General features: G+C 67.6%; 90 protein-coding genes (1 of these 90 only partly in view). 40 read left to right on the plus strand and 50 right to left on the minus strand.

From position 1 onward, the window contains the following. From amt to glnA, 3 genes are all read right to left on the minus strand, one after another. Positions 1–140, minus strand: the beginning of a protein-coding gene (amt, locus tag IFT63_RS14320; protein ID WP_192084811.1) for an ammonium transporter. Its footprint begins 1,288 nt before the window's first position; the window shows 140 of its 1,428 coding nt (coding positions 1–140); the start codon lies at positions 138–140; its stop codon lies beyond the left edge, outside the window. 20 nt (positions 141–160) lie between these two features. Continuing rightward, positions 161–499 (minus strand): P-II family nitrogen regulator, encoded by a 339-nt coding sequence (locus IFT63_RS14325; RefSeq protein ID WP_042614733.1) that lies wholly within the window; start codon positions 497–499, stop codon positions 161–163. A 313-nt stretch (positions 500–812) separates the two neighbouring features. Beyond that, positions 813–2,222, minus strand: a complete 1,410-nt coding sequence (gene glnA, locus IFT63_RS14330) for a type I glutamate--ammonia ligase (protein WP_042614703.1) — start codon at positions 2,220–2,222, stop codon at positions 813–815. A gap of 224 nt (positions 2,223–2,446) precedes the next feature. Here glnA and IFT63_RS14335 point away from each other — a divergent pair, with 224 nt between their 5' ends. Together IFT63_RS14335 and IFT63_RS14340 are read left to right on the plus strand one after the other, a co-directional pair. Beyond that, a complete protein-coding gene (locus IFT63_RS14335; RefSeq protein WP_192084813.1) occupies positions 2,447–3,241 on the plus strand; it encodes an undecaprenyl-diphosphate phosphatase in 795 nt (264 codons plus the stop codon). 73 nt (positions 3,242–3,314) lie between these two features. Next, the gene (locus IFT63_RS14340; protein WP_042614701.1) at positions 3,315–4,133 is read left to right on the plus strand and encodes an META and DUF4377 domain-containing protein; all 819 of its coding nucleotides are present in this window, start codon (positions 3,315–3,317) and stop codon (positions 4,131–4,133) included. Positions 4,134–4,614: 481 nt separating this feature from the next. Here IFT63_RS14340 and IFT63_RS14345 read toward each other — a convergent pair whose 3' ends face one another. From IFT63_RS14345 to IFT63_RS14385, 9 genes are all read right to left on the minus strand, one after another. After that, the gene (locus IFT63_RS14345; RefSeq protein WP_042612215.1) at positions 4,615–5,223 is read right to left on the minus strand and encodes a YbhB/YbcL family Raf kinase inhibitor-like protein; all 609 of its coding nucleotides are present in this window, start codon (positions 5,221–5,223) and stop codon (positions 4,615–4,617) included. 5 nt (positions 5,224–5,228) lie between these two features. Next, positions 5,229–7,298: a tetratricopeptide repeat protein gene (locus IFT63_RS14350; protein WP_042612214.1), complete on the minus strand. Its 2,070-nt coding sequence runs from the start codon at positions 7,296–7,298 to the stop codon at positions 5,229–5,231. A 68-nt stretch (positions 7,299–7,366) separates the two neighbouring features. Further along, positions 7,367–8,389, minus strand: a complete 1,023-nt coding sequence (locus IFT63_RS14355) for an alpha/beta fold hydrolase (protein ID WP_080335016.1) — start codon at positions 8,387–8,389, stop codon at positions 7,367–7,369. 28 nt (positions 8,390–8,417) lie between these two features. Continuing rightward, on the minus strand, positions 8,418–9,209 hold the full coding sequence (locus IFT63_RS14360) for a lysophospholipid acyltransferase family protein (RefSeq protein WP_042612213.1): 792 nt from the start codon (positions 9,207–9,209) through the stop codon (positions 8,418–8,420). A gap of 130 nt (positions 9,210–9,339) precedes the next feature. Continuing rightward, entirely contained in the window at positions 9,340–9,774 is a 435-nt protein-coding gene (locus IFT63_RS14365) for a hotdog fold thioesterase (protein WP_042612212.1), read from the minus strand. Positions 9,775–9,787: 13 nt separating this feature from the next. Continuing rightward, complete coding sequence (locus IFT63_RS14370) at positions 9,788–11,842, minus strand: phospholipase D-like domain-containing protein (RefSeq protein ID WP_192084815.1); 2,055 nt, start codon at positions 11,840–11,842, stop codon at positions 9,788–9,790. Beyond that, a complete protein-coding gene (locus IFT63_RS14375; protein ID WP_042612210.1) occupies positions 11,839–12,462 on the minus strand; it encodes a YceI family protein in 624 nt (207 codons plus the stop codon). Before IFT63_RS14375 ends, IFT63_RS14370 begins: the two co-directional genes overlap by 4 nt. 4 nt (positions 12,463–12,466) lie before the next feature. Beyond that, positions 12,467–12,943: a histidine phosphatase family protein gene (locus tag IFT63_RS14380; protein ID WP_042612209.1), complete on the minus strand. Its 477-nt coding sequence runs from the start codon at positions 12,941–12,943 to the stop codon at positions 12,467–12,469. 34 nt (positions 12,944–12,977) lie between these two features. Continuing rightward, a complete protein-coding gene (locus IFT63_RS14385; protein ID WP_192084817.1) occupies positions 12,978–13,610 on the minus strand; it encodes a ParA family protein in 633 nt (210 codons plus the stop codon). Positions 13,611–13,736: 126 nt separating this feature from the next. Here IFT63_RS14385 and IFT63_RS14390 point away from each other — a divergent pair, with 126 nt between their 5' ends. Continuing rightward, positions 13,737–15,221 (plus strand): AAA family ATPase, encoded by a 1,485-nt coding sequence (locus IFT63_RS14390; protein ID WP_042612207.1) that lies wholly within the window; start codon positions 13,737–13,739, stop codon positions 15,219–15,221. Positions 15,222–15,269: 48 nt separating this feature from the next. Here IFT63_RS14390 and IFT63_RS14395 read toward each other — a convergent pair whose 3' ends face one another. After that, positions 15,270–15,905 carry a tetratricopeptide repeat protein gene (locus IFT63_RS14395; protein WP_192084819.1) on the minus strand — a complete coding sequence of 212 codons (636 nt, stop codon included), beginning with the start codon at positions 15,903–15,905 and terminating at the stop codon, positions 15,270–15,272. Between the two features lie 163 nt (positions 15,906–16,068). Here IFT63_RS14395 and IFT63_RS14400 point away from each other — a divergent pair, with 163 nt between their 5' ends. The 3 genes from IFT63_RS14400 to IFT63_RS14410 all read left to right on the plus strand — a co-directional run bounded on the left by IFT63_RS14400 (position 16,069) and on the right by IFT63_RS14410 (position 21,668). After that, positions 16,069–19,758: an indolepyruvate ferredoxin oxidoreductase family protein gene (locus IFT63_RS14400; RefSeq protein WP_192084821.1), complete on the plus strand. Its 3,690-nt coding sequence runs from the start codon at positions 16,069–16,071 to the stop codon at positions 19,756–19,758. A gap of 107 nt (positions 19,759–19,865) precedes the next feature. After that, complete coding sequence (locus IFT63_RS14405; protein WP_192084823.1) at positions 19,866–20,360, plus strand: helix-turn-helix transcriptional regulator; 495 nt, start codon at positions 19,866–19,868, stop codon at positions 20,358–20,360. Positions 20,361–20,378: 18 nt separating this feature from the next. Continuing rightward, the gene (locus tag IFT63_RS14410; RefSeq protein WP_192084825.1) at positions 20,379–21,668 is read left to right on the plus strand and encodes a HipA domain-containing protein; all 1,290 of its coding nucleotides are present in this window, start codon (positions 20,379–20,381) and stop codon (positions 21,666–21,668) included. On the opposite strand, the gene IFT63_RS14415 is transcribed toward IFT63_RS14410, so the two are convergent. Further along, positions 21,669–22,286: a DUF938 domain-containing protein gene (locus tag IFT63_RS14415; protein ID WP_042612203.1), complete on the minus strand. Its 618-nt coding sequence runs from the start codon at positions 22,284–22,286 to the stop codon at positions 21,669–21,671. Positions 22,287–22,410: 124 nt separating this feature from the next. Between IFT63_RS14415 and IFT63_RS14420 the strand changes: the two genes are divergently transcribed. From IFT63_RS14420 to IFT63_RS14475, 12 genes are all read left to right on the plus strand, one after another. Continuing rightward, positions 22,411–24,042, plus strand: a complete 1,632-nt coding sequence (locus IFT63_RS14420; RefSeq protein WP_042612219.1) for a TldD/PmbA family protein — start codon at positions 22,411–22,413, stop codon at positions 24,040–24,042. Between the two features lie 33 nt (positions 24,043–24,075). Beyond that, a complete protein-coding gene (locus IFT63_RS14425) occupies positions 24,076–25,710 on the plus strand; it encodes a TldD/PmbA family protein (RefSeq protein ID WP_192084827.1) in 1,635 nt (544 codons plus the stop codon). 21 nt (positions 25,711–25,731) lie between these two features. Continuing rightward, positions 25,732–27,066 carry a TldD/PmbA family protein gene (locus IFT63_RS14430; protein WP_191769083.1) on the plus strand — a complete coding sequence of 445 codons (1,335 nt, stop codon included), beginning with the start codon at positions 25,732–25,734 and terminating at the stop codon, positions 27,064–27,066. Positions 27,067–27,142: 76 nt separating this feature from the next. After that, positions 27,143–27,817 carry a DUF4159 domain-containing protein gene (locus IFT63_RS14435; protein WP_192084956.1) on the plus strand — a complete coding sequence of 225 codons (675 nt, stop codon included), beginning with the start codon at positions 27,143–27,145 and terminating at the stop codon, positions 27,815–27,817. 48 nt (positions 27,818–27,865) lie between these two features. Beyond that, a complete protein-coding gene (locus IFT63_RS14440; RefSeq protein WP_192084829.1) occupies positions 27,866–28,849 on the plus strand; it encodes a MoxR family ATPase in 984 nt (327 codons plus the stop codon). A 16-nt stretch (positions 28,850–28,865) separates the two neighbouring features. Continuing rightward, positions 28,866–29,762 carry a DUF58 domain-containing protein gene (locus tag IFT63_RS14445; protein WP_192084831.1) on the plus strand — a complete coding sequence of 299 codons (897 nt, stop codon included), beginning with the start codon at positions 28,866–28,868 and terminating at the stop codon, positions 29,760–29,762. 2 nt (positions 29,763–29,764) lie between these two features. After that, positions 29,765–30,907, plus strand: coding sequence for a BatA domain-containing protein (locus tag IFT63_RS14450; protein WP_192084957.1), 1,143 nt, complete (start codon positions 29,765–29,767; stop codon positions 30,905–30,907). After that, complete coding sequence (locus IFT63_RS14455; protein WP_192084833.1) at positions 30,904–33,075, plus strand: hypothetical protein; 2,172 nt, start codon at positions 30,904–30,906, stop codon at positions 33,073–33,075. The genes IFT63_RS14450 and IFT63_RS14455 overlap by 4 nt, the downstream gene beginning before the upstream one ends. Continuing rightward, the gene (locus IFT63_RS14460) at positions 33,072–34,904 is read left to right on the plus strand and encodes a hypothetical protein (protein WP_192084835.1); all 1,833 of its coding nucleotides are present in this window, start codon (positions 33,072–33,074) and stop codon (positions 34,902–34,904) included. Before IFT63_RS14455 ends, IFT63_RS14460 begins: the two co-directional genes overlap by 4 nt. Positions 34,905–35,219: 315 nt before the next feature. Then, on the plus strand, positions 35,220–37,712 hold the full coding sequence (locus IFT63_RS14465) for a DEAD/DEAH box helicase (protein ID WP_192084958.1): 2,493 nt from the start codon (positions 35,220–35,222) through the stop codon (positions 37,710–37,712). Next, a complete protein-coding gene (locus tag IFT63_RS14470; protein ID WP_192084837.1) occupies positions 37,709–38,746 on the plus strand; it encodes a ribonuclease H-like domain-containing protein in 1,038 nt (345 codons plus the stop codon). The genes IFT63_RS14465 and IFT63_RS14470 overlap by 4 nt, the downstream gene beginning before the upstream one ends. An 81-nt stretch (positions 38,747–38,827) precedes the next feature. After that, positions 38,828–39,151 carry an I78 family peptidase inhibitor gene (locus IFT63_RS14475; RefSeq protein ID WP_101101658.1) on the plus strand — a complete coding sequence of 108 codons (324 nt, stop codon included), beginning with the start codon at positions 38,828–38,830 and terminating at the stop codon, positions 39,149–39,151. A gap of 44 nt (positions 39,152–39,195) precedes the next feature. Here IFT63_RS14475 and IFT63_RS14480 read toward each other — a convergent pair whose 3' ends face one another. Continuing rightward, positions 39,196–41,058 (minus strand): M56 family metallopeptidase, encoded by a 1,863-nt coding sequence (locus tag IFT63_RS14480; RefSeq protein ID WP_192084839.1) that lies wholly within the window; start codon positions 41,056–41,058, stop codon positions 39,196–39,198. Positions 41,059–41,061: 3 nt separating this feature from the next. Then, the gene (locus IFT63_RS14485; protein WP_042614135.1) at positions 41,062–41,448 is read right to left on the minus strand and encodes a BlaI/MecI/CopY family transcriptional regulator; all 387 of its coding nucleotides are present in this window, start codon (positions 41,446–41,448) and stop codon (positions 41,062–41,064) included. Between the two features lie 222 nt (positions 41,449–41,670). On the opposite strand from IFT63_RS14485, the gene IFT63_RS14490 reads away from it, so the two are divergent. Continuing rightward, positions 41,671–42,744, plus strand: coding sequence for a serine hydrolase (locus IFT63_RS14490; protein ID WP_192084959.1), 1,074 nt, complete (start codon positions 41,671–41,673; stop codon positions 42,742–42,744). Positions 42,745–42,828: 84 nt separating this feature from the next. On the opposite strand, the gene IFT63_RS14495 is transcribed toward IFT63_RS14490, so the two are convergent. Beyond that, positions 42,829–43,962: an SDR family oxidoreductase gene (locus IFT63_RS14495; RefSeq protein WP_192084840.1), complete on the minus strand. Its 1,134-nt coding sequence runs from the start codon at positions 43,960–43,962 to the stop codon at positions 42,829–42,831. Between the two features lie 181 nt (positions 43,963–44,143). Here IFT63_RS14495 and IFT63_RS14500 point away from each other — a divergent pair, with 181 nt between their 5' ends. Beyond that, entirely contained in the window at positions 44,144–44,488 is a 345-nt protein-coding gene (locus IFT63_RS14500) for a hypothetical protein (protein WP_192084842.1), read from the plus strand. Here IFT63_RS14500 and IFT63_RS14505 read toward each other — a convergent pair. Next, a complete protein-coding gene (locus IFT63_RS14505) occupies positions 44,472–45,554 on the minus strand; it encodes a DNA topoisomerase IB (RefSeq protein ID WP_192084844.1) in 1,083 nt (360 codons plus the stop codon). The genes IFT63_RS14500 and IFT63_RS14505 overlap by 17 nt on opposite strands. Positions 45,555–45,671: 117 nt before the next feature. Here IFT63_RS14505 and IFT63_RS14510 point away from each other — a divergent pair, with 117 nt between their 5' ends. The 3 genes from IFT63_RS14510 to IFT63_RS14520 all read left to right on the plus strand — a co-directional run bounded on the left by IFT63_RS14510 (position 45,672) and on the right by IFT63_RS14520 (position 52,384). Further along, the gene (locus tag IFT63_RS14510) at positions 45,672–46,067 is read left to right on the plus strand and encodes an I78 family peptidase inhibitor (RefSeq protein ID WP_042612075.1); all 396 of its coding nucleotides are present in this window, start codon (positions 45,672–45,674) and stop codon (positions 46,065–46,067) included. 346 nt (positions 46,068–46,413) lie between these two features. Then, on the plus strand, positions 46,414–50,868 hold the full coding sequence (gltB, locus tag IFT63_RS14515) for a glutamate synthase large subunit (protein WP_192084845.1): 4,455 nt from the start codon (positions 46,414–46,416) through the stop codon (positions 50,866–50,868). A gap of 70 nt (positions 50,869–50,938) precedes the next feature. Continuing rightward, on the plus strand, positions 50,939–52,384 hold the full coding sequence (locus IFT63_RS14520) for an FAD-dependent oxidoreductase (RefSeq protein ID WP_192084847.1): 1,446 nt from the start codon (positions 50,939–50,941) through the stop codon (positions 52,382–52,384). 19 nt (positions 52,385–52,403) lie between these two features. Here the strand turns inward: IFT63_RS14520 and IFT63_RS17720 are convergent, their stop codons facing one another. Next, positions 52,404–54,497 carry an ATP-binding protein gene (locus IFT63_RS17720; RefSeq protein ID WP_192084849.1) on the minus strand — a complete coding sequence of 698 codons (2,094 nt, stop codon included), beginning with the start codon at positions 54,495–54,497 and terminating at the stop codon, positions 52,404–52,406. 141 nt (positions 54,498–54,638) lie between these two features. On the opposite strand from IFT63_RS17720, the gene IFT63_RS14530 reads away from it, so the two are divergent. Beyond that, positions 54,639–55,517, plus strand: coding sequence for a methylglyoxal synthase (locus tag IFT63_RS14530; RefSeq protein WP_192084854.1), 879 nt, complete (start codon positions 54,639–54,641; stop codon positions 55,515–55,517). A gap of 340 nt (positions 55,518–55,857) precedes the next feature. Here IFT63_RS14530 and IFT63_RS14535 read toward each other — a convergent pair whose 3' ends face one another. From IFT63_RS14535 to ttcA, 3 genes are read right to left on the minus strand one after another with little or no spacing between them, the layout of a single operon-like run. Continuing rightward, positions 55,858–56,637: a SprT family zinc-dependent metalloprotease gene (locus IFT63_RS14535; RefSeq protein ID WP_192084855.1), complete on the minus strand. Its 780-nt coding sequence runs from the start codon at positions 56,635–56,637 to the stop codon at positions 55,858–55,860. A 58-nt stretch (positions 56,638–56,695) separates the two neighbouring features. Continuing rightward, entirely contained in the window at positions 56,696–57,601 is a 906-nt protein-coding gene (locus IFT63_RS14540; RefSeq protein ID WP_192084856.1) for a recombination-associated protein RdgC, read from the minus strand. A 12-nt stretch (positions 57,602–57,613) separates the two neighbouring features. Further along, positions 57,614–58,501: a tRNA 2-thiocytidine(32) synthetase TtcA gene (gene ttcA / locus IFT63_RS14545; protein WP_192084857.1), complete on the minus strand. Its 888-nt coding sequence runs from the start codon at positions 58,499–58,501 to the stop codon at positions 57,614–57,616. A gap of 90 nt (positions 58,502–58,591) precedes the next feature. Here ttcA and IFT63_RS14550 point away from each other — a divergent pair, with 90 nt between their 5' ends. Beyond that, complete coding sequence (locus tag IFT63_RS14550; protein WP_042612082.1) at positions 58,592–58,795, plus strand: YdcH family protein; 204 nt, start codon at positions 58,592–58,594, stop codon at positions 58,793–58,795. A gap of 72 nt (positions 58,796–58,867) precedes the next feature. Here the strand turns inward: IFT63_RS14550 and plsB are convergent, their stop codons facing one another. Together plsB and IFT63_RS14560 are read right to left on the minus strand one after the other, a co-directional pair. After that, complete coding sequence (plsB, locus tag IFT63_RS14555; RefSeq protein WP_042612083.1) at positions 58,868–61,501, minus strand: glycerol-3-phosphate 1-O-acyltransferase PlsB; 2,634 nt, start codon at positions 61,499–61,501, stop codon at positions 58,868–58,870. Beyond that, on the minus strand, positions 61,501–62,469 hold the full coding sequence (locus IFT63_RS14560) for a hypothetical protein (RefSeq protein WP_192084859.1): 969 nt from the start codon (positions 62,467–62,469) through the stop codon (positions 61,501–61,503). The genes plsB and IFT63_RS14560 overlap by 1 nt, the downstream gene beginning before the upstream one ends. Positions 62,470–62,740: 271 nt before the next feature. Between IFT63_RS14560 and IFT63_RS14565 the strand changes: the two genes are divergently transcribed. Both IFT63_RS14565 and IFT63_RS14570 read left to right on the plus strand, forming a co-directional pair. After that, the gene (locus IFT63_RS14565) at positions 62,741–63,556 is read left to right on the plus strand and encodes a serine protease (RefSeq protein WP_192084861.1); all 816 of its coding nucleotides are present in this window, start codon (positions 62,741–62,743) and stop codon (positions 63,554–63,556) included. Between the two features lie 94 nt (positions 63,557–63,650). Beyond that, positions 63,651–64,466 (plus strand): serine protease, encoded by an 816-nt coding sequence (locus tag IFT63_RS14570; RefSeq protein ID WP_192084863.1) that lies wholly within the window; start codon positions 63,651–63,653, stop codon positions 64,464–64,466. A gap of 41 nt (positions 64,467–64,507) precedes the next feature. Here the strand turns inward: IFT63_RS14570 and pyrF are convergent, their stop codons facing one another. Both pyrF and IFT63_RS14580 read right to left on the minus strand, forming a co-directional pair. Next, positions 64,508–65,230: an orotidine-5'-phosphate decarboxylase gene (pyrF, locus tag IFT63_RS14575; protein ID WP_192084865.1), complete on the minus strand. Its 723-nt coding sequence runs from the start codon at positions 65,228–65,230 to the stop codon at positions 64,508–64,510. After that, positions 65,227–66,147 carry a 5'-nucleotidase, lipoprotein e(P4) family gene (locus IFT63_RS14580; protein ID WP_192084869.1) on the minus strand — a complete coding sequence of 307 codons (921 nt, stop codon included), beginning with the start codon at positions 66,145–66,147 and terminating at the stop codon, positions 65,227–65,229. The genes pyrF and IFT63_RS14580 overlap by 4 nt, the downstream gene beginning before the upstream one ends. A gap of 99 nt (positions 66,148–66,246) precedes the next feature. Here IFT63_RS14580 and IFT63_RS14585 point away from each other — a divergent pair, with 99 nt between their 5' ends. Next, positions 66,247–66,906: a YceH family protein gene (locus tag IFT63_RS14585; protein WP_042612089.1), complete on the plus strand. Its 660-nt coding sequence runs from the start codon at positions 66,247–66,249 to the stop codon at positions 66,904–66,906. A 46-nt stretch (positions 66,907–66,952) separates the two neighbouring features. Here IFT63_RS14585 and IFT63_RS14590 read toward each other — a convergent pair whose 3' ends face one another. Next, the gene (locus IFT63_RS14590) at positions 66,953–67,480 is read right to left on the minus strand and encodes a GNAT family N-acetyltransferase (RefSeq protein WP_320505987.1); all 528 of its coding nucleotides are present in this window, start codon (positions 67,478–67,480) and stop codon (positions 66,953–66,955) included. 47 nt (positions 67,481–67,527) lie between these two features. Beyond that, on the minus strand, positions 67,528–69,504 hold the full coding sequence (locus IFT63_RS14595; protein WP_192084870.1) for a UvrD-helicase domain-containing protein: 1,977 nt from the start codon (positions 69,502–69,504) through the stop codon (positions 67,528–67,530). A gap of 102 nt (positions 69,505–69,606) precedes the next feature. Here IFT63_RS14595 and IFT63_RS14600 point away from each other — a divergent pair, with 102 nt between their 5' ends. Further along, positions 69,607–70,329 carry a sel1 repeat family protein gene (locus tag IFT63_RS14600; RefSeq protein WP_192084871.1) on the plus strand — a complete coding sequence of 241 codons (723 nt, stop codon included), beginning with the start codon at positions 69,607–69,609 and terminating at the stop codon, positions 70,327–70,329. Between the two features lie 28 nt (positions 70,330–70,357). Beyond that, positions 70,358–70,972 (plus strand): thymidine kinase, encoded by a 615-nt coding sequence (locus IFT63_RS14605; protein WP_192084873.1) that lies wholly within the window; start codon positions 70,358–70,360, stop codon positions 70,970–70,972. A 122-nt stretch (positions 70,973–71,094) separates the two neighbouring features. Here the strand turns inward: IFT63_RS14605 and IFT63_RS14610 are convergent, their stop codons facing one another. From IFT63_RS14610 to IFT63_RS14630, 5 genes are all read right to left on the minus strand, one after another. Continuing rightward, the gene (locus tag IFT63_RS14610) at positions 71,095–72,696 is read right to left on the minus strand and encodes a glucan biosynthesis protein D (RefSeq protein ID WP_042612094.1); all 1,602 of its coding nucleotides are present in this window, start codon (positions 72,694–72,696) and stop codon (positions 71,095–71,097) included. Between the two features lie 50 nt (positions 72,697–72,746). Next, positions 72,747–75,206 (minus strand): serine/threonine-protein kinase, encoded by a 2,460-nt coding sequence (locus tag IFT63_RS14615; protein ID WP_042612095.1) that lies wholly within the window; start codon positions 75,204–75,206, stop codon positions 72,747–72,749. A gap of 15 nt (positions 75,207–75,221) precedes the next feature. Beyond that, complete coding sequence (locus IFT63_RS14620) at positions 75,222–75,785, minus strand: ECF-type sigma factor (RefSeq protein WP_042612096.1); 564 nt, start codon at positions 75,783–75,785, stop codon at positions 75,222–75,224. 69 nt (positions 75,786–75,854) lie between these two features. Then, entirely contained in the window at positions 75,855–76,667 is an 813-nt protein-coding gene (gene mutM / locus IFT63_RS14625) for a bifunctional DNA-formamidopyrimidine glycosylase/DNA-(apurinic or apyrimidinic site) lyase (protein WP_042612097.1), read from the minus strand. A 111-nt stretch (positions 76,668–76,778) separates the two neighbouring features. After that, complete coding sequence (locus tag IFT63_RS14630; RefSeq protein WP_042612183.1) at positions 76,779–77,075, minus strand: EF-hand domain-containing protein; 297 nt, start codon at positions 77,073–77,075, stop codon at positions 76,779–76,781. A gap of 190 nt (positions 77,076–77,265) precedes the next feature. Here IFT63_RS14630 and IFT63_RS14635 point away from each other — a divergent pair, with 190 nt between their 5' ends. Beyond that, on the plus strand, positions 77,266–78,114 hold the full coding sequence (locus IFT63_RS14635; RefSeq protein WP_342450501.1) for an ATP-binding cassette domain-containing protein: 849 nt from the start codon (positions 77,266–77,268) through the stop codon (positions 78,112–78,114). Positions 78,115–78,146: 32 nt separating this feature from the next. Here IFT63_RS14635 and IFT63_RS14640 read toward each other — a convergent pair whose 3' ends face one another. Both IFT63_RS14640 and IFT63_RS14645 read right to left on the minus strand, forming a co-directional pair. Next, positions 78,147–79,352 (minus strand): DUF4785 domain-containing protein, encoded by a 1,206-nt coding sequence (locus tag IFT63_RS14640; RefSeq protein WP_192084876.1) that lies wholly within the window; start codon positions 79,350–79,352, stop codon positions 78,147–78,149. 11 nt (positions 79,353–79,363) lie between these two features. Beyond that, entirely contained in the window at positions 79,364–80,236 is an 873-nt protein-coding gene (locus IFT63_RS14645) for a hypothetical protein (protein WP_042612099.1), read from the minus strand. Between the two features lie 230 nt (positions 80,237–80,466). On the opposite strand from IFT63_RS14645, the gene IFT63_RS14650 reads away from it, so the two are divergent. Both IFT63_RS14650 and IFT63_RS14655 read left to right on the plus strand, forming a co-directional pair. Beyond that, the gene (locus tag IFT63_RS14650; protein ID WP_192084878.1) at positions 80,467–81,306 is read left to right on the plus strand and encodes a phosphatase PAP2 family protein; all 840 of its coding nucleotides are present in this window, start codon (positions 80,467–80,469) and stop codon (positions 81,304–81,306) included. A 270-nt stretch (positions 81,307–81,576) separates the two neighbouring features. Then, the gene (locus IFT63_RS14655; protein WP_192084880.1) at positions 81,577–82,407 is read left to right on the plus strand and encodes a phosphatase PAP2 family protein; all 831 of its coding nucleotides are present in this window, start codon (positions 81,577–81,579) and stop codon (positions 82,405–82,407) included. A gap of 85 nt (positions 82,408–82,492) precedes the next feature. On the opposite strand, the gene IFT63_RS14660 is transcribed toward IFT63_RS14655, so the two are convergent. Beyond that, positions 82,493–84,760, minus strand: a complete 2,268-nt coding sequence (locus tag IFT63_RS14660; RefSeq protein ID WP_042612102.1) for a TonB-dependent receptor — start codon at positions 84,758–84,760, stop codon at positions 82,493–82,495. A 157-nt stretch (positions 84,761–84,917) separates the two neighbouring features. Between IFT63_RS14660 and IFT63_RS14665 the strand changes: the two genes are divergently transcribed. After that, positions 84,918–85,943: a TIGR00266 family protein gene (locus IFT63_RS14665; RefSeq protein WP_042612103.1), complete on the plus strand. Its 1,026-nt coding sequence runs from the start codon at positions 84,918–84,920 to the stop codon at positions 85,941–85,943. A gap of 236 nt (positions 85,944–86,179) precedes the next feature. Next, on the plus strand, positions 86,180–87,166 hold the full coding sequence (locus tag IFT63_RS14670) for a patatin-like phospholipase family protein (RefSeq protein WP_042612104.1): 987 nt from the start codon (positions 86,180–86,182) through the stop codon (positions 87,164–87,166). Between the two features lie 148 nt (positions 87,167–87,314). On the opposite strand, the gene IFT63_RS14675 is transcribed toward IFT63_RS14670, so the two are convergent. Beyond that, the gene (locus IFT63_RS14675) at positions 87,315–89,336 is read right to left on the minus strand and encodes a hypothetical protein (RefSeq protein ID WP_192084882.1); all 2,022 of its coding nucleotides are present in this window, start codon (positions 89,334–89,336) and stop codon (positions 87,315–87,317) included. 95 nt (positions 89,337–89,431) lie between these two features. After that, the gene (locus tag IFT63_RS14680) at positions 89,432–89,917 is read right to left on the minus strand and encodes an Lrp/AsnC family transcriptional regulator (protein WP_042612106.1); all 486 of its coding nucleotides are present in this window, start codon (positions 89,915–89,917) and stop codon (positions 89,432–89,434) included. Between the two features lie 124 nt (positions 89,918–90,041). Between IFT63_RS14680 and phhA the strand changes: the two genes are divergently transcribed. Continuing rightward, positions 90,042–90,935 (plus strand): phenylalanine 4-monooxygenase, encoded by an 894-nt coding sequence (phhA, locus tag IFT63_RS14685; protein WP_192084884.1) that lies wholly within the window; start codon positions 90,042–90,044, stop codon positions 90,933–90,935. A 135-nt stretch (positions 90,936–91,070) separates the two neighbouring features. Here phhA and IFT63_RS14690 read toward each other — a convergent pair whose 3' ends face one another. The 9 genes from IFT63_RS14690 to IFT63_RS14730 form a co-directional block, all read right to left on the minus strand. After that, positions 91,071–92,174 (minus strand): GDSL-type esterase/lipase family protein, encoded by a 1,104-nt coding sequence (locus IFT63_RS14690; RefSeq protein ID WP_192084886.1) that lies wholly within the window; start codon positions 92,172–92,174, stop codon positions 91,071–91,073. Between the two features lie 166 nt (positions 92,175–92,340). Then, positions 92,341–93,096 (minus strand): 2-dehydro-3-deoxy-D-gluconate 5-dehydrogenase KduD, encoded by a 756-nt coding sequence (kduD, locus tag IFT63_RS14695; protein ID WP_042612108.1) that lies wholly within the window; start codon positions 93,094–93,096, stop codon positions 92,341–92,343. A gap of 83 nt (positions 93,097–93,179) precedes the next feature. Then, the gene (kduI, locus tag IFT63_RS14700) at positions 93,180–94,028 is read right to left on the minus strand and encodes a 5-dehydro-4-deoxy-D-glucuronate isomerase (RefSeq protein ID WP_042612109.1); all 849 of its coding nucleotides are present in this window, start codon (positions 94,026–94,028) and stop codon (positions 93,180–93,182) included. A 135-nt stretch (positions 94,029–94,163) separates the two neighbouring features. Then, positions 94,164–95,225 carry a LacI family DNA-binding transcriptional regulator gene (locus IFT63_RS14705; RefSeq protein ID WP_042612110.1) on the minus strand — a complete coding sequence of 354 codons (1,062 nt, stop codon included), beginning with the start codon at positions 95,223–95,225 and terminating at the stop codon, positions 94,164–94,166. A gap of 39 nt (positions 95,226–95,264) precedes the next feature. Further along, positions 95,265–96,854, minus strand: a complete 1,590-nt coding sequence (locus IFT63_RS14710; RefSeq protein ID WP_192084887.1) for a family 43 glycosylhydrolase — start codon at positions 96,852–96,854, stop codon at positions 95,265–95,267. Positions 96,855–96,996: 142 nt separating this feature from the next. Next, a complete protein-coding gene (locus tag IFT63_RS14715) occupies positions 96,997–98,280 on the minus strand; it encodes a TRAP transporter large permease (protein WP_192084888.1) in 1,284 nt (427 codons plus the stop codon). Positions 98,281–98,282: 2 nt separating this feature from the next. Beyond that, entirely contained in the window at positions 98,283–98,828 is a 546-nt protein-coding gene (locus IFT63_RS14720) for a TRAP transporter small permease (RefSeq protein ID WP_042612113.1), read from the minus strand. An 11-nt stretch (positions 98,829–98,839) separates the two neighbouring features. Next, positions 98,840–99,841: a TRAP transporter substrate-binding protein gene (locus IFT63_RS14725; RefSeq protein ID WP_192084890.1), complete on the minus strand. Its 1,002-nt coding sequence runs from the start codon at positions 99,839–99,841 to the stop codon at positions 98,840–98,842. Between the two features lie 37 nt (positions 99,842–99,878). Then, the gene (locus tag IFT63_RS14730; RefSeq protein ID WP_192084961.1) at positions 99,879–100,697 is read right to left on the minus strand and encodes a 2-keto-4-pentenoate hydratase; all 819 of its coding nucleotides are present in this window, start codon (positions 100,695–100,697) and stop codon (positions 99,879–99,881) included. A 178-nt stretch (positions 100,698–100,875) separates the two neighbouring features. Here IFT63_RS14730 and IFT63_RS14735 point away from each other — a divergent pair, with 178 nt between their 5' ends. The 4 genes from IFT63_RS14735 to IFT63_RS14750 all read left to right on the plus strand — a co-directional run bounded on the left by IFT63_RS14735 (position 100,876) and on the right by IFT63_RS14750 (position 105,141). Continuing rightward, positions 100,876–101,880 (plus strand): alpha/beta hydrolase, encoded by a 1,005-nt coding sequence (locus IFT63_RS14735; RefSeq protein ID WP_192084892.1) that lies wholly within the window; start codon positions 100,876–100,878, stop codon positions 101,878–101,880. Beyond that, on the plus strand, positions 101,877–103,502 hold the full coding sequence (locus tag IFT63_RS14740) for a carboxylesterase family protein (RefSeq protein ID WP_192084894.1): 1,626 nt from the start codon (positions 101,877–101,879) through the stop codon (positions 103,500–103,502). Before IFT63_RS14735 ends, IFT63_RS14740 begins: the two co-directional genes overlap by 4 nt. A 22-nt stretch (positions 103,503–103,524) precedes the next feature. After that, positions 103,525–104,427 carry a rhamnogalacturonan acetylesterase gene (locus IFT63_RS14745; protein WP_249404484.1) on the plus strand — a complete coding sequence of 301 codons (903 nt, stop codon included), beginning with the start codon at positions 103,525–103,527 and terminating at the stop codon, positions 104,425–104,427. Between the two features lie 129 nt (positions 104,428–104,556). Then, on the plus strand, positions 104,557–105,141 hold the full coding sequence (locus IFT63_RS14750) for a cysteine dioxygenase family protein (protein WP_042612116.1): 585 nt from the start codon (positions 104,557–104,559) through the stop codon (positions 105,139–105,141). Positions 105,142–105,178: 37 nt separating this feature from the next. Here the strand turns inward: IFT63_RS14750 and IFT63_RS14755 are convergent, their stop codons facing one another. The 3 genes from IFT63_RS14755 to IFT63_RS14765 all read right to left on the minus strand — a co-directional run bounded on the left by IFT63_RS14755 (position 105,179) and on the right by IFT63_RS14765 (position 115,212). Beyond that, positions 105,179–108,994, minus strand: coding sequence for a LamG-like jellyroll fold domain-containing protein (locus tag IFT63_RS14755; RefSeq protein WP_192084896.1), 3,816 nt, complete (start codon positions 108,992–108,994; stop codon positions 105,179–105,181). Positions 108,995–109,050: 56 nt separating this feature from the next. Next, complete coding sequence (locus IFT63_RS14760; RefSeq protein WP_042612118.1) at positions 109,051–112,236, minus strand: TonB-dependent receptor; 3,186 nt, start codon at positions 112,234–112,236, stop codon at positions 109,051–109,053. A gap of 234 nt (positions 112,237–112,470) precedes the next feature. Next, complete coding sequence (locus tag IFT63_RS14765; protein ID WP_192084898.1) at positions 112,471–115,212, minus strand: TonB-dependent receptor; 2,742 nt, start codon at positions 115,210–115,212, stop codon at positions 112,471–112,473. Between the last annotated feature and the right edge of the window lie 131 nt (positions 115,213–115,343).

Genomic DNA, 115,343 nt, shown 5'->3' on the forward strand with positions numbered 1-115,343 from the left:
TCTTCGGTTGGCACCGGGGTGACCTGCGCCTGGGCATGCGCAGCGCCGGGGAACGCACCCACGGCCAATGCGCTGAGCAGCATCAGCAGGCACACCAGATGGAACCGGGCTTGCCACCCGGCGAACAGTCGAATCTTCATGCGAGGGATCTCCGAGTGGGTTACAGCGCGTCCGCGCCGATTTCGCCGGTGCGGATGCGGATGACCTGTTCGACAGGCGTGACGAAGATCTTGCCGTCGCCGATCTTGCCGGTGCCCGCTGCGTTCTGGATCGCTTCGATCACCGCATCGGTCCGCTCGTCGGTCACTACGGTTTCAATCTTGATCTTGGGCAGGAAATCGACGACGTACTCGGCGCCGCGGTACAGCTCGGTGTGGCCCTTCTGGCGACCGAAACCTTTCACTTCGGTCACGGTGATGCCGGACACGCCCGCATCGGAGAGGGCCTCGCGGACCTCGTCGAGCTTGAACGGCCGGATGATGGCGGAGATCAGTTTCATGCGCATATCCCGATGGTGGATGGGTCCACGGCCGATGCAGGCCGTGGCGTCTGCAACCACCGGCCACCCCGCGGGGTGGCCGTGGCTGTTGCGCCGAACGTGGTCTGGGCCCTGGCGGCTGTGTCTCTCTCCAAACACAGCCAGTGACGCGGGAGGGAGGTAGGCCCATGACGCGCGTCCGGTCTTGCTTGCCCCTGAACGGATGGAGCACTTGCTACCGCGTTGCAGGCTTCATCCATCCCGGCTCCCCAGCCGGAAAAGATGCGGCGATGACGAAGGTGGGAGGGGTATCCTCCGCCATCGCCGCGCGTGCTCAGCTGGCGTAGTACAACTGGTATTCCAGCGGGTGGGTGGCCGCACGGAACTTGGTGACTTCCTGCATCTTCAGCGCGATGTAACCGTCGATGAAATCATCGTCCATCACGCCGCCGGCCTTGAGGAACTCACGGTCCTTGTCGAGGGCTTCCAACGCCTGGTCCAGCGAGGAGCAGACCTGCGGGATCAGCTTCTCTTCTTCCGGCGGCAGGTCGTACAGGTCCTTGTCGCTCGGTGCGCCCGGGTCGATCTGGTTCCTGATGCCGTCCAGGCCGGCCATCATCAGCACGGTGAAGGTCAGGTAGCCGGACTGGATCGGATCGGGGAAGCGCATTTCAATGCGGCGCGCCTTCGGGTTGGTCACGAACGGGATGCGGCACGAGGCCGAACGGTTGCGGGCCGAGTAGGCCAGCATCACCGGTGCTTCGAAGCCCGGGACCAGGCGCTTGTAGCTGTTGGTGCCGGCGTTGGCGAAGGCGTTGATCGCCTTGGCGTGCTTGAAGATGCCGCCGATGTACCACAGTGCCAGCTGGCTCAGGCCACCGTAGCCGTCACCGGAGAACAGGTTGGTGCCGCCCTTGGACAGCGACTGGTGCACGTGCATGCCGCTGCCGTTGTCACCGACGATCGGCTTGGGCATGAAGGTCGCGGTCTTGCCGTTGCGGTGGGCCACGTTCTTGATCACGTACTTCATGCGCAGCAGTTCGTCGGCCTTCTGCACCAGGGTGCTGAACTTGGTGCCGATCTCGCACTGGCCGGCGGTGGCCACTTCGTGGTGCTGCACTTCCACTTCGATGCCGACCTGTTCCAGCGTCTTGCACATTTCCGCGCGCAGGTCGTGCAGCGAATCGGTCGGCGGCACGGGGAAGTAACCGCCCTTCACGCCCGGACGGTAGCCGCTGTTGGCGCCGTCATACTTGGCACCGGTGTTCCAGGCGGCTTCTTCGGAATCGACCTTGAAGAAGGTGTTGCCCATGTCGTTGGCGAAGCGGACCGAATCGAAGATGAAGAACTCCGGCTCCGGGCCGAAGAAGGCCTGCTCGGCGATGCCGCTGGACTTCAGGAAGGCTTCTGCGCGCTTGGCGATGCCGCGCGGGCAACGGCCGTACGGCTGCATGGTGGCCGGGTCGAGGATGTCGCAGCTGATGACGATGGTCGGGTCGGCGTAGAACGGGTCCACGTAGGCGCTGGACGGATCCGGCAGCAGCACCATGTCCGATTCGTTGATGCCTTTCCAGCCGGCGATGGAGCTGCCGTCGAACATCTTGCCTTCTTCGAACAGCGACGCTTCGATGATGCTGACCGGGAAGGTGACGTGCTGCTCGATGCCACGCATGTCCACGAAACGCAGATCGACGAACTCGATCTGGTTGTCCTTGACCAGCTTCTCAACGTTTTCAACGGACATCGGGTGGAACCTCGGTTGGAATTGAATGCCTGGAATTACCAGAGCAATCTCCGTGCCAACTTTCGGACCGTCACAAGCCGTTGATTTGCATGAGCGTGCGCCTGAATGGTGCACAACAAAACGCACCATGGTGGTGCGTTACCAGCGCCGCGCACTGCCTTGGTGCGTGGGTAGATGGTCTATCCTCGTCGGCACCTTTGCTGCCATCCGATGATTTCTCCTCCATGTCAGACCTGCTCTCCGCCCTGCTGCTGGGCATCCTAGAAGGCGTCACCGAGTTCCTGCCCATCTCCAGCACCGGGCACCTGCTGATTGCCCAGCATTGGCTCGGCGCGCGCTCGGACTTCTTCAACATCGTCATCCAGGCCGGTGCGATCCTCGCCATCACCCTGGTCTTCCGCCAGCGTCTGTGGACGCTCGCCACCGGCCTGCACCAGCGTGAGAACCGCGACTACGTGATGAAGCTGGGCACGGCCTTCCTGGTGACCGCGGTGGTCGGCCTGCCGGTGCGCCTGGCCGGCTGGGAACTGCCCGAAACAGTGAGTCCGGTAGCGTGGGCGCTGATCATCGGTGGCATCTGGATGCTGCTGGTGGAGGCCTATACGGCACGCCTGCCCGATCGAGACCAGGTGACCTGGACGGTGGCCATCGGCGTGGGCATCGCGCAGGTGGTGGCCGGTGTGTTCCCGGGTACGTCGCGCTCGGCATCGGCGATCTTCCTGGCCATGCTGCTGGGCCTGAGCCGCCGTGCGGCGGCCACCGAGTTCGTGTTCCTGGTGGGCATCCCGACCATGTTCGCCGCCAGCGCGTATGCCTTCCTGGAACTGGCCAAGGAAGGCAAGCTGGCCAGCGAGAACTGGACCGACGTGAGCGTGGCGTTCCTTGCCGCGGTCGTCACCGGCTTCGTCGTAGTGAAGTGGCTGCTGGGCTACATCAAGTCGCACAGATTCACCGCCTTCGCGGTGTACCGCATCCTGCTCGGCGCGGGACTGCTGCTGTGGTTGCCTGCCGGCAACTGAATGCTGCTGGATGCGCGTGACCCCACCCGGCGCGCGCATCCGTTCTGAACCAGGCAATCCAAGGAGAATCCAAATGAAGCGCACCCTGATCCTGTCCCTGCCGCTGGCATTGCTGGCGGCCTGCAGCCAGAACCCGGCCCCGGCGGGCAATGCCGACGACCTCGCTCCGGCACCGGCCGCGGCCGCCGCACAGAAGACCGTCGCGCATCTGGACGTGCAGCGCCTGCAGGGCCAGCACTGGCGCCTGAAGGACGCCACCGGGGCAGACGGCAAGCGCATCGACGCGCTGTTCGCACGCGCCGACAAGCCAGTGACGCTGGACTTCAGCGATGGCCGCGTATCGGTGTCCAACACCTGCAACGGCATGAACGGCGGTTACAGCTTGGCTGATGGCAACCTGGTGCTGTCGCAGCTGGCATCCACACAGATGGCCTGCAATCCGGACCTGATGGCGTTGGACGAGGCCGTGGGCAGCCGCCTGCAGGGCCCCCTGAAGACCGAACTGGGCGACAACGGCGAGCTGACCCTGCGCACCGCCCAAGGTGAGGTGCTGGTGTTCGCGCCGGAGCCCACGGCCGAGACCCGCTTCGGTGGCCCGGGTGAGCGCGTGTTCCTGGAGGTGGCCGCGCAGACCAAGCCGTGCCCGCATCCGCTGATCAAGGACAAGCAGTGCCTGCAGGTGCGCGAAGTGCAGTTCGACGACCAAGGACTGAAGCAGGGCCAGCCGGGCGCGTTCGAGAACTTCTACGACAGCATCGAGGGCTACACCCACGAGGCCGGCACCCGCAACGTACTGCGGGTGAACCGCTTCAAAGTGGCCAATCCGCCGGCGGATGCGTCCTCGCAGGCGTACGTGCTGGACATGGTGGTGGAGTCGGCTGTCGAGAAGTGACGGCGAGCGGGTGAGACCCCCTCGCGGCGTGCTGCTGGAAAAGCAGGTTACGTGATTGGGGTCGGGCGGGGGGGCTGGTCGGGGGACGGCAAGAGCCGCTCCTGCGGGCCTCGTTTCGCGCCATCCATGGCGCTCAACGCCCCCGCCCAGCCCCACCGCCCGGCACCACCGCCCGGCCCCTGGACAGGTTCCGGATGCCGCCAGCCGCGTAATAAGAAAAATGGAAAAGCGGTAGCGCCGACCCATGGTCGGCGAGCGCAGCGGGCTGTTGGCGGGAACATTCCGCCGACCATGGGTCGGCGCTACCAAGGCGCACGTCCCAGGCCACCATGGACCTGTCGAAGGTGGGGCGGGGTGGCTGTGCAGGACCGTCTTTTCGCATGGATGCGAAAAGCGAGCCTCCATGGATGGATTCACGGCGTGTCCTGCACAGCCACCCCGCCCCGCCAACACGCAGCCCTGCAGCTGTTGCCGTTGCTTCTTACAGCGAAGGATTCAACGTGTAAGTGCCATGCAGTGAAGCTTCGGCCAGCACGTGGCCCTGCATCGCACGATGCACGTCGCCGGCGGTGAACGGCGTCGGCAGCTCCAGCGTCGCCACGTCCAGCGCGAACACGCGGAAGAAGTAGCGGTGCATGCGCTCGTCGTTGAACGGGGGATACGGGCCGTCATAGCCCAGGTAGTCACCGGCCATGTCCGGATTGCCGGCGAACCATCCGGTGAAATCGTTCAGTCCCTGGCGGCTGCCCGCCGGGCCGGCCGGCGCGGTCTTGCCCTTGGCCACGAAACCATCGCTGCAGCTGCCGGCAGCAAGCTCGCGCACGTCCGCGGCAATGTCGGCCATCACCCAGTGCACGAAGTCACAGCGCGGCTGGTCGCGCGGAATGGTCATGTCCTGGCGGCCGACGGTGTCGGCGATCGTCGGCACATCCGGATCCACGCAGATCAGCGCGAAGGAACGGGTGCCCTCCGGCACCCCGCTCCACGCCAGCTGAGGATTGCGATCCGGGGCGAACCCATCGGCATCGCCGGCGGCGAACTCGCGTGGGATCGGTGCGCCGTTGGTCAGGCTGGTGCTGGTCAGTTGCATGTGGCTCATTCCTCCGGGTAACCCAGGCGAACCGCGACCGGGGTCAGCAGATCGATGGCAGCGCCCATGACCTCGCGGTAGTTGCGCCAATGGCCGCTCGGCAGGCGCGGCGGACCGATGTTCGGTGCCGGTGGCAGCTGCACGCCCATCACCTCACTGAGCAGCAGCGCCATCGCCTGTGGATCGTTGCCCGCCGCGTCCACGCGCACCAGCACGTTTGGATACAGGTCCTGCTCGCTCAGGACGGCAACCTGGGTCAGCGCACGGGTCAGCCATTCGGCGGCTTCCTGTAGGCTGGTGATCGCCAGCTGCGCGCCGGAGCCATAGGCGATCCAGTCCAGCAGCATGTCGCGCGGATCGCGCAGCACCACCAGCAGGCGCCCCTGCGGCAACGCGGGTCGCAGCGCCCACAGCAGGGCGTTGTCCCAGAATGGCAACCAGTCGATCACCGTGTCGTTGGCCAAGCCGCGCGAAGGCAGGCACGCACGCCAACCGTCCACCAGCGCCTGCGGCGTCAGCTTGCCCGAGGCCAGATCCTGCAGCGTGTTGTAGTTCTGGAAGGCATCGTCCGGCGGCGTGGCGCTGAAGCGGTCAACGCGCACCAGCGGACTGGCCGCGCTGAGCGCGCTCATCACTTTTTCCACGTTCGAACCGGGTGCGCCCCACAAGAACATCGGGCGCGACGCCAGCTCCGGATCGACCTCGCCGAGTGCCGGCCAGCTGGACGGTGGCTTGGCCTGCGGCGGCAGCGGCAGGCGGTTGGCCACGTTGTCGGCATGCAGGTCCAGCCAGGTACGCAGGGCCTCGCGCGGCTGGCCGCCACGGTCATGCACTTCGCCCAGCCAGGTGCGCAGGTCTTCCTTGGCGCGTCCTTCGGCCGCGTCCACCATCTGCTGCACACGGGCTGCAGCGGCGGCGGGGTCGCGCCGTACCAGCCCGTCCACCAGTCGCGTGGCGCCGCTGACACGGCCCGGTTCAAGCGCCAGGATGCGCTCTGCCATGGCTTCGGCTGCGTCCTGTTCGCCGTTCATGTCATGCAGGCGCATGCGGGTCTCCAGCGCCGGCAGGTGCGCCGGCATCGCCGCCAGCCAACGCTCGCCCACGGCCACGGCGCCTTCGCTGCCCACGCCTTCCACCGACAGGCGGGCCAGCCACAGATTGTGCAGCTGGTCGTGGTCGGCCAGCACCGCATCCAGTTCGGTACGCGCTTCTTCGTCGCGGCCCAGCCGCTGCCAGGCCATCAACAGCAGCTGCAGCAGCTGCGGATCGCCCGCGTTGCTGGCCAGCAGCGGGCGAAGGTGGTCGCGCGCCTGCAGGGGCTGGCCGGACTGCAGGGCCATCTGCGCGGCAAAGCGGCGCATCGCCACGCTGTCCTGCCCGGGCTGCTGCAGGGCCTGCTCGATGATCTCGGCCGCTGCGGCCGGGTTGTCCTGGCGCAGTGCCAGTTGCACCAGCAGCCCATGCAGCGCGGTCATCTTCGGGTTCAGAACCAGCACGCGGCGGAATGCCTGTTCGGCGAAAGCCAGCATGTCCTTGCGCAGGTAGGCCGTACCCAGTGCATACACGATGCGCGGATCATCCGGCAGCGCCCGCACGGCGCTGGACAGCTGGGCCAGCGCTTCATCCAGCGCGCCACGGCGCAGTGCCAGCATCCCCGACAGCGCCACCACTTCGGGATTCCCGGCATCCACGCGCGAGGCCAGCTTGAGCTGCTTTTCCGCCTCGTCCACGTCGTTGCGCGCCAATGCCAGGTGCGCCTGCATCAGGTAGGCCGACAGTTCGTTGGGATTGAAACCGGTGGTGCGGCCAAGCGCCGCTTCGGCGTCTTCGAACTGGTGCAGTGCCAGCAGCAGGCCAGCGTGCTGCAGGTGCAGGTCGGCATCGTCCGGGGCAAGTTCCAGCGCGCGCTGCAGGCTCTCAACCGCAGCCGCCAACTGGCCCTGCTGCTGCAGCGCCAGCGCGTGCCAGCGGTAGGCCTGGGGCTGCTGGGGCTCGGCGGCGATCCAGCGGGTGGCCAGCTGCACGGCCTGGTCGGCGTCGCGAAGACGCAGGGCTTGGAGTATCTGATCTTGCATGACGGGTCCGGCTGGAGTGCAAACCCGCATTGTAACGACCCTGATCGATCGTGCAGGCGCGGCCGCGCTCAACCGTCCCGCGCGGCCTGTCCCAGGTGCTGGGCCACCCAGCGTTCAGAGAATCCATCGCCGCGCCAGTTTTCCAGGAAGCCACAATGACCGCCCCATTCGGCGGTCTGAAGGCGCGCCGACCGCGGCAGCTGCCAATCGTTGAAGGTGGTGTATGGAATTACCGGGTCATCCTTTGCCATCAGGATGTCCGCTGGCACCTGCAGGTCCGCCAGCCGCTCACCGGCGATGGAATAGCCATCGAAATAGGCCTGCAGCGAACCGTAGTCGGTATGGTGTTCGACCAGCCAGGCAGTCAGCGCGCGGATGTCCAGCCGCAGTACGCGTTCATCCCAGTCGCTAAGCTCCGGGTAGACCGCCTGCTTGCGCCGCAACGATCCGGCCCACTTGCGCCGGAAATACCAGTCATACATGGCCGGACCGTTTTCGATGCTGTCCATGGTCAGGCCCGGGTCCAGCACCGGGCACACCGACGCCACCCGTTGCAGCGGCACGCCGGCCGCCGGCGCGCGCAGGGCCAACCGCAGCACGAAGTTGCCGCCCAGCGAGTACCCGGCCGCCACCAGCGGCAGCTGCGGCCAGCGGCGGGCGATGTCAGCGGCCGCATGCACCACTTCATCGATGCGGTTGGAATGGAAAATGCCGGGATTGAGGTGGTGGGTGTTGCCGTGGTCACGGAAGTTCAGCCGCACCACGTCGAAGCCTTCGGCCAGCATGCGGGCCGCGGTCATGCGCATGTAGCTGGATTCGGCGCTGCCCTCCCACCCATGCAGCAGCAGGGCGATGCCGCGGGGCGCGCGTGCCTGGATGGCACTGTGCCAGGCCTGCAGGCGCACGCCCTGCCCGCCATCCACGATCAGCTCCCGATGTGCCGCACCGGTAGCGGCCAGCAGTTCCTGCCCGCGACGCAGGCGCAGTCGGCTGGAACTGAGCATCGACTGCAGGTGTGCGTTGCGCAACCAGCGCGGCGGCTGGTAATCGGCCGCCGTCAGCAGTCCGGACGGACCGGAATCAAAGGACATCGCGGGCGCGGGGACGGACACCGTCGGCTCAGCTGCCGGCCATTGCCGCAACGATGCGGGTACGCGAGGTTTCGGCGATGCGCCGGCGACCTTCCCGGTCCTGCCCGCTGATCGGCTCCAGGAAATGCACTTCGGCACGACGGGCCGGCTCGCCCAGCAGGCGCAGGAAGTTGGCGAAGAAACTCTCGCGCGGGCCGAACGCCACCACGGTCTGTGCGTCGCCGCCTGCACCGTAGCGCAGCGCCACCGGCTGCACCGGTACGCCGGTTTCCACCGCCGCCTGGAAGATGCGTGCGTGGAACGGCCCCACTTCATGACCACCACGGGTGCGGCCCTCCGGGAACACACCCACGCCCTTGCCTTCGCGCAGGCGCACGACCATCTGCTGCATCACCCCATCCAGCGATTCGGTGCTGCCCCGCTGGTGGAAGATGGTCTGCCCGCGCCCGGCCAGCCAGCCGACCACCGGCCAGCCGGCAATTTCGCGCTTGGCGACGAAACCCATCATGCGCTGGCTGTGCAGCACGCAGATGTCGACCCAGCTGACATGGTTGGCCACGAACAGCACCGCGCCGTGCAGCGGTTTGCCGATGCGCACCAGGCGGAAGCCGAAGATCCACATGAGACCGGCCGACCACCAGTTGACCACCTTGTAGCCAAGCGGTTCATCGCCCACGCGCAGTTCGCCCCACGGCGGCAGCATGCCGATGAGGATCAGCGGCAGGAACACAAGCAGGTGGATGAGCAGCAGCGGTACGCGGTACAGGTAACGGCACACACGCGCCACGCCGCCACGAGTGGCCGGAGTGGGGGAATTCATGCGGGAACGATACCCGAGCACCGTAGCGCCTGCCAGCACGCGGTGGCCAAAGCGGCTGCGCGGACGGGCCAGCGGCGGGCAACGCTGTGTTCCGCGGCGTCCTGCCGGCGCCGGTCCAGGTGCCGGGCACTCAACCGTGGCCGGCCGCCACCACCGCCAGGGTCAGGCGCGAAGTGCAGACCAGCCGGGCCTGTTCGTCTTCGATGCGGATGTCCCAGATCTGCGTGCTGCGGCCGACATGCACCGCACGCGCGGTACCGGTGACCAGGCCCTCGCGCTTGGCGCGGACGTGGTTGGCATTGATCTCCAGCCCGACGCAGACCTGCTGGCCGTTGTCCACGCAGAGGTTGCCGGCACTGCTGCCCAGGGTCTCGGCCAACACCACCGATGCCCCGCCATGCAGGATGCCGTAGGGCTGGTGGGTACGTGCATCCACCGGCATGGTCGCCTGCAGCCAGTCATCGCCGACCGCAGTGAAGACGATTCCCAGCTGGGATATCACCGTGTTGGCGCTCAGCGCGTTGAGGGCATCAAGGGAAACCGCGTGGCGGAATACGGAAGGCACGGCACGACTCCAGTCAGAGGATCGGTACCAGGCCGGCGCCGAAGGCGGTCAGCATGCGCACCAGCAACAATTTCGGGCCGACGTTGACTTCAGGGAAGTCACCCACGGCGGTGTAACAGGCATGGAAGTCCGGGTGCTGCCGCGGCAGCGGCTCGGGGCAGGCCGGGCCCGGCTGGAACTCGTAGTCGGTGGCGTAGCGCCACGGCCAGAAATCCAGGATCGGCAGCGCCTCGGAGGCCTTGCCCATGCTGTAGTTCAGCCCGGACAGCACCGGCGGCTTGCTGCGCGGTGCCACCGTCCAGGAATTCTGTGGATCGATGTCGCGCAGGATGCTGTCGGCCAGGCGCTGGGCGAACACCGGGTCGTCGATGATCACCGCGCCTTCGGTGTTGTAGTTTTCGCTGCGCGGATCGAAGTTGTGCGTACCGATCACGCCGATGCGGCGATCCACCACCAGCGACTTGGCGTGCAGCCCCATGCGTGCGCCCTGGCGGGTCACCGGCAGCGGGCGATTGACCGCCTTGCTGCCCAGGAACGAGGGACGGGTCTCGGTGCGCAGCAGGTCGCGCTCCACTTCACTGCCGGCCGCGCGGCGACGTTCGCGTGCATTCTGGTAGGCACTGCCGGTGCGTGGATTGCTGCGCGGCTGGGCCGCCTCGCGTGCGGTGGCGTCGTTGCGGCTGCCGCTGCCGGGAGGCCGCGCATTGCTACCGGCCGCACTGCCGCCCAGCAGCCCGCCGCGATCGCCTTCCGGGGCGTCGCCGGCGATCGGGTCCGGCAGCAGGTTGCGGTAATCCACCGGAGCATCCAGCGGGAACGGCTTGAACTCGAAGATGTTGAAGCCCAACTCGCGCATGTTGCGGCGCTTGTACTTGTAGGACAGCGCGTAGACGATCGGGTTGTCGGTGGCCGCCAGGCTGTTGGTGGATACCAGCACGCGCGGCGGATCGGCCTGCCTGCGCAGGTCGGCGAACAGCTTGCGCGCCGGCTTGGACAACACCAGGTACGGCGTCTGCAGCAGCACTTCGGATTGTGCCTCGGCGATCAGCCGGTCCAGCTGCGGTTCGGTGACATGCTGCCCGTTGCGTGGCTGCTCGACGGTCTCGCGGCGATGCTTGCGCGGCAGGTCGGCGACGTAGCGCACCGATGCCACCGGCAGCGCGGTATCGACGAAGCTGCGGGTGATCCACGCATCATCGATGGCTTCAGCCAGCACCCGCTCGACCCGCTCGGGCCGTCGATACACGGCCGGCGGCAGGGAAGGCGGGCCACTGTCGAGCAGGATCCGGCCGACATCGTTCAGGCGTTCGGCCGGCACGCTGCGCGGGGCCTTCCAGAACGCTTCGAAGTTGGCCGCCATCACCCGCGCTTCGGGACCGGCCACCAGCACGTCGCGGTCGCGGAAGTTGTATTCCGAATCCCAGTCGTAGTAGTCGTCCTGGTAGTTGCGCCCGCCCACTACGCCGATCGCATCATCGACCACCAGCAGCTTGTTGTGCATGCGCTGGTTGAAGCGGCGGAAGCAGCACAGCACGCTGCCTGCGTAGTCGAAGTAGTTCAGCTGCGCCTTGCCGAAGGTCGGGTTGTAGACGCGCAGTTCGAAATTCTGGTGGGCCGATGACAGCGCGCCGAGGATCTGCAGGTCGGAGATCGCCGACAACTGGTCGATCAGCAGGCGCACCTTCACGCCACGCCGGCTGGCCGCCAGCAGTTCGTCGATCACCAGCCGGGCGCTGTCGTCCTTGTCGAAGATGTAGGTCTGCAGGTCGATGCTGCGGGTGGCGCTGCGCAGCAGGTTCAGCCGCGCCACCAGCGCCTCTTCGCCCTCGTCCAGGATGGTGGCGTAATGCCGGGGCTGGTCGGGGGTCGATGCGGTAAAGGCACGCCCGGCCAGCGCGCGCAGCGGTGAATCCTGTGCGCAGCGATCAGCGCGGTCGCAGTCCACGACCGTGGAGCGGGCCTGTACGGCGATCCCCGCGGCACGCTCACGCTCGCTGTTGGACAGCGACGCGCAGCCGCCGAGCAGCAGCAGGCCTGCCAGCATCACCCAGCGGCACATCAGGTTCACGGTTTCGGCGCCTCGCTCAGGCGCGCTCGCAGTACGAAGGTCACTCGATCACTCAGGGCAAGCTGCCAGTTGTCCATGCCGTAGCGGCCCCGCAGGACGGTCCCGCGGCTGACGACATCACAATCATAGCCGGGTCTGGCGCATTCCGCCTTTTCCACCCGCAGCGTTTCCGGATGGCTGACCCCGCGCAGCATCAGGCGACCTTCGATGTCCCCCCCGTGGTCCACCCGGGCCGGGTCGTAGGGAAGCGAATCGAATTCCACCACCGGGTGGCGGGCGGCATCGAAGAACTCTTCCCCGCGCATCCAGCCGGTGTAGCGCGGCTTGCCGGGGATCTCCACCGAGCGGGTGTACATCTTCAGGTGGACCTGGTGGCGCCCATCGGACAGCACCTCGATGCGGCCTTCGAAATGCGGAAAGCTGCCTTCGATGCGCTGCCCCAGCCGACTGCGCACTTCGAACCCCAGCCGCGAGCGCTGGGTATCCAGCACCAGCGGCGCGCGGTGCACGACCTGCACTGCCGGCAACGCTGGCAATGCCGCAGGCGGCGCCGGCTGTGCGGCCAGCGCTCCCGGAACCACAGCCAATCCGAGCAGCAGCCCCCTCTGCCACGCGTTCATCGGATCACGGCCACCAGAATGCGTTGAGGCTGGCGACGCCGGGCTCGATGCTGGCTTCCTTGGGGAACTGCAGCACCGCGATACCCGCCGGCGGCATGCCACGGTAATCGCTGGTCTCGCCCGTGTTCAACAGGGCGACCAGGCGTTCCAGGCCGGGATTATGACCGACGATCATCAGTCGTTCGACGTCGTTGCGGTCGTCGACCAGCCCGATCAGGGTGCCGGGCGTAGCGTCATACACCTTGTCTTCCAGCTTGTGTTCGAAGAAGCCGGTGACGCCGACCACCGCCTCCAGGGTTTCGCGGGTACGGCGTGCCGGTGAACAGAGCACGCAATCAGGCTGCAGGTTGTTGTCCTTGAGCCACTTGCCGGCCGCTTCGGCCTCGGCAAGTCCGACCGCCGAAAGGGGTCGGTCAAGATCGGCCTGGCCGGTGCTGGCCGGTTCGGCGTGGGCATGGCGAAGCAGGATCAGTTCACGCATCGGAGTCTTCCATTGGATGAGGGGTACAAGCGGCTCATGCCTTGTCCAGCCATTTCAGCAGAGGTTCCCAGTCGGCCTGGTGTTCGCGGACCTGGACGGAGCGGTAATCGAACAGGCTGCGTCCCAGTCCGGTCATGACCACGTAACTCTGGCTGTCACGCAGCTGCGCCACTACCGGATAGGGCCAGTCGGACAGCATCTGGATGGCCTGCTGCGAGGTCTGTGTCCACGGCTTGGTGCGGTTGAGCACCAGCCCGACCGGCAGCTTGCGGTTGTGCACGCGGGCCACCTTGGACAGGCTGTTGAGGAAGCCCACGATGGCTTCGATGTCCAGCGCCGAAGGCAGCACCGGCACCACCACGGCATCGGCGGCGTCGAGGAAATGCAGGATATCGTCGGCCAGCGCACCGGCCGGGGCGTCGATGATCACCGTGTCGGTGCCATCGGGGAGCTTCTGCGCCCATTGCTTCTTCTTGTGCACGTCGATCGGCAGCACCGCGCTTTCCAGCTCGGACCTGCGCTGTGCCCAGCGGGTACTGGAGCCCTGCGGGTCGGCGTCGGCAATCACCGTACGCCGGCCCTGCAGTGCCGCATGTGCGGCCAGGTGGGTGGCGATGGTGGTCTTGCCCACCCCACCCTTGGAACCGGCCACCAGGATGGTCTTCATGCAGGCCTCGCTTCCGGGAGAACGTTGCCCGAGCGTACACCGGTGCAGGTGAGGGGGATAGTCGCGCGGCTGAACCACCCGGGCCATGGCTTTGTTATCGTGGCGCCCCCGAAGGATCGAACCGCCATGAGCGAACTGCAGGACCTCAGCGCCCTGATACGCGCCAATACGCCCCTGATCGTGATCGAGACCCAGGATGAGGGTCGGATCATCGAACTGTTCCGGCAGACCCTGCTGCAGGTATGGCGGGCACTGCATCGCTGGTCGATCACCGAAGGCCTGCGCCGCATCGACCTGGAACGTGAGGACGATGCAGTGGGTCCGCCCGATGCCAGTGCAGCACTGCAGATGATCCAGCAGGCCGACCAGCGCGGCATCTACCTGCTGCTCGATTTCCATCCCTACCTGGGTTACGCCAGCCACCAGCGCGCGCTGCGCGATATCATCCAGCGCCGCCACAGCCAGCCGCACGTGCTGGTGCTGATCGGCGCGAAAGTGACCCTGCCGCCCGAACTGGAAGCGCTGGCGACGCGGTTCAACCCGCGCCTGCCCGACGCCAACGCATTGCTGAAGATGCTGCGCGAGGAAGCGGCCGGTTACGCGCGTGAGCACGGCGGCCGCCGCGTCGAGGTCGACAGCGAGGCGGTGAAGAAGATCCTGCGCAACCTGCAGGGCCTGAGCCTGGTCGATGCACGGCGGATCGCCCGCCAGCTGATCTATGCCGACGGCGCGCTCGGTGACGACGACCTGCCCCAGCTGGCGCGGCTGAAGTTCGAACTGCTCAACCGCAGCGGCCACCTGATGTACGAGTACGACACCGCGCGCTTTGCCGACGTGGCCGGCGCCAACCGGCTCAAGCGCTGGGTCAACCAGCGCCGGATCGCGTTCCTGGCAGGCGCCGCACCGGCCGGCCTGGATCCGCCGCGCGGCATGCTGCTGCTGGGCGTGCAGGGCTGCGGCAAATCGATGCTGGCCAAGGCGACCGCCGCTGGTTTCGGCGTTCCCTTGCTGCGCATGGATGTCGGCGCGCTGTACAACAAGTACCACGGCGAAACCGAGTCCAACCTGCGCCAGGCACTGGCGTCGGCCGAACAGCTGGCGCCGTGCGTGCTGTGGATCGATGAGATCGAAAAGGGCCTGGCGACCGGCGGCGAAGACGGCGGCGTATCACGCCGCGTGCTGGGCACGCTGCTGACCTGGATGGCCGAGCGCAAGGCAGCGGTATTCATCGTGGCCACCGCCAACCAGGTGCACGAACTGCCCGCTGAACTGCTGCGCAAGGGCCGCTTCGACGAGATCTTCTTCGTCGACCTGCCCGGCCCGGATGTACGAGTGGAACTGCTGCGCCTGCACCTGGCACGTCGTCAGTTGAATGCCGATGATTTCGCGCTGCCGGCGCTGGCGGCCGCGGCGGATGGTTTTTCCGGCGCGGAAATCGAACAGGCCATCGTCGCCGGCCTGTACGCCGCCCATGCCGACCAGCGGGCGCTGGATACCGACGTGCTGATGGCGGAAATCCGCGGCAGCCGCCCGCTGTCGGTGCTGATGGCCGAACAGGTCCAGGCGCTGCGCGAGTGGGCCGCAGCCCGCACGGTCAACGCCGACGATTGATGTCCGGCGCCGGGCTCGCCATCCGGCGGCCTGGCGCGGCATGTCCGTTCAGGGCCACTTCGGCGGCTGCGCGGCCCAGGCCTGCTGTACCTGCGCCAGCGTGGCGCGCTCGCTGTCGCGCCACGTCGGCAACAGACTCGGGTAGTTCGTCGAGGTGCTCCATTGGCCGGGTTCGGTGCGGACGGCGGCGGCATACCACTTGACCGCATCCTCCTTCTGCCCGAGCTCCCACAGGGCCAGTGCGTAGGTCGGCGGAATCCACGACGGATTGCCGCGCAATGCGCTGGCGGCGGCGTGCCACTGCTCCAGCGCCGCCTCAGGCTGGCCCTGGCGGAACAGGTCCCAGCCATGGTTCCAGCGCACCATCCGGCCCGACGGCGAATTGGCTGCGGTGGCCTGCAGCGCTTCGGTGTAGAGCTGCTGGCCAAGTTCGGTGCGACCCTGCGCGATGGCCACACCGGCCAGCTGCACGGTCGCCTCGAGCGACTTGCGCCCCCGTTCGCGCTGGCGCAGCAGCTGGCTGACCAGCTCATCGCCCTCGGCCTGGACCACCACCACCGGAACGGCAGCGGGATCAGGATCGAAATAGAACTCCTGCGGCGCAGGCAGGAGGGGGGCAGCCCATGCAGCGGCTGTCCCCGATACCAGCACCAGGCTGGCAAGGAACTGTCTAACAAGTGACATCGATTTTTCCCCAGGTTGCAACAACAACCTCCCACTTCCTGATCCTAACCGCAGTGCGGTACCAGAAGCGAGTACCGGCCGACGACCGGGCCACTGTTACAATCCGCGCCCTCCGGTCCTGCGCCAGCGCAGCCGGCGCCAGCCGATCCGAACCAGGCCAGCCATGACCAGTACCGCCCAGCTCACGTCTCCCGATTCTGCCGACCAGCTCGACCGCGACTACACGCTTGACCACAAGTACGCGCGCGAAACCGGGCGGATCTACCTGAGCGGTGTGCAGGCGCTGGTCCGGCTGCCGCTGATGCAGCGGCTGCGCGACGCCGCCGCCGGCATCGACAGTGCGGGCTTCATCAGCGGCTACCGTGGCAGCCCGCTGGGCGGCTTCGACCTGGAACTGTGGCGCGCGCGCCAGCATCTGGACGCGGCCAGGGTGAAGTTCACCCCCGGCCTGAACGAGGATCTCGGCGCGACCATGGTCTGGGGAACGCAGCAGACCAACCTGTTCCCGGGTGCCAACGTGCAGGGCGTGTTCGGCATGTGGTACGGCAAGGGGCCGGGCGTGGACCGCTGTGGCGACGTCTTCAAGCACGCCAACGCGGCCGGCACCTCACGCCTGGGCGGCGTGCTGGCGCTGGCGGCCGATGACCATGCCTGCCGCAGTTCCACCCTGCCGCACGGCAGCGAGGACGAGTTCGTCAGCGCGATGATGCCGGTGCTGAACCCGGCCGGTGTGCAGGACATCCTGGACATGGGCGTGCTGGGCTGGGCGATGAGCCGCTACACCGGGCGCTGGATCGGCTTCAAGACCATCGCCGAGACGGTGGAATCATCGGCATCGGTGGACGTGGACCCGCTGGCACGACGCATCGTGCTGCCCGAGGACTTCGAGATGCCGGCCGGTGGCCTCAACATCCGCTGGCCGGACCCGCCGCTGGACCAGGAAATGCGCCTGCACCGCTATGCGGTCAAGGCCGCGCAGGCGTTCGCGCGTGCCAACGGCATCGACCGCACCGTGCTGGATTCACCGCGCGCGCGGCTCGGCATCGTCACCACCGGCAAGAGCTACCTGGACGTGCTGCAGGCGCTGGAATACCTGGGCCTGGACGAGGCGGCCTGCGCCGACATCGGCATCCGCGTCTACAAGGTCGGCATGACCTGGCCGCTGGAACCGCAGGGCATCGCCCGCTTCGCGCAGGGGCTGGAAGACATCATCGTGGTGGAAGAGAAGCGAGCCTTCATCGAGCGCCAGATGAAGGAACAGTTCTTCAACTGGCCGGCCAGCTGGGGCCCGCGGCCGTCCATCGTCGGCAAGTACGACGAGGAAGGCGAGTGGATCCTGCCGTCCACCGGCGAGCTGACCCCGGCCACCATCGCCGGGGTGATCGGCCGGCGCATCCAGAGGTTCTTCAACAACGACTCCATCGAACAACGCCTGCAGTGGATGCAGGAGAAGGAAGCCGAGCTGGCCCTGCCGCGCGCGAACTTCCCGCGCGTGCCGCATTACTGCTCCGGCTGCCCGCACAACACCTCCACCACCGTGCCGGAAGGCTCGCGCGCGCTGGGCGGCATCGGTTGCCATTACATGGTGACCTGGATGGACCGCAGCACCGACACCTTCACCCACATGGGGGGCGAAGGGGTGACCTGGGCCGGCCAGGCCGCCTTCACCGATACCCCACACGTGTTCCAGAACCTGGGTGACGGCACTTATTTCCACAGTGGCTCGCTGGCGATCCGCCAATCGGTCGCCGCCGGGGTCAACATCACTTACAAGATCCTCTACAACGACGCGGTGGCGATGACCGGTGGCCAGCCGGTGGACGGCCCGCTGAGCGTGCCGGACGTCGCCCGGCAGATGCGCGCCGAAGGCATCCAGACCATCGTGGTGCTGTCGGACATCATCGAGAAATGGACCCGGCAGCGCGACCAGTTCCCGGACGGCGTGGCCTTCCATGACCGCAGCGCGCTGGATGCGGTGCAGAAGCAGCTGCGCGAGGTGAAGGGCGTTTCGATCCTGATCTACGAGCAGACCTGCGCGACCGAAAAGCGACGCCGGCGCAAGCGCGGCAAGCTGGAAGACCCGGCCAAGCGGGTGGTGATCAACTCGCTGGTGTGCGAGGGCTGCGGCGACTGTGGCAAGAAGAGTTTCTGCGTATCGGTGCTGCCGAAAGAGACCGAGTTCGGGCGCAAGCGCGATATCGACCAGTCCAACTGCAACAAGGATTATTCCTGCACCACCGGCTTCTGCCCGAGCTTCGTCACCGTGCACGGCGGCAAGCCGCGCAAGGGCAGCAAGCGTGATGCCTCCACCCTGCTGGACAACCTGCCGGCACCGCCGGTACGGACCGCGCTGGAGCAGCCCTGGAACATCCTGATCACCGGCGTCGGTGGCACCGGCGTGGTGACCATCGGCGCGCTGCTGGGCATGGCCGGGCACCTGGAGGGCAAGGGCTCTTCGGTGCTGGACCAGACCGGCCTGGCGCAGAAGGGCGGTGCAGTCACCACCCACATCCGCATCGCACGCACCCCGGCCGACATCCATGCCGTGCGCATCGCCGCCGGTGAGGCCGACCTGGTGCTGGGCTGCGACATGGTGGTGGTCAACGATTACTGGGCGCTGTCCAAGGTGCGCGCCGGTCGCACCCAGGTGGTGCTCAACACCTATGAAGCCATGCCGGGCAGCTTCACCACCCGGCCGGACATGCAGTTCCCCGCCGCCGACATCGTGGCCGGCATCCGCGTGGCGCTGGGCGGCGAATCGCCGCTGCTGCTGGACGCCACCCAGCTGGCGACCGCGCTGCTGGGCGATGCGATCGCCGCCAATCTGTTCATCCTGGGCTACGCGTGGCAGCAGGGCCTGGTGCCGCTGTCCTTCGATGCGCTGATGCGCGCCATCGAGCTCAACGGCGCGGCCGTTGCGATGAACCAGCAAGCCTTTGCCTGGGGCCGCCTGGCCGCGGTCGACCCGCACGCCGTGCAGCAGGCCGCGGGCCTGGTCCGCAATGGCCACACCTCGGCCGAGACCACGCCGGGTCCGTTGCACGCGTTGCCGCCGGGCGAATGGGAAAGCACCGAATGGGGCGCCACCACCGCACCGCGCAACAGCAGCGACGAACGCGAGCTGCGTGGCCTGCCCGGGCACGCCGGCGATGACGTGGCGTTCCTGCCGCTCGACGATGAGCGGCTGTCGCGCTCGCTGGATGAAATGATCACGCGCCGCGCCGCATTCCTGGTCGACTATCAGGACCAGGCCTATGCAGACCGCTACCGGCGCCTGGTCGATCGCGTGCGCAAAAGCGAACAGGACACGCTGGGCGGCTCCACCGCGCTGACCGAAACCGTGGCCCGCTACCTGTTCAAGCTGATGGCCTACAAGGACGAGTACGAAGTAGCGCGGCTGTACACCAGCGGCGATTTCCAGCGCCGCCTGCAGCAGCAGTTCGAAGGCGATTACCAGCTGCGCTTCCATCTGGCCCCGCCGCTGTTCGCGAAGAAGGATGCGCAGGGCCGCCTGATCAAGAAGGAATACGGCCCGTGGATGCTGAAGGCGTTCGGCGTGCTGGCCAAGCTGAAGTTCCTGCGCGGTGGCAGGCTGGACCCGTTCGGCCGCACCGCCGAGCGCGTCGGCGAACGCCGGCTGATCACCGATTACGAGGCCACCGTGCAACTGCTGCTGGACGGCCTGGATGACCACCGGCTTGCGCTGGCGGTGGAGATCGCCAGCATTCCCGAGCACATCCGCGGCTACGGCCACGTCAAGGAAGCGCACCTGGAGAAGGCCAAGGCACGCGAGGCGACCTTGCTGGCGCAGTGGAACAACCCGCGGGCGCTGCATATCGTCCAGGTGGCTTGAAGCAGACTTGGGGGACGCCTGCCTCAATGTGTACGATCAATTACATTCGTAGAAAGTGAACGAACAATCACTTTTACAAAATGTGAGCTTTCGCTTACCTTTGCGTCATGGCGATTGTCCGCACCCCTGATGATCTCGGGCACCTGATCCGGCAACGTCGCAAGGCGTTGTCATGGGATCAGGCGACGCTGGCTCATCGGGTGGGGGTCAGCAGGCGCTGGATCATCGAGATCGAAAAAGGCAAACCGGCCGCAGCACTCAATCTGGTGCTCAGGACACTCAACGTCCTTGGCCTGCAGCTCGATGCGGCATCGTCCGACGCGGAATCCGGATCCGTCCAGCGCTCGTCGGGTGCCGTCCTGCAGTTGCCGGACATCGATCAGATCATTTCCCGGCGCAGGGTCCAGCCTGCGGCGAGGGTAATGGGCACCACTGCTCGTGGATCAGGACCGGAACAAGGAACGACACGGGGTGCGAGCGTGCGTGAACCCTCTGCCACCTTCCGTGTCGACGGCACCGATGCCCCCGCAGAGAGAAGCGTGACCGATCTGGTCAACGGATGGCTGGCGAAAACCACGCCGGCGAAGCCTTCGCCAAAGTAAGACACCGCGGAGAATAGCGTGGCACTGAATGTCCTTCTTTCCGGCGTCGTCGCCGGAACACTGAGCACCGATGCGCATGGCCATCCGACCTTCCAGTACGACAGGGGATGGCTCGATACTCCGGGGGCGTACCCGCTCTCCCTGAGTCTGCCGCTGCTCGGCACCCGATTCGCGCATGAAGTTGTTTCTGCGTTCCTGTGGGGCCTGTTGCCTGACAACGAAGATCTGCTTCAACGCTGGGGATCCTACTTTCAGGTGTCGCCGAGAAATCCAGCCGCGCTTCTCGCCCATGTCGGGGAGGACTGTGCGGGAGCGGTACAGTTCGTACGCGACGATCGCCTGGTTGCCATCCAGAGTGGAACTGATGATGCGGTCGTCGACCTTTCCGATGCCGAACTCTCGGCGCGTCTGTCCGCCCTCAGGAAAACGCGCGGCGTCGGCATGATCTCAGACGAGGTAGGGCAGTTCAGCCTCGCTGGTGCCCAATCCAAGATCGCGCTGATGCAGCGCGCGGACGGTGGCTGGGCCATTCCCAGCGGTCGCGTGCCGACAACCCACATCCTCAAGCCGCCGAGTGGCGACTACGACGGCTTTGTGGAGAATGAGATCTTCTGCTTGCGCCTGGCCCGTCATTTCGGCCTCGCTGCCGCACATGTCGAGAAGGTCACGGCGGGCACCGAATCAGCCATCTCGGTGGAACGCTACGACCGCGTCCTTGGGCAGGACAGGTGGCTACGTGTCCATCAGGAAGATTTCTGCCAATCACTGGCGATCACCCCGCACCTGAAATACCAGAGCCATGGCGGGCCGGGGCCGGCCGAGATTGCAGGTGTATTGTGGAAGCACTCTTCGCAACCGCAGGCTGACGTTGATGCGCTGATGCGGGCGCTCGTCTTCAACTATCTCATCGGCGGCACGGACGCGCACGCCAAGAACTATTCCGTGCTGTTCGGCGCCGATGGCAACGTCCGGTTGGCGCCTCTCTACGATATCTCCAGCGCGCTCCCCTATCCCGGGCTCCAGCAACGAAAGATCAAGATGGCCATGAAGATCGGAAGCCATTACCGGTGGTGGGATATCCGCCTGCAGGATTGGCAAAGTACGGCGGTGTCGATGAATCTGGATCCTGCGGCAACGCTGCACATGCTCGCAACCATGGCCGCCAGGCTCCCCGGGGAAGCCCACGAGGTCAACCTGCAACTGAGAGCCGAGGGCCTGGGGCATGCTGTTGTGGATCGGCTTGTCCAGGAACTCCACCTCGCGAGCGCACGCCTGCTGGCGAAGTTCAAGGTCAGCCCCGACGCCTGATCACCCCATCCGCCATAGCAGCAACCGGTTGTTGGCCGGCATCGGCAGATCGTCAACTGCGATGAACCCCTGCGCCACCGCCAGCGCCTGCACCGCCTCACCATCGCGGATGCCGCTGCGTGGATCGCGGGCCTTCAGCCAGCCATCGAACTGGGCATTGCTGTCACTGGTGTACTCGCCCCCGTAATTGAAGGGGCCATACACCGCCAGCAGCGCGCCACCTTCCAGCAGCGCAGGCAGGCCGGCGAACAGCGCCTGTACGTGGTCCCATCCCATGATGTGAAGGGTATTGGCACTGAACGCCGCATCGAAGCGCGCGGTCCCGGCCGGCACGGCCAGCGGCGGCGCCGGCGGCAGCGCGGCCTGCAGCGCGAACGGGGGCTGCAGATTGGCCAGCCCGGCATCGTCCCGCCACGCGCGGATCCCCGCCAGATGGTCCGGGTGGTCGCTGGGCTGCCACTGCAGCCATGGCCAGCGCTGGGCGAAGTACGCGGCATGCTGGCCGGTACCACTGCCGATCTCCAGCACGCGGCGGCGATCGGCCATGAACGGGTCCAGCGCGGCGGCGATCGGATCGCGGTTGCGCTCGCAGGCAAGGGAGTATGGCTTTTCAGTCATGGTTCGTGACGAAAGTGGCAGAACGCCATTGTGCCTGTGACACGACCATGACTGCAGTCACTTGTGCCATTGCATGGCGCTGGCGAAAGTCGGGTGTCAACTGAGTGCACGTGGGGTGATGGCAGTGCGACGTCGTGATTTCCTGGCCTTCACCGGCGCAGGCCTGGCCGGCCTGATGCTGCCGCATGGGCGATTGATCGCCGCCGAGCAGCTGCTCGAACCCGGTGACCCGGCGCTCGGCAAGCGCCTGGCCGATGCCGCGCTGCAGGCCGCACGCGGCGCCGGTGCCAGCTACTGCGACGTACGCATCGGCCGTTACCTGAGCCAGGGCATCATCACCCGCGAACGCAACGTGGAGAACGTCACCAACAGTGAATCGGCCGGTGTCGGCGTGCGGGTGATCGTCGACGGCGCCTGGGGTTTCGCCGCCACCCACCAGCGCACGCCGGAACAGGTCGTGCAGGCGGTGGCGCAGGCGGTGGCCATCGCCCGTGCCAACGCGAAGGTGCAGACCCGCCGCGTTCAGCTGGCCGCCACGCCCGGGGTGGGCGAAGTCAGCTGGCGCACGCCGCTGAAGAAGAACGCGATGGCGGTGCCGGTGCAGGACAAGGTCGGCCTGCTGCTGGACATCAACGGCGCCGCGCTCGGCGCCGGCGCGGACTACTTCAATTCCACCCTGTTCCTGGTCAACGAACAGAAGTACTTCGCCTCCAGCGATGGCTCCTGGATCGACCAGGACGTGCACCGCATCTGGCTGCCCTTCACCGCCACCGCGGTGGACAAGGCCAGCGGCCGGTTCCGCACCCGCAACGGCCTGTCCGCGCCGATGGGCATGGGCTACGAGTTCCTCGACGGTGACCGCAGCGGGCGCTTCGAACTGCCCGGCGGGGTGGTCGGCTACGGCCAGTCCTACGACCCGCGCGAAGACGCACTGGCCGCCGCGCGCCAGGCACGCGAAAAGCTCACTGCGCCTTCGGTGAAGGCCGGCAAGTACGATGTGGTGCTGGACCCGTCCAACCTGTTCCTGACCATCCACGAGAATGTCGGCCATCCGCTGGAACTGGACCGCGTGCTGGGCTACGAGGCGAACTACGCCGGCACCAGCTTCGCCACGCTGGACAAGCGCGATGCCGGCTTCCGCTGGGGCAGCGACCTCGTCAACTTCACCGCCGACAAGACCCAGCCGGGCAGCCTCGGCGCGGTGGGCTACGACGATGAAGGGGTCAAGACCCAGCGTTGGGACCTGGTCCGCGACGGCATCCTGGTCGACTACCAGGCCACCCGCGATGAAGCGCATATCCTCGGGCGCGACGCCTCGCATGGCTGCAGTTACGCCGATTCGTGGTCCAGCGTGCAGTTCCAGCGCATGGCCAACGTCTCGCTGGCGCCGGGCAAGGCGCCGCTGAGCGTGGCGGAAATGGTCAAGGACGTGGAGAACGGCCTGTATTTCCACGGCCGCGGCTCGTATTCCATCGACCAGCAGCGCTACAACGCGCAGTTCGGCGCCCAGCTCTGCTACCAGATCAAGGACGGCCGCATCACCGGCATGGTCGAGGACGCGGCCTACCAGATCCGCACGCCGGAGTTCTGGAACGCCTGTGCGGCGATCTGCGATGAGCGCGATTTCCGCCTCGGCGGCTCGTTCTTCGATGGTAAGGGCCAGCCCTCGCAGGTATCGGCGGTATCGCACGGTTCGTCCACCACCCGTTTCAACGGCATCAACATCATCAACACCGCGCGCAGTCTCGGCGCATGAGTCCTGTCCAACATCCACACGTGGAGAGCAGCCTTGCAACGACGTGACTTCCTCGCCCTCACCGGGCTTACCGCGGGCGGGCTGCTGGTGCCCTCCTTCTTCGGCAAGGCGATCGCCGCCGAACAACTGCAGACCGTGCTCGACCCGGCCTTGAAAAAGCGCCTGGCCGATGTCGCCCTGCAGGCGGCGCGCAGTGCCGGCGCCACCTACTGCGACGTGCGCATCGGCCGCTATCTGCGGCAGTTCGTGATCACCCGCGAAGACAAAGTGCAGAACGTGGTCAACACCGAATCGACTGGTGTGGGCATCCGCGTGCTGGTCAACGGGGCCTGGGGCTTTGCGGCCACCAACCAGCTGGCCAGTGCGGACATCGCCAAGGCGGCGCAGCAGGCGGCGGGCATCGCACGCGCCAACGCCGGCATCCAGACCGCACCGGTGCAGCTGGCTGCAGCCCCCGGCGTGGGCGAGGTGAGCTGGCGCACGCCGGTACGCCGCAATTCCATGGAAGTGCCGATCAAGGACAAGGTCGACCTGCTGCTGGACGTCAACGCGGCGGCGATCAATGCCGGCGCCAGCTTCGTCAATTCGATGATGTTCCTGGTCAACGAACAGAAGTATTTCGCCTCCACCGATGGCTCCTACATCGACCAGGACGTGCACCGCATCTGGGTGCCGATGACGATCACCGCCATCGACAAGGAAAGCGGCAAGTTCCGTACCCGCGAGGGCCTGTCCGCGCCGATGGGCATGGGCTACGAGTACCTGGACGGTTCGGCCGCCGGCAAGGTGGTCACCCCCAACGGGGTGGTCAACTACTCCACGTCCTACGACATGAAGGAAGACGCCATCGCGTCGGCCAAACAGGCGCGCGAGAAGTTGAAGGCGCCCTCGGTGAAGCCCGGCAAGTACGACCTGGTGCTGGATCCTTCGCACACCTGGCTGACCATCCACGAATCGGTCGGCCATCCGCTGGAACTGGACCGCGTGCTCGGCTACGAAGCCAACTACGCCGGCACCAGCTTCGCCACGCTGGACAAGCGGGAACAGCGTTTCCAGTACGGCAGCGAGCTGGTCAACATCTTCGCCGACAAGACCCAGCAAGGCAGCCTGGGCGCGGTGGCGTACGACGACGAAGGCGTGAAGTGCAAACGCTGGGACCTGATCAGCGACGGCAAGCTGGTGGATTACCAGACCATCCGCGACCAGGCCCACATCCTCGGCAAGACCGAGTCCGATGGCTGCTGCTATGCCGATTCGTGGTCCAGCGTGCAGTTCCAGCGCATGGCCAACGTGTCCATGGCACCGGGCAAGCAGAAGCTCAGCGTGGATGAGCTGATCAAGGACGTGGAGAACGGCATCTACATCATCGGTGACGGCTCGTTCTCGATCGACCAGCAACGCTACAACGCGCAGTTCGGTGGCCAGCTGTTCTACGAGATCAAGAACGGCAAGATCACCGGCATGCTGGAGGACGTGGCCTACCAGATCCGCACCCCGGAGTTCTGGAATGCCTGCAGCGCCGTCGCCGACGAGCGCGACTACCGCCTGGGCGGCTCGTTCTTCGACGGAAAGGGCCAGCCGGGCCAGGTCTCGGCGGTCTCGCACGGTTCGTCCACTGCCCGTTTCAATGGCATCAACGTCATCAACACCGCACGCAGCCTCGGCTGACCGGTCTGGAGCCCGAAACCCATGAGCATCTTCACCGAACAGCAGGCCAAGGCCATCCTCGACAAGGTCATCGCCCTGTCCAAGGCCGATGAGTGCACCGCGACCCTGGCCGGGTCCATCAACGGCAACATCCGTTTCGCGCTGAACAACATCTCCACCAGCGGCATCGTCAGTGATGCCTCGCTGGCCGTGGAAGTGGCCTTCGGCAAGCGCGTCGGCACCGCATCGATCAACGAGTTCGACGATGCCGCGCTGGAACGCGTGGTGCGCCGTGCCGAAGACCTGGCCCGGCTGGCGCCGGAGAATCCGGAGTTCATCCCGGCGATCGGCAAGCAGACCTATCGCCCTACCCCGACCTTCAGCGAATCCACCGGCGCCATCGATCCGGCGTTCCGCGCCAAGGTCGCCGCCGATTCGATCCTGCCGTGCCGCCAGGCCGGGGTGATCGCGGCCGGCTTCCTGGAAGACGGCCACGGCTTCGTCGCCACCGCCAACAGCAACGGCAACTTCGGCTACCAGCGCACCAGCAGCTTCGATTACACCTGCACGGTGCGCACCGAAGACGGGCGCGGTTCGGGCTGGGTCGGCCGCAACCTGAAGGATGCGGCCGACTTCAAGGCCGACCAGGACGTGCGCATCGCCATGCGCAAGGCCACCGAATCGGCCGAAGCCAAGGCGCTGGAACCGGGCAAGTACACGGTGATCCTGGAACCGGCCGCCGCCGCCGGGCTGATCAGCTTCATGATGCGCTTCTTCGATGCGCGCTCGGCCGATGAAGGCCGCAGCTTCCTGTCCAGGAAGGGCGGCGGCAACAAGCTCGGCGAGCAGGTGTACGACCCGCGGGTCAACCTGCACGCCGATCCGTGGCACCCCGAAGCGCCGGTGCTGCCGTGGGATGACAACGGCATGCCGCGCGACAAGGTCGCCATCATCGAAAACGGCAAGATCGCCAACCTCGACTACTCGCGTTTCTGGGCACAGAAGCAGGGCAAGACCGCCAACGCGCGGCCGGGCAACCTGCTGATGAGCGGCGGCGACAAGAGCACCGCCGACCTGGTGCGCGGCACCCAGAAGGGCATCCTGGTCACCCGCACCTGGTACATCCGTATGGTCGATCCGCAGACCGTGCTGCTGACCGGCCTGACCCGCGACGGCACGTTCTACATCGAGAACGGGCAGATCAAGCATCCGGTGAAGAACTTCCGCTTCAACGAATCGCCGGTGATCATGCTCAACAACATCGATGAACTGGGCAAGCCGGTGCGGGTGGCCGGGGATGAGTCCAGCTTCGTGATGATGATCCCGCCGATGCGCCTGCGCGATTTCACCTTCACCTCGTTGTCCGACGCGGTCTGATGCCGCACTGGATCGGTAGCGACGGCCGCTGGCCGTCTGCAGGGACGGCGTGAACCGCGCGCAGTTCCTGCGTGCGATGCTCGGTGGTGCCGCCCTGGCGGCGCTGCCGCGCTTCGCCCGTGCCCAGGCCGGCCGCTACGATTTCTGGTTCACGCGGCTGAAATACGATTCCGGTGACTGGGACGTGGATGCGCGGATGCCGTCCAACCTGATCACCTCGCTGATCGATTACACCAGCCTGCGCGTGGACCCGAAGGAACACGTGCTGGACCTGTCCGATCCCCGCATGCTGCAGGCACCGTTCTGCTACCTCGCCGGCCACAAGCTGGTGGAGTTCAATGCCGCCGAGCGCGAGAACTTCGTACGGTACGTGCGCAACGGGGGCTTCGTGTTCGTGGACGACTGCAACCACGATATCGATGGCCTGTTCGCCAAGTCCTTCGAAGCGCAGATGGCCAAGCTGTTCGGCGCTTCGGCATTGAAGAAGCTGCCCAACAACCACGCGCTGTACCGCAGTTTCTTCAACTTCCCGGAGGGCCCGCCAGCCACCGGTTTCGAGTTGAATGGCTGGGGCGACGACCTGGTCCACGATTACCTCAAGGGCATCGAAGTGGACGGCCGGCTCGGGGTGCTCTACAGCAACAAGGATTACGGTTGCGAGTGGGACTACGATTGGCGCAACAAGCGTTTCCTGGCCGAAGACAACACCCGCTTCGGCGTCAACATCGTGATGTACGCGTTGAACAACTGAGCATGGCCGGGCGCTGCCCGGCGTTTCCCCCACCTGACAGGCTTGACCATGACTTCCCCTGACCTTGATTCCCTGCTGCCGCGCCTGCAACAGCTGCGCGATGCGCTCGCCCAGGCCGTGGTTGGCCAGCACGAGGTGGTGGAGCAGCTGCTGATCGGCCTGCTGGCCGGTGGCCACTGCCTGCTGGAGGGCGCGCCCGGGCTGGGCAAGACCCTGCTGGTGCGTTCGCTGGGGCAAGCGCTGGAGCTGCAGTTCCGCCGCGTGCAGTTCACCCCGGACCTGATGCCCAGCGACATCCTGGGCACCGAGCTGCTGGAGGAAGACCATGGCACCGGCCACCGCCATTTCCGCTTCCAGAAGGGTCCCATCTTCACCAACCTGCTGCTGGCCGACGAACTGAACCGCACGCCGCCGAAGACCCAGGCGGCGTTGCTGGAGGCCATGCAGGAACGCACCGTCAGCTACGCCGGGACGACCTACACGCTGCCACAGCCGTTCTTCGTACTGGCTACCCAGAACCCGATCGAACAGGCCGGTACCTACCCGCTGCCGGAGGCACAGCTGGATCGCTTCCTGCTGCATGTGCGGGTGGATTACCCCAGCGAGCAGGAAGAACAGGACATCCTGCGCCAGACCACCGGCAGCAGCAGTGGCAGTGTGCCGAAGGTGATGGATGCCGAGGCGGTGATCGCGCTGCAGGACGCGGTGCGCCAGGTGCACGTCAGCGACGATGTGCTGGCCTGGATCACCCGGCTGGTCCGCGCCAGCCGCCCAGGCGTGGCGGCACCGGCGGCGGTGAACCAGTGGATCAAATGGGGTGCCGGCCCGCGCGCCGGCCAGTCGCTGGTACTGGCCGCGAAGGCACGTGCGCTGCTGCAGGGGCGCTTTGCCGCCACGCGCGACGACGTGCAGGCGCTGGCCGCGCCGGTGATGCGCCACCGCCTGCTGCTGTCCTTCGCCGCCGAGGCCGAAGGCAAGGCCGCCGACGACGTGGTGGCTGCGCTGCTGCAGGCCGTGCCGTTCCCCGGCTGACCGCGACGACGCACGCGTGGACCACAACGCCCCCATTGCCCTGCCCGCCGACGTCCGCGGCCGCCTGAAGGCGCTGCGCCTGCAGCCCCGCCGTGCGCACGGTGCGCATGGCATCGGCCAGCACGCCAGCCGCAGCCGGGGCGCGGGGCTGGAGTTCGCGCAGTACCGCGCGTACGAACCCGGCGACGAACTGCGCCAGGTGGATTGGAAACTCTACGCACGCTCGGACCGCTTCTTCGTTCGGGAATCCGAGCGCGAGAGTCCGGTAACGGCCTGGATCCTGGTCGACACCAGTGCCTCCGCCAACCAGCGTGATCGCGTGCGGCCGGACTGGTCCCGACTGGACCACGCCTGTGCGGTGGCCGCCTGCCTGGTTGAACTGGCGTTGCAGCAGGGCGATCGCTTCGGCCTGCTGGCCATTGGCGGCAGCGGGGTGCAGCTGGTGCCCGCCGGGATCGGTGCGCGCCACCGCGACCGCGTGCACCTGCAGTTGCGCCAGCTCAGCGCCACGGGCACGTGGCCGCCTGCCGAGAGGCTGCGCCCGGTGTGGGAGCGCGTGCATGCGGGCGACATGCTGGTCGCGCTCGGCGATGGCTTCGATGAGGCCGGCACCCAGCTGCTGGAACGCCTGGCCGCCGCGCGCCGGGATGTCTTCAATGTGCAGCTGCTGACCGCCGAAGAACGCGAGTTTCCGTTTACCGAAGGCCATCGGTTCCGCGACCCGGAGACCGGGGAGGAACTGCTGGGTGATGGCCGCGCCCTGCGCGCGGGCTATCTGCAACAGTTCGCCCAGGCCCGGCACGCGCTGCAGGCGCGCCTGCAGTCTGCCGGCATCGCCCACGCCACCGGCTGGCTCGACGAGCCACTGGATGCCCCGCTGCAGCAGCTGTTCGGCACGCGGGGCGCCACATGAGCCTGTCCTTGTTGTTCCCACTGGGCCTGCTGGCGCTGGCAACGCTGCTGGTTCCGCTGCTGATCCATCTCGCCCGGCGGCAGCACGAGGTGCCGCTGGACTTCGCCGCGTTGCGCTGGCTGCAGGCACGTGTCCGCCCGCGCAGCCGCGTGCGGATCGACGAATGGCTGCTGCTGGCATTGCGCCTGTTGCTGCTGGCCACGCTGGCGCTGCTGCTGGCGCAACCGGTGCTGCAGGGCGGAACCGCCGATGTGCGGCCGGTCACCGTGGTGGCCCCGGGGCTGGACGGCGCCGCACTGCGCGGCGCGGACGATGAGGGCGACTGGCGTTGGCTCGCACCGGGCTTCCCGCCGTTGCAGCAGCCGCCGGCAGCGTCGGAGGTGGCCTTCGCCAGCCTGCTGCGCGAGCTCGACCAGACCCTTCCAGCTGGCACACCGCTGGTGGTTCATCTTCCCGACCCGCTGCCCGGGTTGGACGGCGAGCGGATCCGGTTGTCGCGCACCGTGCAATGGCGACCGCAGCCACTGCCGGTGGCCACCGCAGGGACCGTGCCGGAAGCGCCGCGCCTGCATGTCGGCGGCAATGGAGATCCTGCCGCGCTGCGGGTGCTCGACGCGTTGCAGCGCGCGTGGACCGGTTCGCCGCTGTCCGCTGCCACCGATGACGTGCCGGCCGACGGCCGGATCGGCGTCTGGCTGGCCGCCGCGCCCTTGCCGCCGGCCTGGCAGGCGTGGCTTGCCGAAGGCGGCAGCGTGCTGCGCGTCGCCGCCCCTCAGCCCGGTAGTGCCGACGCCGGAACCGCGACCTCGCCGTGGTTGCCGGTGCTGCGCGATGCCCAGGGCGCGCTTCTGCTCGAGCAACGCCGCGTGGGCCGCGGGCGCCTGCTCCGCTTCCCGGCCGCACTCTCCACCGCCGCGTTCCCCGCTGTCGCGGACGACGACTTTCCCCGACGCCTGCGCGATGTGCTGACCCCGCCACCGGTCCCCACCCTGGGCGTGGCGGCGGATCAAGCACCGCTGACCGGCGCGGCAGCCCCACTGCCACGACCGCGTGACCTTGCCCCGTGGATGCTGCTGGCGATCGTGCTGCTGTTCGCGCTGGAGCGTTGGCTGGCGACGTCGGCCCGGCGCAGGAGCACGCCATGAACACCGCCGTGAGCCGCGCCTGGCAGGCAGCACGCCGCCGCCAGGCAGCGCAGGTGATGGCGATCGCGGTGCCGCTGGTGGTCGCGGTGGCCGCACTCGCGTGGCGGCTTGCAACATATGACGTGGCGAGCGGGGTGCTGGCGATCGGCCTGCTCGCTGCTGCCGCACTGGCGACCTGGCGCGCGCGTGCGCTGGATCGCCGCTGGCTGGTTCGCCAGCTGGACCAGCGGCCCACGGCGCGCGACAGTGCCGACCTGCTGTTCACCGACGCTGCAGCGCTCAATCCATTGCAGTTGCGCCAGCGCGAACGCATCGATGCGGCCCTGCGCCAGTATCCACCGGAGCTGCGGGCACGTTGGCCGCGGCGCGCGCTGGCAGCGGTAGGGTGCGCCAGCGGGCTGGTGGTCGCCCTCGCCTTCGGATGGCCCCGCGCTGGCAGCGTGCCGGCCGCTCATGCACCGGTTATCACGGCAAGCGGCACCGCTGCTGCCACGCCGCCTACGCTGCAGTCCGCGCGCCTGCGGATCACCGCGCCGTCCTATACCGGCCAGCCGGTACGTACGCAGAGTGAGCTCGACGGCAAGGTGCAACAGGACAGCCAACTGCAGTGGTCGCTGCGTTTTTCCGGCACGCCTGCACGTGCCGCGCTGCAGTTCCACGACGGCCAGCGCATCGAACTGACGCAGCAGGAGGGGCAATGGACCGGCAGCTGGAAGGCTGTACGCCCGGCCCTGTACCGCGTGGTGACCGAGCCGGCGCTGCGCGCTACGCGCCTGTATCGCCTGGACCTGGTGCCCGACCAGCCGCCCAGCGTGCGGGTGATCGAGCCGGAGGCCACGCTGGTGCTCGGTACGCCCGGCCAGCGCCGCTGGCAGCTGCGCTTCGAAGCCCGCGATGATCACGGCGTGGCCGCCGCGGCACAGCTGAAGGTGACCCTGGCCCAGGGCAGCGGGGAGAACATCACCTTCCGCGAGCAGGTCATCACCCTCAGTGGCAGCGGCCCGGCAACGCAGCGCCGCTTCGCCCACACGCTGGACCTGGCCGCGCTGGGCGCCAGCGCCGGCAACGATGTGATCGCGCAGCTGCAGGTGCGCGACAACCACGCGCCCACGCCACAGTCCGCGCAGAGCAGCAGCCTGATCCTGCGCCTGCCGACCGAAGCCGACGTGCAGGAGGCCGAGCTGGAAGGCATGGTCAAGCGCACCCTGCCGGCGTATTTCCGCAGCCAGCGGCAGATCATCATCGATGCCGAAGCCCTGCTCGCCCAGCGCAGCAAGCTGTCGGCAGACGAGTTCACCCGTCGCTCCGATGCGATCGGCGTGGACCAGCGCATCCTGCGCCTGCGCTACGGCCAGTTCCTCGGTGAAGAAAGCGAAGGCGCACCCAGGCCCCCGCCCACCAGCGACCTGCCGACCAGCGATGTGCCCAGTAACGACGCCCCTGCTGCCACCGTTGATCACGAACACGAACACGACGGCCACGGCGGGGGCCACGAGGATGAGCATGGCCACGACCACGCTGCCAGCGACGCGCCGCAGGTGTTCGGCAGCGCCACCGATGTGCTTTCCGAATACGGCCATACGCATGACCACGCCGAGGCCGCCACCCTGCTTGATCCGCAGACGCGCGCCACGTTGAAGGCCGCGCTGGACCAGATGTGGTCCTCCGAAGGCGAACTACGCCAGGGCCGGCCCAAAGAAGCATTGCCGCATGCCTACAAGGCGCTGGCCTTCATCAAGGAAGTGCAGCAGGCCGAGCGGATCTACCTGGCCCGGGTGGGTCCGGAACTGCCTCCCATCGACGAAAGCCGGCGGCTGGGCGGCAAGCGCGAGGGCATCGACAGTCGACGCCTGCCGCTGGCGGCGATGACGGCGCCGGACCAGGCCATCGTCGCGGTCTGGCAGCAGCTGGACGGCGCTGGCCAGCCCCCGGACCTGGATGCGTTGAGCAGCTGGCTGCGTGCCAATGAAACCCGCCTCGCCGACCCGCTCAGCCTTGCCGCATCGATTGAAGAACTGCGCATGGCACCGGACTGCGTGCGCTGCCGCGACGCGCTGCGCGGACAGTTGTGGCGCGCCCTGCTGCGTCCGGTTCCGGCGCCGGCGCGGCGCAGCATCCCCGATGCGATGGGACAGCGTTACCGCGATGCACTGGGAGCCGGACCATGACGGACAGTCGCTGGATCAGCACGGCGATCATTGCCATCGTGCTGCTGGCCACGCTGCGCTTGCTGCTGCAGCAACGGCGCGGCGCGCACCTGCCGCCCCTGCGGTTGGCCGCACTGCTGGTGCTGCAGGCGCTGGCCGGTGGTCTGTTGCTGCTGGCGCTGGTTCCGCCGCAGCACACCGCGCCCCGCCATGCGCTCACCGTGCTGACTGCCAGCGCAGCGCAGGCGCCTGCGGTAGCCGATGATGCATCGACGATGCTCGCCTTGCCGGAATCCAACGCGCGCGCCGGCATCGCACGCGTGCCGGACCTGGCCACCGCCCTGCGCCAGCATCCGGGCACCGAACGGCTCACCCTGGTCGGTGATGGGTTGCCGGCGCGCGATCGTGATACAGCGTTGCCCGCCGAGGTGCGGTTGAGGTTGTCGCCCGCACCGCGCGGCTGGATGGACCTGCAGGCGCCGGCCGTCACCGCCCCCGGGGCGCTCTTCGCCGTGCGCGCACGTGCCCAGGGCGTGCCCGACGGCCGTGCCGAGCTGCTCGATCCTGCCGGCCAGGTCGTCGCCCGCGCCGCGCTGGACAAGCGCGGCGGTGCCCGCCTGGAAGGTATTGCGCGGGTGGCCGGGCGCACCCTGTTCCAGCTGCGGCTGCTGGACGGCAGTGATCATGCGGTGGACAGCATCCCGGTCCCGTTGCAGGTCGAAGCGCCTGCAACGGTGCGGATGCTGATGCTGGCCGGTGCGCCCGGACCCGAAGTCAAATACCTGCGCCGCTGGGCCGCCGATGCCGGGGTGGAGCTGCAGCTCCAGTCCAGCGTAGGGGCCGGCGTGTCCCTCGGCGATGTGCCGGTGGCGCTCACTCCGGCGCGGCTGGCCGCGACGGACGTGCTGCTGCTGGACGAACGCAGCCTGGCCGCGTTGGGCGCCGCGCAGCGCAACGCCGTACAGCAGGCCCTGCACGATGGCTTGGGCGTGTTGGTGCGCAGCGCGGGGCCGCTGCCGGACAATGCGCGCCAGGCCCTGCGTGGCTGGGGCCTGCCGGTCACCGGCAATGGCCAGGCCGCGGCGTTGAAACTGGCGGGCGAATCGCAGGCGGAGCTGTTGCCGGCGCGGCGCGGACCGCGGGCTCCGGCTACGGAGGCAACGCAGTGGATGGCCGAGGCCGATGCACGTTCCCAACTTGCCGGGGTGCCGGTGCTGGAACAGCTGACCCTGCGCTTCGCTGGCGCCACGCCGCTGCTGCAGGATGCCGACGGCGCGGCCATCGGCGGCTGGCGCGCGAGCGGTCGCGGACGGATCGGCCTGCTGCCGGTGACCGACAGTTACCGCGCGGTGCTGGCCGGGCGCGATGATCGCCATGCCGAGCTGTGGAGCAGTGTGATCGGCCTCATGGCGCGCCCGGTCGCGGCGGCGCCCAAAGTGCAGGTGCGGTCCGATACGCCTTGGGCCGGTGAACGCGTGGTGGTGTGCGGTGTACCAGCCGGCATGCAGGTGGGCGACGGTACTGGAGCCGCACCGGAAACTCTCGTCATCGACCCCGCCACCGGCACACAGCGCTGCGCGGCGTGGTGGCCGCGCCAGGCCGGCTGGCATGAACTGGTGCAGGGCGATGTGCGCCAGGCGGTGTATGTGTTCGACCCCGCCGACGCCACCGCACTGCATCGCCAGCAGCTGCGGGACCGCACGGCGCTGCGCGTCGCCACCGGGCACGGACGGATGTCGGCCGCCACGCAGCAGGTGCCGGGCGCGCGCTGGCCATGGCTGCTCGCCTTCGTGCTGGTCGCCGGCCTGCTGTGGTGGCTGGAGCGGCGCAGCAGCACCGTGGACCGGTAGCGCCGAAGGCAGCGGCAGGAGCCGCTGCCAACGTCGCTTGCGACGGCCCGCAGGGTGCCGATCAGGACGACCGGCATAGCCATGCTCGGCGAGCGCAGCGGAAAGGCGAAGGCGTGACGACCAACGGTCGGCACCCACCAAGAGCAGAAGCTGACGGCCAGCGGCCCTCACTACCGTAGAGCAGGTAGCGCCGAGCCATGCTCGGCGAGCGCAGCGGCGCTCTGCTCGCAGTGAATGATTCACGTGTCTGGGCAGGCGCGTCTCAGGCATTGAGACGAAGCTGTGTTCCCATACCGTTCTTTGCGGCATGTTTTCCTGATGGCTTACGAACTCGCCAAGCGCACCGCCGATGCCGAACACCAGCTCGCTACCCGCGATGGCCTGCCGGCGCGTGATGGCGCCCTGCTCGGCGCCCGCCTGCAGCGCCGTTACCACGACCGCATCACCGGCAGCTTCGCCATCCCCGGCCGCGAAGGCCGCTACGCGCCGATCCCGGACAGCGTACCGCCGGCACTTGCCGCCGCCCTGAAAGCGCGAGGCATCGACCAGCTCTACAGCCACCAGGCGCAGGCGTGGGACGCGGCCCAGCGTGGCGAACACGTAGCCATCGTCACCCCCACCGCCAGCGGCAAATCGCTGTGCTACACCCTGCCGGTGGTCAGCGCGGCCATGCAGCACAAGGCCAAGGCGCTGTACCTGTTTCCGACCAAGGCGCTGGCCCAGGACCAGGTGGCCGAGCTGCTGGAGCTCAACCGCGCCGGTGACCTGGGAGTCAAGGCCTTCACCTTCGATGGCGATACCCCTGGCGATGCACGGCAGGCGATCCGCCTGCATGGCGACATCGTGGTGTCCAACCCGGACATGCTGCACCAGGCCATCCTGCCGCACCATACCAAATGGGCGCAGTTCTTCGAGAACCTGCGCTACGTGGTGATCGACGAAGTGCACACCTACCGCGGCGTGTTCGGCAGCCACGTCACCAATGTGCTGCGCCGCCTCAAGCGCATCTGCGCCTTCTACGGGGTGCAACCGCAGTTCATCCTGTGCTCGGCCACCATCGGCAATCCGCAGCAGCATGCCGAGGCCCTGATCGAAGCGCCGGTCACCGCCATCACCGAATCCGGCGCCCCCAGCGGGCCCAAGCAGGTGCTGCTGTGGAACCCGCCGGTGGTCAATCCGGACCTGGGCCTGCGCGCCTCGGCGCGCTCGCAGAGCAACCGCATCGCACGCATCGCGATCAAATCCGGGCTGAAGACGCTGGTGTTCGCGCAGAGCCGGCTGATGGTGGAAGTGCTCACCAAGTACCTCAAGGACATCTTCGACCACGACCCGCGCAAGCCCGCCCGCATCCGTGCCTACCGCGGCGGCTACCTGCCGACCGAGCGCCGCGAGACCGAACGCGCGATGCGCGCCGGGCAGATCGACGGCATCGTCAGTACCTCCGCGCTGGAGCTGGGCGTGGACATCGGCAGCCTGGACGTGGTGATCCTCAACGGCTATCCCGGCAGCGTGGCCGCCACCTGGCAGCGCTTCGGCCGTGCCGGTCGCCGCCAGCAGCCCGCGCTGGGCGTCATGGTCGCCAGTTCGCAGCCGCTGGACCAGTACGTGGTGCGGCACCCGGACTTCTTCGGCGATGCCTCGCCGGAGCATGCGCGCATCGCCCCGGACCAGCCGCTGATCCTGTTCGACCACATCCGCTGCGCCGCCTTCGAACTGCCGTTCCTGGTCGGCGATGGCTTCGGCCCGATCGACCCGGAAGTGTTCCTGGAAGCATTGGCGGAAACCGAGGTGGTGCACCGCGAAGGCGAGCGCTGGGAGTGGATCGCCGACAGCTACCCGGCCAACGCGGTGAGCCTGCGCTCGGTGGCCGATGGCAACTTCGTGGTGGTCGACCGCAGCGGCGGCAAGCAGCAGATCATCGCCGAAGTGGATTATTCCGCCGCCGCGCTGACCCTCTATGAAGGCGCCATCCACATGGTGCAGTCCACCCCTTACCAGGTGGAGACGCTGGACTGGGAAGGCCGCAAGGCCTACGTCACGCGCACCCACGTCGACTACTACACCGACAGCATCGACTTCACCAAGCTCAAGGTGCTGGACCGCTTCGACGGCAACGTCGCCGGGCGCGGCGATTCCCATCATGGCGAGGTGCACGTGGTGCGCCGCGTGGCCGGCTACAAGAAGATCCGCTACTACACCCACGAAAACATCGGCTACGGCCCGGTCAACCTGCCCGACCAGGAACTGCACACCACGGCGGTGTGGTGGCAGCTGCCGCAGGCGCTGCTGCTGCGCGCGTTCGCCAGCAAGCAGGACGCGCTGGACGGTTTCCTCGGCGCGGCTTACGCCCTGCATATCGTCGCCACCGTGGCGGTGATGGCCGACGCACGCGACCTGCAGAAGGCGGTCGGCAACGGCGACGGCGCGTGGTTCGCCATCGCCGACCAGAGCGGCCGTGGCCAGCTGCGCGGCGAAGAAGGCGACCCCGGCGCGGTGGAGCTGCTGCAGCAGTTCGTGCCCACCGTGTACCTGTACGACAACTTCCCCGGTGGGGTCGGCCTGAGCGAGCCGTTGTGGCTGCGCCAGCAGGAGCTGGTGCAGCGCGCGCGCGAACTGGTGCAGCGCTGCGACTGCAAGGCCGGTTGCCCGGCCTGCGTCGGCCCAGTGCTGGCCGCACAGGAAACCGACGACACCACCCCGCGTGCGCTGGCCCTGCGCGTGCTGGACCTGTTCGATGCCCACGCCTGCGAGCACGTGCCGGAGGTGTCGGTGGTGGTTGCCGATCCGCTGGAGCTGTTGGCACCGTGAGCCTGAGCCTGGACAAGCTGCGGCTGCTGCGGCGGCAGGCCGGTGACGCCAAGGCGGTTACCCCGTCAGCGCCCGCCGGGCCGTTGCCGGAACCGGCGCCCGGACTGCCCGCCGCCGCCAACGATGCGAAGCAGCCCGACGCGGCGCGTTCGGTGTTTGCCTGGGTGGAAAAGGAGATCCGCCACAAACCCACCGGGGTGGCCGCAGCGCCACGCCAGGTGGCCGACGCCAGGGGACTGCGACGTCTGCTGGGCGTGCGCCAACGCGGTAGCGAGATCCCCCAGCCGCCGCGGGCACGCGCGCAGGACCGCAGCCTGCCCGGCACCGAGATCGCGCCGGGCCTGCACCTGATCGAATCGTTCCTGCCGAGGGATGTCCCGTCGGCACCGCTGTCGTTGGCCTTCGCCAAGCGCGAGCAGCAGCACGTGGCGCCGCAGGACCTGCTGTTCTTCGATACCGAAACCACCGGCTTGGCCGGCGGCACCGGCACCCGCGCCTTCATGATCGGTGCGGCCGACTGGCACCAGGATCCAAGCCGGGGGCCGGGCCTGCGCATCCGCCAGCTGATGATCTCCACGATGGCTGCGGAGACCGCCATGCTGCGCACCTTCACCAGCTGGCTGGGATCGAGCACGGTGTTTTCCAGCTACAACGGCCGCAGCTACGACGCACCGCTGCTGAAGACCCGCTATCGGCTCGCGCGGCAGGGCGATCCGATCACCGCGCTGGACCACATCGACCTGCTGTACCCGACCCGTCGCCGTTATCGCGGGGTCTGGGAAAACTGCCGGCTGGCCACCATCGAACGGCAGCTGCTGAAGGTGGTACGCGAAGATGACCTGCCCGGTTCGGAAGCGCCTTCTGCCTGGCTGCGCTACCTGCGCGGCGGCGATGCGGTGAACCTGCGCCGGGTGGTCGAACACAACCACCAGGACGTGGTGACGCTGGCACAGCTGTTCCTGACCTTGGTGGAACAGCAGGCGCAGGCCGATGTGCCACCCCCGGTGAACTGCCTGCCACTGCAGGCAGGGTGAGCGACCGTTTACCCGACGTTGACGGCGCATGGCGCCTGATGGCTCCTCGTGTCATCCATTCATCGACCCGGGAGGTCCGCCATGCGTTCCAATCGTTGGCTGTTGCTCACCTGTCTGCTGCCGCTGGCCGCCTGCAGCAGTACGCCGTCCAGCGCAGACACCGCGCCGACCACGCCGAAGCCGGAAGTTGCAGGTCTGGGCAGCCACTGCCACGGTGACACCTTGACCGCGCTGAGCGGCCAGATGGCCAGCCAGGAAGTCATCGACCGCGCGGTGCGCGACGCCGGTGCGCGAACCCTGCGTGTGGTCAAACCCGGCATGGCGGTCACCATGGACTACCGCGAAGACCGCGTCACCGTGCGCGTGGATGAGCAGAACAAGATCATCTCTGCCAGCTGCGGTTGATCCCTGCGGCAGGGAGCGGGCGCGCGCCCGCTCCCTGCTTTTCGCTAGAGTTCGACGGCACGTCCATCGGCCATTGCCTTGGCGATCACCTGCCGTGCTTCGCGTGAAGCGCGCTCCTGTATTTCCACTTGGCGTTCGCCAAGCGCGGCCTGCTCGACGCCCAATGCCGCCTGCTGCCTGCCCAGTTCGGCCTGCTTGCTGGCAAGGCGGGCCAGTTCCTCATGCACGTCGTCCTGCGACACCTCACGCGAGGCCCGTGCCGCTTCTGCCGCCGCATCACGGTTGATGTCCGATCCGCCCAGTGCCCGCCGCGCGGTTTCCCTGGCATGTCGCGCGACCGCCCGTGACTGTTCGGCCGTAAGCCGTCCCAGTTCGCCCTGCTGGCGCCCCAGCGCGCTTTGTCGGGTGCCCAGCGCGGCCTGCTGACGGCCTACACGGCCGGCATCGGCATAGGCGGCCTGCAATTGCTGCAGCAGGGCGCGATCGCGCACCACGTAGCGTTGCTCACCTTGGCGGAACCACAATCCCGGGGCACCATCGCCCAGGTCATGCCGGGCCTGGGTCACGTCATCCAGCGCCCCATCGGCGTAGCTCTCCTCTCCGTTGACCAGTACATAAGCGCGCTCAGGGCGTTCGCCAAGGTCGAGCCTGCCGTGGGTGACCAAGCTGGTGACCCGCTTCCCACCGTCGCGGGTGAGGACATGGGAAGTGGTGCTGGCCTGTCCACTGCGCACGCTGGGGGCTGCCGGCACTGCGGGAGCTGCCGGTACGGCAGGCACGGCCGCAGCGGGCGGTGCGGGCGGTGCGGGCGGTGCCGGCGGTGCGTCGGGCACCGGGGGAAGCGGCGCGTCAGGCGCCGCCGGCGCAGCGGGGGGCAGCGGCGGCGGCGGCATGGCCGCAACAAGTCGCATCGGCAGGATCGCCACGGCCAGCACGGCCGCCGTCAGCAGCGCGGTCAGCGCCTTCGGGCATGCGTGATGCTGCTGCAGCGAGATCAAGCGGCGCTTGAGGCTCTGCCGGCTCGGCGCGGCGCTGGCCACGCCCAGATGCGGATGCGGCATCACGCCCAGCTGCAACAGCAGCCGACCGTAGTCCTGGCGACGCTCGCCACGGCCGTCCACGACCGCCGCATCCACCGCTTCTTCGCGGGCCTGGGCGTATTCGCTGACCGCCAGCCGCAGCAGCGGATGGAAGAAGAACAGGTGCTGCGCCAAGGCAGGCAGCAGGCCCCACTGCAGGTCGTTGCGCTGCAGGTGCTGCAGTTCATGGGTCAGCGCGAGGTCCAGCGCATCGCCCTGCAGGGCGTGCCCACCCACCGGCAGCAGCAGCACCGGCCGCAGCGGACCGACCACCTGCGGCGCATCGATGTCGGCACTCATCCACAGGCGCGGGGCACGGCGCAGGCCATGCGCTTCGGCCGCCAGCTGCAGCGCGTGTACCAGCGCCTGATCATCGCACGGGGTGGCGTGGGCCAGCAGCGCGCGGCTTCGCCGCCATTCGCCGTGGGTCCGCCAGGCCATGGCCAGTACACCGGCCAGCCACAATGCGGCCAGCGCCATGGCCCACCACGGCGTGGTCGCCAGCGCGGACGAAGCGATGCCCTCATCGGCAGTTGCCAACCCCTGTGCCGACAGCGCAGCCGCCTGCACGTACAGCGTTTCACCAACGGCGGGCGTGATCGATCCGGTCGCCAGCGTCGGCGCCGGCAGCACCGCCAGCTGCAGCGGCTGCGCCCAGAACAGGCCCAGCACCGCCTGCAGCGATACCAGCCACCACATCCGGCAACGCGCGGCCGCGCCCAGTGACGGAACGGCGCGGCAGACGCCCCACACCAGGGCGACCAGCAGCGCGGTCTGCAGGCTGGTCCAGGCCAACCGTTCCAGCAGCACGATCAGGTTCGCGTCCATGGTTCAGCCCTCCTGCCGGCGTGACTGCAGCTGTTCGACCAGCGCTTCCAGCTCGGCCAGTTCATCATCGCTGACCTTGTCGCGCTGGGACAGATAGGCCACGAACGGCGACACCGATCCCTGCAGGGTGCGGTCGACGAACTGCGCGATGGCGCCCTGCACCACGCTGTCCTGCCCGGCCGTGGACTGGTAGCGGTACATGCCGTCGGCCTGCTCGCGGCGCAGGTAGTTCTTGCCGCGCAGGCGTTCCATCATGGTCAGCACGGTGGACCGTGCCAAGCCACGCGGCTCGCCGAATCCGACCGCCACTTCGCCCACGCTGGGCGTTCCTGCCTCGTCGATGTACTGCAGCAGGGCCAGTTCCTGGTCCCCGATCGTCTTGCGGTGCATGGCACGGTTCCTTGGGTGACTACACGTGTCGCCACAGTGCCCATGGCGACATGTGTAGTCAACCCCCCGAAGGTCATGTGCCGACGAACGGCAGCGCCAGGCCCTCCGCGGCCGAAGGGGTTTAAACCCTCTGCCTGCTCGACGCATCCAATGCCCTGATCCGGTGCGCGATGCCGGCCTCTTCCCTGAAAGGACCGCCGAATGCGCACTGCTACCTGCATCATCCTGATTGCCGCTTTCCTGATTCCGTGGGACATGCAGGCGGCCGCCGGGCCATGGGAAGCGGCCAACCAACAGACACGCCACTACGTCGCGGAGGTCATGCAGAGCCGCCGGATCCCGGGCCTGCAGATCGCCGTGGTAAAGAACGGGCGCGTGGTGATGTCGGAAAGCCATGGGCTGGCCAATGTCGAAAATGCCATCCCAGCCACGCCTGCCACCCGTTTTCCGCTGAACTCCGCCAGCAAGTCATTCACCGGTGTCGCCGTGATGCAGCTGGTGCAGGCGGGCAAGGTCAGCCTGGATGCGCCGATATCGCGGTATCTCGATGATCTGCCCGAACCGTGGAATGCCGTCCGGGTCCAGCAGCTGCTGGCGCACACCTCAGGGCTGCCGGACATCGTGGATGCGCAGGGCCTGGTCGGCGGAGGTTCGGAGCAGACCGCCTGGGATGCGGTCACCCGACTTCCGACGGAGGCTGCACCGGGTGAGCGCTTCGCCTACAACCAGACCAATTACCTGCTCCTTTCGCGCATCATCGCCGCCAGGTCCGGCATGCCCTACGCCGACTACATCGCGACCCGGCAGTTCAACGTGGTCGGCATGCCCCAGGCGTTGTTCGGGGACAGCTATGACCTTGTCGCAAACGCGGCCACCCTCTACAGCTACTTTCCGCGCCGGACCGATCCGGGCGACAGCGCCCCCCGGCTTTCGCACTGGTTCTACGACATGACGCCGGGACTGTGGGCGGGCGGGGGCGTGCAGACAACCGCCACTGAAGTCGCGCAGTGGCTTGCGGCGCTGGACAACGGCTCCCTGCTCGACCCCACGCTGGTGCGGCAGATGTGGCAGCCGGCGACCCTCGACGACGGCAGCGATGCGGCGTGGGGTGCCGGGTGGCAGGTCACGCAGGAAGGCAAAGAGCGCCGCGTGGCGGCCATGGGCGGTGCACGCGCTGCCTTCATCGTCTATCCGGATCGCCAACTGGCAGTGGTGGTGCTGACCAACCTGGTCGGCGCCAATCCGCAGGAGTTCATCCCTGCCATCGCCGCGTTCTACGGACCTTCGCGTCCCTAGCCCGGCGCCGTGGCCGGCTGTTGCCTGCGCGGGGTCAGGACGCCTCCCCGCCGCGCGGAGAGGAATCCAATCCCGCGCCGCGGCTCAGCCGCGCGGGCCGCCCATCACCGGCAGGATCGCGCCACTGATGTAGCTGGAACAGCTGGGCGCGGCCAGGAACACGTAGGCAGGCGACAGTTCTTCCGGCTGCGCTGCACGGCCCATGTCGCTGTCCTGGCCGAACTCACCGACATCCGGCGCAGCCTTGTCGGCCGGGTTCAACGGCGTCCACACCGGGCCCGGCGCCACGCAGTTGACCCGGATGCCGCGGGGCAGCAGCTGGCTGGCCAGTGCCTTGGTGAAGGCATGGATGGCGCCCTTGGTGGCCGAATAGTCGATCAGCGACTTGCTGCCGAACAGGCCGGTTTCCGAGCCCGAATTGACGATGCTGGCGCCCTCGCCGAGGTGCGGCAGCACGGCGCGGGCCATCTGGATGTAACCGCCGATGTTGGTCTGCAGGGTTTCCTGCAGGTGGGCGTCATCGAGGTCTTCCAGGCGATGGCAGTGCAGCTGGAAGGCCGCGTTGTTGACCAGGATGTCGATGCCACCGAAGGCCTTGGCCACCTGTTTCACCGCACGATTGCAGAACTTCGGATCACGCACGTCACCGGCGATCACGATGCAGCGTCCGCCTTCGCGCTCCACGTGCTGGCGGGTGACATCGGCATCTTCGTGTTCGTCCAGGTGCAGCACCGCCACATCCGCGCCTTCGCGGGCATACAGCACCGCCACCGCACGGCCGATGCCGGAGTCGCCGCCGGTGACGATCGCGCGCAGGCCTTTCAGCTTCCCGCTGCCTACGTAATCGGGCGCGAGGAAACGGGGTGACAGCTCCAGTTCGTTTTCGTTGCCGGGCTTGCCGATGTTCTGCGCGGGCATCTTTTCCGGTTGCCTGCGGGTGCCGGCCTGGGTCACCTTTTTCTTTGCGGCCTTCTTGCTGGCGCGTGCGTCCTTGGCCTTTTCCTGATCCTGCAGGCGGCGCTGTCGCGCGGCCACCCGTGCGCCCCGTTCATCGGTGGCGGCGGTCTTGCGGGTGGCGGTCTTGACCACGCGCTTGCGCGCGGTGCCTTCTGCATCGGCCGGCGCGGCCGCGGCGGCGCGGGTGCCCTTGCGGACCTTCGGGGTGGCTTTCTGGCGGGCGGGGACTTTGTTTGCCGGGGCGGTCTTGGCGGTAGCCATGAGATCTCCTCTTGAAGCGGGTTGTCCAGGGCAGCGTGGTGTGTCCAGGGCGTGCAACCAGTCTCCACATCGCGCGTTGCCGTGGCAGTGAATGCAACGTGCCCGGCATGTGCACGCGTTCATCCCGGCACCACGCCGCACCCGTCAGGCTGGGCCCCTCGAACCCAGTGGAGCTGCATCGATGATCCGTTACTTCAGCGTGGCCGCGATGGCCGTTTCCCTGGCCGCCTGCAGCAGCACGCCGGTGGCCCAGGTGCAGCCGATCGACGGGGTGATTTCCGGCCAGTGCCACCTGGACAAGGTGCAGGGCGCGGTCGGCCTGGCGGCATCGGCAGCGACCGTGGAACGTGCCCGCGTGGACAGCGACAGCCTGCAGGTGCAGGTGCTGCGCGGCACCCGCGAGCGCAGTGGCCCCACCGCCAGCGGCAGCGCCGATCCGGCCGCCGGTGCCGCGCATGAGGGCGGCGAGCGGTTGACGATTGAAACCGGCCGCACCAACAACATCACCGCTATTTACTGCGGCTGACCTTGCGAATGCGGCTGACCTTGGCCGCCACCCGGCGTGCCCTGCGCAGGTAGCGCAGGGTCGCCTGTTCCCACTGCCGCGGCCCACGCAGGCCGGCCAGCGCGACCAGTTCACCCCGCTCCCAGCCGTCGAACACGCTGGGATCGATGTAGGCCTTGCGGCACACCGCCGGCGTATTGCCGAGCAGGTCGGCCACCTTGCACACCACCTCGCGCTGCGCCGCCGCCAGCGCGGTCTTGCTGGCGGGCTCGGGCAACTCGGTGGCAGCGAACGCCCGCAGCGCTTCCACGGTGCCGCCCCAGGTGCGGAAGTCCTTGGCGGTGAACTCCTCGCCCATCACCCCACGCAGGTAGTCATTGACCTCACCGGAATCCACCGGCTGCAGCGTGCCATCGTCATCGCGGTACTGGAACAGCGCCTGCCCGGGCAGCTGCTGGATGCTTCGCACCTGCTTGGCCAACTGTCTGTCGCCGATCTCCACTTCGTGGTGCTGGCCGGACTTGCCGCGGAAGCGCATCTGCACCCGGCCGCCCGCCACCAGCGCCAGGTGGCGGTTGCGCAGCGTGGTCAGGCCGAAGGATTTGTTTTCGCGCGCATAGGTTTCATTGCCCACCCGCACCAGCGTTTCGGCCAGAAGCGCGACCACGATCGCAAGGACCTTTTCACGCGGGAATCCCGGACGCTTCAGGTCGTTGTGCAGGTGCCGGCGCAGCTTCGGCAGCGCCTCGCCGAAGGCGATGATGCGGTCGAACTTGCCCTCCCCGCGCACCCGCGCCCAGTCAGGGTGGTAGCGATACTGCTTGCGACCCCGTGCGTCGCGCCCGGTCGCCTGCAGGTGGCCGTTGGGCCAGGGGCAGATCCACACGTCGGTATAGGCCGGGGGCACGGCCAGCGAACGGATGCGGGCCAGCACCTCGGCGTCGCGCACGACGTGCCCGGCCGGGTCACGGTAGCTGAATCCCTTTCCTGCCCGACGCCGCTGGTAGCCCGGCTGGCTGTCGTCCACGTAACGCAGTCCGGCGGCGCGGGCGGCGGCTTTTTCAGGGGTTGCGGCGGGTGGGCTCATGCACGCAGTGTGGCGATCGCGCCGAGCACGCCGCGTCAATAACGCAACACAAACACGTGGGCGGCCAACAGCCGCTATGCTCACGCTTTCGTCACCTTGAACGTTCCTGGAGTCCGCATGCCGTTCCTGCAGTTGCCGCGCCTGACGCGCCCCTTCCTGCTCCTGCTCCCCGCCACCCTGTTCCTGGCCGCCTGCTCGGCGCCGCCGATGGACGAACAGGATGCGGTCACCGCGCAGGCCCAGCAGGCCGCTGAAAAGGCCACCGCCCCCGCCGACGAAGCCGGCAAGGCGACCGAAGCCCCGCCGATCGGCAACTGCGATGCCACCCAGGTGCAGAGCCTGGTCGGCCAGCCCTTCACCGATGCACTCGGCAGCCAGGCCCAGCAGGACGCCAGTGCGAAATCGCTGCGCGTGCTGCGCCCCGGCGACATGACCACGATGGAGTTCGTGGGTGAGCGCCTGAATGTGGAAGTGGACGAGAAGGATGTGGTCAGCGGCCTTCGCTGCGGCTGATTTCCCCAGCGCTGGCAAGCACTTGCCAGCGCCTTGGTTGCGCGTGCAACCGTGTGTTGCGGCATTGCACCATCTATGGTCTAGTCGAAGCATCCGGTGGCATTCCGCGCGCTCCAGGTAGCGCGCCCTGTCTCCTGGAATGAGCGCGAAAGCGCTTGGCGAGCGCCAGGGGAGGCACGCCACCGCACGGGCATCGGCCCCTGCCGGGGGAACGGTCGCATCGACCAACGCCAGGACGCCACTTCGCTTTTCCCTGCCGTCCCGGCACGGCATCCTCATTCCGGTGGTCACGGCGCGCCCTGTGGGCAGGCTCAGGAGTCCCCGCTCACCTGACCAAGAGGCAAAGATGGCCCCCCGCAACCGCCACGGGCTTTACGACCCACGACACGAGCGCGATGCCTGTGGTTTCGGCATGGTCGCCCAGCTGGATGACCAGCCGTCCCGGCTGCTCGTGGATACCGCCATCGCCGCGCTTTCGCGGATGACCCACCGTGGTGGCGTCGCCGCCGACGGCGTGACCGGCGACGGCTGCGGCCTGCTGCTGCGTCGCCCGCAGGTGTTCCTGAAAGCCATCGCCGCCGAAGCGGGTATCAACGTCGGCGCGCGCTTCGCTGCCGGCGTGGTGTTCCTGCCGCACGATGAAACCGCCGCCGCCCAGTGCCGCGCCGCGCTGGAAGCGGAGCTTTCCAAGGCCGGCACGCAGCCGCGCGGCTGGCGCGTGGTGCCGACCGATCCCAGCGTCTGTGGCCAGCTGGCACGCGATACGCTGCCGCGCATCGAACAGGTCTTCGTCGATGCCGGCCAAGCGCAGGACAATGCCGCCTTCACCCTGGCCCTGTTCCTGGCCCGTCGCCGCAGCGAACAGTCGCTGCGCGAGCACGCCGACTACTACGTCACCACGCTCAGCCCGAACGCGATCAGCTACAAGGGCATGGTGCTGCCGGACAAGCTGTCGCGCTTCTTCCTGGACCTGCAGCGCAGCGACCTGGCCTCCAGCGCGATCGTGTTCCACCAGCGCTTCTCCACCAATACGCTGCCGCGTTGGCCGCTGGCGCATCCGTTCCGCATGCTCGCCCACAATGGTGAGATCAACACCATCGAAGGCAACCGTCGCTGGGCGCAGGCGCGCAGCAAGGTGTGGAAGACCCCGCGCTTCGACATCGGCGAATTCGATCCGGTGATCTCCATGCACGGTTCGGACTCGCAGAGCCTGGACAACATGCTGGAACTGATGGTCAGCGCCGGCATGGAGCTGATCCAGGCGCTGCGCATCCTGGTCCCGCCGGCGACCCAGTCGCTGGAATTCAAGGACCCCGACCTCGCTGCTTTCTACGAATTCCACGGGCTCAACAGCGAGCCGTGGGACGGCCCGGCCGGCATCGTCGCCTGCGACGACCGCTATGCCGTGTGCACGCTGGACCGCAACGGCCTGCGTCCGGCGCGCTGGATGCTCACCTCCGACCGCCATTTCCTGGTCGCCTCCGAAGCCGGCGTGTGGGAAGTGCCCACCGAACGCGTGGTGCGCAAGGGCAAGCTGGGGCCGGGCGAGATGATCGCCATCGACCTCAAGCGCGGCGACCTGCTCGATTCAGAGGCGGTGGACCGCATCAACCGTGGCCGCGCGCCGTACAAGCAGTGGCTGCAGCAGGGCGTGACCTACCTGCAGACCGAACTGATCGATCCCTCGCTGGTGGAAGAACCGTTCGACGCCCGCACCCTGCGCAGCTACCACAAGCTGTACCAGCTCAGCACCGAGGAAGTGGAGCAGGTACTGCGCCCGCTGGCGGAAACCGAACAGGAAGCCACCGGTTCGATGGGCGATGACACGCCGATGGCGGTGCTGAGCCAGCGCAGCCGTCCGCTGTACGACTACTTCCGCCAGGCCTTCGCGCAGGTCACCAACCCGCCGATCGATCCATTGCGCGAAGACTGCGCGATGTCCCTGTCCACCCAGCTCGGCAAGGAGACCAACATCTTCCATGCCGGCGCGGAGACCGTTAACCACGTCATCCTCAACTCGCCGGTGCTGAGCCAGCGCAAGTTGCGCCAGCTGCTGAAGATGGAGCAGTACGCCGACGCCAACCGGTTGATCGACCTGTCCTACAGCGAAGAAGAAGGCCTGCGGGCCGGCATCGAGCGCATCTGCGCGGAGGCCGAACAGGCCGCGCGCGATGGCATCGTCATGCTGCTGCTGTCCGACCGCTATCCGGTGGCCGACCGGCCGATGGTGCATGCCCTGCTGGCCACCAGCGCGGTGCACCACCACCTGTGCAACGCCGGGCTGCGCTGCGAAGTGAACCTGATCCTGGAAACCGGCACCGCGCGCGACCCGCACCACATGGCCTGCCTGCTAGGTTTCGGCGCCACCGCGGTGTATCCATACCTGGCCTACCAGACCCTGTTCGACCTCGGCCGCCGCGGCATCCTCAAACTCAGCAAGGGTGGCGAGCAGTCGCAGATCGGCCGTCGTTACCGCAAGGGCGTGTACAAGGGACTGTCCAAGATCATCTCCAAGATGGGCATCTGTACGGTGGCCAGCTACCGCGGCGCGCAGCTGTTCGAGATCGTCGGGCTGGAGCCGGACGTGGTCGAGCTGTGCTTCCCGGAAACGCCGTCGCGGGTCGGCGGCGTCAGCTTCGCGCGGCTGGATGCCGAAGCGCGCGAATTGACCGTGCAGGCCTGGGATGACCAGGTGCAGCCGGACGTCGGCGGGCTGCTGAAGTACGTGCACGGCGGCGAATACCACATGTACAACCCGGACGTGGTCATGACCCTGCAGCGCGCCTCGCGCTCGGGCGATCCGGCGCACTGGCAGGCGTACTGCGATGCCGTGCACGCACGTCCGCCGTCCGCGCTGCGCGACCTGCTGCAGCTGGTGCCGGCTGCCACGCCGACGCCGCTGGACGAAGTGGCACCGGCCAGCGAATTGTTCCCGCGCTTTGATACCGCAGCGATCAGCCTGGGCGCGTTGTCGCCGGAAGCGCACGAAGCGCTGGCCATCGCAATGAACCGCCTGGGTGGCCGCAGCAACTCCGGCGAAGGCGGCGAAGACCCCGCCCGCTATGGCACCGAGAAGCGTTCCAAGATCAAGCAGGTGGCGTCGGGGCGCTTCGGTGTCACCGCCGAATACCTGGTCAACGCCGAGGTGCTGCAGATCAAGGTGGCCCAGGGTGCCAAGCCCGGCGAGGGCGGCCAGCTGCCCGGCCACAAGGTCAACGAACTGATCGCCCGCCTGCGTTACGCCAAGCCGGGCATCGGCCTGATCTCGCCGCCGCCGCACCACGACATCTACTCCATCGAAGACCTGGCCCAGCTGATCTACGACCTCAAGCAGGTCAACCCGACCGCGCTGGTGTCGGTGAAGCTGGTCAGCCATGCCGGCGTGGGCACGATCGCCGCCGGCGTGGTCAAGGCCGGCGCCGACCTGATCACCATCTCCGGCCACGACGGCGGCACCGGCGCCTCGCCGGTGAGTTCCATCCGCTACGCCGGCGTGCCGTGGGAACTGGGCGTGGCCGAAGCGCACCAGGCGCTGGTCGGCAACGATCTGCGCGCGCGCACGATCCTGCAGACCGATGGCGGCCTGAAGACCGGCCTGGACGTGGTCAAGGCGGCCATCCTCGGCGCGGACAGCTTCGGCTTCGGCACCGGTCCGATGATCGTGCTGGGCTGCAAGTACCTGCGCATCTGCCACCTCAACAACTGCGCCACCGGCGTGGCCACCCAGGACGAGCGCCTGCGCGAGACCTATTTCACCGGCCAGCCCGAACGCGTGGAGAACTTCTTCAGGCTGCTGGCCGAAGAAGTCCGCGGCTGGCTGTCCTACCTTGGCGTGCGTTCGCTGCAGGAGATCGTCGGCCGCACCGAACTGCTGCGGCAGATCGATGCCGCGCCGCGCGAAGGCGTGCGCGTGGACCTGTCGCGGCTGCTCGCCGATGCCAGCTACGAAGGCAGCCACTGCGCCGCCCAGCGCCTGTACGAATCGCCGGACAGCCTGGCCACGCAGATGGACGGCCTGCTGGCCGATGCCATCGCCAACAAGCGTGGCGGCGACCATCGCTTCCTGATCCACAACACCGACCGCAGCATCGGCACCCGCCTGTCGGGCACCATCGCTCGCGCGCATGGCAACCAGGGCATGGCCGAATCACCGCTGGAGCTGCGCTTCCGCGGCACCGCCGGGCAGAGTTTCGGTGCCTTCAACGTCGGTGGCCTGCACCTGGAAGTGGAAGGCGAAGCCAACGACTACGTGGGCAAGGGCATGGCCGGTGGCCGGCTGGTGGTGCGTCCGCCACGCGGCGCGCGCTTCGAAGCCCGCAGCACCGCGATCATCGGCAACACCTGCCTGTACGGCGCCACCGGTGGCGAGCTGTTCGCTGCCGGGCGCGCCGGCGAACGCTTCGCGGTGCGCAACTCCGGCGCGCTGGCGGTGATCGAAGGTGCCGGTGACCACTGCTGCGAATACATGACCGACGGCGTGGTGCTGGTGCTCGGCAAGGTCGGCCTGAACTTCGGCGCCGGCTTCACCGGCGGGCTGGCCTACGTACTGGACGTGGACCGTGATTTCGTCGACCGCTACAACCACGAGCTGATCGACATCCATCGCGTTTCCGCCGAAGGCTTCGAGAATTACCGCCAGCACCTGCATCGCCTGATCGGCCGCCACCGCGAGCTGACCGGCAGCATCTGGGCCCAGCAGATCATGGACGAGTTCCGCGATTACATCGGCAAGTTCTGGCTGGTGAAGCCCAAGGCCGCCAGCATTGAATCGCTGACCGAAACCCTGCGCCGCGCCGCATGACCCCGCCCTTTTCATCGGTAGTGCCGGTCGCTGGCCGGCAGCACCTCCAAGCCGAAAGGCAGAGCCCGCCATGAGTCGCAAGCACGCTTTCCAGTTCCTCGACCTGCCCCGGACGATGCCACAGCGCATCCCCGTGGAACTCCGCACCTCCGGCGACTGGGGCGAGCTGTACGGCAAGTTCGGCAAAGAGGAGGCGCAGTACCAGGCTGGCCGCTGCCTGGACTGCGGCAACCCGTACTGCAGCTGGAAATGCCCGGTGCACAACGCGATCCCGCAATGGCTGCAGCTGGTGCAGGAAAACCGCATCGAAGAAGCCGCCACGCTGTGCCACAGCACCAACCCGCTGCCGGAAGTGTGTGGCCGGGTGTGCCCGCAGGACCGCCTGTGCGAAGGCAGCTGCACGCTGGAGGAATTCGGCGCGGTGACCATCGGCGCGGTGGAGAAATACATCGTTGATACCGCGCTTGCGCGTGGCTGGCGCCCGGACCTGAGCGCGGTGGAGCCTACTGGCCGCACCGTGGCGGTGGTGGGTGCGGGACCGGCTGGCCTGGCCTGCGCTGACCGCCTGGCGCGTGCCGGCATTACCGCGGTGGTGTATGACCGCTACGAGCAGATCGGCGGCCTGCTGCAGTTCGGCATCCCCAGCTTCAAGCTGGACAAGGACGTGATCCGCAAGCGCCGCGAGGTGCTGGAAGGCATGGGCGTACAGTTCCGGCTGGGCGTGGAGATCGGCCGCGATGTCACCGTGGATGACCTGCTGCAGCGCCACGATGCGGTGTTCCTGGGCACCGGCGCCTACCGCTATACCGACGGCGGGCTGCATGGGCAGGACCTGAAAGGCGTGCTGCCGGCGCTGCCGTTCCTGGTACAGAATGCCCGCATCGTCAGCGGCGACAATCCGCAGGGCCGGCCGATCGCCGGCTGGGAAGACCAGATCAGCCTGCCCGACCTCACCGGCAAGCGCGTGGTGGTGCTGGGCGGCGGCGATACCGGCATGGACTGCGTGCGCAGCGCCATCCGCCTGGGTGCGGCGCGCGTTACCTGCGCCTACCGCCGCGATGAAGCCAACATGCCCGGCTCCGCGCGCGAGGTAGCCAATGCCCGCGAAGAGGGCGTGCGCTTCCTGTTCAACCGCCAGCCGTTGTCGATCGAAGCCGGTGCCGACGAGGAGGCGATCGGCGTGACCGTGGTGGAAACCCGGCTGGCCGAGCCCGACGCCAACGGCCGCCAGGCCGCGGTGCCGATCGAAGGCAGCGAATCGCTGTTGGAAGCCGACGTGGTCATCATCGCCTTCGGCTTCTCGCCGAGTGCGCCGGACTGGTTGTCCGCGCATGGCGTGGAATCCACCGGCAACGGCCGCCTGCAGGTCGGTGGCAAGGACCGCCTGCCGTTCCAGACTGCACACCCGCGGCTGTTTGCCGGCGGCGATGCGGTACGCGGTGCGGACCTGGTGGTGACTGCCGTGGCCGAAGGGCGCGATGCCGCGGCGAGCATCGTGCGCCTGCTGCTGGCATGACCCTGGGCGTGCACCCGCGTCAGCCTTCCAGCTGGCGCAGGTGCGCGATGCAGCGCTGCAGGCGGTCATGCAACTGGGCGCGCTGGGCGCGCGATGGCGCTACCTGCGCCTCGTTCAGCTCGCGCAGGTGGGTGGACAGCGCGGCCAGCCCCAGGCTGCCCACGCCGCCGGCCATGCGATGCAGCCGCTGCGAGGCCATGCGCTGGTCCGCGCGATGCCACGCGTCCTCCAGTGCCGCCCCGTCCTCTTCCAGGCTGGCGCGCAGCGTCTGTACCAGCTGGCGGGCGGCGTCCTCCGTACCGAAGCGGGCCACCAACGACGCCAAGGTCGGCGCATCGCTGCGTTCCACCCCGATGCAGGGTGCTGCGGGAGCAGCGCCAGCGGCCAGCAGCCCGGGCGCGACCTTGGCGATCGCATCGTGCAGCGTGCGCCGGCTGATCGGCTTGGCGAGCAGGTAGTCCAGGGCCATCCCCCGCATACCGTCGATATCGGCAGTCATGCCGATGATGGGCCCGGGCGCACGGCCCCGTTGCTGTTCTTCGCGGCGGATGTGCTGCACCAGCTCGGCACCGTTGAGGCCGGGCATCTGCTCATCGGTGAACAGCAGCCGCGCTGGGTCGCGGCGCCACGACGCCAGCGCCTGCAGGCCATCGGCGGCCACTTCCACCTCCAGGCCCATGCCGCGCAGCCACCACTGCATCAACAGCTGCTGGGTCGGATGGTCTTCGGCAACCAGCACGCGGGGCGATGATCCGCTGCGTCGCGATGCCTCAGGCCCACAGCCAGGAGCGGCCCGGTTATCCGCCACGGCATCACCGGCGAGCGGCACCGGGGCGTGCTGCAGTTCCAGTTCGATTTCCACCACCGTGCCCTCCCCGGGGACACTGCGCAGGGCCAGCGTGCCGCCCATCACGGTGACCAACTGGCGGCAGATGCCCAGTCCCAGCCCGGACCCGCCATGCTGGCGCGCGGTGGAGCGCTCGGCCTGGGCAAACGGCTCGAACACCGCCTCCTGCCGCTCCAACGCGATGCCCACCCCGGTATCGGCCACGACCAGCCGCAACCGCTGCGCGTGGGCGGTGTCTTCGACCGCCTGCAGGGATAGCGATACACCGCCGTGGCGGGTGAACTTGATCGCATTGCCGACCAGGTTGAACAGCACCTGTCGCAGGCGGGTGGCATCGGCCAGCAACTGCGGGGCCACCCGTGCTCCGACGCGCTGGTGCAGGTACAGGCCCTTGGACTGTGCCACCGGCCGCAGCAGGGCCTCCACGCTCTGCACCAGCGCACGCAGGTCGACCGGCCCGTCCTGCAGATCCATGCCGTCGGCGCGTCCTGCGGACAACGCGACAACGTCGTCCAGGATGCGTGCCAGCATCGACGCGGCGTCGTCCAGGGTGGCCATCACCGCACGCTGGTGCGCGTCCAGCGGTGCACCCCGCAGCCGTGCCAGGCGTTGCAGCAGCACGTGCATCGGTGCGCCGATCCCCGTCCCCAGGCTGGAGACCATCTGCGCGCGCTCGGCCGCATCCGCAGCGGCCTGCGCATGCGCGCGGAGGATCGCCTGTGCACGGGCGTCGGCGTCGGACACGTCCATCCAGTAACCCGTCCAGCACTGCTCGCTGGATGCCTCCAGGCTGGGCCATGCCTGCATGGCGACATGCCGTGGCCCGCGTACGCCTTCGGCGCTGAAACGCAGCGCTAACGGGCAGATGCGACGCACCGCGCGCAGCAACACCGACAGCACCCGCTTCTGGTCAGCGGCATGGATGGCGGCAAGGATGCGCGAAGGATCGTCCTGTAGTTCGCGCGGCGATGCACTGAACAGCTGCGGCGTGTCCCCGGCCAACAGTTCGATGTGGATCCGCCCGTCGCGCGCGCGGCGCGCCTGGAACACGACCACCGGCAGGTTCCTGGATACCTCGTCGATCAGTCGCTGCACGTCACGGCTGCGGCGCACTTCATCGCGCAGCCGCCAGTAGCCGTTCGCCTGCACGAGGGCGATACCGGCAAGTGCCAGTAACAGGCCCGCAACGACGAGCGGCCCCCGCGTCGGCGCCGGCAGCATGAACGATCCCAGGGCGAGGCAGACGGTGACAACGCACGGCGCCACGAAGGTGTCCTTTTCCGCAATCCAGGATCCACCGACGCTAGCAGGCTCATCGCGGGGCACCATCAGGATTGCTGCATAAACGACGACGCCTGGCGTGATCCAGCGCATACACTTCGGCAGTGCCCTCTGGAGAATCTCCGTATGCGACTTGGACTGGCCGCCAACCGGCTGCACCACCATGATGGCGAGGCGGCCCTGTTCCGCTTCCTGCGCGCCAGTGAGGCGGGTCTGCGTGACCTGCAGTGTTCGCTGCATGCGGTGGGCCGCACCTTCGATGCGATCCAGCAGCATGGTCCGTTGCGGGGCGATCCGCTGGTCCGGCAGTATCCGTATGGCCGCGACGGCGGGCTGATGAAACTGGTGGCTGAGGTGGTCGGCATGGGCGCGGAGCGCAGCCTGGACGGCGCCATCTATCTGATCGACCCGGTCGACCCGTCATCGATTTTCCCGGAGGCGATCGCGCTCAAGCGCCAGTGCGTGATCCATGCCAAGCCTTTCATTTCCACCGTGGCCAGCGCGCGCGACTGGGTCGAGGTGGAGCGCCTGCACGCTGGCTTCCCCGCCGATGCGGCCGCGGACGACCTGCACCGGTTCGAAGGGCAGACCCTGGCGCTGATCGCGCACGATGCGATGAAGCCGGCAATGCTGGCATTCGCCGACGAGCACTTCGCCGTGCTGTCGCGGTTTGCTTCGCGGATAGGCACCGGTACCACCGGCCAGCGCTTGAACGAACTGGCATGGAGCCGCGGCTGGCCGGCAGATACGCCGTGGGTGACGCGCTACCAGAGTGGGCCGATGGGCGGTGATGCGCAGATCGCCGACCAGGTGCTGGAGGGGCGCTGCCAGCGCGCCGTGTTCTTTGAAGATCCGCATGTGGCACGGCAGCATGAGGCCGACATCCAGCTGCTGGAGCGGGCGGTGACCACGGTGACCGACCTGGCGGTGTGCATCACGTCGCCGCGGGTGGCGGCGCGATGGGCTTCTGCGGCGGCGCTGCGTTTTGAAGCTGGCTGCGTGTGAGGCGCCTTGATCTACGTGTGAGGCGCCGGGTTCCATGTGGGAGGCGCCGGGTGGGCAGGCCAGGCAGGACACGCCGTGAATCCTTCCATGGAGGCTCGCTGTTCGCATCCATGCGAACAGACGGTCCTGCCTGACCTGCCCACCCGGCGCCCTGACGGTTTACGTGGGTGCCCGGCGCATGGGGGATAAGGTGGAATGCGTGGGCAACTGCTGTGGCCCGGTGCAGCCGGCTGCGGTATTTGTGCTGTGCAGGAGCCCCCTTGTTGTTCAAGGGGGCGCGCCGAAGGCGGGGGGATAAGGTGGAATGCGCGGGCAACTGCTGTGGCCCGGCGCAGCCGGGTTACAGCAGTTGCCTTAGCATTGCCTTCAATCTGCGGCCTTCCTGTTGGAAGTAGTTGCGTTGTTGGCGCCAGGCGGGGAAGCGTTGTTCGACTTCGTGCCAGAACGCGGGGGAGTGGTTGGCCTGCAGCAGGTGGCAGAGTTCGTGGACGAAGACGTACTCGAACGCTTCCGGCTTGCCGAGGACCAGTGCCAGGTCCAGTGCCATGCTGCCGTCGGGGGCCAGTGATCCCCATTGCGAGGACATCACCTTCAGCCGGATACGCGTCGGCGCGCGTGGCAGGCCAGGCAGGTAGCGCGGCAGCCAGCGTCCTACGTCGGCGCGCGTCTGCGCTTCATAGAACTCGCGCAGCAGGCGCTTGAGCGTGGTCGGCGTGGCGCGCGCCGGCCAGTGCACGCAGGCGCCCTGTTCGTCTATTTCCAGCTTGGCGTAGCGTGCTTCCTGCCAGCGCAGCGGAATCAGTTCGCCGCGCAGCGGCAGCAGTCCAGGCTCGCCCGGCACAAGCGGCGGCGGCATGCGATCGGAGCGGTAGTGCTGCAGCTGTTCGGACAGCCAGCCACGGTGCTGCTCAAGGAACCGCTCGCCGGTCTGCAGGCTGGCACGCAGCGGCAGCGTCAGCCGCGCACCGCGCTCGTCCACGCTGAGCTTGATGCGACGCGCACGCGGATCACGCACGCGCAGCACATCGATCTCCGCATCGTCCAGCCGCAGTCGCACGGTATCGCGCTGCACGGTGGCACTGGGCGCAGGGGACAGCAGGCGGCGGAGCAGGCGACTCATGCCACCAGCATACGCCGCCACGGGCGGCGCGATATCAGCAACGTCCGCCGCACCCTGTTCAGTCCGCCTTGCTCAGCTTGAAGGCCTCTTCCAGCAGCAGGAACAGGCGACGGATCTCGGCGCTCTGCAGCGCAAAACGCGCATCCAGCTCGGCACGACGGCCGTCATCATCCGAATGCTCCAGCTGGTCCAGTGCGCCATCGAGGAACTTCAGCTTGCGCACGATCAGGTCATCGCCAATCACGAAGGACAGGTTGTCTTCGAACACCAGGGCCAGCTTGGTGACCTGCTTGCCCGCGTCCAGGTGCTTGTCGATCTCGTCGCAGCGCAGTTCCTGGTGCTGGCACTTGACCACGGCACCGCCCTCCACCGGGTCCTTCATTTCGCACTCTTCGCCCAGCGACAGGCCGGTCGGCAGCGGTTCGCCGGCGATCCAGCCGGTGAGGATCGAACGCGGCGCCACTTCGGCGTTCAGCGGCATCGCCGGGAAACTGCCCAGCAGCCCGCGGATGTCGGACATGAAGTACTCGGCGGTCTTGCGGCTGGAGCAGTCCACCGCGACGTAGCCATGCTTGAGGTCGATGAAGGCATCGTTGCGCGAGTTCTTGACGAAGGCGCGCGGCAGCAGTTCGTGCAGCAGGTCGTCCTTCATGCGCTTGCGTTCGCGGCCGCCGGGACGACGCCCTTCGTTGGACTCGATTTCCTCCAGCTTGCGCTCGAGCAGGTCGTTGACCACCGCGCCGGGCAGGATCTTGTCTTCACCGCCGACGGTCAGCCACAGGTGCTCTTCGATGCGGTGCGAGAACTGTTCTTTCTCTTCGCGGCCGAACGGGGAGATGAAGCCACGCGAATTCATCTCAAGCGGGCCGACCGGCTTGAGCAGGGCATTCGGCAACTGGGCGTCCACGTTGGAGAAATCGGTGGCGGTGGGGAAACGGAAGAAAGTCAGGTTGCGAAAGAACATGGAATTCCGGATTCAGGAGTGAAGGGCGCCGTAGCCATCGTCGGCCAACGGCGTCTCAGGAGGTGCGTCGCGGTGGCGACGCTCCAGGGAATGAAAATCAAACAGGTTCGGGTCCGCCAGCTGCGACGGTTCCACGCTGGCCAGTGCCCGGGCGATCTGGTCCACGCGCCCCGGATGGTCACTATCCCACTGCGCCAGCAACTGGCCTATCTGGCGACGCTGCAGGTTGGGTTGGCTGCCACACAGCGTGCACGGGATGATGGGGAAGCGGCGTGCCTGCGCGTACTGGGCGATGTCCCGCTCGCGCACATAGGCCAGCGGCCGGATCACCACGTGCTGGCCATCGTCGCTGCGCAGCTTGGGCGGCATGCCGGACAGCTTGGCATGGTGGAACAGGTTCATCAGGAACGTCGCCGCCATGTCATCGCGGTGGTGCCCCAGCGCGATCCGGGTGAAGCCATGGCGGGCGGCATGCTGGTACAGCGCGCCACGGCGCAGCCGCGAGCACAGCGAACACTGCGTGCGCCCTTCGGGAATCACCCGGCTGACCACCGAATAGGTGTCCTGTTCGATGATCTGGTACGCCACCCCCATCCGCTCCAGGTACGCCGGCAGCACATGCGCGGGAAACCCCGGCTGCTTCTGGTCCAGGTTAACCGCGACCAGCTCGAAGGGAACCGGCGCCCTGCGCTGCAGCTGCAGCAGCATGTCCAGCAGGGTGTAGCTGTCCTTGCCGCCGGACAGGCACACCATCACTTTGTCGCCCGCCCCGATCATGCCGTAATCGGCGATGGCCTGGCCGACCTGCCGACGCAGCGCGCGCGCCAGCACGTCCGCCTGCGCGCCGGCCTCGCGGGGTACGCGCGGCAACGGGTCGGGCAGGGACAGGACGTCGGTCATCGGCCCATTCTACCGGCTGGCATGCGCGCTTCGGAGGCCTAGCGAGCGGCGGTTCTCCCGGTGGTCACCCGCGCTGTGTATGCTCGACGGGTGGATATCTACACTCCCGCAGAAATCACCGAGCGCCTGCTCGCGCTGCGCGCCGACCACCGCGCGTTGGACGAACGCATCACGCGCATGGCGGCCAATGGCGAAGACGACCTGGAGTCCAAGCGGCTCAAGCGTCACCGGCTGCAGCTGAAAGACTGCATCGCGCGGCTGGAAAGCCTGCAGATCCCCGACGAGCCGGCCTGAGCCCTCCTGGTGGGTGGCCCGGCCTGGGGCCTTCCGGTGGGTGGCGACCGTTGGTCGCCACGCCCTGCCTGGTCAGTCCTGCGGCGCGGTTTCTTCCGGCCGGGCCGCTTCCGGGCTCACCCGTTCAATGGTGTGGCGCAGTTCGCGGCCGAGGATGAACTTGGCATCCTTTGCCCAGCCGTCCAGGCGCTCGTCGAACAACAGGCGGCTGTTTTCGTCCGGCCAGACCAGCCGCAGTTCGCGCAGCTTCTGGATGAATCCACGGAACAGGGTCTTGTCGAAGAACTCTGGTGCCGCCGGCGCGTACAGCAGGCTCAGCCGCTGCGCGGCCTGCTGGCAGAGGCTTTCCAGTTCCGCCGCGCCCAGCGTGCCGGGACCATTCTTCACCAGCACTGAAATGGCAATGTAGTAACGCTCGAATGCCTGCTGCAGGGAGTGGCCGATCGCGCGCAGGCGGAACACTTCGTCGGTCTGCCCGGTATTGCGCGACAGCACGCCCCCCTCATCCTCGCCGACCTGCTGAAGCAGGCCCTCGCGGATGAACAGGTCGATGGTCTGCTCGATGCGCTGGCCGAATTCGTCTTCGGTCCACGGCAGGAACAGTTCGGCCTGCAGGAAGGGGTACACCGAACGCCCCAGCCGCACCAGGCCGGCGCGGCCCATGCGGCGGTTGTTCTGGAAACAGCACGCGACCCACGACGAAGCGGTGAACAGGTGCAGCACGTTGTTGCGGAAGTAGCTGAGCAGCACGGCAGTGTCACCGCTCACGCTCAGCACGTCGCCCAGCGGGTGCTTGACCCGGGTCAGCACGTTGATTTCTTCGGCGTGGGCGATGATCCGCTCCGGCGAATGCGGGGTGACCGTCACCCGGTCCGAGTACGGCATTTCCTCCAGCAGCGTCTTGCACAGCTGGATCTGCGCGATCAGGTCGGCCTCGCCCATGGCGTGCTTGGGCGTGGACAGCAGCGCCAATGCCAGCAGGTTGATCGGGTTGACGTCAGCAGCACCGTTGATGCGTACCTGGATGCGTTCGGCCAGGGTGTCCACGGTCGTGGACAGCCATGCCGGCTTTTCATCCTCGGCCACCGCACGACCATCCCACTCCGGGGCCTTTTCGGCCAGCACGTCGTTGAGCGCGATCGGCTCGCCGAAGTTCACCACCACCTGGCCGAAGTTCTGCTTCAGCACCTTCGGGATGCCCCACAGCAGCGACCAGATCGATTCCTTTTCCTTTGGTCGGCCGGTCAGCTCATCCAGGTAGCTGCTGCCTTCCATCAGTTTTTCGTAGCCGATGTAGATCGGCTGGAACAGCACCGGCTTGCGCGGCTGGCGCAGGAACGCCTTGAGCGTCATCGAGATCATGCCGCCCTTGGGCTGCAGCAGGCGACCGGTACGCGAGCGGCCGCCTTCGACGAAATACTCGATGGAGTAGCCGCCGGCGACGAGCTGGGCGACGTATTCGCTCAGCACGGCCGAATACAGCGCGTTGCCGCGGATCGAGCGGCGGATGAAGAACGCGCCGCCCTTGCGCAGCAAGGTGCCGACCACCGGCAGGTTGAGGTTGATGCCGGCCACGATGTGCGGCGGCACGATGCCGCGGTCGTACAACAGGTAGGACAGCAGCAGGTAATCCATATGGCTGCGATGGCTGGGCACGTACACCACCTCGTGGCCAGGCGCGGCCGCCTTGAACTTGTCGAGGTGGTGGACCAGCACGCCGGCGTAGATGCGGTTCCACACGTGGCTGAGCATGAAGCTGGCCGAACGCACCACCGGGCTGGAGTAATCGGCAGCGATTTCCCACGCGTAGGCGTGCGCCTTCTTCCACGCGTCGGCCGGCTTGCTGTTGTCTCGGCGGGCCTGGGCGGCAATCGCTTCACGCACCGGCTCGGCCTGCAGCACCTGGTCCACCAGCAGGCGGCGGGTGGACAGGTCAGGACCGATCACCGATTCGCGGATGCGGCGGAAATGCGTGCGCAGCACACGCTGCAGCTTGCGCACCGTGCGCTCCGGATCCAGCCCTTCATCCACCGTGGCCCGCAGCGAGATCGGTGGGGCGAAGCGCACGATGGTGCTGCGACCGTTCAACAGCACCGCCAGCAGGCGCCGGAAGCGTCCGACCAGCGCCCAGTTTTCGGAAAACAGCACGGCGAACCAGCCGCTCTGCTTGTCCGGCGCGCGTCCGACGAAGATCGACACCGGCACCAGGTGCACGTCCAGTTCGTCGCGCGACCGGTGCGCCTGCAGCACCTTGGCCAGCGAATCGGAGTGGGTCTTGGCGCCGCGCTGTTCGGGAATGATCGAATTGCTCGAACTGCGCCGTGACAGGGCCACGTAGGCGCGCTTGCGGCCGGTGGGATCACCGGGCAGCGGCACCAGGGGCGAGGGCAGTCCGGCCTGGCGGCAGGCCTTGTCCAGGATCAGCGCATTGGACAGACCGTAGTCCTCCAGCACGTAGACCACCGGGCGGCCGTCGTTGTACTGGCCGGGGTCCTGCGGTTCGATGTCCAGCGACAGCCAGGGCTCGAACAGACGACCCAGCAGCCGCGCCCACCACGGACGCCGGCCGGCGGCGGCGCGCGCGGCAACATGCGCCGGCACCGGGCCGTCGATCGTCATCGGGGACACCTGCGCCGTATCGGCAGGGGTCTGCTCAGGTTGTTCGCCGGGGAACGGCAGCGGATTCTGTTTCGACATCGGCGTCATTATGGCGTAGCCGCGGGCTTTTCATCGTCCCCGGTCTCAACAGGAAGTGCGATGAGCGCGGCGGATTCAGCTTCCATGGCCGCCTGCGCCGTGCGCGCGTTGCGCAACAGCGCGTCGGTATCGGCCAGCGTACGCGTGAGGTACCAGTGCCCCTCGCGGCGGGTCAATGGAATCTGCAGGCTGATTGTCTCTCCTGCCAACGGATACTGCAGGCGTACCAGGGCGTTGTCGCCCTGCTGGGAAAGTACCTCGCCGGCAATCCCGCGCATCGACGCGTCCAGATCAAGCCCATAGCTGGCCAGCACCGATTTCAACGTGGCGATGAACGGCCCCAGCCGTTCCAGGCTGGCAGCCATTCCCGCCTGCTGCAGCTGCTCATCGTTGGTGAAGCCGGTCGCGTTGGCGGCCTTGGTGAGCGCGGCGATGCTGGCCCGTGCCCGCGCCCGGTCGCTTATCGGCGCATCGGCCGCCCACGCCGCCAGCGTCTGCACCACCTGCACGTAGTGCGCCTGCTGGCTGGCGGTGAAGCTGGTTTCATGGCGCAGGTACTGCACGCCGAACAAGCCCATGGACTGCGCGGCCTGGCGCACGGCGGCCGTCTGCCCGGCCAGTTGCCGGTCGAAACTGCGCTGCAGGCGCTGGCTGCCATCGTCGGCGGAAAGGGCCTGCAACATCGGCAGCAGCTGGTCGTGCAGCGGCAGTTCGGTCAGCGGCCAGCGGCTGTGGCCCCGGCTCCACGCCTGGTCCAGTGCCGTGTACTGCGCCGGCGGTACCGACAACCGGGCATAGGCCACCAGGTCGTTGTCGGCAATCGCACGCGCCATCGCCTGCACCGCCGCGACGGGCTCGGCGGGCGGCAGGGCGGGATCGACCGCATCGCGCTGGCAGGCGGCCATCGCCAACAGCAGCATGGCAGCGCAAGCCCACCCACCCGCATGGCGCAGCGCGCGCCGTTTCGTCTTCGACATGATGGTTCGGACTCCCCAGACCGGCCTGCATCTTGACCGGTGTTGCCTGTCAGCAGCAAGACAGCGGCGGTTTCATACCCCCGACCGGGGCCACGGCATTGAAACATACTCGCTGCCGGCCGCGGGACGCCGCTCTGCATTCCGGCGTAGTACGGATGGCAGGGTGGGGCCATGTCGTTGCACCCGCCAGCTGTGACGGCGCGCAAGGACTAACCGGTTGGACTGGTCGCCCACTGGTGTCCGGCAATCCGCCGGATCCGAAGGCCGCATCATGAACCGCTATCCTGTTTTTGTCCTGGCCAGCCTGCTCTGCCTGCCCGCGGTGGCCTCTCCGCCGTCGCAACCTGACCAGGCCAGGCCGAACATCGTCGGCGGGACGGAGGTGGCCGACGGCGATAATCCGTTCCTGGTCAGCATCCAGCTTGTTCGCCGTGGCAGCACGCCGCTGGCCCGTCACTGGTGTGGCGGCACGCTCATCTCGCCCTCCTGGGTACTGACCGCCGCACACTGCGTGATAGGCAAGCAAGCCACCCAACTACGCGCGCGCAGCGGAGAGACCGACCTCACCGCGGGCACCGGGACGGACCATCATATCGCCGAGATCCACCTGCATCCCGCCTACGCCAGCACACGCAAGAGCGATGTCGCCCTGCTGCGCCTGGCGGCGCCGGTACCCGACGCGCCGATCATCGGTCTGCTCGGCCAGGAAGGCGTCGGCTTCGAAGTAGCGGGGCGGCTGTTGACGGTAGCCGGTTGGGGCAATCTGTCCTGGTCCGGCGACAGCCCGACGCGCATGCAGCAGGTCGACGTGCCTTTCATCAGTACCCCCGATTGCTCAGCCCTGTACGCAGGCCGTGCGACGGTTGACGCGGCCACCGAGATCTGTGCCAGCCAAGCCGGCCGCGATTCCTGCCAGGGTGATTCCGGCGGTCCGCTGTTCACCCGCGCCCCCGCCGGGGGCTGGGTCCAGCTGGGTGTGGTGAGCTGGGGGATCGGATGCGCTTCCGGCGGCTCACCGGGTGTCTACGCGCGCCTGGCAGGCCCAGGCATTGACAGCTTCATCCAATCGGTCTGGACGGGCGACTGAGCCGTCGCGCCGTCGCCTTGTCACCCTGTCGTCCTGTCGTCCTGTCGTCCTGTCGTCCTGTCGTCCTGTCGTTCCCACCATGGAGGAAAGACCCATGAAACGTGCGGTTTCCGCGCTGTTTGCCGCCACCCTCGCCGTTGTCTCATCCGCTGGATCGGCCGCGGAGGGAGTGCGGCCCGCCATCATTGGTGGCAGCGACGCCCCCGCCGGTGCTTACCCCTTCATGGTCAGCATCCAGGTCCCTGACATGGGCGACACGCCGCGCGCGCGCCACTGGTGTGGTGGCACCCTGATCTCACCGTCCTGGGTGCTGACGGCAGCGCATTGCATGGGCGTGACGGTGGACCAGGCCGTGGTCAGCGTAGGACAAACGGATCTGGACAGGTCTGAAGGCACCCTCCACCGGCTCGCGGAAATCCACTCACACCCGGATTTTTTCACGGGTGGGCCGGATGTGGCGCTGCTGCGCCTGGTGGTGCCGGTCAGTGGAATCGAGCCGGTCCCTTTGCTGGGGCCGGCGGGCAGGGAGTACGAACAGAACGAGAGGCCGGTGGTGCTGGCAGGTTGGGGGCTGGTTGAACAGGTCGGTGACGAGGTCAGGCAGGTGGGCCCACTGCAACATGTCCAGACGCAGATGGTCGATGTGGACCTGTGCCGCGCGCTTTGGGGTGGATCCGGGAGCGTGGATGCTGAGAACGACCTGTGCGCTGGCGGCAATTACCGGGACACCTGCTTCGGCGACTCCGGCGGCCCGCTGCTGGTCAAGGCGCCCGGCGGAGGCTGGTATCAGCTGGGAGTAACCAGCAGAGGCGGCCGCGTGTGTGGCCAGCCCGGCCATCCCGGCATCTACGCGCGGCTGGCCGGTGCGTCGGCGGACGATTTCATCGCCCGCACATGGGACGGTCGATAGGCCACCGTACGCCGGGCGTGCCCCCGGCGTTGGCGCGCCGCTCAGCGCCGCAATGCGGCGCTGATGTCCTGCTGGATGGCCCGTGCCGCCTGCTGTGGGTCGGCCGCCAGTCGGATCGGACGCCCGACCACGATGGCATCGGCGCCGTCGGCGAACGCCTCGGCAACACCGACCGTGCGCTTCTGGTCATCGCCTACCGGGCCGTCCGGGCGGATCCCCGGGCAGACGATGGAGAACCCGGCGCCGGTCGCGGTACGGATCGGCGCCGCTTCCTGACCGGAGGCGATCACGCCGTCGATACCGGCCGCCTTCGCCGCCAGCGCGCGCTCCACGACAACATCCACCGGTTCGCGGTCGATGCCCATCCGGGCCAGGTCTTCGCGCCCCATCGAGGTCAACACCGTGACCGCCAGCACGCGCATGTCGCCGCCAGCAACGGCCGCACAGGCCTCCATCATCGCCGGGTGCCAGCCATGGATCGTGCAGTAGCTCACCGGCCATTGCGCCAAGCGCTTGATGACCGCCGCGGCGGTGGCCGGGATGTCGAAGAATTTCAGGTCGACGAACACCCGCTTGTCGCGGCGCGCCAGCTCCTCCAGCACCTGGAAATACTCACCGGATGCCAGCAGCTCCATGCCGATCTTGTAGAAGCCGACACTGTCGCCCAGGCGATCCACCCACGCCAACGCCTGCGCGCGGTCGGGCACGTCCAGCGCGAAAATCAGGCGCTCGTCATCGCGCAGTGGCAGCGGTCCGCGGCTCACGGCGCATAGTCCAGCGCGGCACGCTTTGCATCGTGGCGGGCCTGGCGCGGCTGGCTGAAATCGTTGTTGAACTGCGCCGGCTCGAAGCCGCCGTAGGTCGGATTCGGCAACATCCACCAGCGCTCGCCGAACCAGTCGTGGTACTGCTGCAGCAGGGCATCGCGCCCTTCGTTGGTATTGGCGGTGACTTCGACGAAATCGCCGAGCTGGTCACCGAACTGCATCAGCACCCGGTACTGCTGTCCGGCCAGGCGGCGGCGGCAGTTCTTTTCACTGCCGGCCTGCTCACAGCCCTCCACCACGGTCCCCAGGCCGAGGAACACACTGTCGTCGGCAACCGGCAGGCCTTCGGCACGCAGGTTGGCCAGGGTGGCCTCCTTCAGGTGCACGGCGCGGTTGGAGATGTACAGCAGGGTGACGCCTTTCTCATTGGCCGCCCTGGCGAAATCAACGACGCCGGGAATCGCCTTGGCCTTCTTCTCGGCCACCCACTGGTCCCAGGTCATCTCGTCGTATTCCTTGCCATCGCGCACCAGGCGCGCCTGATAGGGCGAGTTGTCCAGCACGGTCTCATCCAAGTCCAGCACCACCGCCGGCTTCAGGCCCTTGGCATCGTTGCCGCGCTCATCCGGCACCAGGGCATCCCAGTGGGACTCCTTCAGCGCCGCATCCAGGCGGTCGGCGGCTGCACGGTAGGTCTGCTCGGTGATCGCCTTGTATTCCTGCGCACGCTGTATCCACAGCACCGCGTTCAGGTTGTCGTTGGCGCTGCTGTCCGGTGCAGTGGCAGCGCCAGCCGGCGTGGCGGCGCGGGCTTCTTCAGCGGCGGGCGGGGCGTCGACGCGCTTGCACGCGGACAGGCCGAGCACCGCGATGGCGAGCAGGGACAGGGAGAGAGGGGCGATACGACGACGCATTGGCTTCACCATGTTCAGATCCCCGCCATTTTAACGGCAAAGATGACAGGGGCAGCGGCTATGCTTGATGGCTGTTCCATCGACCCAGCGGAGCCCGCCATGACCGACACCCCCGACACCCCCGCCCGCCCGCTGCTGGATGCCACCCAGGCGCGCCTGCTGGGCTGCCTGGTGGAAAAGGAAGCCACCACGCCGGACACCTATCCGCTGACGGTGAACGCGGCGCAGTCGGCGGCCAACCAGAAGACCGCGCGCGATCCGCTGATGAACCTGGACGCAGGCAATGTGCAGCACGCGCTGCGCCAGCTGGAAAGCATGGGCCTGGCGCGCCAGCATTTTTCCTCGCGTGCCGACCGCTATGAACATCGCCTGCAGGCGGCCCTGGACCTGACCCGCCAGCAGACCGTGGTGCTGGCGCTGCTGCTGCTGCGGGGTCCACAGACGTTGGCCGAGCTGATGACGCGCGCTGAGCGGCTGCATCGCTTCGGCGATGCCGACCAGGCACGCCACGCGATCGAACGCCTGCAGCAGCGCGAGCTGCTGGTGGTGCTGCCGCGTGCCAGTGGCCAGCGCGAAGACCGCTACATGCACCTGCTGTGTGGCGAAGTCGATGGTGCGGCGCTGGCGGCGACGTTCGCCGCGTCGGGTTCGGCATCCACTGGCTCGGGCGGCACCGATCCAGCGCTGGCCCAACGGGTGGCGCAGCTGGAAACCGCCGTTGCCGAGCTGCGCGCCGAGCTGCAAGCGCTGCGCGGCTGAATCGAGGGTTGCCGGCCAGCGGCCGGCACTACCGTGCGGGGCGCGATCAGCGGGCCACGTCGGCCGCGCCAGGCGTGGCGAACAGGGTCACCCATTGCTCGCTGCCGGGCAGCTGGATCGGGCCGCGCTGCTGCATCCCCAGCCGGCGCAGGATCGCCGCGGACGCCAGGTTGTCCGGGCTGATGATGCCGTACAGGTCCTGCAGGCCCAGCGTGCCGCGCGCATGGGCGAACACCGCCTGCGCCGCCTCGCCGGCATAGCCTTGGCCTGCATGCTCGCCCAGCACCGCGTAACCGACATCCGGCCCCGGCAGGCCGTCGCGGCGCACCAGGCCGGCATTGCCCAGCCAGGCCCCATCGGACAGGCGCTCGATCGCATACATGCCGAAGCCGTTCAGCGCGTAACTGTGCAGCACGCGCAGCGCGATGTATTCGCGGGCCTGCTCCTCGCTGCGCACGGCGCGATCGCCGATGAAGCGCACGAAACCAGGATCATTCAGCAGGGCCAGCATGCAGCCGGCATCGCGCTCGGGCTCGATGGGCCGCAGGCGCAGCCGGTCGGTTTCAATCTGCACTGCCGTTCCCGTCGCCGTTGTGGTGGCCGATTGTGCGCACTGCGCGCTCAGTCGAACAAGGCCTGGATGGCCGCCAGGCCGGCGCTGGCCCGTTCCTGCTTGCGCGCCGCATCGGCCACCGGATCGGCCCCGTCGCGCTGTAGTTCTTCGGCCGGCAGTTCGGCGAAGAAGCGGCTGGGTTTGAGCCGGACGTGCTCGCCGAACTTGCGCGTCAGCTTGCTGTGGCTCATCCACAGCTGGACCTTGGCCCGGGTGATGCCCACGTACAGCAGCCGCCGCTCTTCCTGCAGCGTGCCTTCGTCCAGGCTGACCTGGTGCGGCAGCACGCCGTCTTCGCAGCCGACGATGAACACATAGGGGAACTCCAGGCCCTTGGAGGCATGCAGGGTCATCATGCGCACCTGGTTGCCGCCATCGTCCTTGTCGTTGCGCGACAGCAGCGCCAGCTGGCCGGCCAGGTCGGCGGCGGTGGCGCCGCGCGGGCCGCCTTCGAACCACTGCGCCAGCTCTTCGATGTTGTTGGCGCGGCGCTGGTAACTGGCTTCTTCCTTGGCCTGCTGGCGCAGCTCGCTGAGCAGCCCTGATTCCTTGGCCACCTTGCGGATCATGTCGCCGGAAGAGATCTCGCGGGTCTGTGCGCGCAGGTCACGCAGGATGTCGGTGAAGCGCGACAGGCTGTTGGCCGCACGCGGGGGGAGCTGCTGCAGCGCGCCCAGCGCCTCGGCCGCCTGCGCCATCGGCATGTTCTTTTCCGATGCCAGTTCCGCCAGCTTGGCCAGCGTGCCTGCGCCCACGTCGCGCTTGGGCGCCTGCACCGCGCGCATGAAGGCGGTGTCGTCGTCCGGATTCACCAGCAGGCGCACCCAGGCCAGCGTGTCTTTGACTTCCTGGCGCTCCAGGAACACCGTGCCACCGGACAGGTGGTACGGCACGCGCGCCAGCTGCATCGCCTTTTCCAGAGGGCGTGACTGGAAGTTGCCGCGGAACAGGATGCAGAAATCACTCCACGGTACCTGCCGCGCCTGGGCGATGAAGGCGATCTCGGCCGCCACTTTTTCCGCCTCGTGCTCGCTGTTGCGGCACTCCCACACCCGGATGCGTTCGCCGTCGGCCTGGTCGCTCCACAGCTTCTTCAGGTGTTCGTGCGGATTGTTGGCGATCAGCGCATTGGCCGCGCGCAGCACCCGGTTTGAACAGCGGTAGTTCTGTTCCAGCTTGATGATCTGCAGCGCGGGGTAGTCGCGCGCCATCTGCTGCAGGTTTTCCGGATTGGCACCGCGCCAGGCGTAGATGGACTGGTCATCGTCACCCACGCAGGTGAAGTTGCCCTTGTCCCCGGCCAGCTGCTTGAGCAGGCGGTACTGGGCGTCGTTGGTGTCCTGGCACTCATCCACCAGCAGGTAGCCGATGCGTTCGCGCCAGGCGATGGCGATCTCCGGATTCTCCTCCAGCACCTGCACCGGCAGCCGGATCAGGTCGTCGAAGTCCACGGCATTGAAGGCCGTGAGCCGCAGCTGGTAGCGCTCGTAGACGCCGGCCGCTTCCTTCTCGCGGTTGCTGCGCGCCTCGCGCATCGCCTGCTCCGGTGACAAGCCGGCGTTCTTGGCGCGCGAAATAAGGTTCTTCACGTCCTCGATGTCATCCGGCTTGGCGCCATGCATCAGGTCCTTGACCTGGGCGTTGCTGTCGTCGGCATCGAAGATCGAGAAGCCGCGCTTCAGGCCCACCGCAGCGTGTTCGATCTGCAGGAACTTCAAGCCCAGCGCATGGAAGGTGCAGATGGTGACGTCTTCGGCGTCCTGGTCACGCAGGCGCCGGGCCACGCGCTCGCGCATTTCCTTGGCCGATTTGTTGGTGAAGGTGATCGCGGCGATGCGCCGGGCCGGATAGCGGCCGCAGCCGATCAGGTGGGCGATTTTCTCCACGATGACGCGCGTCTTGCCGCTGCCGGCACCCGCCAGTACCAGCAAGGGGCCTTCGATGTGCAGCACTGCTGCGCTTTGGGGGGGGTTGAGTCCGTGCATGTACTGCAGATTGTAGCGGGGGCACCCTGACCTCCGGCAGGTTGCGCTCGCCCGCCCAGCTGCGGATAGTGGCGGCATACCCCGTTTCACAGGAAGTGACCGATGGACCTGAACAGGTTTGCCTGCCGCGCGGTGCTCGCCGTCGCCCTGCTGTCGCCGCTGCACGCCGCCCAGGCGCAGCTGGCCGCCGAAAACGTCCCGCTGTCGCTGCAGGAACACGCAGTGGTCAGTTCACCGGCCTTCCTGAAAGCGCACCCGGACCTGCGTTACCGGCAGCTTGGCCTGGCGGCTGTCGAGCGCGACAAGCTGGAAGATGCGCGTCGTTACTTCCGCCTGGGCGCCCAGCATGCCGACAAACTGTCGCAGGCGCTGATGGCCGAGCTCCTGTGGAACGGCAAGGGCGGCCCGGTCGACCGCGCACTGGGCTATGCCTGGATGGACCTGGCGGCCGAGCGTGGCACCGAATGGCTGGTGGTGCGTCGCGAACAGTACTGGGCCGCCCTGGACGAAGCCGAGCGCAAACGCGCGATCAGCGAAGGCCAGAAGCTGTACGCCGAGTACGGCGACCCGGTGGCAAAGCCGCGGCAGGAACGCGAGATGCGCCGCAACATGGGGGAGATGACCGGCAGCCGCACCGGTGCACTGGGTTCGACGGTCATGCAGGTCCGCTTCAACGGGCAGATGGTGCGGGTGGTGCCGGAGATCTACTACGCACCGCGGCTGTGGCAGCCCGAAGCCTACTGGAAGTGGCAGGGCCAACAGCTGGACGCGGGCAACGTCAGCAGCGTGGACGTGGGTGCCCCGCATCCGCTGCGCGGCGACTGAGTCCGCCCGCTGCGGCTAGAATCTGCCGATGGCCAAGCTCTATTTCTATTATTCGGCGATGAACGCCGGCAAGACCACTACGCTGCTGCAGAGTGCGCACAACTACCGCGAGCGCGGCATGCGGGTGGCGATCCTTACCCCGCGACTGGACAACCGCGCCGGCAGCGGCGTGGTGGCCTCGCGCATCGGGCTGAAGGCCGATGGCATGGCCTTCGAACGCGACAGCGACCTGCAGCGCCTGGTTGAAGCCGATATCGCCGCGCACGGCCCGCTGGGCTGCGTGCTGGTGGACGAAGCGCAGTTCCTCAGCCGGGCCCAGGTCTGGCAACTGAGCGAAGTGGTCGACCAGCTGCGCATCCCGGTGCTCTGCTATGGCCTGCGCACCGACTTCCGCGGTGAGCTGTTCGAAGGCAGCCAGTACCTGCTGGCCTGGGCCGACGAGATGCAGGAGATCAAGACCATCTGCCACAGCGGCAAGAAGGCGACCATGACCGTGCGCGTGGACGAGCACGGCCACGCGGTGCAGGACGGCCCGCAGGTGGAGATCGGCGGCAACGAACGCTATGTCTCGGTCAGCCGCGCCGAGTTCAAGAAGATCACCCGCGGCGAAGGCCGGATCGACCCGGTGCTCGCCGGCGGATGAAGCGGTAGCGCGGTAGCGCCGAGCCATGCTCGGCGAGCGCGAAGCGCGGCTTGCCTCGATCACGGTGCCGGAAGGATTCCGCCGAGCATGGCTCGGCGCTATCGCTCCCCCGTTTACAGGGCTCAGTACAGCGTGCGCTCGGGCGCTCCGGCCGGCGGCGGACTGTACTGGTACAACCAGGTTTCCGTCAGCGTCTTGCCCCCGCTGCGCAGGAACAGCCGAATATCGATCTGCGCGGTGCTGTCATCGCCCGGCACCAGGTCGAACATGGCCCGGTAGCCATTGATCTCGCGCAGCGGCCGGGCCGAGACGATTTCCAGCTTGCCACGGCTCGCCTGCACCACGGCCTCCACCTCGCCCTTGTCGATCAGGCTGGCCAGCTCGCCACCGGCGAAATCCACCGCGAAGCGCCACGAGAAGTAGTTGCGCTTCTTGCCGATGATGCCGCCCAGGCCGGTGCGGGTGGCCACGGTGTGCGCCAGCGGCGAACGTGCCGGCGGCTCGGCGCCCCAGTACAGGCGATAGCCGACCAGCAGCTCCTGCCCGGCCTGCGGCTTGTCCTTCGGGTTCCAGAACGCGACGATGTTGTCGAAGGTCTCATCCACGGTCGGGATTTCGACCAGCTGCACCGAGCCTTCGCCCCATTCGCCCTTCGGCTCCACCCACAGGCACGGGCGCTTCTCGTAGAACACGCCGTCATCCTGGTAATGGTCGAATTCGCGGTCGCGCTGCAGCAGGCCGAAGCCACGCGGATTGCGGTCGACGAACATGTTGAAGCGCAGCTCGCGCGGGTTCACCAGCGGGCGCCAGATCCACTCGCCGCCACCGCTCCACATCGCCAGTCCGTCGGTATCGTGGATCTCCGGACGCCAGTCCCACGCCATGCGGCGATCGTTCTCACCAACCTGGAACATGCTGGTGCACGGTGCGATGCCGAGCCGCTCGATGGCTTTGCGCGGGTACAGCGCGCTGTCGATGTCCATCAACAGCACATCGCCATTGGTGATGGCGAAGCGGTAGGCGCCGGCCACGCTAGGCGAGTCCAGCAACGCATAGACCACGATGGTGTCCGAGTCGTTGTCCGGACGTTCGAGGTAGTAGGCGATGAAGTCCGGGAACTCTTCCGGGCCACCGGTCCCGGTGTCGATCGCCAGGCCGCGCGCCGACTGCCCGTACTGGCCTTCCTTGCCGACCGCGCGGAAGTAACTGGCGCCGAGGAATGCAGCGAAATCGCGATCGGTATCCTTGCGCGTGTTGAGCCGGAAGCCGGCAAAGCCGAGATCGGCCGGGAGCTGGCCATCCTTGATCCCGCTCTTCCCATAATCGAAGGCGGCACCGTCGTAGGCCAGTTCCTGCGCCTTGCCGTCGACCACGTCGAACATCCGCACCGGCGAATGGAAGTACAGCCCCAGGTGGAAGAACTTGGCCTGGAACCGGCCCGGCTCATTGCCCCACAGCGCATGGTCCTGGCGGTAACGGATCGACTGGTAGGCATCCCAGCTCAGCGCTTCCACCGGGCCCGGCAGGGTCCGTTTGTGGGTCTTGTAGGGCGCTGCGGCCAGCGCGCGCGCCTGGCCCTTCAGGCTGGCGAAATCGAACGGCACCGGCTGCCCGAGGCGGCGCAGGCCGACCTGTCGGCTTGCCGCGGCGCCCACGTTCAATGCAGGCAGGCCGAAGGCAGCCAAGGCCAGGGAAGCGTTGCGGATAAAATCGCGTCGTTGCATTCGAAGGCAGCCGGGGGCATGGAGGGTCGGCCATTATTCCAACAGATTCGTTAATTGTTGGCACTGGCCGGCGATATCTGTTCAGCTGGCCGCGGCAGGCGGGCCAAGCGCAGGTCCAGCTGGCGGACTGCCGAAGACGGAATGCCGCGCTGGGCGATCAGCAACTGGCGTGCCTCGCGCCACGCGGCAGCGGCGCGCGTGGGGCTGCCCGCCACCCGTTCGGCCTCGCCCAGGTCGAGCAGGCCCTGCGGTAGCAGGGCCACATGGTCAGGCTGGCGCCAGATACGTACGGCGGTGCGGTAGTGGCTGACCGAGGCCTGGGCATTTCCATCCGCCTTGGCGAGGTCGCCCAGGGCATGTTCGGCCAGGCCGACTTCACGGTGGTCCGGTCCCAATGCGAAGGCCAGCTTGTCCCGCACTTCGCCGAGCACAGGGCCCGCCCACGCCCGGCCCCCCTGCTGCAGTGCCAGCAGCGCGCGGGCACGCTGCACCACCAGGGTTTCCGGATGGTCCGGGCCGAACGCCTGCACTGCCGATTGCAACGCCTGGTCGAGTGCCGCGGAGGCCTCTGCGGCCTTTCCGCTACGTGCCAGCATCTGCCCCAGCTGGCGCCGCATCCCGATGGCTTCCGGGGTGCCCGGTGCAGCGCGCTGCAGCAGTGCCAGCGCCTGCTGGTAGCCCTCCCGTGCACGCGCGTCCAGGCCGGCTTCGGCATCCAGCCCGGCCAGCCCCGCCAGCGCACCGGCGATGCCACGCGGGTTGCCCTCCCCGCGCTGGTACAGCGCCAGGGCGCGGATGAAGGCAGCGCGCGCACCACGGACCTGGCCGAGCTGGGTCTGGCAATGGGCCAGTTCGCTGGCGAAGCCCGCCACGGCGGTCGGCAGCAGGTCCTGCTGCTGGTCGGCGATGGACGCTGCGGCCTGCAGGTGGGCGACGCACTCGCGGTCACGGCCCAGCATGCGCAGTGCGCGCGCGCGCTGGGTCACCGCTTCCAGCTGCAGCGCGCCCGGCACGTCCCGTTGTGCCTGCAGCAGCGCGCGTTGCTGATCCAGGATGCGCAGGGCCGTCTGGTAGTCACCCAGTCCGATGTGCAGGCGTCCGATGACCCCCTCCATTTCGGCCAGCGCCAGCGGCTGCCCGGCCAGTTCTGCCTGCGCACGCTGCTGTCCGGTTTCCAGCAGCTGGCGCACGTCGAAGTGGCCTTGGCGGACGCTTGCCGCGCGATCAAACAAGCCGATGTTGAAGTCCTGCATCGCCTGCGCGCGGGCGGTCTCCAGGCGGGCCTGGCGCGCCTGCCAGACGGCCATCGTCGATACCGCCAGCAAGGCCGACAGGGCCAGGCTGGCGCCGGTCACGCCCCAGCGATGGCGCTGTAGATACTTGCGCAGGCGATACCCGGTGCCGGGCGGATGGGCGCGCAGCGGCCGTCCATCCAGAAACCGGCGCAGGTCTTCGGCCAGGGCATCGACCGATCCGTAGCGCTGCTGCGGATCCTTGGCCATCGCCTTGCCCAGCAGCAGGTCCAGGTCGCCCCGCACGCGTCTGGCAAGACGCCGCGCGGCAGCCGGCACCGACCTCCCGGCCTCACCCTGCAGCAACCGACGCGATGCGGGCATTGGCTGGACATCCAGGATGGAGCGCTCCCACTCGCTGTCGGAATGCCGTCGCAGGCGGTAAGGCTTGTGCCCGGTGACCACTTCGTAGATCACCACGCCCAGCGAGTACACATCGGTACGGGTGCTCAGCGGATCGCCCCTTACCTGCTCTGGCGCCGCGTAGTGCAGGGTGAACGCGCGCGGCTCGCCGGGGGCGGCCACTGCCGCGGCGCCTTCCGGATCCAGCAGTTGGGCGATGCCGAAATCCAGCAGCTTGACCCCCCCATCAGCCACCAGGATGTTGGAGGGCTTCAGGTCGCGGTGCACCACCAGGTTGGCATGCGCATGGGCCACCACCGAACACACCTGCAGCATCAGCCGCAGCCGTTCTTCCAGCGGCAGCATGCCGCGCTGGCAGTACTCGGTGATCGGCTCGCCCTGCACGTAATCCAGCGCGAAGTAAGGATGCCCCTGCGGGTCGATGCCTGCGTTGTGCAGCTGTGCAAGATGCGGATGCTGCAGCCGGGCCAGGATCTGCCGCTCGCGCGCAAAGCGCGCATGCAGGCCGGGCTCGGCCAGGCCGCTGCGCAACAGCTTCAGGGCGACCTTGCGCTCGTACATGCCGTCGCAGCGCTCAGCCAGCCAGACCTCGCCCATCCCGCCTTCGCCAAGCAGCTGCAACAGGCGGTAGGGACCGATGCGGGTGCCCTCGCGCGATGATCCGGGCGCGGAAAACACCGGCTGGGCCATGAACTGCTCGCTGTCGCGTGCATGGGCCAGCATTTTTTCCAGCTCGGCGGCCAACCCCGGGTCACGTCCGGCGATCTGCCGCAGGCGTTGCAGGCGACCGTCTTCATCCAGTTCCAGCAGCTGGTCCAGCCATGAGGACAATTCACGCCAGCGCAGGGCATCCATGGGTGGTGTTCGCGCTCAGTCCCCGCTTACTTCGGTCAGCAGGAACAGGCGCGCCTTCTGCCAGTCGCGCCGGATGCTGCGCTCGGAACGCTGGCTCAGTTCGGCGATCTGCTGTTCGGTCAGGCCGGCGAAGTAGCGCAGTTCAACCACGCGTGCCAGGTGCGGATCCAGCGCCTGCAGGCGCTCCAGCGCCACGTCCAGCGCCAGCAGGTCCTCGTCCATGCGGATGCCGCTGCTGCTGTTTTCCGGGATGTCCACCCGTTTGAGGTCACCGCCGCGCTTGCGCGCCAAGCGGTTGCGGGCGTAGTCCACCACCACGCTGCGCATGGCCGAGGCCGCATAGGCGAAGAAGTGCGCACGGTCCTCGAAGCGTGCCCCGCCGCGGCTGCCGAGCAGTTTCAGGTAGGACTCGTGCACCAGCGAGGTGGCATCCAGGGTGCGGCCCTGCTGGCCGGCCAGCTGCCGCCGGGCCATCCCATGCAGCTCCTGGTAGAGCACGGTGAGCACGCGGTCCAGCGAGGCACGGTCGCCGCCGCGCGCGGCGTCCAGCCACACAGTGATGTCAGATCCTTCATCCATCGCAGCGCCTGCTCCCACGGGAGTCGTGGCGCGACTATAGCCCTGTCCAGCGCGCTTGGCCAAAAAGCCTCAGCGCTGGCAGGAACCGCACCAGACGCTGGCCCGCTGGCCGATGGTGGCGTGCTTCAACGGCCGCCCGCAGGACCGGCAGGGCTGGCCGTCACGCCCGTAAACCGACAACTCCTGTTCGAAGTAGCCGGGCGCGCCATCGGGACTGATGAAGTCGCGCAGGGTGGTGCCACCGCGGGTGATCGCATGCTGCAGGATCTGCTTGACCGCCTCCGCCAGCCGTACATAGCGCTCGCGCGATACCTTGCCGGCCTCGCGCAGCGGGCTGATGCCGGCCCTGAACAGGCTTTCGGCCGCATAGATGTTGCCCACCCCCACCACCACCGCCTGGTCCATCAGGAAGGTCTTGATCGGCGCCTTGCGGCCACGGCTGCGCTGGAACAGGTAGTCACCATCGAAGGCATCGTCCAGCGGCTCCGGGCCCAGCCCCTGCAGCAGCGGATGGATCTGGCCCGGGGGCTGCCACAGCAGGCTGCCGAAACGACGCGGGTCGTTGAAGCGCAGCAGACGGCCGTTGTCCAGGCTGATGTCCACGTGGTCATGCGCACGCAGCGGCGTATCGCCTGGCAGCACGCGCAGGCTGCCGGACATCCCCAGGTGCAGCAGCGCACTACCGGCTTCGGTATCCAGCAGCAGGTATTTGGCACGTCGGCGCACCTCCACGATGCGCTGCCCCGGCAACAGGGTGGCCACCTCGTCGGGGATCGGCCAGCGCAGCTCCCTGCGGCGCAGGATCACCCCATGGATGGCACGTTCCAGCAGATGCGGCGCCAATCCACGCCGGGTGGTTTCAACTTCGGGCAACTCAGGCATGCGCAGATTCTACGCCCGCCGGCTGTTGCTGACGGCGTCGGACGGAACCCGCCGAGCATGGCTCGGCGCTACCGCGTTCCGAAGACTCCCGCACCTGTCAGTGCGCCACACTCACCGCGGCGGCGCCGCCAGCTCGCGCGCATCCAGGAACCCATCGTGGTTCGCATCCTGCTTGTGGAATCGCTGCACCAGCGTCTGCCGCTGCTGCTCCCGGGTGATCGGCCGCCCCTTGCCGCCCGGCAGCTCGCTGGCGTCCAGCACGCCATCTCCATCGGCATCCATCCGGTCGAAGGCGTACATCATCCACTGCACATACTCGGCTTCGCTGACGCGGCCATCTGCATCGGCATCGATGCGCTGCAGGTAGGTGCCGGTATCGGTCACCTGCGCCTGCACCGCGCCGGTCATGCAGAGCAGCACCAGGGCCAGGCGCAGAACGATCCCAGGCCCGCGTGGCAGCGAGGTGATCAAGTAGGTGATGGCGGCCTCCTGGCCGGGGTGCGGCCGGTATCTGCGGGGTGCAGACATGATGGCCCCTGGCTTGGCAAACTGCATCCCTGCGCCGCCACGGCGCGCGCCTTCCAGCCGGGAACCTGCGTTGTCCAGCCTGAATCCAGCCGCCGTTGCACCGCCCGCAGCCGATGCCGGCACCCTCCCGCCGTTGATTGAACTGGATCGCGCCAGCGTGATGCGCGGCCAGGTAAAGGTGCTGCATGGCCTCAGCCTGCGCATCGCGCAGGGCCAGCACACCGCGCTGCTCGGACCCAACGGCTGCGGCAAATCCACCTTCATCAAACTCATCACCCGCGAGCTGTATCCGCTGGCACACGCCGACGGTCACGTGCCGGTGAAAGTGCTGGGCCAGAACCGCTGGCAGGTCGACCGGCTGCGCTCGCAGCTGGGCATCGTCACCGGCGACCTCAGCAGCACGCTCGCCGACATGCCGGGCCTGACCGTGGAACAGGCGGTGCTGACCGGATTCTTCGCCAGCTACGTGCTGCCTGCCTTCCGCGAGATCACCCAGGAGATGCGCGAGCGCACGCGCCAGACCCTGGCGATGACCGGCGCGCTGGCGCTGCACGGTCGCACCTATGCAGAGCTTTCGGCCGGAGAGACCCGGCGCGTGTTGATCGCCCGGGCACTGGTCAACCGTCCGCACGCGTTGTTGCTGGACGAGCCATCCACCGGGCTGGACCTGGTGGCCCGGCAGCAGCTGGTCGATACCATGCAGTCACTGGCGCGCCAAGGCATCACGCTGGTGCTGGTCACCCACCACGTGGAAGAGATCATTCCCGAAATCGACCGCGTGGTGCTGCTGCGCGACGGCCGTGTACTGGCCGATGGCGCGCGCGCCGAACTGCTGTGTGATGCGCCCTTGTCGGCCGCGTTCGGCGGCTCGATCTCCGTGGTGGAGCAGCACGGACGGCTGGCCGCGTACGCGGGATAGCACCGCACGGCCGTTGCAACTGGGCAGCCGGATCAGAACCGAAGCGCGGCAGCGCGCGACTCGATCGGTGCCATCCGGCTCTGGTCCTGCAGTTGCAGGTCGCGCAGTTCATACGGCGGGCCAAATCCCGCCGGCAACGCGGCCTGGTCGAACGGCAGTACCAGCGCCCCCTGCCCGGGACCCTCGAACCAGGCGGCGGCATGGGCCTGCGCGACGGGTTTCAACTGCCCATCGGCCGCGCTGGCGTACAGGGTGCCGCGTGCTTCGTAACGCCCCGCTGCTGCCACCTGCAGTGACACGCTGACCCGGCGGCTGGCGGGATCGGCCGTGGCCTGCCCGCTGAAACGCGCCGTCGGCAGCGCGGCAGCGAAGGCGACCGTGCCATCACGCAGCGCGCCGTCAGCCTGTGCGAACACCTGCAGCTCCCATAGACCCTGCGTGTTGCCCACGTCGGCGGGAATACGCACCTGCGCGCGCAGGCTGCCATCTGGCATGGGCCGCAACTGCTGCGGCCAGCTGCGGCCATCCGGTGCGACCAGCAGGGCATGGCCGCCGAAACCGCTTCGGGGCGTGCCCGCCTGCGGTCTGCCGACGCCGTCTTCGCGCAGGCGTGCCTGCAACTGCAGGCTGTCGCCGGCCAACAACCGCGAATGGCTGGCCTGGACTTCCAGCCGCAGCGGGCTGTTGCGCTCCAGCACCTGCACCACGTAGTGGCCGCGTGCCTGGCGACTGTGCAGGCGGTAGACCCCGGCCGTGCTGGTTGCGCCGGTCCGCAGCATGCGCGTGCCATCGCTTACCGGCATGCCGGCGTCCTGCAACACACGTGAATCGACAATGTGGGCCCCGCTGCTTCGCCCTGCCGGATCGCGCAACTGCAATGACCCCGCCGACAGCGCGCGGGCGCCCGGCGCCGGGCTGAGCTGGATCACCGCGTCCGGTGCGGTCAGTGGCAACGCCAGGCCGCGCTGCAGTTCGGCTGCATCGACCTGCTGCCAGTAGCTGCGGCTGACGGCCGCATGGGGCGCAGGCGCCTGCAGCGGCTGCGCCGGGTCCAGCGCCCAGGCGAAGGCCAGCGGTACCTGCTCGCTTTCATCGTCGGTGGGCAACGGCGCGGCGATCAGGGTGGCCGGTACCTGGTCGCCCGCCCCGGCGGCGCGCAGCGGTTGTGCGGCCGCTGTGGGCGCGGTGGACAGGATCGCCAGCACGGCAACGGCCAGGAGGGTGGAATGCATCGTCATGAGGGTGTCCGTCACTGGGTCAGGTCATTGCGCAGAAGTGTGCCGAGGCCAAAACACGCGCGGCGGCTCTGGTTGTGGCTGAGCGGTTCGGCGCCGTGCGTGCGCGCGGTGTCGGTGAACCACACGGTGCCGGCCGCCTTCTGGCTGCTGCAGTCGAGGAAACCGTCCGAACACGAAGAAAGCCAGTTCCGGGTGAACTCCAGGCCGAGGTTGGCGGCATAGCCTCCGCAGTAACTGTCCGCGTCAGTAGGCGCCGAGTCCACATCGCTGCCGACCACCGCGCGGAATGGCGTGGGCAGGGCCGGGCGACCGCCGGTGCCATACAGGTTCTGCGCGTTGTAAGTGGCCATGTGGGCCACCTGCTGCTGACGAACGGCGTCGTTTCGCTTGCCCAGCAACCAACCCAGCAGGGTTTCGAAGGTGCTGCCATTGATCACTGCGTCGGCCAACGGTGTACCGGCCGAAGACGGTGCCAGCGCGGTGACCTTCTGCAGCGTGTGGATGATCTTTGGATAGCGGCGGTCGTAGGTCGGATTGGACAGGATCCAGCGCACGACGTTGCCACCGTTGGAGTGGGTGATGACCACCAGCCGGGTGACGCCGCGCCTTTCGATGAAGCCGGACAGCTGCTCGGCCAGGCAGCCGGCGGCTTTCGGCTTCCACATGTACTGATTGAAGTCGCAGTTGATGACGATGTAATTGCGCTTGTCCGGCAGGCCCTGGCGGACACTGTCGATGATGGCCGGCTGCCAGTAGGTCCGGGTGGCATTGGTCGGTGCACCGGTGCCGTGCACGAAGGCCACGCCGAGGCCATCGGCCGCCTGCGCGGGCTGCACGCCCACCAGCAGGGCCAGTGCGGTAGTTCGTAATGCGGTGCTGTGCATGGCATTTCTCCCTGGTCTGCGGGTCCCGGAACCCTGTATGGGCCTGATGCTCGGCGCGATCTTGGGCGTAGTCCGTGCGCAGCCCCGGGAATCAAGACATTTCCGACATTCGGCAGCGGCTTTGTCCCAAGCACAGGGCCATGCCGGTTCTGGCCGTATGCGCGACGGACGCTGCACAGGGCGATCCGGACTGCGATCATTGCCGGCGAGCCCCAGTCCCGAGCCTGCCCATGTCCTTGATCTCCCGCCGTGGCCGCACCCTGCCCTGGCTTGCCGTCGCACTGTCACTGGTGGGATGCGCGGCAACCACCAGCAGGCCGACCGCTGTTGAGGCCAACCTCACAACCAAGGCGGTGGGCTACCTGGACGCCGCGTCGGTGCCTGCCAGCCTGGCGCTGGTGCCTGCACCGCCGGTGGCCGGCTCGGCCGGCTTCGCGCTGGACGAACAGGTCAGCCAGGAGGCACGGGCGCTGCGCGGCACGCCGCGCTTCAGCCAGGCCACGCACGATGCCGAACTGGGCTTCCCAAAGGGCGCCAACCAGTTCTCCTGCGCCATCGACCTGGACGTGGACGCGCAGCGCACGCCGGCGTTGTACCGCCTGCTGGAACGCAGCCGCATCGATGCCAGTGCCGCGACCCGCACCGCCAAGAAACACCACCAGCGCCCGCGTCCGTTCATGGTCAACGGCGAACCCACCTGCACCCCGCAGGACGAAGCCGGCCTGCGGCGCAACGGCTCCTATCCCTCCGGCCACACCTCGATCGGCTGGGCGTGGGCGCTGTTGCTTTCGGAAATCGTGCCGGACCGCGCCGATGCCATCATCGCGCGCGGCCGCAACTACGGCGAAAGCCGCCTGGTGTGCAACGTGCACTGGCAGAGTGACATCCTGGAGGGCCGCTTCATGGGCGCCGCCGCCGTGGCACGGTTGCATGACAATCCGGCTTTCCAGCGTGACCTGCTCGCGGCGCGCAGGGAAATCACGGTTGCACGGGCGCAGGGTGCGCACTCCAGCCGCGACTGTGCGGCCGAGGAAGCGGTGCTGAAGGTGCGGCCGGCCAGCGCGCTGTAGTCCATCGAGGCATCCGGCAGGGGTCATCGCGCGCGATGACGCCGCCGACGCTGGCAGGTTCCGCAGGTGCGTCGGGCCGCTGCCTGCCATCGTGTCAGGCAATCGGCTGCACGCCATGGCCTTGCGGCCCGCTGCCGACCGCCGCGGTCCACCCGCGCAGGGCAGTGACGCTCTGCGCCACGGTGCTGCCTTGCAACGGGCGGCAGCGTGCCGACAGGCGTGCACCGTCGTGCAACGCTGCCGCTTCCATCGCATGCGGAATTCCCCTCCATGACACACCACCCGACAGCCGCCATCGCGCGGACCAGACCGTTTGCGTTGGCCGCCCTGTCGCTGGTCGCCACCACCTCACCGGTGGCTGCCAAGGTCACCGGCTATCTTGTCGAAACGCAGGTGCCGGACAGCATCGCGCTGCTCCCCGCGCCGCCTGCCGCAGGCACGGTGACCGCAGCCCTGGATGCGCAGGTCAGCGATGAAGCGCTCGCACTGCGCGGCACCGAGCGGTTTGCCCAGGCCAGCCGGGATGCCGACGATTCATTCCCCAAAGGCCCGATGCAGCCGGGTGCCAACCAGTTCAGCTGCGCACTGGGGATCGACGTGGACGCCGCGCGCACCCCGGCCCTGCTCAGCCTGCTGCAGCGCAGCCGCCGCGACGCCAGCGCCACCGCGCGTCCGGCCAAGAACCAGTATCTGCGCCGGCGGCCCTACGTGGTCAACGCAGCGCCGACCTGCACCCCGGAAGAGGACGACAAGAAACGCGATACCGGCTCGTATCCATCCGGCCACGGCATCGCCGGCTGGGCGTGGGCGCTGATCCTCGCCGAGGTGGCACCGCAGCGGGCCGATGCGATCTTCGCGCGCGGTCGCAGCTACGCTGAAAGTCGCCTGGTCTGCAACATGCACTGGCACAGCGATATCGTACAGGCGCGGTTCCTCGGCGCCACACTGGTCGCGCGGCTGCACGACAACCCGGAGTTCCAGGCCGACCTGCTCGCTGCAAAACGTGAAATCGCAGCCGCACGCGCGGCCGGTCGATCGTCCAGCCGCGATTGCGCGGCCGAGGAAGCGGTACTGAAGGTGCGTCCACAAAGCGCGCTGTAAATGAAAAACGGCGCAGAAGAATCCGCGCCGTGGATGACCATCGGCTGGGTGGCGACCTCAGGCCGCCACCACGTTTCCCGGTCGGTCAGAACTTCGCGGTGAACTCCACGCCGAAGGTACGCGGCTCGTTGAGGAAACCGGTCAGGTTGTTGAAGTCGATCGCCCCGACCACCCGAACCTGGTCGGTCAGGTTGCGACCGAACACAGCGACGTCGTACTGGCCGTAATCCCAGTTGTAGCCCAGGCGCAGCCCGCCTTCCAGCGAGCTGCGGCTGCGGAACTCCGGCGATTCGTAGAGGAAGAAGTTGACTTCACTCTTGTACGCCCAGTCGGTGTAGACGTAGAACTCGCTGGCATCGGTGACCGGGAAGCCAGCACGCAGGGTCAGGTTGTGGATCCACTTCGGCGCCTGCGGCAGCGAATTGCCGTTGACCAGCGCATAGGTGCCGCCGTTGATCACCGTGGTCGGATCGGTGATGGTGCAGCCGCCGCCGCAGATCGCTACCGCCAGGTTGGGGTCCTTGATCTCGGTGTCGTTGTAGCTGCTGCCCAGGGTCAGCAGCACGTTGTCGGTCAGGTAGGCTTCGAAGTCGAGCTCGAAGCCTTGGCCGATGGTCTTGTCGGCATTGAGCAGCGTGGCGGTGTTGTTGGTGCCGCCCACGGCGATCAGCTGCTGGCCGTCCACGTCATAGCGGAACACGCTGAAGCCCAGGCGCGCACGGCGGTCGAACAGGTCGGCCTTGATGCCGGCCTCGTACGAAATCACCTTCTCCGAGTCGGCCTGGGTGACCCCGCCGAAGGCCAACCGGCCCTGGATCGACGGCGCACGGAAGCCCTTGGCCACGCGCGCGTAGGCATTGACGTTTTCGGTCAGTGCATACACACCGCTCAGGTCCCAGCTGACATCGTCGACATCGCTGTTGGCAACGTACGGGCCGCTGACCGGCGTACCACCGGCGACCGCCTGCAGCACGCTGGCGGTGAAGTCCTTCTTGTCCTGGGTATAGCGCACGCCGGCACGCAGCTTGAACCGCTCGGTGACGTCGAAGTCGCCGGAGGCGAACGCCGCCCACGCCTTGTTGCGCTGCTGCTGCACGGCATGGCCGCTCTGCGGATTGCCTGGGGTCAGCGAGTCGTAGTTGAAGCTGTCGATGGTGACGTCTTCATCGAAGTAGAACACGCCGGCCTGCCAGTCGAAACGGCCCCATTCGTTGGATTCGACGCGGAATTCCTGCGTCCACTGGCGGTGGCTCGGCAGGCCATCGGCCGACTCGGACGGGAACGGGATGAAGCCCGGACCATAGTTGCCGGCGCCCAGGAAGGCGGCACCGTAGCCACCGTCGATGTCGCCGTGGTTGAGCGATTCGGCGGTTTCATAGCCGGTGATCGAGTGCAGGGTGACCCGGCCAAGATCCCACTTCAGGCGCGCGCTGCCGCCCCAGGTTTCCAGGTCGGAGAAGTTCTGCCCGTCGGTGGACACTTCATCACGATCGAAGTTTTCCACCAGCTTGTTGCTGCCGGGCTGGATGATGTTGGCGCGGAACAGGCGCGCGGTGCCGTTGAGCTTGCGCTTGTGCAGGTTGAACAGGCCTTCGAAACCGTCGCCTTCGTACAGGAACTGCACGCGCGCAGCGCCTTCGTCGTAGCCTTCGAAACCCTGTGCCGGTGCGTCGCTGCGGGTGTTGCTTACCCAGTCGTCGCGGCGCTGGTAGAGGGCCGATACGCGGGCCGACCAGCGGCTGGTCAGCGGGCCGCCGTAGGCGCCCTGCACGTTCCAGGTGTCGTAGCTGCCATAGGCGACCCTGACGTAGCCGTCAGCGTCCTGCGACGGACGGGCCGAATCGAACTTGACCACGCCGGCCGGGGTGTTGCGGCCGAACAGCGTGCCCTGCGGGCCGCGCAGCACTTCCACGCCGGCCAGGTCGAACAGCGGGAAGCCCTTCAGCAGCGGACTTTCCTGCACCACGTCGTCGTAGACCAGCGACACCGGCTGGGAGGCGTTGAGGTCGAAATCGGTGTTGCCCAGGCCGCGGATGTAGAAGCGCGGGAAGGCACGGCCGTAGGACGATTCGATGTTCAGGCTGGGCACGCGGCCGGCCAGGAAGCGGATGTCGTCACCGGCCGAACCGAGGACATCGAGCTTCTCCCCTTGGATCGCAGTGATCGCCACCGGCACGTCCTTGGCGTTCTCGACGCGGCGCTGTGCGGTCACGGTGAGCGCATCGAGCGCGACCGGATCCTTGCTGGCCGGAGCTTGCTGGGCAACTGCGGACAGCGGCAGCAGGGCGGAGAGAGCGAGAACGAGCGGACGCACGACCGGTCGGCGGTCGTGGACGGAACGGTTCGGGGACATGGCGGTAGGCTGTGTTGGGAGGGGTGGTGGAACGGCGCTACCAGATAATTGTTGCAATACAACACGCTGGCCGCAAATGCCGCGCGTTCATGGCCGTCGCCGGGGCGCTGGCCAGCCCGCTAGACTCGTCGTTCCCGCACCCCTTGGAATCACAGCGATGAACCAGTGGTACTTCCATGTCCCCGGCCAGGCCGAGCGCGTTGGGCCCTTCGATGAGCAGGCCGCACGCCGCTTCGCCCAGGCCAATCCGCGCGCGCTGGCCTGGTGCCAGGGGATGAGTGGCTGGATGGCGATCGGCGAGGTCCCCGAACTGCGCAGCGAGGCCCCCGGCATGTCCAGCGCACCGCCCCCGGTGCCAGGCCACGGCGCGGGCAGCCAGCGCGCGGACGACATCGATTTCCGCATCGTCGGCCATGAAATGCAGTTCGTGGAGATCGAACTGGACCCGGGCGAGAGCGCGATCGCCGAAGCCGGCGCGCTGATGTTCAAGGATTCGGCGGTGCAGATGGATACCGTGTTCGGCGATGGCTCGCACAGCGGCCAGGGCGGCGGCTTCATGGACAAGCTGATGTCGGCCGGCAAGCGCGTGCTGACCGGCGAGAGCCTGTTTGCCACGCTGTACACGCATACCGGCCACGGCAAGGCCAAGGTGGCTTTCGCCGCGCCCTACCCCGGCACGGTGCTGCCGATGAAGCTGGACGAGCACGGCGGGCGGCTGATCTGCCAGAAGGACAGTTTCCTCGCCGGCGCGCGCGGGGTGCAGATCGGCGTGCAGTTCCAGCGCAAGATCATGACCGGCCTGTTCGGCGGCGAAGGCTTCATCATGCAGAAGCTGGAAGGCGACGGCTGGGTGTTCATCCATGCCGGCGGCTGCGTGGTCGAACGCGAACTGGCGGCCGGCGAGCGGCTGGACGTGGATACCGGCTGCGTGGTCGCTTACCACGCCAGCGTGGACATGGACGTGCGCCGGGTTGCCGGCATCAAGAGCATGGTGTTCGGCGGCGAAGGCGTGTTCCTGGCCACCCTGACCGGCCCCGGCAAGGTCTGGCTGCAGTCGCTGCCGTTCTCGCGGCTGGCTGGCCGGATGTGGATGGCCGCGCCGCAGGGCGGTGGCCAGAACCGCGGCGAGGGCTCGGTACTGGGCGGCCTGGGCCGGATGCTGGACGGCGACAACCGCTTCTGAGAGGAAAGCGGCCCGCTTGCGCCCCTCCGCCCGGTGGGTGAGGACCGTTGGTCGTCACGCTCTCGCTCCGTGACCCTGCTGCCACTGGCCGAAAGGCCGTGACGACCAACGGTCGTCACCCACCGCGATTGACGGCCAGCGGCCGTCACTACCAACTGAATGCGTGCAGCCACTGCCCCCGCAGCGGCTCCGCGCTTCGCTATGCTGGCGCTCTTTCCTGCTGCGTCTCCTTGCCGATGAGTCTTTCCCGCACCCGTGTGATGCTGTCCGTTGCCCTGCTCGGCCTGCTGGCCGGTTGTGGTGGCGAGAACGCCCGCCCCACTCCGCCGCCTGCGCCCACCGTGGTGCAGCCCACCAAGCCGGTGAAGATCGGCATCGCCCTCGGCGGCGGCGCGGCCAAGGGCTTCGCCCATATCGGCGTGATCAAGATGCTGGAAGCCAACGGCTTTGAACCGGTGGTGGTGTCCGGCACCAGTGCCGGCAGCGTGGTCGGTGCGCTGTACGCCAGCGGCATGGATGCCTTCGAGATGCAGACCAAGGCGGTGGCACTGGACGAAGCCAGCATCCGCGACGTGCGCCTGTTCTCCGGTGGACTGGTGCAGGGCCAGAAGCTGCAGGACTACGTCAACCAGCAGGTCGGCAACAAGCCGGGCGAACGCCTGCGCAAGCCGTTCGCAGCGGTGGCCACCAACCTGGAAACCGGTGAGCGCGCGGTGTTCGTGCGCGGCAACGTCGGCCAGGCGGTGCGTGCGTCCAGCAGCATTCCGGGCGTGTTCGAACCGGTGAAGATCGGCCAGAACAATTTCGTGGATGGCGGCGTGGTCAGCCCGGTGCCGGTGGACGCAGCGCGCCAGTTGGGCGCCGAGTTCGTCGTCGCCGTGGATATCTCCAGCAAGGCCAGCGGTCGTACGCCGACCGGCATGCTGGGCATCGTCAACCAGTCCATCGCGATCATGGGCCAGCGCCTGGGCGAACAGGAACTGGCGCGCGCGGACATCATCATCCGACCGCGCGTGCTGGATATCGGCGCGTCCGATTTCAGCCAGCGCGGCAAGGCTATCCTGGAAGGCGAGAAGGCCGCGATGGCCGCCATGCCGCAGATCCGCGCGAAGATCGAGCAGATCCAGCGCGCGCGCGCCGCCGCCCTGCTGCCGCCGCCCAAGCCGAAGTGCGATGAGCCTTCGCGCATGGGCCGGCTGATGGGCCGCAAAGCCGACTGCTGACCCTCGGCAGTGACGGCCGCTGGCCGTCCTGCTGTTGCTCCTTTGCCGCTGCGCTCGCCGAGCGTGGCTCGGCGCTACCGGGCTCCTGCTGCGGTGGGTGACGACCGTTGGTCGTCACGCTTGCCGAGCGTGGCTCGGCGCTAACGCTTCAGCGCTTCACATGCCCGGCGGCGCGGCGCTTTTCCATGCGCCGGGTTTCCAGCGTCTCGGCATGGCGCTGCGCGCTCAGCTGCAGCTGTTCCATCGCATCGCCCGGCAGCCACAGCTGTTGGCTGCCACGGGTCAGCCCCAGGTAGGCCGCACGCACCGGGCTGTGCGCCTGGCGCGTCTCGTAGCCGGTGATGAAGCAGCATGCCGACATCGCCACCCGGTCGAACTGCAGGTTCTTTGCATGCTGGGCCAGGCACAGCGTGATGGCTGCGTCCTGCGCGGGCACCAGCGCCGCCAGCAGCTGCTCCAGTGCGGTTGAATCGAATCCACCGGAAAACAGCGCCGGGATATCACCCTGCCCGCGCTGCTCGCAGGCTTCCACGAAGGCCTCCCAGCGCCGGCTCGACTCGCCCCGCCGCACGCTTCGCCACGCATCGATCGGCGCCTGCGCTTCTTTCTGCAGCAGGCGCAGCGAAGCCGGATGCACGTGCACGCGCGCACCCTGCGCGAGCAGCTGGTTGGCTTCCTGCAGCAGCCGCCACAGGCTGCCGTACAGGCGTGCCCCGGACGGCGGCACCTGCGACCACGTGGCATAGCGGCGCACACCGGTGGCGCGGTCGCTGGCGCCCATGAAGCGTTCGCTGGACGCCCCGATGTCATCCAGCGCCAGTGACTGGTTGACCAGGCCATCCACCTGGCTTCCCTGGCGCACCGATTGGCTCATTTCCAGCACCTTGGAGCTCGACCAGCGCGATGCGCGCCCGACCAGCCGTTGGTGCGGATCGCCCAGGCTGACCACGCCGGGCGCATGCCGGGCCAGCACCTGCTTCCAGGCCGGACTCAGTTCATGCGCCTCATCCACCAGCAGCATGCCCAGCCCGACCGGCGGCGCCACGCCCTGCAGCTCCAGCCATTTGCCGAGGTGGCCGGTATTGAGGCTGAGGCAACCGCCCTTCTGCACGCCGGCATCGAACATGCAGCGCCAGACGTGCTCGGCGGCCGCCACGTAGGGCGCCGCGTCGAGCATCGCCCATGGCAGCGAACGGTCGAAGTGCGCGGCCTGCAACGTCGGCGATGACGACGCACACCACCGGTTGATGCCCTCCAGGGCCGTCATCAGCACCTGCTCGGGTACGCGCTGGCCGATGCCCTGCAGGCCGATCCGGCGGGTGATCTCCCAGGCCGGGATCGTGCTCAGCCGGTAGGTCGGCACGAAGCCGTTGCCGCGGCCACTGCGTGCGGCCTGCTGCACCATCAGGTTGGCCAGTTCGATCTGGGTCAGCAGCCGCGTGCCGGAATCGGCGGGCAGCCGCGGGCGGAAGGCTTCGACCTGGCCACGCGACGGCGCGATGTAGGTATAGCGGCCTGGCCGGGCGTCCATCAGCGCCAGCACCAGATGGCTTTTCCCGGTACCGGCGTAGGCGTCCAGGTCGATCAGTTCATCCGGGTTGGCGGCGATGGCGCGCAGCACGCGCGCCTGTTCGCTGGTGAACAGCCCGTTGCGCTCGATGGCCCCGGTGGCACGCGGCGCCTGCTCCTCGGGATCCGAGTCGGGCTCGACCGCTTCGTCCTCGTCGTCGGGCGCGGCGGTGGCCGGGTAACGGATGGTGTGCTCGGCCAGGGTGACCTGGCAGGCGGCCTGGAAGTCCGCGCCGGGATAGGCATCGGGCGAGGCGGCGACGAAGCGCTCCACGGCCTCGTCCGGCGCCAGCAGCACACCGTGCATGGCCAGCTCGGCCAGCCACGCATCCAGCGCCGGCTGCCCTTGGCCGCCCTTCCCGCTCAGCTGCGCGGCGGCTGCACTTCCGTCGTCGGCGGCGAACAACGCGCACGCATCGTGCAGCAGGCGCTCCAGTTGCGCCCCCGGATGGGCATGCAGGCGGCACAGCTGGGCAGCCAGCAGACCCGCCTGTTCCAACGGCGTCGACGGCGGCGTGCCGCGGCCCAGGTGCTGCGCCAGCGTCCGCCGCCGCAGTGGCAGGAAATGGGTGGTGTCGGTAAAAGGCGCGGTGTCGGGCATGTCGATGATCGAAAGAGGTGCTGCAGCCAACGCCCCTGTTCGACGCTACCGCTGCCGACGATGCTCGGCTACCGCATCGCTGCCGTCAAACCGGTTCACCCACCCAGCTGCGACAACGGCAGTGCGCGGAAGGGTTTCACGGTGCGCAGCACGAAGCTGGAGTTGACATCGGCCACGCCGGAGGCATTGAGCAGCTTGTCCAACAGGAAGCTGGAGAAATGCTCCAGGTCGCGCACGTAGATCTGCAGCAGGTAGTCCATGTCGCCGGTCAGCGCGTGGCAGGCGACCACTTCGTCCCATTCCACCACGCTGTCGGCGAAACGCGCGATGGCGGCCTGGTCATGCTTTTCCAGCTGCACGCGCACGAAGGCCTGCAGCCCCAGGCCGATGTGCTTCGGCTCCAGCCGCGCCCCATAGCCGGCGATCACGCCCTCGCCTTCCAGCCGCTGCAGGCGGCGCAGGCAGGCCGAAGGGGACAGGTTCACCCGCGTCGCCAGTTCGGCGTTGGTGGCGCGGCCATCACGCTGGATCTCGGCCAGAAGGCGTAGATCCGTGCGGTCGAACTGGACTTCACCTGCCATTGCTGCCTCGCAACACGGGATGGACGCAACGATATTGCGCCAGGACGCGATCAACGCGCAACTTTGCAACCCTGTTGCGCGATCCCTGCCCTAGCATCGACGGACACCCGCAAGGAGCCATCCCATGGACCAGACCACTCCCCGCCGCGTCGAGCACCAGCAGACCGACAAGGGCTATGTGCCGGTCTATACCACCGCCGTGGTGGAACAGCCGTGGGACAGCTACAGCACCGACGACCACGCAACGTGGAGCACGCTGTTCAAGCGCCAGCGCGACCTGCTCAACGGTCGCGCCTGCCAGGAGTTCCTGGATGCGCAGGACGCCATGGGCATGAGCGCGGACATGATCCCGCGCTTCGACCAGCTCAACGAGGCCCTGGCGGCGGCCACCGGCTGGACCCTGGTCGGGGTGGAAGGGCTGCTGCCGGAGCTGGACTTCTTCGATCACCTGGCCAATCGGCGTTTCCCGGTGACCTGGTGGATCCGCCGCCCTGACCAGATCGACTACATCGCCGAGCCGGACATGTTCCATGACCTGTTCGGGCACGTGCCGCTACTGATGAACCCGGTGTTCGCCGACTACATGGAAGCCTACGGGCGCGGCGGCGTGAAGGCCCATGCGCTGGGCCCGGACGCGCTGCAGAACCTGACGCGCCTGTACTGGTACACGGTCGAATTCGGCCTGATCAATACCGCCGACGGGCTGCGCATCTACGGCGCAGGCATCGTGTCGTCGAAGGGCGAATCACTTTACTCGCTGGAGTCGCCGGCACCGAACCGGATCGGCTTCGACCTGGAACGCATCATGCGCACGCGTTACCGCATCGATACCTTCCAGAAGACCTACTTCGTCATCGACAGCTTCGAGCAGCTGATGCAGGCCACCGCGCCGGACTTCACCACGATCTACGCCGGCCTGGCGGACCAGCCGCAGTTGCCGGCCGGCCAGGTGCAGGCGGACGACCGCGTGTTCCAGCGCGGTACCGGGGATGGCTGGGCGAGCGGCGGCGACGTCTGAGGCGTGGCGTAGTGGCTTGGTGGGTGGCGACCGTTGGTCGCCACATTCTCCGATCATGCGCGGTGCTTGAAAGCCAGGAGCCGCCGCTGCGCTCGCCGACCATGGGTCGGCGCTACCGGTCATCGGTCGGTGACGTCAGCGCGGGTAGGCCAGCAGCACCACCAGGTCTTCTTCGCCACGCTGCTGCAGGGCGTGGCGACTGCCGGTGCGGGTCAGCAGCGCATGCCCGGGGCGAACATCAAACTGCTTTCCATCCAGCACGTACGAGCCTTTGCCGCTGACGATGTAGTAGATCTCGTCCTTGTGCTGCGGATGCAGGCCGATGCCGGCACCTTTGTGCAGCACGCGTTTGCGCAGCACGAACGGCAGGCCCTCGGCGTCGGCGAAGAACGGATACGCCGTGGTCGGACCCGCGCCGCCATGCGGACCGGCCTGGGGCCGCGCGAGGTCGTCTTCGTGCACGACCTGCGACGGGCGCTGCGGGTCGCTGCCCTGCCCTGCACCGCCGCCCACATCGCAGTCGATGTCGCGCACCAGCGCCGGCTTCACTGCCGGCTGCAGTTCCACCCAGTCACGCAGCACCAGGCAGGCCACCGCGTTCGCGCCTGCCGCGCTGAAATGGGTGCCATCAGCCTTCTGCTGTTCCGGCACGAACAGGAAATACGGCTTGGCGCCCTGCTCACCCAGCGCCCGGATCCAGCGCGTGGAACGGTCGTTGAGGTCGATCAGCGCGATGTCCTCGCCCGCGGCCAGCTGTTTCATCGCCAGCGTGTACACGCCATGCGTATCCAGCAGTGAACCGAAGTCGTACAACAGGCGTGCCACCGGAGTGATCAGTACCGGCGTGGCGCCCTTGTCGCGTGCCAGCTGCACGTAGCGCATCAGGAACGCGGCGTAGTCGCCGGCAGGATCGGTATAGCGCGAGGGGTCTTCGAACTTCGCATCGTTGTGGCCGAACTGGATCAGCAGCACATCGCCCTTGCGCAGCTCGCCGGCGATGGCGTCCAGCCGTCCTTCGGCGATGAAACTGCGCGTGCTGCGGCCGCCCTTGGCATGGTTGCGCACCTCGATGCGCGCTGGATCCAGGTAGCTCTGCAGCATCTGCCCCCAGCCCGCCTGCGGCGCCCGCTCCGGCCCGTACTCGGCCGCGGTCGAATCGCCGGCAATGAACACCCGCACCGGCGCAGCGTGTGCGGTGGCAGCGACGAGGAACAGAAGCAGAAAGAGCATCAAACGCACGATGTGCACCTCGGCAATGCCGGCCCCGGTTTGCATCTGGAGGAAAGCCCCCTGAGTCAGGGGGCGACCGCGAAGCGGTGGGGGTCTGGAAGCAGGGTGACGCGGGGCCCGCGGTTTGCAGCGCAAACCGTGGGAGCGCCAGCGCGAATGCGATGGTGTTACCGGGTTACCGCGCCAGCCAGCCACCATCGACCGGCAGCACCGCGCCGTTGACGTAGTCCGACGCCGACGAGGCCAGGAACACGGCAGCACCGGCCAGGTCTTCCGGGTTGCCCCAGCGTGCGGCGGGGATGCGCTCCAGGATCGACTTGTTGCGGTCTGCATCGGCGCGCAGGGCGGCCGTGTTGTCGGTCGCCATGTAGCCGGGGGCGATCGCATTGACGTTGATGCCCTTGCCGGCCCATTCGTTGGCCAGCAGGCGGGTGATGCCGGCAATGCCGCTCTTGCTGGCGGTATAGGACGGCACGCGCACGCCACCCTGGAAGGACAGCATCGAGGCGATGTTGATGATCTTGCCGTGGCCCTGGGCGATGAAATGGCGACCGGCCGCCTGCGAGATGAAGAACGCGGACTTGATGTTGACGTTCATCACGTCGTCCCAGTCCTGCTCGGTGAAGTCGACCGCGTCGGCGCGACGGATCAGCCCGGCGTTGTTGACCAGGATATCCAGCCCACCGAGGCCTTCGATGGTTTCGCGCACCACGCGCTCGACCGGCTCGATGCTGATCAGGTTCGCTTCGATGGCCAGGCAGCGGCGGCCCAGCGCGGTGATCTTCGCCACGGTGTCGGTCGGCGGTGCGATGCCGGCCACGGCTACGTCGGCGCCTGCGGCAGCCAATGCCACGGCGATACCCTGCCCCAGGCCGGTGTTGCCACCGGTGACCAGCGCGACCTTGCCTTCCAGACTGAACGGATTAGCCATTGATGCATTCCTTGTGGATACGTGCGCTCGCCGCACGATGGACGGACCGCCGCCGGCGCGGATGCCGGCGGCGGAACTGAGGCTTACTTGAGCTGGCAGATGTCCAGCACGTGCATGTCGGTGTAATCCAGGTTCTCGCCGCCCATCGCCCAGATGAAGGCGTAGTTGCTGGTGCCGGCGCCCATGTGGATCGACCACGGCGGCGATACCACCGCTTCGTTGTTCTGGATGACGATGTGGCGCTGCGCTTCCGGCTCGCCCATGAAGTGGTACACGCGGTCGTTCTGGCCCAGGTCGAAGTAGAAATACACTTCGCTGCGGCGGTCATGCAGGTGCGGCGGCATGGTGTTCCAGACGCTGCCCGGCTTCAGCACGGTCAGGCCCAGCAGCAGCTGCGAGGACTGGCAGGTGGCCGGCACGATGTACTGGTAGATGGTGCGCTCGTTGCTGGTTTCCAGCGCGCCGCGGTCCAGTGCCACCGCGTCCTTGATCGACAGCGCCTTGGTCTCGAAGCGCGCGTGCGCCGGGGTCGAGGCCAGGTAGAACTGCGCCGGGTTGGCGGCATCGTCCGAAGCGAACACTACGTCTTCGCTGCCCATGGCCACGTACAGACCGTCCTTCGGGCCCAGCTTGAAGGTCGTGCCATCGACGGTGATGGTGCCGCTGCCGCTGCCGACGTTGATCACGCCCAGCTCGCGACGCTCCAGGAACGCGTGGCCGGCGGCCGAAGCCGGTTCGGTCTGCTTGGGCAGCGAAACCGGGCCGTTGACCGGCGCCGCACCGCCGAGCACGAAGCGCTCGTAGTGGGTGTACTTCAGGGTCACCGCATCGGCGTTGAACAGCCCATCGAGCAGGTACAGGTCGCGCAGGTCGTCATTGCTGGCGCCCTTGATGGCATCGGGATGGGTGGCGTAATGGGTCTTGCAGTACATGGCTTCTCCAGAGCAGGGGACGGGCCGATGACTCGGCGCCGGCGCGGTGTGGCGGCCATTCTAGCGGCCTTGGACACCGGTGTCATTTTGCACCGCAAGGTGCCTTTTCTTCCTTGCGGGGCGGGGGTTTACGGTTTATTCGTCCTGCGGCGGCTGGCAGGAATCGCGCACGATCAGGTGCGGGCGCACGCTGGCGATCTGCATCGCCGGCTGGCCATCGGGCTGGATCAGCATTGCCGCAGCGGTACGTCCGGTATCGCGCGTGTGCCGCCGCACCGAGGTCAGCGACGGCCACAGGCGCGAGGCCAGCGGGCTGTCGTCGTAGCCGATGATCGACAGTTCGCGCGGGATGTTGATGCCGGCGCGCAGCGCGACCTTGTAGATGCCGGCGGCCATTTCATCGTTGCCGGTGAAGATGGCGGTCGGGCGCTTCTTGCCCAGCAGCAGCTTTTCCGCTGCGGCCACGCCGGATTCGAAGGTGTAACCGGCTTCGACGATGCGGTCCTTGGGCAGCTCGATGCCGCGCTTGGCCAGCGCCTCGATGAAGCCGGAGGTGCGTTCGTGGGCCGAGCGGTAGGCACTGGGGCCGGTCACCAGCGCGATATCGCGGTGGCCGAGCGACAGCAGGTAATCGGCCGCCTCGGCGGCGCCGTCGCGGTCATGGGTGACCACCATCTGCGAAGTTTCATCCAGCGGCAGCGAGGCGATGCGGGTGAAGCGGCAGCCGATCTCTTCCAGGGCATCGGCCAGCGCCTGGTCTTCGGACGCACGCGGCACCAGGATCACCCCGTGCAGCTTCTGCTGCTGCACGAAGCGGCAGACGCCCTCGATGTAGCCGGGGCTGCGGCTGTCGCAGGGATGCACCACCAGTTCGAAGCTGGAACCGCGCAGCGCATCCAGTGCGCCGTACTGCATGTCCACGATGTACTGCGCGGTCGGGTTGTCGTACACCATCCCTATCAGGAACGAGCGCCGGAAGGCCAGCCCACGCGCCAACGGGTCGGGCGTGTAGCCGACCTCGCGCATCAGCGTTTCCACCTTCTCGCGCGTGTCCTTGCGCACCAGCGGGGAGTTGTTGATGATCCTTGAAACCGTTTTCTTCGAGACCCCCGACAGCCGCGCGATGTCGTTGATCGTTGCCGCCTTGCCTTTCATTCCTGCCGGCTTGGCGGCATCGTTGCTGTTGCGCACTGACATGTCTTCGACTCGAGGGGCCGGGGGATTCTAGCCGCGCGCTCAGTCGAGCGCGCGGTAGCGGAAGTTGCGGAAGGTGACCGCGCCGTCGCCGGCCGCGTACAGCGCCGGCTTCAGGGCCAGGAACTTGCCCGCCACATTGTGATGGTAACCGGACACTTCCATCTGAACCGGGTACTTCTGCCAGGTGCGGCCGTCGGTGCTGGAGTGGAGGGTGACGATGTGGCGGTTGTTGGTGACCCGCAGCCACAGCTTGCCGCCGGTGCTGCTGGGCGTCAGGCGGGTAGGGCGCTCTTCACCATAGCGGTGCATGATGAACTTCTCGCCGTTGCTGCCAACGCCCACGTACAGGCGGTCACTGTAGTACAGCAGGGCGCCGCCGACTGCGCCGGGGGCGACATCCATCTCGACCTCGAACTGGTAGGCCTTGTCGCCGGCGATGGCGGTGAGCGGCGAGCTGTCGCGCGGGGTTTCGCCCTTGCCCTGCAGCACCAGGCCGTTGCCGCTGAAGCCCAGCCGCTTGTATTCATCCTGTGCGGGGTTGAAGAACGACCACTGCGGGCCGAGCTTGCTGCCGGTGAAGGGGTCCGACAGGGCCATGCCATGCTGTCCCACCGACTCTCCCGAGGGCTTGCGCAGCGGCTGGCCAAGGTCGCCGCCCTTGGCGACATACCAGCCGTCGGCGGTCCACTCGATCGGTTCCAGCAGGGCCTGGCGGCCCAGCGTCCAATAGCCGTTCTCATAGCCGTGGTAGATCATCCACCAGCGGTCGTCGGTGCCTTCCACCACCGTGGCATGCCCGCGCGACCACCACGGCTCGGCGGCCGACTGCGTGCGCATGATCGGATTGTTCGGGTCGTTCACCCACGGCCCATGGATCGAGCGCGAACGGGCGACGATCACCATGTGGCCGGTCGGCGGGCCGGCGGTACCGCCCACCGCGGTGGTCATGTAGTACCAGCCATCGCGGAAGTTGATCTTCGGGCCTTCCTGCGCGTACGCCTCCACGTCCCAGCTTTCCGGGTATTTCCAGCCGTCGTAGACGTGCTTGGGGGTGCCGACCACGCTCAGGCCGTCGTCGGCCAACTGCACGTAGTCGCCGCCGCTCAGGAACAGGTAACGCTTGCCGTCCTCACCGACCGCATGGCCCGGATCGATGTACTTCTCCAGGCCGATGTCGATCGGCTCGCTCCACGGCCCCTTGATGTCATCGGCCCAGACCACGAAGTTGCTCCGCGTCTCGCCGGTGCGCGCGGGGAAATAGATGTAGTAGCGGTCTTCGTGCTTGATGATGTCCGGTGCCCAGATAGCACCGACATTCTTGGTGATCGCATGGCCCAGCGGCTGCCAGTTGACCAGATCGCGCGAGTGCCACAGCGGCAGGCCCGGATACGCATCGAAGGAGGACAGGGTGAGGTAGTAATCATCCCCATCCTTCAGCACCGACGGATCCGGGCGATCACCGGCGAACACCGGGTTGAGGAACGTGCCATTGCCCAGATCGGCCTGTCGCTGGTTCTCGATGCCGCGTTTCCAGTTCGTCGCGGCCACCGGCTCTGCGGCGGTCACGGCCGATGTAGCCAACAGCAGGCCACCGGCCAGCATGATCTTCAGGGTGTGCTTGAACTGCATCGTTTTCCCTCCCAGGAAACATATGTAGGTGACGACCCGCGGCCGCGGTGGGTGACGACCCGCGGCTGCGGTGGGTGACGACCGTTGGTCGTCACGCTTCCTTCGATGCGTGGCGACCGTGGGTCACCACGCCCCCCGCCCATCAGGCCCGCAGCAGATGCGGCAGCCACAGCGACAGCCCAGGGAAGAACGCCACGACCAGCAGCACGCCCAGCGCGGCGAACCAGAACGGCCAGATGCTGCGCATGCTTTCGCCGACGCTGATCTTGCCGATGGCGGTACCGATGAACAGCACCGAGCCCACCGGTGGCGTCACCAGGCCGAGGCCACCGGTCAGTACCAGCACCAGGCCGAAGTGGATCGGATCGATGCCGTAGGCCTTGGCCACCGGCAGGAAGATCGGCGTGCAGATCAGGATCATCGGTGCCAGGTCCATGAAGGTACCCAGCAGCAGCAGCATGATCACGATCATCAACAGCACCATGAACTGGCTGTGCGCGAAGGACTGCAGGAAGTCCACCGCAGCCACCGGCACCTGCAGGAACGCCAGCAGCCAGCCGAACACGGCGGCGGTGGCGATCACGAACAGGATCACGCCGGTGCTGCGCGCGGCATGGATGACCGTGCCGAAGAACTCGCGCCACGGCAGCTGGCGGTACAGCACGGTGGTGACCAGCAACGCGTACACCACGGCGATGGCCGCGCTTTCCACTGCGGTGAAGATGCCGGCACGGATGCCGACGAAGATCAACGCCACCAGGCCCAGGCCGGGCAGGGCGGAGAAGATGCGCAGGGCCACCGCGCGCCAGCCGGGGAACACTTCCACGCCATAGCCACGACGACGCGCCACCACGTAGCCGGTGACCATCAGTGCCAGCGTCATCAGCAGTGCCGGCACGATGCCTGCAGCGAACAGATCGGCGATGGACAGGCCACCACCGGCCGCGGCCGAGAACAGGATCAGGTTGTGCGACGGCGGCACCAGCAGTGCCACCAGCGCGGCGGTGATGCTGACATTGACGGCGAAGTCGCGGTCGTAACCGCGCTTGACCATCTGCGGGATCATCGTGCCACCCACCGCAGACACATCGGCGATGGCCGAACCGGACACACCGCCGAAGAACAGCGAAGACAGGATCGAAACCTGGCCCAGGCCGCCGCGCATGCGCCCGACCAGCGAGGACGCCAGCGCGATCAGGCGTTCGGAGATGCCGCCACGCATCATGATCTCGCCGGCGAAGATGAACAGCGGGATCGCGATCAGCGACGCCGAGCCGGTCCCCGCGGAGATCTGCTGCACCAGTACGATGCTGGGGATGTCCAGGTAGAGCAGGGTGGCCAGCGCGGCCGCAGCCAGCGCATAGGCGACTGGCACGCCGATCACCAGCAGGCCGGCGAACACCAGGAAAAGCAGGGTAATGCCCATGTTCAACGATCTCCTTCAGCGTCTTCGACGGCTACCACCGCGAGCGGGAAATGGACCCGCCAGGCACGGTTGAGCGCGAACAGCACCATCAACGCCCCGCCCACCGACAGCGGCAGGTAGTTGATGCTCTGCGGCAGATTGGCACCGGCCGCCTTGATGTCCAGGCCGTCGCGCAGCAGCACCATCGCGAACACCGCCAGGTACGCGCCCAGCACGCCGATCACCAGCTGCACGAAGGTGTCCACCGTGCGGCGCAGCCGCGGGCCCATGTAGGCGGCCAGCAGGAAGAAGCCGAAGTGGCGGTTGGTGTGCACGCCGCAGGCCGCACCCAGGCTCATCGCGGTGCTCAGCAGCAGCAGGGTCACCGGCTCGGTCCAGCTGGGTGAATCATTGAGCACGTAGCGGGCGAAGACCTGCCAGCCCTGCACCACCACCAGCCCCAACAGGGCGGCCACGGCGATGTAGATGGCGAAGTCGGCGATGCGGTCCAGCAGGCGCTGTCCTGCGCCGGGGGCGATCGGGGCGGTTCCCGTCGTCATGTCGGTCATGGCGGAGTTCCTCAGGCGAGATCGCGGATGCGGCTGACCATGGCGGCCAGCTCGGGCTGCTTCAGGTATTCCTGCAGCAGCGGATCAGCGGCCTTGCGGAAGGCCGCCAGGTCCACCTCGTTGGTCTTGACGCCGAAGTCGATGACCGCCTTGCGCGCGGCATCTTCGGAGGCATCCCACTGTTCACGCATCACCTTCACCGAGGCACGCGCGGTCTCCAGCAGCAGCTGGCGATCGTCCGGCCGCAGCTGGTCGAAGCTAGCGCGCGACATCAGCAGCACGTCCGGTGCGTACGAATGGTCGCTCTGCGACCAGTAGTGCGCGGCCTCGAAATGCCGGCTGGAATGGAAGCTGCGCATGTTGTTTTCCGCACCGTCGATCATGTGCGTCTCCATGCCGGAGAAGGTATCGCCCAGCGACATCGGCGTCGGGTTGGCGCCGAACAGGCGCATCAGCTGGATGAAGATGTCCGAGGAGGCCACGCGCAGCTTCAGGCCGCGCAGGTCCTGCGGCGACACGATCGGATGCTTGGTGTTGTAGAAGCAGCGCGCGCCGGAATCGTAGATCGCCAGGCCAACCAGGTCGCGGTTTTCGAAGCCGCGCAGCACCGCCTCGGCCACGCCGCCGTCCAGCGCGGCGCGCATGTGCGCCACCGAATCGAACACGTACGGCAGGCAAAGCGCCTGGGTCAGCGGAAAGGCGTTGTTGAGCGCGCCGGAGTAGACCCGGGTGATGTCGATGGCGCCGAAGCGGGCCATGTCGATCGCTTCGGATTCACGGCCCAGCTGCCCCGAGTGGTACTGGCGCAGGCGCAGGCGCCCGCCGGTCTCGCGTTCCAGCGTCTGGCCGATCCATTTCACCGCGGTCACGGTGGGATAGTCCGCCACATGCACATCGGTGGCGGTCAGCAGGTGGCCGCCGGCCACGCTGTCGCCGGCCTTGCTGCAGCCGGCCAGTACCGGCGCGGCAAGCGCGCCGAGGCTGGTGGCAAGGAAATTTCTACGTGTGATCATCTGCGCCCTCCCGCGCGTGTTCACCAGGCGGCTGCGGTCATCCCGCAGCGACGGCCCGGCAGGCAATGTCTCCGAAACCTGCAAACCGCACCACGGCCGTCTGGCCTACGCGGATGTCGTGGATACCGGTCGCATTGCCGGTGGCGATCAGTTCGCCGCGCTTGAGCGGACGGCCGCGCTTGGCCGAGCGGGACAGCGCGAAGGCAATCGCGGTGCGCAGGCCGCCGGGCAGGCGGGTTGCACCGCCGGTGCCGACCACCTCGCCTTCGATCAGCGTTTCCGCGCGCAGTTCGCTGTCATCGCGGGTGGTCCAGTCGGTGATTTCCGGTCCCAGCAGCAGGCCGTTGTTGTTGCCGAAGTCGGACACCACCACCAGCGGGCCGAGGATGTTGATCGTGGCCAGCGGGCTGCTGGCAACCTCCACACCGATGTACAGGCGGGCCGGCAGCGCTTCGGCCTGCTCCGGCGTCCACTCCAGCTGGTCGGCCGGGGCGTCTTCCAGCAGCTCGATCACATACTCCGCTTCGACGGCCGCGAAACCGCCTTCGTACACGGCGATGTCCAGCGTTGTTCCACCGGTAGCATTCTGCAGCCGATTGTTGAAGATCGGGCCCAGCAGACGATCATCGCCAGACGCATCACGGCGCTCTTCAGCGATGTAGCCGACTTTCCAGCCCACTACGTCGTGGTCCCACTGGCTGATCGCCAGGTCCTGCACGTGGTAGGCGCTGACCAGATCGGCCGGGATCTGGCCGGGGAAATCGGCCAGTGATGCGCCCGCGCGGCGCGCGCCGGTGAAGGCGCTGGCGATGGCGGCAGGGTCGGCGGAGGCCGCCGGTGCGGTTGGCAGGTCCATGTTGCCGGGTTCGTTGCTCAAGGAGGCTCTCCCTTTGGCGTTGTTGCGCTGCGCATCGACAGCGTTCGGATGACGTGTATATGGTAAACCGGTGTCATCTGGCAATGTGCAGTGCGTCAGAAGGCACGACGAGGGTGGCCAACGGCCACCTGTCATCCTTCCGGGAGCCTTGTGCCGCATGAGATCGACGCTTTTTTCGCTGCTCTGTTCGTTGTCCTTGGCCGCTTCACCGGCGATTGCCGCCGCTGCGGCGCAGCGCGCACCGCCGACGCCCGTTGCAGGCGCCGAAGAGGCCGCCGGCGAGCACATCGCATTGTGGCCAGCGGGACAGGTTCCCGGCGAAAGCGGCCCCGCGCGCGGACTTCACGTGGTGGAGCGCAGTGCGGACCAGGACCGGCCCGATCGTTACGTCGACCAGATCGATGCGCCGTGGTTGGTGGTGCATGCCCCGCCGCAGTCCAATGGCAAGGCGCTGCTGGTGATACCAGGCGGCGGCTACCAGCGCGTGGTGATCGACAAGGAAGGCACCGGGCTGGTCCCGCAGTGGGTCGACCGCGCCGGCTATACCCTGTTCGTGCTGCGCTATCGCCTGCCCGAGCCCGGTCGCGACCGCGAGGCGGCGCTCGCCGACGCGCAGCGCGCGATGCGCGTGGTTCGTGCCGCAGCAGCGAGCCGCGGGCTGGATGCCGAGGACATCGCGGTGATGGGCTTTTCGGCCGGCGGGCATGTCGCTGCGCGCCTGGCCACCGGCTTCGACACCCCCGCTTATCCGCCAGCCGATGCGGCCGACCGGCTCAGCGCGCGGCCCTCCCGCGCGGTGCTGGTGTACCCGGTGATCGACATGGGACCGCACGCGCACAGTGGCTCACGCCAGCGGCTGCTCGGCCAACCGGCGGATGCGGCCCTGGTACGCCGCTACTCGATGCAGGAGCAGGTGCGCGCAGACATGCCCCCCACCCTGCTGCTGCACGCCAGCGATGACCGCGTGGTCAGCGTCGACAACAGCCTGCTGATGGCGCGTGCGCTGGCAGCGGCGGGCGTGGAACACGAACTCCATGTGTTCGCCCACGGTGGCCACGGCTTCGGCATGCGCGCCCCCGCGGATTCGACCACGGCCCTGTGGCCGGACATCGCCCAGCGCTGGCTGCGCGCCCAGACCCAGACCCCGGAGGGTCACCCATGAACGATGATCACGCCGACCTGCAACGCCGGCGCTTCCTGCGCGACAGTGCACGCTGGGCGTCCGCTGCCGCCGCCACCTCCCTGCTGCCGACCGCACTGGCCCAACCTGGCCTGCACGCCGACCAGCAGGTACTGGCGCGGGTGCGCGGGGGGCGCGTGCGCGGCCAGCGCGAACACGGCATGTGTGTGTTCCGCGGGCTTCGCTACGGCGCCGACACCGCCGCCTACCGCTTCCAGCCACCGCGCCGGGAGATGCCGTGGCGCGGTATCGCCGATGCACTGGAGTACGGAGCCGCCGCGCCACAGGGTGGTAGCGAAGGCCCGGGCAGCGAGGACTGCCTGTTCCTCAATGTCTGGACGCCGGCGCTCGGCGACGGCGGCAAGCGGCCGATCCTGTTCTACATCCACGGCGGCGGCTTCAACAACGGCTCCGGCAGTGACCCGCTGTACGACGGTGGCGCGCTGTGCCGGCGCGGCGACGTGGTGGTGGTGACGGTCAACCATCGCCTCAATCTGTTCGGCTATCTGTACCTGGGCGCACTCGGTGACCCGCGCATGGCCGCGTCCGGCAACGTCGGCCAGCTCGACCTGGTACAGGCCCTGCACTGGGTGCGCGAGCATGCTGCGGTCTTCGGCGGCGATGCGGGCAACATCACCGTGTTCGGCCAGTCAGGAGGCGGCGCGAAGATCGCCACGCTGATGGCGATGCCCGCGGCGAAGGGGTTGTTCCAGCGGGCTTGGACGATGAGCGGCCAGCAGGTCACCGCCGCCGGCCCGCGCGCCGCCGCGCAGCGTACCGCCATCGCCATGGAAGCGGCCGCCGCGAAGGACGTCCAGGCGCTGCTGCGTCTGTCCCCGGCCGCGCTGCTGGCCGCCGGCAAGGCGCGCGATCCGTCGCGGATCGAGACCAGCGGGCTGTACGTGGGGCCGGTGCTGGATGATGCGGTACTACCGGTGCATCCGTTCTTCCCCGAAGCGCCGGCGCAGTCCGCGCACATCCCGATGGTGATCGGCAACACGCGCGATGAGACCCGCGCGTTCCTCGGCAACGATCCGGCCAACCACGAACTCACCTGGGATACCCTGCCGGCGAAGCTGGAACGCGAGCAGTACGTCGACCTGCGCCCACAGCGGGTGATCGACGCGTACCGCCGGATGTATCCGGATTACACGCCGTCGCAGGTGTTCTTCGCCGCTACCACCGCCGGACGTTCATGGCGCGGGGCGGTGGAAGAGCTGGAAGCGCGCGCGCGCCAGGGCGTCGGTGCGGCGCCCACCTGGGCCTACCAACTGGACTGGGGTTCGCCGCTGGACGGCGGCAGGCTCGGCGCTTTCCACACGCTGGACATCCCGCTGGTGTTCGACAACACCGCCCAGCCCGGTGCACGCAGTGGCGATGGCGCGCAGGCACGCGCACTGGCGGCCACCATGAGCAGCGCACTGCTGCAGTTCGCCCGCCAGGGCGACCCCAACCACGCCGGCCTGGCGCACTGGGAACCGTACGGCCTGCCGCGCCGGCAGACGCTGCTGTTCGATGTGCGCAGCACGCTGGCTGACGACCCGCGTGGCGGTGAGCGTGAGCTGTATCGGCAGGCACCGTTCCTGCAGCGCGGCACGTTCTGAGTCCTGTTCAAAGGAGCTGTTGATGATCCCTGTTCTCTTCAGGCATCCCGCCGAGCATGGCTCGGCGCTACCTGTCCCCGTCATGCTGCGCTTGCTGCTTCTCTTCTGCTGCCTCACACCGCCGGCCTTGGCCGAAGTGCCCGCCGACCGGCCGGCGCCAACGCCGATCCGCGCCAGCAAGGTCATCCTGGTCGGTGACTCCACCACGGCGGTGCAGGGGGGCTGGGGACCGCGCTTCTGTGCGGACCACCTGGTGTCCTTCGCCGCCTGCACGAATCTGGCGCGCGGCGGACGCAGCACCTACAACTACCGCGCCGAAGGCTCATGGGCGCTGGTGGAAGCGGAGATGCGCACGGCCGGCTATGCCACTACCTGGGTGCTGATCCAGTTCGGCCACAACGACCAGCCCGGCAAGCCGGGGCGTTCCACCGACCTGCGGCATGAGTTCCCCGACAACCTGCGCCGGTACGTCGCCGAGGTACGCGCGGCCGGCGCGGTGCCGGTGCTGGTCACGCCGTTGACCCGGCGCCAGTTTGCCGATGGCACGCTGATGGACGATCTGGGCCCCTGGGCAGACGCCGTGCGCACGGTGGCCGCCGAACTGGATGTGCCGCTGGTCGACCTGCATGCGCGCAGCCGCCAACTGGTGCAGGCGATGGGCCCGGTGCTGGCGATGCAGCTGGCGCAGGCGCCCGCGTCGCAGCAGCAGGTCGCGGCCGCACTGACCGGCACCACCGTCGATGCCGCTCCTGGCAGCGCGGCCGGCCACGCGGCGCAGCACGCGCTGCTGGAACCGATGGGGCAGGCCAAGCGGGCCTTCGACTACACCCACCTGGGCGACAAGGGCGCGGATGTGTTCGCCACGATCATGACCGAAGAGCTTGCACGCAGCGTCCCCGCCCTGCGCCCGCTCCTGCTGCCTTGACGCATCCAGCTCCTCTCCCCCAGGTTGCCCACCCCTGCGCTGCGCCGGCCACGTACGGAAACAGGCGCTCTCGGCTGCTGTTAACACCCTGCGAACGTTCCGCATACATCACTCGCCTAGACTGCAGGCATGGATCTGCACCTCACCCCACCGGCCTTCCGCGGGAAAGACCGACTGATCACGGCGCTGGATGCCGCGGTCGGGCAGGGCGATGCCGGAGCGATCACCCGCGCGCTGCAGCACACGCTGCGGCAGGCGATCCATGATCCGGATATCGAACTGCCTTCCTGCGTCTACCAGCCGCTGGAGGGTCGCTACGCACGTCGGGAACTGCACCGCAGCCCCACGCTGGGCTACAGCGTGATTGCGATGTGCTGGGGCCCGGGGCAGGGCACGCCGCTGCATGACCACGATGCGATGTGGTGCGTGGAAGGAGTCTGGCATGGCGATCTGCGGGTTACCCCTTATGCGCTGCTGGAACAGCATGGCCCGCGCTGGCGGTTTGCTGCGCAGCCGGTGCTGTACGGCGAAACAGGCAGCGCCGGCAGCCTGATTCCGCCGCACGAATACCACACCCTGCGAAACGCCAGCAGCGAGAACATCGCGGTGTCGCTGCACGTCTACCAGGGGCCGATGGAACGCAGCACCGTGTTCGATCCGCTCGGCGATGGCTGGTACCAGCCGCGCGTGCAGGAACTGGACAGCCACGGCTGAACGGCGCAGCGATGACGGCCAGCGGCCGTCACGCCGCTCACGGCAGCGCCACGGTGTTGTTCAGACGGGTGACTTCTTCGCCGTCGTCTGCCAATCCCACCCGCACGCGCAGTCCGCTGCGCTCACCGGCCGGCAGCGGCAGGCTGACGGTGGTGGTCTTCGGCTGCAGGTCCAGCGGCGCGTCCATGGCCGGGACCTCGATCCGGGCGATCTCGCGGCCGCGTGCATCCTCCAGCACCGCCACGCCCACGCCGGTGGCCACATGGCCCAGGCTGTGCACGGTGACATGCACCTGGCGGCCATCCACCCGCACGTCGCCACGGCCTACGCCCAGGTCGGCACGCTGCTCCACCGGGGTACCGGCGCGCACCCGTTCGAACTCGAACACTTCGGTGCGACCCGGCTGGAACTGCAGCGCGGTGCTGGCGCTGCTCTCAAGCACGAACTCGCGCTCGCGCGGCGTGCCATCAATGCGTCCGTCTCCATCGGCATCCACGCCGCTGCGCACCCGCCAGGTGCCGCTGGCCACGTTCCAGCCGGTCATGTCGGCATGGATCACCCGCTTGGCCAGGTTATGGCTGGTCACGGTGAAGCGCTCGCGTGACGGCGCATGCACCAGCAGTGCCACCTGTTCGGCTGCTTCATCGCGGTCGAAGCGCCAGCTCACCGTATGCCCCGGCCAGCTCTGGTTGCGCTTCAGCGCGATGCCGCCCAGCCGCGCGCGTTGCAGGAACTCGCTCGGCGCTTCCACCCGGTCCGACCACCAGTGGCCTTCGGTGTTCATGTACTCGCGCTGCGCCTTGGCCTGGATGCCATCGGCGTGCAGGGCCTCGATGTACGCGGTATCGCCACTGGCCTGCCAGGCCATCAGGCTGGCGAAACCGGTCTTGCCATCCTTCGCGTCGGCGGTCAGCTTCGGGTACCAGTCCTGCTGCCGGCCCAGCACCTCCACGTAGTTCTCGCCCAGGTTGGACAGCGCGCCAGGACCGCCACGTTCCACCCGGTAGTCCAGCGCCTTCAGGTACTTGTCATCACCGTTCCAGCGCCATGCGGCCCAGAAGGTGTGCATGATGTCGCCGCTGCCGGAGCCGTTGTTGAGCTCGCCGCCGCGGGTCTGCCCGGTGGCCCAGTTGATCTCGTTCGGCAGTGCCCAACGCCCCTTGTCATCGGTATAGGCGTGCGCCAGGTAGCCATCGGCCAGGCCGGTGACCAGCCGCCGGCTGTTCGGATCGGCATTGAACTGGCCGAGCAGGAAGGCCGGATGCAGCACCGGGAACGAATACGGCTTCTGCCACTGCCAGTTCGGTTCGCGGTAGACCTTGTTGCCGCCGAACCAGTTGCTGGAGAACAGCAGGTGGCCCTGCGGGTTGGGCAGGATGATCTTCTCCTGGAACGCCTTGACCGTTTCCATCAGGCGCTCCACGGTCAGCGGATCGCCCCAGTTGAGGTACAACATGGCGCTGTTGGTGTTGATGCCTTCTTCGTAGGCATGCAGTTCATCGGTCTCGATCGTGCTCAGGCCGTTGCTGAACATGCCATTGCGGTACACCGCGTCGGACAGCGCGGTCAGCGAGGCATTCAGGCGGTCCGGCTGCACGCCCATCAGGGCCAGCCCGGGCCACTGCTGGGTGAGGTCGGAGTCATCGGAAATACCGCCGCCGAAATCGCCATAGGCGACCTGCCGGTGGTCGATCCACCAGTCGATGAAGCGGCGCACATGGGCAAGGTCCTGGACCTGGTTGAAGGCCCACGCCGGCACGCCCTTGGGCACGGCCGGCGCGGTGAACGGCGGTTTGCCCTGGCTGTTGTAGCTGATGTAGTTCCAGTACAGGCGGCCCAGCTCGTGGTCCGGGTCCACCCGCAGCAGGTCGCTGAGGTCGGCGTACACGCGCGCATACAGGCGCTGGCGCTTGGACGTGGTGTGCTCTTCGACCAGGAAGCCCCAGTTGTCGCGTACCTGGTTGAAGCGGTCGGCGACATGTTCGGCAATGGCCTGCTGGCGGGGCTTGAACACCATGCGGATTTCGGCGCCGTCGAGCGCGCCCGCATCGAAGCCCGGCGCGGCCGAAGCGATGCTCAGCCACAGGCTGTCGGCGGTGAGGATGCGGTCGCGCAGGTCCAGCCACAGCGTGCGCTTCTTGCCCGGCTGCACCGATACCGACACATCGATCATGTCGCGTGCCGGCCAGATCGGATCCTTGATGCGGATGTTGAGCGGGATCAGCCCGTCGTGCGTGGCCGGCAGGTCCAGCGCGGGCAGGTCGATGGCCACGCCGTCCAGGCCGTCGTGCATGTTTTCCCAACTGTGCGCCCAGCTGCGGATCAGCGGCTGGTTGGCCGGTGCATCGCCCACCCCGGAAGGAATCAGCACGTGCACGATCGGTCGTGGCTGCGCGGGCAGGCTGTCGGCGCCGCGACGGCGTGAACCGGCGCCCTTGGGCAGGGCCATCACCACGCTGCGTTCGGCCGCCGGGTAGCGCCCCTGGATGTAATGGCGAAGGCTGTCCAGGTTGGTGTAGTCCGGCAGCGCCTGACTGTCCACCCGATACGTCTGCTTGACGCTGCCTTCGGGCTCGGCGCCGGCGTCCACGTGGTACGCCCAGATCTCCTGGATCGGCGTTTCCTGTTCCACGTTGGAAAAGCGCAGCACGCCGCCCTGCTGGGCAGGAATGTCGTCCACGCTGCGCACCACGCCGCGCGGGCGCTGCATCAGCACCGTGCCGGCATTGGCGGCATCGCTGCCATGGGCGAGCGAACCGAACGCCGCGCCCCGCACTTCGATGCGGTTCACCGTTTCACCCGCCGGCAGGGTCAGGTCCAGGTGCTGGCCGCCCTCCACGTAGGTATTCCAGTCCGGCAGCTGGAAATAATCGTTGCGGCCGGGCAGGCGCGAGCGGTTGTAGACGCCCGGCCAGGTGGTTTCGGCGATGCCGTCGGTGGCCTTCCACATCCACTGCTTGAGGTCCTTGGTATCGGCGAACTCCACCTTGCGGATGCGCGTTCGGTCGGCCGCCAGCGCCGGGGGTGCCGCGCCTTCCCAGCCGAAGCGCTGCCGCCATGCGCGCTCGTCTGTCGTGCCGGCAACCGCGCTGGCCGCTGCCTTGCCCTGTGCCAGCGCGGCCACGGCAGGACCGTCCAGCAGCTGGTCGTAGACGCGGATGTGCTGGAAATCACTGCCCCGCAGGAAGTTGTAACGGCTCTGCACCTGGTAGGGCGCCATCACCCGTCCGGCCAGCCCCAGCTGGTCCAGCGCGGCATCGTAATCGGCGGTGGCCTCGGCCCGCGCGACCTCCTTTCCGTCCACGAACAGGCGCACGCCATGGTCTTCGTCCCAGCCGAACGCCAGGTGCAGCCACTGGTCGGCACGCGGTGCCTGCGGCATCTTGAACGACACGCGGGTGCGCGCCAGGTTGGCATCGGTGACGAACGCATCGAAGCCATGCCCGTTCCAGTCGATGCGCAGCCACGCCATGTCCCAGCTGCTGTGGTCGGCGTAGCCCACGCGGAAGATCACGAACGGCGCTTCGCCCACGGCGTAGCGCGGCCGCCAGTCGAAGGCCAGCGTGCCGCGCTGGGCCAGGATGTTGCCCGGTGCATCCCAGGACAGCACGCCGTCGTCCTGCCATTGGATCGCCTTGCCGCGTGCACCATCCTGGACCACCGCCACCTTGTCGCGGAAGTTCGGTATCGCTTCACCCCGCGCCACTTCCGCCTGCAGGCCGTGGTTGGCGTCGACATGGAACAGCAGCGTTGGCGGGTCGGCAGCGAGCACCGGCGCAGCGAACAGTGCGGTGGCCAGCGCCAGCAGGTGGCGACGGGGCAGGCGGGCGACGGCAGCGGAGCGGTGCGGCATGGAACCTTCCTTTCAACAGCGGGCGACGACAGGGCGGTGCAAGGGCGGTGCGGCGATCAGAACTTGTAGCGCAGGCCGAGGTAGTACTGGCGGCCGGTCTGGGTGTAACGGTCGGGCAGGGACAGCGCCGAATCCACGTAGCGCTCGTCGGCGGTGTCCAGCAGGTTGATCGCCTCGAAACTGACGGTCAGCTGCTTGTTGAACTTCCACGACATGTTGAAATCCACGTTCTCCACGCTGTACTTGCCGGTGACATCGGCGGTGGCGAGCAGGTTGCCATCCAGGTCCCAGACGTTTTCCTGCGCCAGGATCTGGTTGATGTACGCATCGCGGTAGCTGGTGGAAACACGGGCGCTGAAACGGCCGTCGTCGTAGTACAGCGTGGCGTTGTACGAGTTCGGCGACAGGTTCAGCAGGTCGTTTTCGGTGTACGTGGTGACGATGGTGTTGCCACTGCCGGAACTGAACAGGTACTGGATCTTCGAATCCACATGGGTGTAGTTGAGCTGGACGCCGAAGTTCTTCCAGAAGCCGGGCAGGAAGCTGAAGGGCTGCTGGTAGGTCAGCTCGTAGCCCTTCAACGGGCCGCCGGGGGTATTGAAGTAGCTCTGCACGTTGAACAGCGTGCTGGGGCTGAAGCCGGCCGGCAGCAGGTCCAGCGAATACCCCATGTCGCCCCACGTGGTCAGCAGGCGGGTGCGCTGCACGTAGGTCTCGATGTCCTTGTAGAACACCGCCGCCGACAGCAGCGCGCCTTCCTTGAAATACCACTCCGCGCTCAGGTCGTAGTTGGTGGAGCGGAACGGATCCAGCTTCGGGTTGCCCAGGTTGATGGAGTAGTAACGGTCTTCATCCAGGAAAGCGGACGGGCCGCCGCTGACGCTGGGCGACAGGTTGGACAGGGTGGGGCGGGCCATGGTCTTGGCCGCACCGAAGCGCAGCACCACGCTGTCGGTCACGTCCCAGGCCACGTTCAACGAGGGCAGCCAGTCGTCGTACTGGTGGCCCACGCGGGTGCCGACCAGCAGCCGCTCGCCGGCATCGGCGGTGGCGCTGGCCACGCCCAGGAACGGCTGGCACGCAGAAGACAGGTCGCCGGCGCTGGCGGCCTGGCAGGGCGCGTAGCCGTCGGCGGTGATCTGCGTCTGTACGTAGCGCAGGCCGATGTTGCCGCGGAACGGCCGGTCCCAGAGTTCGGTATTGAAATCCAGCTGAAGGTAGCTGGCGTAGCTCTTCTCGTTGACGTCGAAGTTGTTGTTCGACGAACCGAAGTGGCCCACGCCGGCCAGCCGGTAGTCACCGCCCAGGCTGCCGGTATCGCAGTTGCAATAGATGTCCAGCAGCTCGGCGACGCGCTTGAAATCGGGGATCAGCCAGCTCGACGGGGTGGCGGTGTCCAGGCCCTTGCCGAAGCCGTCCAGGGTGCTGCTCAGATCGCCGATGCCGGTGCCGCCGGGCAGCGCCTGCGCCAGCCGGCCGTAGCTGATGTTGCGGTACTCCTGCGTGCTCATGTCGTAGTCCTTGTAGGCAAGGCCACCACGCAGGGAGAAGGTCGGCGATATGTTGAACGTCAGGTCGATCTTGGCGGTGTCGAACTGGTTGTCGACATAGTTCGGATTCAAGCGCACTTCACTGATGTTGCTGCCGCGTGCGGTGCCGTTGGCGTTCACCGGTGCGGTGCCGTAGCCCAGCCACTGCCAGGCGTTGGGGTCGTTCAGTGCGAACGGGAAGCTCATCGATGGCAGGCTGGCGTTGTTGCGTGCATCGAACACGAAGCCGTCCAGGTTGCTGTTGTCGAAGCTGACCATCGAAAACACCGGGCGCTCGAAGCTGGACGCGGAATGGCCGACCAGCGCGTCCAAGCGCACCGCATCGTTGAAGCGGTGCTCGAATTCCAGGCTGACCTGCTTGAACTCGGTGCTCTCTTCGATCGACGTGGATTCGGTACGGAAGTCGACGTTGTCGAACACGCCGTAGACCAGCCGGTTGCGGTCATCCACCTGCGCGTCGCGGACCGCGATCTGGGTCTTGCCACCGTACTGCGCGGTGCGGTGCAGGTTGGCGCCGAGCGAGTCCTCGCGCTGGTCCTTGTCCAGCTTCGAATACATCATGTCCAGGTTGAGCAGGCTGTCGTCGCTGAACTTGAACTGCAGCGCACCGGTCACGCCCAGCCGCTCGATGTCGTGCTCGGTGCGGATATAGCGCGGGTAGCGCGGGATCCACGCATTGGTCGCGGTTTCGTAGGCGGCGATGTTCTCCGCCGTGGCGGCAGGACGGTCCAGCCCGGTGCCGCAATGGGTGGCATCGATTCCGTAGCTGCCCCAGCCGTTGCTGCGCGCCTGGTTGGCCGCGCTGCCGACGCCGGCGGCGGTTTCATTGGCCAGCGGGTTGCGCGGCGTCTGCGGGTCATAGCCCACCGGGCTGCAGAAGCCGTAGGTACCGTTGTTGTTGGCCGTGGCCTGGTTCGAGTTGCGGTGGTTGCCGTGCTCCCAGCGCACCGGGTTGTAGCCTTCCTCGAAGATCGTGCGTCGGCTGTAGGCCACCGACATCAGTGCGCCGAAGCGGCCATCGGCCCAGGTGTTGCTGAGCAGCGCCGACACGCGCGGATCCTTGCTGCGTGACAGTTCATTGAAGCCGTACTGGCCATTGAGCGAGGCCTGGAAGCCCTCGAAATCGAACGGGCGCGAGGCACGCAGGTCGACCGTGGCGCCGAGCGAGCCTTCGTCGGTCTGCGCCGACTGGGTCTTGCTGACCTTGACCCGGCTGAACAGTTCGGAGGCGAACGTATTGAAGTCGAAGCCGCGGCTGCGGTTGACCCCGGTGGTGCCGCTGCCGGCAGTGGACAGGGCTTCCAGCCCGTTGATGCGCACGCGGGTGAAGTCCGAGCCCAGGCCGCGCACCGAGATCTGCTGTCCCTCGCCGCCTTCGCGGTCGATGGAGACGCCGGCGATGCGCTGCATCGACTCGGCTAGGTTGAGGTCGGGGAATTTGCCGATGTCTTCGGCGTAGATGGCATCGACCTGTTCGACGCTATAGCGCTTTTCATCCAAGGACTGCTGCAGGCTCTCACGGTAGGTTGCCTTGACCTCCACCTTGTCCAGGTCGACGGCGGCAGGGCCGCTGGCGGCTGCTTCCGGGGTCTGCTGCGCGCTGGCCGTGCTGGCCAGCGCCAGGCCGATCGACAGCGCCAGCAGGCTGAGCGGCGCAGGGCCGGCACGGTGGCGTGGGTATGACAGATCCATGTTGTATGCCCCTCCCAGGGTGTCCTCGAAACGTGCGTGTTCACTGCAGGCGATGAACCGGCCTCCACCGGTCCATTGCCTCGGCGCAACGTCTTGCTGACACCGCAGGTCACCGGAACGTAGCAAAGCCGACCACGGCGCAGCATCTTGCGCCGCAGCAGGAGCGCCACGGTGGCGGGTACGTTGGGCGTTGCACCGGACGGCGGCGTGGCTGGCACGCCGCCGGGTGGGTCATCAGAACTTGTAACGGACGCCGAGCAGGAACTGGCGGCCGGTTTCGGTGTACTGCAGCGGCAGCTGGCCGGTGAGCGGCGAACGAACCCACTCGTCGGACGCTTCGTTGGTCAGGTTGACGCCTTCCAGGGTCAGCTCCAGCTGGTCGCTCATCTTGTAGCGCAGCGAGGCGTCGATCATCGTGGTGCCGGTCATGCCGTGCACGCCGTCCAGGTTGAAGCCGGTTTCCTGGCCCGGTGCCTGGGTCAGGTAGTCGTCGCGGTTGGTCGCCGAGACGCGGCCGGACCAGACCTCTCCTTCGTAGAACAGCGTGGCATTCCACGAGGTGGGCGACAGGCCGGTCAGGTCGTTCTTCATCACCGCCTGGCCCTGGCCGTTGAGGTACTGGATCTTCGATTCCACCCAGGTGTAGTTCAGCTGCACGCCCAGGTTGGACCACTTGCCCGGCAGGAAGGTGAACGGCTGGGTGTAGTTCGCTTCCACGCCATGCAGTTCGCCGCCGGGGGTGTTGAGCGGAATGCTGAAGGTGAACTCATCGTTGACCGTGGCACCGGTGCCGTCCAGCAGGCTGGCCGGCAGGCCGCTGGTGGAATACGGGCGCACGTCGCGGGTGGTCTGCACGAAGGACTCGATGTCCTTGTAGAACAGGCCCAGGCCGAGCATCGCACCTTCGTTGAAGTACCACTCGAAACCAAGGTCGACGTTGGTGGCGCGGATCGGATCCAGGTTCGGGTTGCCGCCGGCCACCGTGCGTGCGCCGCCGGCCACCGCCACGGTCACGCCGGGGGTCAGGTTGCCCAGGCCCGGACGGGTCATCACCTTGGCCGCGCCGAGGCGGATCAGGAAGTCTGGCGCCACTTCGGCGACCAGGTTGAACGAGGGCAGGGTGTCATCGTACTTGCGGTTGCTGGTGGTCAGCACCGGCACGCCGCCGACGGTGGCGTAGCCGTTGGATTCCTGCTTGGTCTCCACGTAGCGCACGCCGAAGTTACCCGACAGCGGGATCGAACCCAGATCGGTGGAGAACTCGCCCATCAGCCACACGCCGCGGTCCTTCTCTTCCACGCTGCGGCTGTTGTTCAGTCGCGGTGCGACGGCAAAGGTGCCGGTGTTGCTGTAGATGTCGAACAGGTCGGCCACGGCGTCCAGGTTCGGTACCACCCAGTTGGACGGACTGCCGGCGATGCCCTTCAGGCCTTCCTGCTGGGTGTATGCCGGCGGCACGATCAGCCCGCTACCCGGGAAGGTGGGCACGGCCAATTCGCTGGCGCGGCGCAGTTCCACGGTGTTGAAGCTGTAATCCTTGGCCAGCACGCCACCCTTCAGGCGGAAGCCCGGGCTGATGTTCCAGTTGAAATCCAGCTGCGCGGTGTCGAAATCATTGTCCACCGACTGCGGACGCAGGCGGATTTCAGCCAGGGTCCAGCCGTTCGGATTGGTCGGATCGACGCCGTAGTTGAGGATCGGCATGTTCTTGTTGCCACGGTAATCGTAGCTGTACCCATCAACATCGAACTTGTCCATGATGATGGTGGTCTGCACCGGGTTCTCGTGCGACGAGCGCGAGGTACCCAGCTTGCCGGTGATCGAGAACGCATCGCTGAAGCGGTGGTCCAGGTTCAGGCTGACCTGCTTGAAATCGGTGCTCCACTCGTCGTGGCGGTTCTCGCTGCGGATGTCCACGTTGTCGAACGCGCCGTAGACCAGCGCGTTGTTGCGGATTTCACCATCGCGCACGATGGTCTGCGGCTTGCCGGCGCCGGAGCGGCTGAAGGAAATCGCTTCGATGTAGTGCTCGTCGCGGTCGGCGTCGATCTTGGAGTACAGCGCATCCAGGGACACTTCGGTACGATCGGTCGGCTTCCACTGCAGCGAGCCGGTGACGCCCAGGCGTTCCTGCTTGTGCTCCATCTGCACGTAGCGCGGGAAGCGCGGGTGGAAGACGTCGGCACCCCGCGCAGCAGCGAACGGCGAGCTGGCAGCGAAGCCCCCATTGCTCGGGCCATTGGCCCAGCGGCCGGTGTTGGAACCCTCTTCCAGCGCCTGGCGCTCGGAGTAGGCCACCGACAGCAATGCACCGAAGGTGCCGTCGGCGAAGGTGTTGGAGATCAACGCCGCCATGCGCGGGTCGGCCTTCTGCGCCATGTCGTTGTAGCTGGCCTGACCGCTGGCGGCGAAGGTGAAGCCTTCATAGTCGAACGGCCGCGCGGTGCGCAGGTCGACGGTGGCGCCAAGCGAGCCCTCTTCGACATCGGCCGAAGCGGTCTTGCGCACGATCAGCTGCGAGAACAGGTCCGAGGCGAACACGTTGAAGTCGAATCCACGGCCACGGTTGGTGCCGCCGCTCTGGTCGCCGGCACCGACGGTGGCCAGCGCTTCCATGCCGTTGATGCGCACGCGGGTGAAGTCCGGACCCAGGCCACGCACCGAGATGCTGCGGCCTTCGCCGCCATCGCGGGTGATCACCACGCCGGGGATGCGCTGCAGCGATTCGGCCAGGTTGAGGTCCGGGAACTTACCGATGTCTTCGGCGACGATGGCATCGACCACGCCGGCTTCGCCGCGCTTGATGTCCAGCGCCTTCTCCACGCTGGCGCGGTAGCCGGTGACGGTCACGGTGTCCAGGTTGGTGGCAGGATCACTTCCGGCCTGCTGCGCGACGGCGGGGGCGGTGAGCGCCAGACCGATGGACACGGCCAGCAAGGTAACCGGTGTCTTTTTGCGGTTGCTACGAGAATTCATGGCCTTTCCCTCTCCCAAAGGTCTGGTTCACAACGCGGTGTCAGCAAGATGACACCGCTGGTCAGGGCGGACGTTAACAGCACCTTCAGGATCGGGCATCTTGCACCGCAACAGATTGGCGATGTCCCGCA

The organism is Stenotrophomonas sp. CFBP 13724 (assembly GCF_014841975.1).
Lineage (GTDB): Bacteria > Pseudomonadota > Gammaproteobacteria > Xanthomonadales > Xanthomonadaceae > Stenotrophomonas > Stenotrophomonas lacuserhaii.

Coding starts and splice junctions, on each gene's coding strand:
- IFT63_RS14505 (WP_192084844.1), bottom strand. CDS start 45,554: ATGAGCCCACCCGCCGCAACCCCTGAAAAAGCCGCCGCCCGCGCCGCC.
- IFT63_RS14350 (WP_042612214.1), bottom strand. CDS start 7,298: ATGCAAGATCAGATACTCCAAGCCCTGCGTCTTCGCGACGCCGACCAG.
- kduD (WP_042612108.1), bottom strand. CDS start 93,096: ATGGCTAATCCGTTCAGTCTGGAAGGCAAGGTCGCGCTGGTCACCGGT.
- IFT63_RS14435 (WP_192084956.1), top strand. CDS start 27,143: ATGCTCGGTGGTGCCGCCCTGGCGGCGCTGCCGCGCTTCGCCCGTGCC.
- IFT63_RS14535 (WP_192084855.1), bottom strand. CDS start 56,637: ATGAGTCGCCTGCTCCGCCGCCTGCTGTCCCCTGCGCCCAGTGCCACC.
- IFT63_RS14740 (WP_192084894.1), top strand. CDS start 101,877: ATGAACGATGATCACGCCGACCTGCAACGCCGGCGCTTCCTGCGCGAC.
- IFT63_RS14430 (WP_191769083.1), top strand. CDS start 25,732: ATGAGCATCTTCACCGAACAGCAGGCCAAGGCCATCCTCGACAAGGTC.
- plsB (WP_042612083.1), bottom strand. CDS start 61,501: ATGACGCCGATGTCGAAACAGAATCCGCTGCCGTTCCCCGGCGAACAA.
- IFT63_RS14660 (WP_042612102.1), bottom strand. CDS start 84,760: ATGTCCCCGAACCGTTCCGTCCACGACCGCCGACCGGTCGTGCGTCCG.
- ttcA (WP_192084857.1), bottom strand. CDS start 58,501: ATGACCGACGTCCTGTCCCTGCCCGACCCGTTGCCGCGCGTACCCCGC.
- IFT63_RS14360 (WP_042612213.1), bottom strand. CDS start 9,209: ATGAATTCCCCCACTCCGGCCACTCGTGGCGGCGTGGCGCGTGTGTGC.
- IFT63_RS14340 (WP_042614701.1), top strand. CDS start 3,315: ATGAAGCGCACCCTGATCCTGTCCCTGCCGCTGGCATTGCTGGCGGCC.
- IFT63_RS14585 (WP_042612089.1), top strand. CDS start 66,247: ATGACCGACACCCCCGACACCCCCGCCCGCCCGCTGCTGGATGCCACC.
- IFT63_RS14560 (WP_192084859.1), bottom strand. CDS start 62,469: ATGTCGAAGACGAAACGGCGCGCGCTGCGCCATGCGGGTGGGTGGGCT.
- mutM (WP_042612097.1), bottom strand. CDS start 76,667: ATGCCTGAGTTGCCCGAAGTTGAAACCACCCGGCGTGGATTGGCGCCG.
- IFT63_RS14655 (WP_192084880.1), top strand. CDS start 81,577: ATGACACACCACCCGACAGCCGCCATCGCGCGGACCAGACCGTTTGCG.
- IFT63_RS14620 (WP_042612096.1), bottom strand. CDS start 75,785: ATGGATGAAGGATCTGACATCACTGTGTGGCTGGACGCCGCGCGCGGC.
- IFT63_RS14375 (WP_042612210.1), bottom strand. CDS start 12,462: ATGAACGCGTGGCAGAGGGGGCTGCTGCTCGGATTGGCTGTGGTTCCG.
- IFT63_RS14745 (WP_249404484.1), top strand. CDS start 103,525: ATGATCCCTGTTCTCTTCAGGCATCCCGCCGAGCATGGCTCGGCGCTA.
- IFT63_RS14645 (WP_042612099.1), bottom strand. CDS start 80,236: ATGCACAGCACCGCATTACGAACTACCGCACTGGCCCTGCTGGTGGGC.
- IFT63_RS14480 (WP_192084839.1), bottom strand. CDS start 41,058: ATGGACGCGAACCTGATCGTGCTGCTGGAACGGTTGGCCTGGACCAGC.
- IFT63_RS14670 (WP_042612104.1), top strand. CDS start 86,180: ATGAGTCTTTCCCGCACCCGTGTGATGCTGTCCGTTGCCCTGCTCGGC.
- IFT63_RS14755 (WP_192084896.1), bottom strand. CDS start 108,994: ATGCCGCACCGCTCCGCTGCCGTCGCCCGCCTGCCCCGTCGCCACCTG.
- IFT63_RS14405 (WP_192084823.1), top strand. CDS start 19,866: ATGGCGATTGTCCGCACCCCTGATGATCTCGGGCACCTGATCCGGCAA.
- IFT63_RS14485 (WP_042614135.1), bottom strand. CDS start 41,448: ATGCACCGCAAGACGATCGGGGACCAGGAACTGGCCCTGCTGCAGTAC.
- IFT63_RS14460 (WP_192084835.1), top strand. CDS start 33,072: ATGACGGACAGTCGCTGGATCAGCACGGCGATCATTGCCATCGTGCTG.
- IFT63_RS14520 (WP_192084847.1), top strand. CDS start 50,939: ATGAGTCGCAAGCACGCTTTCCAGTTCCTCGACCTGCCCCGGACGATG.
- IFT63_RS14600 (WP_192084871.1), top strand. CDS start 69,607: ATGGACCTGAACAGGTTTGCCTGCCGCGCGGTGCTCGCCGTCGCCCTG.
- IFT63_RS14595 (WP_192084870.1), bottom strand. CDS start 69,504: ATGCACGGACTCAACCCCCCCCAAAGCGCAGCAGTGCTGCACATCGAA.
- IFT63_RS14570 (WP_192084863.1), top strand. CDS start 63,651: ATGAAACGTGCGGTTTCCGCGCTGTTTGCCGCCACCCTCGCCGTTGTC.
- kduI (WP_042612109.1), bottom strand. CDS start 94,028: ATGTACTGCAAGACCCATTACGCCACCCATCCCGATGCCATCAAGGGC.
- IFT63_RS14725 (WP_192084890.1), bottom strand. CDS start 99,841: ATGATCACACGTAGAAATTTCCTTGCCACCAGCCTCGGCGCGCTTGCC.
- IFT63_RS14395 (WP_192084819.1), bottom strand. CDS start 15,905: ATGTCACTTGTTAGACAGTTCCTTGCCAGCCTGGTGCTGGTATCGGGG.
- IFT63_RS14380 (WP_042612209.1), bottom strand. CDS start 12,943: ATGCGTGAACTGATCCTGCTTCGCCATGCCCACGCCGAACCGGCCAGC.
- IFT63_RS14400 (WP_192084821.1), top strand. CDS start 16,069: ATGACCAGTACCGCCCAGCTCACGTCTCCCGATTCTGCCGACCAGCTC.
- IFT63_RS14710 (WP_192084887.1), bottom strand. CDS start 96,854: ATGCAGTTCAAGCACACCCTGAAGATCATGCTGGCCGGTGGCCTGCTG.
- IFT63_RS14605 (WP_192084873.1), top strand. CDS start 70,358: ATGGCCAAGCTCTATTTCTATTATTCGGCGATGAACGCCGGCAAGACC.
- IFT63_RS14495 (WP_192084840.1), bottom strand. CDS start 43,962: ATGGCTACCGCCAAGACCGCCCCGGCAAACAAAGTCCCCGCCCGCCAG.
- IFT63_RS14735 (WP_192084892.1), top strand. CDS start 100,876: ATGAGATCGACGCTTTTTTCGCTGCTCTGTTCGTTGTCCTTGGCCGCT.
- IFT63_RS14630 (WP_042612183.1), bottom strand. CDS start 77,075: ATGACCGGCGCGGTGCAGGCGCAGGTGACCGATACCGGCACCTACCTG.
- IFT63_RS14765 (WP_192084898.1), bottom strand. CDS start 115,212: ATGAATTCTCGTAGCAACCGCAAAAAGACACCGGTTACCTTGCTGGCC.
- IFT63_RS14730 (WP_192084961.1), bottom strand. CDS start 100,697: ATGGACCTGCCAACCGCACCGGCGGCCTCCGCCGACCCTGCCGCCATC.
- IFT63_RS14640 (WP_192084876.1), bottom strand. CDS start 79,352: ATGACGATGCATTCCACCCTCCTGGCCGTTGCCGTGCTGGCGATCCTG.
- IFT63_RS14325 (WP_042614733.1), bottom strand. CDS start 499: ATGAAACTGATCTCCGCCATCATCCGGCCGTTCAAGCTCGACGAGGTC.
- IFT63_RS14355 (WP_080335016.1), bottom strand. CDS start 8,389: ATGTCCTTTGATTCCGGTCCGTCCGGACTGCTGACGGCGGCCGATTAC.
- IFT63_RS14705 (WP_042612110.1), bottom strand. CDS start 95,225: ATGTCAGTGCGCAACAGCAACGATGCCGCCAAGCCGGCAGGAATGAAA.
- IFT63_RS14665 (WP_042612103.1), top strand. CDS start 84,918: ATGAACCAGTGGTACTTCCATGTCCCCGGCCAGGCCGAGCGCGTTGGG.
- gltB (WP_192084845.1), top strand. CDS start 46,414: ATGGCCCCCCGCAACCGCCACGGGCTTTACGACCCACGACACGAGCGC.
- IFT63_RS14650 (WP_192084878.1), top strand. CDS start 80,467: ATGTCCTTGATCTCCCGCCGTGGCCGCACCCTGCCCTGGCTTGCCGTC.
- IFT63_RS14675 (WP_192084882.1), bottom strand. CDS start 89,336: ATGCCCGACACCGCGCCTTTTACCGACACCACCCATTTCCTGCCACTG.
- IFT63_RS14440 (WP_192084829.1), top strand. CDS start 27,866: ATGACTTCCCCTGACCTTGATTCCCTGCTGCCGCGCCTGCAACAGCTG.
- IFT63_RS14615 (WP_042612095.1), bottom strand. CDS start 75,206: ATGGATGCCCTGCGCTGGCGTGAATTGTCCTCATGGCTGGACCAGCTG.
- IFT63_RS14680 (WP_042612106.1), bottom strand. CDS start 89,917: ATGGCAGGTGAAGTCCAGTTCGACCGCACGGATCTACGCCTTCTGGCC.
- IFT63_RS14610 (WP_042612094.1), bottom strand. CDS start 72,696: ATGCAACGACGCGATTTTATCCGCAACGCTTCCCTGGCCTTGGCTGCC.
- IFT63_RS14540 (WP_192084856.1), bottom strand. CDS start 57,601: ATGTTCTTTCGCAACCTGACTTTCTTCCGTTTCCCCACCGCCACCGAT.
- glnA (WP_042614703.1), bottom strand. CDS start 2,222: ATGTCCGTTGAAAACGTTGAGAAGCTGGTCAAGGACAACCAGATCGAG.
- IFT63_RS14335 (WP_192084813.1), top strand. CDS start 2,447: ATGTCAGACCTGCTCTCCGCCCTGCTGCTGGGCATCCTAGAAGGCGTC.
- IFT63_RS14455 (WP_192084833.1), top strand. CDS start 30,904: ATGAACACCGCCGTGAGCCGCGCCTGGCAGGCAGCACGCCGCCGCCAG.
- IFT63_RS14385 (WP_192084817.1), bottom strand. CDS start 13,610: ATGAAGACCATCCTGGTGGCCGGTTCCAAGGGTGGGGTGGGCAAGACC.
- IFT63_RS14500 (WP_192084842.1), top strand. CDS start 44,144: ATGATCCGTTACTTCAGCGTGGCCGCGATGGCCGTTTCCCTGGCCGCC.
- IFT63_RS14510 (WP_042612075.1), top strand. CDS start 45,672: ATGCCGTTCCTGCAGTTGCCGCGCCTGACGCGCCCCTTCCTGCTCCTG.
- IFT63_RS14390 (WP_042612207.1), top strand. CDS start 13,737: ATGAGCGAACTGCAGGACCTCAGCGCCCTGATACGCGCCAATACGCCC.
- IFT63_RS14720 (WP_042612113.1), bottom strand. CDS start 98,828: ATGACCGACATGACGACGGGAACCGCCCCGATCGCCCCCGGCGCAGGA.
- IFT63_RS14475 (WP_101101658.1), top strand. CDS start 38,828: ATGCGTTCCAATCGTTGGCTGTTGCTCACCTGTCTGCTGCCGCTGGCC.
- IFT63_RS14415 (WP_042612203.1), bottom strand. CDS start 22,286: ATGACTGAAAAGCCATACTCCCTTGCCTGCGAGCGCAACCGCGATCCG.
- IFT63_RS14345 (WP_042612215.1), bottom strand. CDS start 5,223: ATGCAACTGACCAGCACCAGCCTGACCAACGGCGCACCGATCCCACGC.
- IFT63_RS14760 (WP_042612118.1), bottom strand. CDS start 112,236: ATGGATCTGTCATACCCACGCCACCGTGCCGGCCCTGCGCCGCTCAGC.
- IFT63_RS14715 (WP_192084888.1), bottom strand. CDS start 98,280: ATGGGCATTACCCTGCTTTTCCTGGTGTTCGCCGGCCTGCTGGTGATC.
- phhA (WP_192084884.1), top strand. CDS start 90,042: ATGGACCAGACCACTCCCCGCCGCGTCGAGCACCAGCAGACCGACAAG.
- IFT63_RS14580 (WP_192084869.1), bottom strand. CDS start 66,147: ATGCGTCGTCGTATCGCCCCTCTCTCCCTGTCCCTGCTCGCCATCGCG.
- IFT63_RS14530 (WP_192084854.1), top strand. CDS start 54,639: ATGCGACTTGGACTGGCCGCCAACCGGCTGCACCACCATGATGGCGAG.
- IFT63_RS14750 (WP_042612116.1), top strand. CDS start 104,557: ATGGATCTGCACCTCACCCCACCGGCCTTCCGCGGGAAAGACCGACTG.
- IFT63_RS14565 (WP_192084861.1), top strand. CDS start 62,741: ATGAACCGCTATCCTGTTTTTGTCCTGGCCAGCCTGCTCTGCCTGCCC.